Annotated in this window: 108 protein-coding genes, 2 tRNA genes, 1 rRNA gene and 3 pseudogenes (1 of these 114 only partly in view); 54 read left to right on the top strand and 60 right to left on the bottom strand. The window is 43.1% G+C overall.

The features are described from left to right. Window positions 1–9 precede the first annotated feature (9 nt). Window positions 10–127: ribosomal RNA gene (rrf, locus tag B1A85_RS13015) — 5S ribosomal RNA — on the top strand. Window positions 128–183: 56 nt separating this feature from the next. Here rrf and nadA read toward each other — a convergent pair. Beyond that, window positions 184–1,143, bottom strand: a complete 960-nt coding sequence (gene nadA / locus B1A85_RS13010; RefSeq protein ID WP_104547318.1) for a quinolinate synthase NadA — start codon at window positions 1,141–1,143, stop codon at window positions 184–186. A gap of 170 nt (window positions 1,144–1,313) precedes the next feature. Between nadA and B1A85_RS13005 the strand changes: the two genes are divergently transcribed. From B1A85_RS13005 to B1A85_RS26145, 6 genes and pseudogenes are all read left to right on the top strand, one after another. Next, window positions 1,314–2,240 (top strand): TIGR04168 family protein, encoded by a 927-nt coding sequence (locus B1A85_RS13005; RefSeq protein WP_104547317.1) that lies wholly within the window; start codon window positions 1,314–1,316, stop codon window positions 2,238–2,240. 47 nt (window positions 2,241–2,287) lie between these two features. Beyond that, window positions 2,288–2,372, top strand: a tRNA-Ser gene (locus tag B1A85_RS13000). A gap of 94 nt (window positions 2,373–2,466) precedes the next feature. Next, window positions 2,467–3,138: a queuosine precursor transporter gene (locus B1A85_RS12995; protein ID WP_210404417.1), complete on the top strand. Its 672-nt coding sequence runs from the start codon at window positions 2,467–2,469 to the stop codon at window positions 3,136–3,138. 19 nt (window positions 3,139–3,157) lie between these two features. Beyond that, window positions 3,158–4,345, top strand: a complete 1,188-nt coding sequence (locus B1A85_RS12990; protein WP_104547315.1) for an FAD-binding oxidoreductase — start codon at window positions 3,158–3,160, stop codon at window positions 4,343–4,345. Window positions 4,346–4,445: 100 nt separating this feature from the next. After that, window positions 4,446–5,513, top strand: coding sequence for an NAD(P)H-dependent oxidoreductase (locus tag B1A85_RS12985; RefSeq protein WP_104547314.1), 1,068 nt, complete (start codon window positions 4,446–4,448; stop codon window positions 5,511–5,513). A 201-nt stretch (window positions 5,514–5,714) separates the two neighbouring features. Next, a pseudogene (locus B1A85_RS26145) lies at window positions 5,715–6,081 on the top strand (hypothetical protein). A gap of 165 nt (window positions 6,082–6,246) precedes the next feature. Here the strand turns inward: B1A85_RS26145 and argJ are convergent. The 5 genes from argJ to B1A85_RS12955 form a co-directional block, all read right to left on the bottom strand. Next, window positions 6,247–7,584, bottom strand: coding sequence for a bifunctional ornithine acetyltransferase/N-acetylglutamate synthase (gene argJ, locus B1A85_RS12975; protein WP_104547313.1), 1,338 nt, complete (start codon window positions 7,582–7,584; stop codon window positions 6,247–6,249). A gap of 252 nt (window positions 7,585–7,836) precedes the next feature. Continuing rightward, window positions 7,837–9,321 carry an Asp-tRNA(Asn)/Glu-tRNA(Gln) amidotransferase subunit GatB gene (gene gatB, locus B1A85_RS12970; RefSeq protein ID WP_104547312.1) on the bottom strand — a complete coding sequence of 495 codons (1,485 nt, stop codon included), beginning with the start codon at window positions 9,319–9,321 and terminating at the stop codon, window positions 7,837–7,839. A 565-nt stretch (window positions 9,322–9,886) separates the two neighbouring features. Then, window positions 9,887–10,333 (bottom strand): endonuclease NucS domain-containing protein, encoded by a 447-nt coding sequence (locus B1A85_RS12965; RefSeq protein ID WP_104547311.1) that lies wholly within the window; start codon window positions 10,331–10,333, stop codon window positions 9,887–9,889. Between the two features lie 100 nt (window positions 10,334–10,433). Then, window positions 10,434–11,498, bottom strand: coding sequence for an A/G-specific adenine glycosylase (mutY, locus tag B1A85_RS12960; RefSeq protein WP_104547310.1), 1,065 nt, complete (start codon window positions 11,496–11,498; stop codon window positions 10,434–10,436). 92 nt (window positions 11,499–11,590) lie between these two features. Continuing rightward, window positions 11,591–11,863, bottom strand: a complete 273-nt coding sequence (locus B1A85_RS12955) for a hypothetical protein (RefSeq protein ID WP_104547309.1) — start codon at window positions 11,861–11,863, stop codon at window positions 11,591–11,593. Window positions 11,864–11,982: 119 nt separating this feature from the next. Between B1A85_RS12955 and B1A85_RS12950 the strand changes: the two genes are divergently transcribed. Then, entirely contained in the window at window positions 11,983–12,624 is a 642-nt protein-coding gene (locus tag B1A85_RS12950; RefSeq protein ID WP_339376927.1) for a TraX family protein, read from the top strand. A 104-nt stretch (window positions 12,625–12,728) separates the two neighbouring features. On the opposite strand, the gene B1A85_RS12945 is transcribed toward B1A85_RS12950, so the two are convergent. The 6 genes and pseudogenes from B1A85_RS12945 to B1A85_RS12920 all read right to left on the bottom strand — a co-directional run bounded on the left by B1A85_RS12945 (window position 12,729) and on the right by B1A85_RS12920 (window position 18,199). Further along, window positions 12,729–14,129, bottom strand: a complete 1,401-nt coding sequence (locus tag B1A85_RS12945) for an amidohydrolase (protein WP_104547308.1) — start codon at window positions 14,127–14,129, stop codon at window positions 12,729–12,731. A 121-nt stretch (window positions 14,130–14,250) separates the two neighbouring features. After that, window positions 14,251–15,291 (bottom strand): aromatic ring-hydroxylating dioxygenase subunit alpha, encoded by a 1,041-nt coding sequence (locus tag B1A85_RS12940; RefSeq protein WP_104547307.1) that lies wholly within the window; start codon window positions 15,289–15,291, stop codon window positions 14,251–14,253. Next, window positions 15,291–16,346, bottom strand: coding sequence for an aromatic ring-hydroxylating dioxygenase subunit alpha (locus B1A85_RS12935; RefSeq protein WP_104547306.1), 1,056 nt, complete (start codon window positions 16,344–16,346; stop codon window positions 15,291–15,293). Before B1A85_RS12935 ends, B1A85_RS12940 begins: the two co-directional genes overlap by 1 nt. 47 nt (window positions 16,347–16,393) lie before the next feature. After that, window positions 16,394–16,714, bottom strand: a pseudogene (locus B1A85_RS12930) (ABC transporter permease); the annotation flags it as partial. Next, window positions 16,632–17,072, bottom strand: a complete 441-nt coding sequence (locus tag B1A85_RS12925; RefSeq protein ID WP_104547305.1) for an ATP-binding cassette domain-containing protein — start codon at window positions 17,070–17,072, stop codon at window positions 16,632–16,634. The pseudogene B1A85_RS12930 and the gene B1A85_RS12925, both read right to left, overlap by 83 nt. A gap of 53 nt (window positions 17,073–17,125) precedes the next feature. Further along, the gene (locus tag B1A85_RS12920) at window positions 17,126–18,199 is read right to left on the bottom strand and encodes an ABC transporter substrate-binding protein (RefSeq protein ID WP_104547304.1); all 1,074 of its coding nucleotides are present in this window, start codon (window positions 18,197–18,199) and stop codon (window positions 17,126–17,128) included. 216 nt (window positions 18,200–18,415) lie between these two features. Here B1A85_RS12920 and B1A85_RS12915 point away from each other — a divergent pair, with 216 nt between their 5' ends. Beyond that, complete coding sequence (locus B1A85_RS12915; protein ID WP_104547303.1) at window positions 18,416–19,108, top strand: GntR family transcriptional regulator; 693 nt, start codon at window positions 18,416–18,418, stop codon at window positions 19,106–19,108. A 198-nt stretch (window positions 19,109–19,306) separates the two neighbouring features. Here the strand turns inward: B1A85_RS12915 and B1A85_RS12910 are convergent, their stop codons facing one another. Beyond that, window positions 19,307–20,491 (bottom strand): DUF3747 domain-containing protein, encoded by a 1,185-nt coding sequence (locus tag B1A85_RS12910; RefSeq protein WP_104547302.1) that lies wholly within the window; start codon window positions 20,489–20,491, stop codon window positions 19,307–19,309. A gap of 647 nt (window positions 20,492–21,138) precedes the next feature. Between B1A85_RS12910 and B1A85_RS12905 the strand changes: the two genes are divergently transcribed. The 4 genes and pseudogenes from B1A85_RS12905 to B1A85_RS12890 form a co-directional block, all read left to right on the top strand. Further along, window positions 21,139–23,025, top strand: coding sequence for an NAD(P)H-quinone oxidoreductase subunit F (locus B1A85_RS12905; protein WP_246841411.1), 1,887 nt, complete (start codon window positions 21,139–21,141; stop codon window positions 23,023–23,025). Window positions 23,026–23,182: 157 nt separating this feature from the next. Next, entirely contained in the window at window positions 23,183–24,709 is a 1,527-nt protein-coding gene (locus B1A85_RS12900; RefSeq protein WP_104547300.1) for an NADH-quinone oxidoreductase subunit M, read from the top strand. Window positions 24,710–24,783: 74 nt separating this feature from the next. Further along, entirely contained in the window at window positions 24,784–26,109 is a 1,326-nt protein-coding gene (locus B1A85_RS12895) for a CO2 hydration protein (RefSeq protein ID WP_104547299.1), read from the top strand. A 434-nt stretch (window positions 26,110–26,543) separates the two neighbouring features. Beyond that, a pseudogene (locus B1A85_RS12890) lies at window positions 26,544–26,789 on the top strand (Uma2 family endonuclease); the annotation flags it as partial. Here the strand turns inward: B1A85_RS12890 and B1A85_RS12885 are convergent. Together B1A85_RS12885 and B1A85_RS12880 are read right to left on the bottom strand one after the other, a co-directional pair. Continuing rightward, window positions 26,786–27,211, bottom strand: coding sequence for a DUF29 family protein (locus B1A85_RS12885; protein ID WP_104547298.1), 426 nt, complete (start codon window positions 27,209–27,211; stop codon window positions 26,786–26,788). The pseudogene B1A85_RS12890 and the gene B1A85_RS12885 sit on opposite strands and share 4 nt — an antisense overlap. A 76-nt stretch (window positions 27,212–27,287) precedes the next feature. Next, a complete protein-coding gene (locus B1A85_RS12880; protein ID WP_104547297.1) occupies window positions 27,288–27,689 on the bottom strand; it encodes a fasciclin domain-containing protein in 402 nt (133 codons plus the stop codon). A 629-nt stretch (window positions 27,690–28,318) separates the two neighbouring features. On the opposite strand from B1A85_RS12880, the gene B1A85_RS12875 reads away from it, so the two are divergent. The 5 genes from B1A85_RS12875 (at window position 28,319) to B1A85_RS12855 (ending at window position 34,029) form a co-directional block, all read left to right on the top strand. After that, complete coding sequence (locus B1A85_RS12875; protein WP_104547296.1) at window positions 28,319–29,683, top strand: CmpA/NrtA family ABC transporter substrate-binding protein; 1,365 nt, start codon at window positions 28,319–28,321, stop codon at window positions 29,681–29,683. A 76-nt stretch (window positions 29,684–29,759) separates the two neighbouring features. Continuing rightward, the gene (ntrB, locus tag B1A85_RS12870) at window positions 29,760–30,599 is read left to right on the top strand and encodes a nitrate ABC transporter permease (RefSeq protein ID WP_104547295.1); all 840 of its coding nucleotides are present in this window, start codon (window positions 29,760–29,762) and stop codon (window positions 30,597–30,599) included. Window positions 30,600–30,639: 40 nt separating this feature from the next. Beyond that, entirely contained in the window at window positions 30,640–32,646 is a 2,007-nt protein-coding gene (locus B1A85_RS12865; RefSeq protein ID WP_104547294.1) for a nitrate ABC transporter ATP-binding protein, read from the top strand. Window positions 32,647–32,705: 59 nt separating this feature from the next. After that, window positions 32,706–33,554, top strand: a complete 849-nt coding sequence (locus tag B1A85_RS12860; RefSeq protein ID WP_210404415.1) for a nitrate ABC transporter ATP-binding protein — start codon at window positions 32,706–32,708, stop codon at window positions 33,552–33,554. Window positions 33,555–33,663: 109 nt separating this feature from the next. Next, entirely contained in the window at window positions 33,664–34,029 is a 366-nt protein-coding gene (locus tag B1A85_RS12855) for a metalloregulator ArsR/SmtB family transcription factor (protein WP_104547345.1), read from the top strand. A gap of 104 nt (window positions 34,030–34,133) precedes the next feature. Here the strand turns inward: B1A85_RS12855 and B1A85_RS12850 are convergent, their stop codons facing one another. The 3 genes from B1A85_RS12850 to B1A85_RS12840 form a co-directional block, all read right to left on the bottom strand. Beyond that, window positions 34,134–34,805, bottom strand: a complete 672-nt coding sequence (locus B1A85_RS12850; protein WP_104547293.1) for a DUF2459 domain-containing protein — start codon at window positions 34,803–34,805, stop codon at window positions 34,134–34,136. 174 nt (window positions 34,806–34,979) lie between these two features. Continuing rightward, on the bottom strand, window positions 34,980–36,425 hold the full coding sequence (locus tag B1A85_RS12845; RefSeq protein ID WP_104547292.1) for a serine/threonine-protein kinase: 1,446 nt from the start codon (window positions 36,423–36,425) through the stop codon (window positions 34,980–34,982). A gap of 68 nt (window positions 36,426–36,493) precedes the next feature. After that, the gene (locus B1A85_RS12840) at window positions 36,494–38,446 is read right to left on the bottom strand and encodes a BamA/TamA family outer membrane protein (protein WP_104547344.1); all 1,953 of its coding nucleotides are present in this window, start codon (window positions 38,444–38,446) and stop codon (window positions 36,494–36,496) included. 121 nt (window positions 38,447–38,567) lie between these two features. Here B1A85_RS12840 and B1A85_RS12835 point away from each other — a divergent pair, with 121 nt between their 5' ends. From B1A85_RS12835 to B1A85_RS12825, 3 genes are all read left to right on the top strand, one after another. Continuing rightward, a complete protein-coding gene (locus tag B1A85_RS12835) occupies window positions 38,568–39,821 on the top strand; it encodes a lipid-A-disaccharide synthase-related protein (RefSeq protein ID WP_104547291.1) in 1,254 nt (417 codons plus the stop codon). A gap of 75 nt (window positions 39,822–39,896) precedes the next feature. Then, window positions 39,897–40,817 (top strand): ABC transporter ATP-binding protein, encoded by a 921-nt coding sequence (locus tag B1A85_RS12830; RefSeq protein WP_104547290.1) that lies wholly within the window; start codon window positions 39,897–39,899, stop codon window positions 40,815–40,817. Next, window positions 40,810–41,583, top strand: coding sequence for an ABC transporter permease (locus B1A85_RS12825; RefSeq protein WP_104547289.1), 774 nt, complete (start codon window positions 40,810–40,812; stop codon window positions 41,581–41,583). The genes B1A85_RS12830 and B1A85_RS12825 overlap by 8 nt, the downstream gene beginning before the upstream one ends. 13 nt (window positions 41,584–41,596) lie before the next feature. On the opposite strand, the gene B1A85_RS12820 is transcribed toward B1A85_RS12825, so the two are convergent. From B1A85_RS12820 to B1A85_RS12775, 9 genes are all read right to left on the bottom strand, one after another. After that, the gene (locus B1A85_RS12820) at window positions 41,597–42,142 is read right to left on the bottom strand and encodes an RNA 2'-phosphotransferase (protein WP_104547288.1); all 546 of its coding nucleotides are present in this window, start codon (window positions 42,140–42,142) and stop codon (window positions 41,597–41,599) included. A gap of 109 nt (window positions 42,143–42,251) precedes the next feature. After that, complete coding sequence (locus B1A85_RS12815) at window positions 42,252–42,647, bottom strand: hypothetical protein (protein ID WP_104547287.1); 396 nt, start codon at window positions 42,645–42,647, stop codon at window positions 42,252–42,254. Window positions 42,648–42,993: 346 nt separating this feature from the next. Further along, on the bottom strand, window positions 42,994–43,425 hold the full coding sequence (locus tag B1A85_RS12805; RefSeq protein WP_104547286.1) for an archease: 432 nt from the start codon (window positions 43,423–43,425) through the stop codon (window positions 42,994–42,996). Between the two features lies 1 nt (window position 43,426). Then, on the bottom strand, window positions 43,427–44,314 hold the full coding sequence (locus B1A85_RS12800) for a GTP-binding protein (protein ID WP_104547285.1): 888 nt from the start codon (window positions 44,312–44,314) through the stop codon (window positions 43,427–43,429). A gap of 23 nt (window positions 44,315–44,337) precedes the next feature. Continuing rightward, entirely contained in the window at window positions 44,338–45,075 is a 738-nt protein-coding gene (locus tag B1A85_RS12795; protein WP_210404414.1) for a sulfotransferase domain-containing protein, read from the bottom strand. A gap of 67 nt (window positions 45,076–45,142) precedes the next feature. After that, on the bottom strand, window positions 45,143–46,603 hold the full coding sequence (locus B1A85_RS12790; RefSeq protein WP_104547283.1) for an RtcB family protein: 1,461 nt from the start codon (window positions 46,601–46,603) through the stop codon (window positions 45,143–45,145). Window positions 46,604–46,830: 227 nt separating this feature from the next. After that, window positions 46,831–47,031: a hypothetical protein gene (locus B1A85_RS12785; RefSeq protein WP_104547282.1), complete on the bottom strand. Its 201-nt coding sequence runs from the start codon at window positions 47,029–47,031 to the stop codon at window positions 46,831–46,833. 108 nt (window positions 47,032–47,139) lie between these two features. Continuing rightward, complete coding sequence (locus tag B1A85_RS12780) at window positions 47,140–47,529, bottom strand: alr0857 family protein (RefSeq protein WP_104547281.1); 390 nt, start codon at window positions 47,527–47,529, stop codon at window positions 47,140–47,142. Then, window positions 47,507–48,061 (bottom strand): HNH endonuclease, encoded by a 555-nt coding sequence (locus B1A85_RS12775; RefSeq protein ID WP_104547280.1) that lies wholly within the window; start codon window positions 48,059–48,061, stop codon window positions 47,507–47,509. The genes B1A85_RS12780 and B1A85_RS12775 overlap by 23 nt, the downstream gene beginning before the upstream one ends. Window positions 48,062–48,560: 499 nt before the next feature. On the opposite strand from B1A85_RS12775, the gene B1A85_RS12765 reads away from it, so the two are divergent. The 3 genes from B1A85_RS12765 (at window position 48,561) to B1A85_RS12755 (ending at window position 51,908) form a co-directional block, all read left to right on the top strand. After that, entirely contained in the window at window positions 48,561–48,890 is a 330-nt protein-coding gene (locus B1A85_RS12765) for a hypothetical protein (protein WP_104547278.1), read from the top strand. Between the two features lie 530 nt (window positions 48,891–49,420). After that, the gene (locus B1A85_RS12760; protein WP_168192394.1) at window positions 49,421–51,340 is read left to right on the top strand and encodes a GAF domain-containing sensor histidine kinase; all 1,920 of its coding nucleotides are present in this window, start codon (window positions 49,421–49,423) and stop codon (window positions 51,338–51,340) included. A 7-nt stretch (window positions 51,341–51,347) separates the two neighbouring features. Further along, window positions 51,348–51,908 (top strand): SRPBCC family protein, encoded by a 561-nt coding sequence (locus B1A85_RS12755; RefSeq protein WP_210404413.1) that lies wholly within the window; start codon window positions 51,348–51,350, stop codon window positions 51,906–51,908. Between the two features lie 263 nt (window positions 51,909–52,171). Here the strand turns inward: B1A85_RS12755 and B1A85_RS12750 are convergent, their stop codons facing one another. Both B1A85_RS12750 and B1A85_RS12745 read right to left on the bottom strand, forming a co-directional pair. Beyond that, on the bottom strand, window positions 52,172–52,429 hold the full coding sequence (locus tag B1A85_RS12750; RefSeq protein ID WP_104547275.1) for a type II toxin-antitoxin system HicB family antitoxin: 258 nt from the start codon (window positions 52,427–52,429) through the stop codon (window positions 52,172–52,174). 4 nt (window positions 52,430–52,433) lie between these two features. Beyond that, on the bottom strand, window positions 52,434–52,622 hold the full coding sequence (locus B1A85_RS12745) for a type II toxin-antitoxin system HicA family toxin (protein ID WP_104547274.1): 189 nt from the start codon (window positions 52,620–52,622) through the stop codon (window positions 52,434–52,436). Between the two features lie 115 nt (window positions 52,623–52,737). Between B1A85_RS12745 and B1A85_RS12740 the strand changes: the two genes are divergently transcribed. Beyond that, on the top strand, window positions 52,738–53,022 hold the full coding sequence (locus B1A85_RS12740) for a hypothetical protein (RefSeq protein WP_246841408.1): 285 nt from the start codon (window positions 52,738–52,740) through the stop codon (window positions 53,020–53,022). A 930-nt stretch (window positions 53,023–53,952) separates the two neighbouring features. Here B1A85_RS12740 and B1A85_RS12730 read toward each other — a convergent pair. The 3 genes from B1A85_RS12730 to B1A85_RS23925 form a co-directional block, all read right to left on the bottom strand. After that, a complete protein-coding gene (locus B1A85_RS12730; protein WP_104547271.1) occupies window positions 53,953–54,837 on the bottom strand; it encodes a virulence-associated E family protein in 885 nt (294 codons plus the stop codon). Beyond that, complete coding sequence (locus tag B1A85_RS12725; protein ID WP_146087173.1) at window positions 54,830–56,008, bottom strand: hypothetical protein; 1,179 nt, start codon at window positions 56,006–56,008, stop codon at window positions 54,830–54,832. Before B1A85_RS12725 ends, B1A85_RS12730 begins: the two co-directional genes overlap by 8 nt. 221 nt (window positions 56,009–56,229) lie before the next feature. Continuing rightward, complete coding sequence (locus B1A85_RS23925; RefSeq protein ID WP_168192393.1) at window positions 56,230–56,397, bottom strand: hypothetical protein; 168 nt, start codon at window positions 56,395–56,397, stop codon at window positions 56,230–56,232. A 62-nt stretch (window positions 56,398–56,459) separates the two neighbouring features. Here B1A85_RS23925 and B1A85_RS12720 point away from each other — a divergent pair, with 62 nt between their 5' ends. The 3 genes from B1A85_RS12720 to B1A85_RS12710 are packed head-to-tail and all read left to right on the top strand — an operon-like array spanning window position 56,460 to window position 58,314. Further along, window positions 56,460–56,957 (top strand): helix-turn-helix transcriptional regulator, encoded by a 498-nt coding sequence (locus B1A85_RS12720; RefSeq protein ID WP_104547269.1) that lies wholly within the window; start codon window positions 56,460–56,462, stop codon window positions 56,955–56,957. Window positions 56,958–56,989: 32 nt separating this feature from the next. Further along, the gene (locus B1A85_RS12715) at window positions 56,990–57,196 is read left to right on the top strand and encodes a hypothetical protein (protein WP_104547268.1); all 207 of its coding nucleotides are present in this window, start codon (window positions 56,990–56,992) and stop codon (window positions 57,194–57,196) included. Continuing rightward, on the top strand, window positions 57,196–58,314 hold the full coding sequence (locus tag B1A85_RS12710; protein WP_104547267.1) for an integrase: 1,119 nt from the start codon (window positions 57,196–57,198) through the stop codon (window positions 58,312–58,314). The genes B1A85_RS12715 and B1A85_RS12710 overlap by 1 nt, the downstream gene beginning before the upstream one ends. A 153-nt stretch (window positions 58,315–58,467) precedes the next feature. Here B1A85_RS12710 and B1A85_RS12705 read toward each other — a convergent pair. Together B1A85_RS12705 and B1A85_RS12700 are read right to left on the bottom strand one after the other, a co-directional pair. Beyond that, window positions 58,468–58,540, bottom strand: a tRNA-Glu gene (locus tag B1A85_RS12705). Window positions 58,541–58,674: 134 nt separating this feature from the next. Beyond that, a complete protein-coding gene (locus B1A85_RS12700) occupies window positions 58,675–58,953 on the bottom strand; it encodes an Npun_R1517 family heterocyst differentiation transcriptional regulator (RefSeq protein ID WP_104547266.1) in 279 nt (92 codons plus the stop codon). A gap of 561 nt (window positions 58,954–59,514) precedes the next feature. On the opposite strand from B1A85_RS12700, the gene B1A85_RS12695 reads away from it, so the two are divergent. Both B1A85_RS12695 and B1A85_RS12690 read left to right on the top strand, forming a co-directional pair. After that, window positions 59,515–60,057 (top strand): 3-isopropylmalate dehydratase, encoded by a 543-nt coding sequence (locus B1A85_RS12695; RefSeq protein ID WP_104547265.1) that lies wholly within the window; start codon window positions 59,515–59,517, stop codon window positions 60,055–60,057. An 83-nt stretch (window positions 60,058–60,140) separates the two neighbouring features. Continuing rightward, entirely contained in the window at window positions 60,141–60,503 is a 363-nt protein-coding gene (locus B1A85_RS12690) for an NAD(P)H-quinone oxidoreductase subunit M (RefSeq protein WP_104547343.1), read from the top strand. Window positions 60,504–60,626: 123 nt separating this feature from the next. On the opposite strand, the gene B1A85_RS12685 is transcribed toward B1A85_RS12690, so the two are convergent. Next, window positions 60,627–60,899 carry a hypothetical protein gene (locus tag B1A85_RS12685; RefSeq protein ID WP_104547264.1) on the bottom strand — a complete coding sequence of 91 codons (273 nt, stop codon included), beginning with the start codon at window positions 60,897–60,899 and terminating at the stop codon, window positions 60,627–60,629. 836 nt (window positions 60,900–61,735) lie between these two features. Here B1A85_RS12685 and B1A85_RS12680 point away from each other — a divergent pair. Together B1A85_RS12680 and B1A85_RS12675 are read left to right on the top strand one after the other, a co-directional pair. Continuing rightward, window positions 61,736–64,003 carry a protein phosphatase 2C domain-containing protein gene (locus B1A85_RS12680; protein ID WP_104547263.1) on the top strand — a complete coding sequence of 756 codons (2,268 nt, stop codon included), beginning with the start codon at window positions 61,736–61,738 and terminating at the stop codon, window positions 64,001–64,003. 297 nt (window positions 64,004–64,300) lie between these two features. Beyond that, window positions 64,301–64,957, top strand: coding sequence for a hypothetical protein (locus B1A85_RS12675; RefSeq protein WP_104547262.1), 657 nt, complete (start codon window positions 64,301–64,303; stop codon window positions 64,955–64,957). 16 nt (window positions 64,958–64,973) lie between these two features. Here the strand turns inward: B1A85_RS12675 and B1A85_RS12670 are convergent, their stop codons facing one another. From B1A85_RS12670 to def, 3 genes are all read right to left on the bottom strand, one after another. Further along, a complete protein-coding gene (locus B1A85_RS12670) occupies window positions 64,974–66,341 on the bottom strand; it encodes a PrsW family glutamic-type intramembrane protease (protein ID WP_104547261.1) in 1,368 nt (455 codons plus the stop codon). Between the two features lie 167 nt (window positions 66,342–66,508). Continuing rightward, a complete protein-coding gene (locus tag B1A85_RS12665; protein WP_104547260.1) occupies window positions 66,509–66,715 on the bottom strand; it encodes a hypothetical protein in 207 nt (68 codons plus the stop codon). Window positions 66,716–66,727: 12 nt separating this feature from the next. Beyond that, complete coding sequence (gene def, locus B1A85_RS12660; protein WP_104547259.1) at window positions 66,728–67,291, bottom strand: peptide deformylase; 564 nt, start codon at window positions 67,289–67,291, stop codon at window positions 66,728–66,730. Between the two features lie 323 nt (window positions 67,292–67,614). Between def and B1A85_RS12655 the strand changes: the two genes are divergently transcribed. Further along, complete coding sequence (locus B1A85_RS12655; RefSeq protein WP_104547258.1) at window positions 67,615–68,448, top strand: DUF3598 family protein; 834 nt, start codon at window positions 67,615–67,617, stop codon at window positions 68,446–68,448. Here the strand turns inward: B1A85_RS12655 and B1A85_RS12650 are convergent. Both B1A85_RS12650 and aat read right to left on the bottom strand, forming a co-directional pair. After that, window positions 68,445–69,365: a phosphatase PAP2 family protein gene (locus B1A85_RS12650; RefSeq protein WP_104547257.1), complete on the bottom strand. Its 921-nt coding sequence runs from the start codon at window positions 69,363–69,365 to the stop codon at window positions 68,445–68,447. The two genes, B1A85_RS12655 and B1A85_RS12650, sit on opposite strands and share 4 nt — an antisense overlap. 64 nt (window positions 69,366–69,429) lie before the next feature. Next, window positions 69,430–70,005, bottom strand: a complete 576-nt coding sequence (gene aat, locus B1A85_RS12645; RefSeq protein WP_104547256.1) for a leucyl/phenylalanyl-tRNA--protein transferase — start codon at window positions 70,003–70,005, stop codon at window positions 69,430–69,432. Window positions 70,006–70,214: 209 nt separating this feature from the next. Between aat and B1A85_RS12640 the strand changes: the two genes are divergently transcribed. Next, window positions 70,215–70,544 (top strand): hypothetical protein, encoded by a 330-nt coding sequence (locus tag B1A85_RS12640; protein WP_104547255.1) that lies wholly within the window; start codon window positions 70,215–70,217, stop codon window positions 70,542–70,544. A gap of 92 nt (window positions 70,545–70,636) precedes the next feature. On the opposite strand, the gene rpsN is transcribed toward B1A85_RS12640, so the two are convergent. From rpsN to B1A85_RS12615, 5 genes are all read right to left on the bottom strand, one after another. Then, window positions 70,637–70,939 (bottom strand): 30S ribosomal protein S14, encoded by a 303-nt coding sequence (gene rpsN, locus B1A85_RS12635; RefSeq protein ID WP_104547254.1) that lies wholly within the window; start codon window positions 70,937–70,939, stop codon window positions 70,637–70,639. A 134-nt stretch (window positions 70,940–71,073) separates the two neighbouring features. After that, window positions 71,074–71,784, bottom strand: coding sequence for an endonuclease III (gene nth, locus B1A85_RS12630; RefSeq protein ID WP_104547342.1), 711 nt, complete (start codon window positions 71,782–71,784; stop codon window positions 71,074–71,076). After that, on the bottom strand, window positions 71,784–72,872 hold the full coding sequence (rseP, locus tag B1A85_RS12625) for an RIP metalloprotease RseP (protein WP_104547253.1): 1,089 nt from the start codon (window positions 72,870–72,872) through the stop codon (window positions 71,784–71,786). The genes nth and rseP overlap by 1 nt, the downstream gene beginning before the upstream one ends. A gap of 37 nt (window positions 72,873–72,909) precedes the next feature. Beyond that, window positions 72,910–74,199, bottom strand: a complete 1,290-nt coding sequence (serS, locus tag B1A85_RS12620) for a serine--tRNA ligase (protein ID WP_104547252.1) — start codon at window positions 74,197–74,199, stop codon at window positions 72,910–72,912. A 68-nt stretch (window positions 74,200–74,267) separates the two neighbouring features. Continuing rightward, on the bottom strand, window positions 74,268–74,849 hold the full coding sequence (locus tag B1A85_RS12615; RefSeq protein WP_104547251.1) for a DUF3611 family protein: 582 nt from the start codon (window positions 74,847–74,849) through the stop codon (window positions 74,268–74,270). A gap of 743 nt (window positions 74,850–75,592) precedes the next feature. On the opposite strand from B1A85_RS12615, the gene B1A85_RS12610 reads away from it, so the two are divergent. Together B1A85_RS12610 and B1A85_RS12605 are read left to right on the top strand one after the other, a co-directional pair. Then, complete coding sequence (locus B1A85_RS12610) at window positions 75,593–75,955, top strand: PadR family transcriptional regulator (protein ID WP_104547250.1); 363 nt, start codon at window positions 75,593–75,595, stop codon at window positions 75,953–75,955. A gap of 35 nt (window positions 75,956–75,990) precedes the next feature. Next, window positions 75,991–76,527 carry a cofactor assembly of complex C subunit B gene (locus tag B1A85_RS12605; protein ID WP_168192399.1) on the top strand — a complete coding sequence of 179 codons (537 nt, stop codon included), beginning with the start codon at window positions 75,991–75,993 and terminating at the stop codon, window positions 76,525–76,527. Window positions 76,528–76,695: 168 nt separating this feature from the next. Here the strand turns inward: B1A85_RS12605 and B1A85_RS12600 are convergent, their stop codons facing one another. Then, entirely contained in the window at window positions 76,696–77,007 is a 312-nt protein-coding gene (locus B1A85_RS12600; RefSeq protein ID WP_041918665.1) for a DUF3155 domain-containing protein, read from the bottom strand. 307 nt (window positions 77,008–77,314) lie between these two features. Between B1A85_RS12600 and B1A85_RS12595 the strand changes: the two genes are divergently transcribed. Further along, window positions 77,315–78,649, top strand: a complete 1,335-nt coding sequence (locus B1A85_RS12595) for a sensor histidine kinase KdpD (protein ID WP_104547248.1) — start codon at window positions 77,315–77,317, stop codon at window positions 78,647–78,649. 21 nt (window positions 78,650–78,670) lie between these two features. Here the strand turns inward: B1A85_RS12595 and B1A85_RS12590 are convergent, their stop codons facing one another. Beyond that, window positions 78,671–79,933: an S-layer homology domain-containing protein gene (locus B1A85_RS12590; protein ID WP_104547247.1), complete on the bottom strand. Its 1,263-nt coding sequence runs from the start codon at window positions 79,931–79,933 to the stop codon at window positions 78,671–78,673. A 233-nt stretch (window positions 79,934–80,166) separates the two neighbouring features. Continuing rightward, complete coding sequence (locus B1A85_RS12585) at window positions 80,167–81,075, bottom strand: alpha/beta fold hydrolase (RefSeq protein WP_104547246.1); 909 nt, start codon at window positions 81,073–81,075, stop codon at window positions 80,167–80,169. Window positions 81,076–81,180: 105 nt separating this feature from the next. Here B1A85_RS12585 and B1A85_RS12580 point away from each other — a divergent pair, with 105 nt between their 5' ends. From B1A85_RS12580 to B1A85_RS12560, 7 genes are all read left to right on the top strand, one after another. Next, window positions 81,181–81,372 (top strand): NAD(P)H dehydrogenase subunit NdhS, encoded by a 192-nt coding sequence (locus tag B1A85_RS12580; RefSeq protein ID WP_015189729.1) that lies wholly within the window; start codon window positions 81,181–81,183, stop codon window positions 81,370–81,372. Window positions 81,373–81,435: 63 nt separating this feature from the next. After that, on the top strand, window positions 81,436–82,086 hold the full coding sequence (locus B1A85_RS12575) for an HAS-barrel domain-containing protein (RefSeq protein ID WP_104547245.1): 651 nt from the start codon (window positions 81,436–81,438) through the stop codon (window positions 82,084–82,086). A 90-nt stretch (window positions 82,087–82,176) separates the two neighbouring features. After that, on the top strand, window positions 82,177–82,464 hold the full coding sequence (locus B1A85_RS24540; protein ID WP_210404412.1) for a hypothetical protein: 288 nt from the start codon (window positions 82,177–82,179) through the stop codon (window positions 82,462–82,464). Beyond that, window positions 82,413–82,538, top strand: coding sequence for a universal stress protein (locus B1A85_RS26140; RefSeq protein ID WP_371681658.1), 126 nt, complete (start codon window positions 82,413–82,415; stop codon window positions 82,536–82,538). The genes B1A85_RS24540 and B1A85_RS26140 overlap by 52 nt, the downstream gene beginning before the upstream one ends. Window positions 82,539–82,725: 187 nt before the next feature. Then, window positions 82,726–82,953, top strand: coding sequence for a hypothetical protein (locus B1A85_RS24535; protein ID WP_210404411.1), 228 nt, complete (start codon window positions 82,726–82,728; stop codon window positions 82,951–82,953). A gap of 305 nt (window positions 82,954–83,258) precedes the next feature. Further along, window positions 83,259–84,221, top strand: a complete 963-nt coding sequence (locus B1A85_RS12565; protein WP_104547244.1) for a UDP-glucuronic acid decarboxylase family protein — start codon at window positions 83,259–83,261, stop codon at window positions 84,219–84,221. Window positions 84,222–84,339: 118 nt separating this feature from the next. Further along, on the top strand, window positions 84,340–85,734 hold the full coding sequence (locus B1A85_RS12560) for a UDP-glucose/GDP-mannose dehydrogenase family protein (protein ID WP_104547243.1): 1,395 nt from the start codon (window positions 84,340–84,342) through the stop codon (window positions 85,732–85,734). 815 nt (window positions 85,735–86,549) lie between these two features. Here the strand turns inward: B1A85_RS12560 and B1A85_RS12550 are convergent. The 3 genes from B1A85_RS12550 to B1A85_RS12540 form a co-directional block, all read right to left on the bottom strand. Then, complete coding sequence (locus tag B1A85_RS12550; RefSeq protein ID WP_104547242.1) at window positions 86,550–87,347, bottom strand: DUF2993 domain-containing protein; 798 nt, start codon at window positions 87,345–87,347, stop codon at window positions 86,550–86,552. A 439-nt stretch (window positions 87,348–87,786) separates the two neighbouring features. Beyond that, window positions 87,787–89,127 carry a TldD/PmbA family protein gene (locus tag B1A85_RS12545; protein WP_104547241.1) on the bottom strand — a complete coding sequence of 447 codons (1,341 nt, stop codon included), beginning with the start codon at window positions 89,125–89,127 and terminating at the stop codon, window positions 87,787–87,789. A gap of 8 nt (window positions 89,128–89,135) precedes the next feature. Beyond that, a complete protein-coding gene (locus B1A85_RS12540; RefSeq protein WP_104547240.1) occupies window positions 89,136–90,608 on the bottom strand; it encodes a TldD/PmbA family protein in 1,473 nt (490 codons plus the stop codon). A gap of 224 nt (window positions 90,609–90,832) precedes the next feature. On the opposite strand from B1A85_RS12540, the gene B1A85_RS12535 reads away from it, so the two are divergent. Then, window positions 90,833–92,050 carry an RNA-guided endonuclease TnpB family protein gene (locus B1A85_RS12535; RefSeq protein ID WP_104547239.1) on the top strand — a complete coding sequence of 406 codons (1,218 nt, stop codon included), beginning with the start codon at window positions 90,833–90,835 and terminating at the stop codon, window positions 92,048–92,050. A 354-nt stretch (window positions 92,051–92,404) separates the two neighbouring features. Then, the gene (locus B1A85_RS12530) at window positions 92,405–92,839 is read left to right on the top strand and encodes a hypothetical protein (protein WP_146087172.1); all 435 of its coding nucleotides are present in this window, start codon (window positions 92,405–92,407) and stop codon (window positions 92,837–92,839) included. A gap of 115 nt (window positions 92,840–92,954) precedes the next feature. Here the strand turns inward: B1A85_RS12530 and B1A85_RS12525 are convergent, their stop codons facing one another. Further along, on the bottom strand, window positions 92,955–93,209 hold the full coding sequence (locus B1A85_RS12525; protein ID WP_104547237.1) for a hypothetical protein: 255 nt from the start codon (window positions 93,207–93,209) through the stop codon (window positions 92,955–92,957). A gap of 320 nt (window positions 93,210–93,529) precedes the next feature. On the opposite strand from B1A85_RS12525, the gene B1A85_RS12520 reads away from it, so the two are divergent. Continuing rightward, window positions 93,530–93,748, top strand: a complete 219-nt coding sequence (locus B1A85_RS12520) for a hypothetical protein (RefSeq protein ID WP_104547236.1) — start codon at window positions 93,530–93,532, stop codon at window positions 93,746–93,748. A gap of 9 nt (window positions 93,749–93,757) precedes the next feature. Here the strand turns inward: B1A85_RS12520 and B1A85_RS12515 are convergent, their stop codons facing one another. From B1A85_RS12515 to B1A85_RS12485, 7 genes are all read right to left on the bottom strand, one after another. Then, window positions 93,758–94,351: a hypothetical protein gene (locus B1A85_RS12515; protein ID WP_104547235.1), complete on the bottom strand. Its 594-nt coding sequence runs from the start codon at window positions 94,349–94,351 to the stop codon at window positions 93,758–93,760. Between the two features lie 21 nt (window positions 94,352–94,372). Beyond that, window positions 94,373–95,521, bottom strand: coding sequence for a bifunctional diaminohydroxyphosphoribosylaminopyrimidine deaminase/5-amino-6-(5-phosphoribosylamino)uracil reductase RibD (ribD, locus tag B1A85_RS12510; protein WP_104547234.1), 1,149 nt, complete (start codon window positions 95,519–95,521; stop codon window positions 94,373–94,375). Between the two features lie 169 nt (window positions 95,522–95,690). Then, window positions 95,691–96,257 carry a rod shape-determining protein MreD gene (mreD, locus tag B1A85_RS12505; RefSeq protein WP_104547233.1) on the bottom strand — a complete coding sequence of 189 codons (567 nt, stop codon included), beginning with the start codon at window positions 96,255–96,257 and terminating at the stop codon, window positions 95,691–95,693. Window positions 96,258–96,291: 34 nt separating this feature from the next. Continuing rightward, a complete protein-coding gene (gene mreC / locus B1A85_RS12500) occupies window positions 96,292–97,089 on the bottom strand; it encodes a rod shape-determining protein MreC (RefSeq protein WP_104547232.1) in 798 nt (265 codons plus the stop codon). Window positions 97,090–97,410: 321 nt separating this feature from the next. Beyond that, window positions 97,411–98,415, bottom strand: a complete 1,005-nt coding sequence (locus B1A85_RS12495; RefSeq protein ID WP_104547231.1) for a rod shape-determining protein — start codon at window positions 98,413–98,415, stop codon at window positions 97,411–97,413. A 265-nt stretch (window positions 98,416–98,680) separates the two neighbouring features. Next, on the bottom strand, window positions 98,681–100,570 hold the full coding sequence (locus B1A85_RS12490; protein ID WP_104547230.1) for an ABC transporter ATP-binding protein: 1,890 nt from the start codon (window positions 100,568–100,570) through the stop codon (window positions 98,681–98,683). Window positions 100,571–100,634: 64 nt separating this feature from the next. Next, window positions 100,635–101,882: a folylpolyglutamate synthase/dihydrofolate synthase family protein gene (locus B1A85_RS12485; protein WP_104547341.1), complete on the bottom strand. Its 1,248-nt coding sequence runs from the start codon at window positions 101,880–101,882 to the stop codon at window positions 100,635–100,637. Window positions 101,883–102,161: 279 nt separating this feature from the next. Here B1A85_RS12485 and B1A85_RS12480 point away from each other — a divergent pair, with 279 nt between their 5' ends. The 6 genes from B1A85_RS12480 to B1A85_RS12455 all read left to right on the top strand — a co-directional run bounded on the left by B1A85_RS12480 (window position 102,162) and on the right by B1A85_RS12455 (window position 106,426). Then, complete coding sequence (locus tag B1A85_RS12480; RefSeq protein WP_104547229.1) at window positions 102,162–103,076, top strand: alpha/beta fold hydrolase; 915 nt, start codon at window positions 102,162–102,164, stop codon at window positions 103,074–103,076. 20 nt (window positions 103,077–103,096) lie between these two features. Beyond that, on the top strand, window positions 103,097–103,459 hold the full coding sequence (locus B1A85_RS12475) for a DUF2237 family protein (protein WP_104547228.1): 363 nt from the start codon (window positions 103,097–103,099) through the stop codon (window positions 103,457–103,459). A gap of 115 nt (window positions 103,460–103,574) precedes the next feature. Next, entirely contained in the window at window positions 103,575–103,808 is a 234-nt protein-coding gene (locus B1A85_RS12470; RefSeq protein ID WP_104547227.1) for a hypothetical protein, read from the top strand. Window positions 103,809–104,013: 205 nt separating this feature from the next. Further along, on the top strand, window positions 104,014–104,166 hold the full coding sequence (locus B1A85_RS12465; RefSeq protein WP_168192383.1) for a hypothetical protein: 153 nt from the start codon (window positions 104,014–104,016) through the stop codon (window positions 104,164–104,166). A gap of 785 nt (window positions 104,167–104,951) precedes the next feature. After that, the gene (locus B1A85_RS12460; protein WP_104547225.1) at window positions 104,952–105,734 is read left to right on the top strand and encodes an S-adenosyl-l-methionine hydroxide adenosyltransferase family protein; all 783 of its coding nucleotides are present in this window, start codon (window positions 104,952–104,954) and stop codon (window positions 105,732–105,734) included. Window positions 105,735–105,772: 38 nt separating this feature from the next. Beyond that, window positions 105,773–106,426 (top strand): DUF2301 domain-containing membrane protein, encoded by a 654-nt coding sequence (locus tag B1A85_RS12455; RefSeq protein ID WP_104547224.1) that lies wholly within the window; start codon window positions 105,773–105,775, stop codon window positions 106,424–106,426. Window positions 106,427–106,466: 40 nt separating this feature from the next. Here the strand turns inward: B1A85_RS12455 and purN are convergent, their stop codons facing one another. Further along, window positions 106,467–107,126: a phosphoribosylglycinamide formyltransferase gene (gene purN / locus B1A85_RS12450; protein ID WP_104547223.1), complete on the bottom strand. Its 660-nt coding sequence runs from the start codon at window positions 107,124–107,126 to the stop codon at window positions 106,467–106,469. A 3-nt stretch (window positions 107,127–107,129) separates the two neighbouring features. Here purN and B1A85_RS12445 point away from each other — a divergent pair, with 3 nt between their 5' ends. Continuing rightward, on the top strand, window positions 107,130–107,902 hold the 5' portion of the coding sequence (locus B1A85_RS12445) for a carbohydrate ABC transporter permease (protein ID WP_104547222.1). 133 nt of this gene lie beyond the right edge of the window; the window shows 773 of its 906 coding nt (coding positions 1–773); it begins with the start codon at window positions 107,130–107,132; its stop codon lies beyond the right edge, outside the window.

The raw sequence follows: 107,902 nt of genomic DNA, 5'->3' as shown, positions 1-107,902 counted from the left end.
GACAAGCTTCCTGGTGCGGTTAGCGCAGTGGAACCACGCTGACTCCATCCCGAACTCAGAGGTGAAACGCTGCAGCGGCGACGATACTCCGGGGGTCGCCCCGCGGGACAATAGCTCCGTGCCAGGTTAAATATTAACTTAAGCCTCCTCTCTTACTAGGGGAGGCTTTGTACATGTAAAGCTTTATTTACTACTCATTTCCAGCATTTTTTGAATAGGTTTCAAAGCTGCTAAGCGTGTTGATTCTGCAAGGTTGATTTGTGGGCTACGATTTCTCATTGCCCAATACAGTTTTTCCAAAGTGTTTAAACGCATATAAGGACACTCGTTACAAGCACAGCTACTGATGGGAGGCGCAGGAATAAAGATTTTGCTAGGCTGTTGCTTTTGCATTTGGTGAATAATACCTGGTTCTGTAGCTACGATGAAAGCTTGTGCATGACTTTGCTGACAGTATTTAAGGAGAGCAGTTGTAGAACCAATATAATGAGCATGACGGAGGACAGCACTTTCACATTCGGGATGCGCAATGACTTCAGCCTCTGGATGCTCGGCTTTTAGTTGTATTATTTTGCGTTCTGAAAATGTTTCATGCACAATACAACTGCCTTGCCAAAGTAGCAAGTCTCTCCCAGTCTGCTGGATTACATATTGTCCGAGGTTACGATCTGGAGCAAAGATGATTGGTTGATTTTCTGGAATTTGACGTACAATTTCAACTGCATTAGAACTAGTACAAATAATGTCGCTCATTGCCTTAATTTCGGCAGTGCAGTTGATGTAAGAAATTACTAAATGCTCTGGATGCGCTGCTTTGAAAGCGGCAAAGGCTTTGGGCGGACAACTATCAGCTAAAGAACATCCCGCGGCTAAATCAGGTAGAAGTACAAGCTTATCGGGGTTGAGAATCTTAGCTGTTTCTGCCATAAAATGCACGCCGGCGAAAACAATGATATCAGCGTCTGTGCTGGCTGCTTGACGAGAAAGTCCTAATGAGTCACCAATATAGTCAGCAATATCCTGAATGTCTGGCTCTTGGTAATAATGTGCCAGAATAACAGCATTCATCTGTTTCTTTAATTCTTCAATTGCTGCAAATAAATCGATTGGTGGTTTCGTTGCGGCTGGTGCAGTTGTAAACACAGTTAAGAATTATCGAGATTAATTAAGTCGTAATCTTCTTAATTATAGTAGTTTTTACCAAAATGGACTTTGCTACAAATTTCGATTGGGAGCGCAAATTCCAAAGCTCTATTTCTGCCAAACACTAGAAAGCTTTTCTATCCTGGAAAAGGACAGGAAAGGAAAATAGCATGACCAGTCAGATAACATACGATCGCCTGATAAAAATTGCTGTAGTTGGAGATATTCACGATCAGTGGGAAGCTGAAGATGGCATTGCACTACAACACTTGGGTGTAGATTTAGTACTATTTGTGGGCGATTTTGGTAACGAATCAGTAGAAGTTGTACGGGCGATCGCTGCCTTAGAAATTCCCAAAGCCGCTGTTTTTGGCAATCACGATGCTTGGTATACTGCCACCGATTGGGGACGCAAGAAGTGTCCTTACAACCGCGAACAAGAAGACTGGGTACAGCAACAAATTGATTTACTAGGGGAAAGCCATGTTGGTTACCAAAAACGCGACTTTCCAGAGTTTAATCTCAGCGTTGTCGGTAGCCGTCCCTTTAGCTGGGGAGGTGCAACGTGGAAAAATGCAAATTTTTACCAAGAAAGGTTTGGTGTCACTAGTTTTGCTGAATCTACCGCTTTAATGGTAGCCGCAGCCGAAAGTGCGCAATACGATAATATTATCTTTCTTGGACATAATGGTCCATTGGGACTCGGCGATCGCGCTGAAGATCCTTGTGGTAAGGATTGGCAACCGCTAGGAGGTGATTTTGGCGATCCTGACTTTGCAGAAGCGATCGCGCAAACTCGCGCAGCCGGAAAAAATATTCCTTTGGTGACTTTTGGTCATATGCATCACAAACTGCGCCACACGCAACAGCAACTACGCAAGGCAATTAGTGTTGCACAAGGAACAGTCTATCTGAATGCAGCAAGTGTTCCTCGCATCGTACAAAGGGGAAGCGATCGCCAGCGGAATTTTTCGCTTGTATATTTGCACAACAGCACTGTAACTCAAGTTTCCCTAGTGTGGCTACATCAAAACTACAAAATAGCGTCTGAACAAATTCTTTATCAAAATAGTAGCTCTTTAATGCAGTCAGCATAACTGATAGAATGTATTATGGCTAATAGCTAACTGCTAGAAGTCAAATTGGAGAGGTGGCAGAGTGGTCGATTGCGTCCGACTTGAAATCGGATGAAGTGAAAGCTTCCGGGAGTTCGAATCTCCCCCTCTCCGTTGTTACAGCAATGTCTGCGTCTATTCAAGGATTTGGCAAATAAATAAAATTGCTCCTTATATGTTGAGTCAGTACTAAGTAGGATATTATTCGGTGTCCAAAGCGTATAAACATCTAGACATGATCGCCGCGTTGTTTGTTACGGTACTACTCATCTCAAATGTCACTTCGACAAAAATTGTCACTCTAGGACCGTTTACCTTTGATGGCGGGACGTTATTGTTTCCCCTAAGCTATATTTTTGGAGACGTTCTGACAGAGGTTTATGGCTATGCGCGATCGCGTAAAGTAATTTGGCTAGGATTTTTCTCAGCTTTGTTAATGTCTGTGACATTTATTGTTGTAGGAATTCTCCCGCCTGCACCAGATTGGCAATATCAAACAGCCTACAACCAAATTCTTGGACTTACACCCAGAATTGTGGCAGCAAGTTTAGTTGCATATTTTATTGGTGAATTTGCTAACTCGTTTGTGTTAGCAAAATTAAAGGTTGTTACTCACGGACGATGGTTGTGGATGCGGACAATTGGTTCCACTTTAGTTGGTCAAATTTTAGATACAGCAATATTTATTCTGGTTGCGTTTAGCGGCGTTGTCCCGAATAATTTATTGTGGACACTTATTGTGTCAAACTACTTATTCAAATGTGGAGTGGAAATTTTATTTACTCCTGTCACGTACTGGACTACAGGCTGGTTGAAGCAACAGGAGAAGGAAGATTACTACGATATCAACACAGATTTTAATCCATTCCACTCAGGTTAGTTAACAGAGAACACTCCTGATGAAAACTTATGACTGGATTGTAATTGGCGGTGGAATTACAGGTGCAGCATTAAGCTATGAGTTAGTTAAACAAGGCTTTGCTGTATTACTCCTTGAAAAAGAAGCAACGCCACACAATGCTACTTGTTACAGTTATGGTGGTTTAGCGTATTGGTCAGGGACAACCAATTTAACGAAGCAACTATGTGAAGAAGGAATTACCCGTCACCGCTTGCTATCGCAAGAGCTAAACGCCGATACCGAGTTTCGGGAATTAGATCTACTCTTGACGATTGATCGCGACGACAACCCAGAAACTGTAGCAGCATCTTATGCACAATTTGCGATTCCACCCAAATTACTAAGTGTTGATGAAGCATGCGAATTAGAACCATTATTGAATAAAGATGCGATCGCGGGGGCGTTAACGGTAAAACACGGACACATCCATGCAGAAAAACTTGCCGAAGCGTACATCCAAGCATTCTTACGTGCGGGTGGTACAATGTACGTGGCGCAGGTGTGGGAGTTACTGCGAGAAGGTCAACGCATTATTGGCGTGAAAACAAAAACTAACACTTACCATGCAGCAAATACAGTTGTCTGCGCGGGTGGCTTGAGTCGCGCATTGCTTAAATCAGCTGGAATTGCAGTGCGCATCTATTTTACCCATGCAGAAATCATCGCCACTCCACCTGTCGATGTCGAGTTGCGCACCCTCGTTATGCCAGCGGTATTGAAAAGATTTCAATTAGAAGCAGAGTCTACAAAAGATGATAGTGTATGGAATTCTGGAAACGAGCCATTGCCACCAATTTTAGATCCAGGAGCAATTCAATTTCGCGATCGCCGATTGTATTTGGGTCAAATGAGTCGGGTACTCACAGAACCTTTCGCACCTATCGACGCGGTTAGTAGCGAAACAGCACTTAGAAATAGTATTGGCAAGATATTACCAAAACTTAAAAACTTACCAGGAACATGGCATCATTGCTTAGTTGCTTTTAGTCGCGATCGCCTACCTTTGATTGGGGCTATTCCTAATTTTGAGGGTATCCATATTTTCTCAGGCTTTAGCAATCCCTTAGTCCTCATACCCCCCTTAGCACAACGATTTGCCCATTCAGTAGCAGGTCGACCTGATGACATTATTCCTCAGCTTACCCCAGCGCGAATGCACTTGAAAGGGACGAGGATTAACGAGTGAGACGAAAAAAGCAAGTAGCCAATAATTACTCCTATAGATGTTCTTCTACACTTCGGCAATTCGGTTAAATGGGTACTGAGCACTTGATATCGATATAACGATGAAACCGAACGATGAAAATGGGAAACTTCCAGTAGAAGAACGCCCGTTTCGAGTATTAATCATTTCTGGGTCAAATCGCCGTCAGTATAATTGTCCTGGAGTTGATTCTAAGTCACGCACATTGATGCTACGCATGGCAGAACGCCTTCCGCAAGATTGGGAAATTGACTACGAGGATCTTGGTAACGTTTACGCCCGCGAACATATTCAAAGCTGTAACGCTTGTGCGTCAACTTCAATGGCGCTGTGTGTATGGCCTTGCAATTGTTATGAGCCTAATAGTAAAGCTGAACCCGACTTGATGTGGAATCTCGATTTATATTCCCGTCTCGATCTTGCAGATGCGTGGGCGATTATTGGTCCAATTAACTGGTATGCACCAAGTAGTAATTTAAAGCTGATGTTCGATCGTTTGGTGTGTATGAGTGGCGGTAATCCTCGTGAAGACTTAATCGATCATAAAGACCCTGAAAAAGCAATGCAACTCGAACACTCTCCAGAGTGGGAAGAGTTGAGTATGAATCACTTAGAAGGGCGAACAGCAGGCTTTTTCTGTTACGGAGATAATGGCGCTGATGAACTCGATTCTACAGGTCGTCCCAAACACCTCAAACATAAACACTACTTCGATCCAGAAGAAGAACCTTTTGAGAATGAACGCAATGCTTATGCACCACTTGTTTGGCAATCTCGTTACAGTGGAATTGAAGTTCCAGATCGCCTCTGGCGCTATGTAGAAATCGGTCACGGTAAAAAATACAGCGATAACCAAGCTGAAGATATTGAGAAAGAACCGAATTTTTACGAGAAATTTGATGCTTGGACGGATGCTTTTGCAGACTTTGTCCGCCGAAAAGGGAAAGTTCCACCCAACAAGTATCGCGCCTACGGTTACAAACCACCCAGTCACTTGTGGGAAGATATTAAGTTAGGCTGGCGTAATGTACGCATGGGCTTAGGAATTCCTCCTAAAGATTCTTCACCAGCAGAACAACAAGCGCAAGGACTCAATCAAGACGCAACACTATCCTTCCACAAAAGTGAAGGCAAAAAACTGCGTGATTAGGATGAAATAAATCATAGGGGAATGGATTAAGCCATTCTCCTTCAGGTTAATACGAGTAGGCGATCGCTTATAGCATCTCAGTATTCCTTCAATTGCTACCAAGATAGTATAAATACAGCTTCCAAGCACTATTCGTGCCAATACTACCAAACCTCAAGAGCAGTCAATATAGTTTAGGAACTTGTAGATTTAAGAAAAAGTATTATAGAAGGGCGCTACACAGATGCTTTGGCTATTGTGGATGAATTAGAAGGGATGAATAGGCAAGCTATTCTACGTAACATCCAAGCATTATTATCTAAATTTGGATGAGTGGGACTCGATCCTAGAAGATGAATTTGAGTCTGCAGTTCGCGATGCAAGTGTAGAAGTATTGGGTGGAGGCTACAGTAAATTCCAGGTTAGTGAAATGGTTGATAGAGAGCAAGTGATTTTAGTAGCTCAGAAATTTTTACTATTAATATAGTTTTATACCGTAAAAAAAATACCTGCAACTATAAGTGAAGATTTAGTTCTGCTTCCAGGGGGAAAAGATCGGAAAGCTCGTGGAAAGAATTCAAAGTTTTGAGTTAAATCTATAATTCATAACTTGACGTGCTAAAGTCATATATTTTGAACCACTTGTTCCAATAATAAAAATCTGCTGCATAATATTGAAAACGCAAATTGGTAATTGGGAATGCGCTAATTGCAGTCGATTATTCACGCTTCGTTATACTTGATTTGTTGCTTATCAAGTTGTATACTCGGCATTAATCTTGACGTAGTCGTAACTTAAGTCGCAGCCCCAAGCTTTACCAAAACCCGAACCATTACCAATACTTACGGCAATAATCACAGGGTTATCAATTCTTTGTTGTGGCGCATTTGCGCGGTCAAATGGTAGTGATATTCCAGCTTCAGTGACAGAAAAATCATGACTCATTGTTGCAACAGCTTCTTTCGGTACGGAAGACGCCTCCGCTGTTTGTTTCAAATATGCACTTGCACCAGCACGATCAAACGGTAATGGTTCGCCATTTTGCATCAACTCAAAATCACCTAGTTTGATTTGCAAGTTTTCTTGCTCGAAGGGAACTCCTGCACGCCCTGCGGCGGCTGCAATTCTTCCCCAATTGGGATCGCGCCCAAAGATTGCAGACTTGACTAAAGATGAACCTGCAATTGTTCTGGCAACTTTTCTTGCAGACTCTTCATCTGTCGCGCCACTAACTTGCACTTCAATTAAACATGTTGCACCTTCACCATCACGCGCAACAGCTTTTGCAAGATGCTGACATACTTCGGTTAGCATTGCTTCTAGCTTCTCAGCTTCAGATCCCATGTCTGTAATTGCGGGAGTACGCGATTGACCGTTGGCGAGTGCAATCAGCGTATCATTGGTGCTGGTATCGCCATCCACCGTGATTTGGTTAAAGCTTTTATCGGCGGCGCGGCTGAGCATTTGCTGCCATAATGAGGGAGACACGACAGCATCACAGGTAACAAAAGCGAGCATCGTTGCCATATTGGGATGAATCATCCCTGAACCTTTGGCAATTCCACCAATGCGCACAGGGCGATCGCCTATTGTTGTTTCTAAAGCAACGGATTTTGTGACTAAATCTGTCGTGACGATTGCTTGCGCAGCATCATCAGAACCTGTTTCAGAAGCAGCGGCGACAAGTTTAGGAATTCCGGCTTTGAGCGCATCCATATGAATTCTGCGCCCGATGACGCCTGTGGAAGCAATCAGTACTGAATCAGAAGGAATATTCAGCGCTTGCCCTAGTAGCATCGCACTTTCTAAAGTATCGAGCCATCCTTGCGAACCTGTCGAGGCGTTAGCTTGTCCGGCATTACATAATATTGCTCTAGCGCTGGGTTTTGCTTGCAACCGTTGACGACAGTAGTCTACACACGCGGCGCGGACTTGGGATGTAGTAAAAACACCTGCGGCGATCGCTTCGACATCGGACACAATCAATGCTAAATCTGGAAGTCCTGAAGGTTTTAATCCTGCTGCTATTCCTGCTGCTTTATACCCTCTGGGAGCAGTCACGCCACCCTGAATTTCCTGCCATTGTGACATACTCTCTGCCTTTAATCCCGCTTATCGCTGTGGAACTACCTCTAATATTTCGTCATTTTACGCCAATCTGAATAAAAAAGGAGAGTCTTTTGTGTGACTCTCCCGATCATCAGGGTGCATCTACTCTGCAAAGTATACCAGGTTAGATAGCATTGATTTACTCGTGATTCTAGATTTTTTGTTAAGTATTGGTAACAGGTGATGGATAATCGGTTTTGTGCAACCAATTACTACTGACCAATTATCGATACCCTAATTATTAAGCTTTTTCGCCAATAATTGATTCGTCAACTTTGGATCGGCACGTCCGCCTGTTTCTTTGAGAACTTTTCCGACAAAAAAGCCAAGAAGTTTGGTTTTACCGTTACGATACTGTTCGAGTTCTTTGGGGTTGGCAGCGATCACTCGATCGATCGCTTGTTCTAAAGCACCCGCATCTGAGATTTGACCTAGGTTATCACGTTCGACGATCGCTTTTGGCGAACCACCTTTTGTTAATAACTCTGGTAAGATGTCTTTAGCGATTTTACCGCTGATTGTGTTGTCTTCAATCAACGTGACGAGTTCGGCAAGAGCTGCGGGTGTAAGTGCAATGTCGTTAATACCTAGTTTATTTTTATTCAGGTAGGCTGCAATATCACCCATAATCCAGTTTGCAGCTTGTTTCGCCGATGCACCGGATGCGATCGCGGCTTCAAAATATTCAGCTACGGCGCGATCGTCCGTGAGTACGCGTGCATCGTATGCTGAAAGCCCTAATTCGGATTCATAACGACGACGTTTTTGCGCGGGAAGTTCGGGAAGTTCGCTGCGCCACTTTTCGAGTTGTTCGTTTGTGACTTCAATTGGTGCTAAATCCGGTTCGGGGAAGTAGCGGTAATCGCTAGAACCTTCTTTGGTACGCATACTAATTGTGCGTTGCGCGCCTTCTTCCCACAAGCGCGTTTCTTGAATGATTCTTTCTCCCGCTTCTATTGCAGCAATTTGACGCTCAATTTCGTATTCAATCGCGCGTTGAATCGCGTTGAACGAGTTCATATTCTTAATTTCAACTTTCGTGCCAAACTCTTTTTGTCCCACCGGACGCACTGAGATGTTGACATCGCACCGCAGTGAACCTTCTTGCATATTCCCGTCACTCACACCCAGGTAACGGAGAATGCGGCGGAGTTCTTGCGCGTATTCAGCGGCTTCTTGTCCCGATCGCATATCAGGTTCTGAGACAATTTCCACTAATGGTACGCCCGCGCGGTTGTAATCTACGAGTGAATAAGTTGAACCAGAAAGGCGATCGCTTCCTGCATGAACTAACTTTCCCGCATCTTCTTCCATGTGCAAGCGCGTGATGCCAATGCGTTTGCGTATAGGATTACCATCACTATCAACAAGTTCAATTTCTAACCAACCGTGTTGTGCGATCGGCAAGTCGTATTGTGAAATTTGGTAGTTCTTTGGTAAATCGGGATAAAAATATTGTTTCCGGTCAAATTTGCTGTATTTGGCAATCTCGCAATTGAGCGCTAAACCTGCTTTAACGGCGTATTCTAGAACTTTTTCGTTCAAAACAGGTAACACCCCAGGCAAACCCATACAAATCGGGTCAATGTTAGTATTGGGGTCTGCACCAAACTCAGTCGAGCTACTCGAAAATATTTTAGTTTTTGTACTCAGCTGACAATGGGTTTCTAAACCAATAATCGCTTCATACTCGGTTTTTACCGCAGTAGCAGTAGTCATAATCAAACTAAGCAGCTATATTCTTATTAGGCTACTATTGTAGACCGCAATTAACTGAATGGCGTTTAAGTTCAGTGTTGATTAGCTACTGAGGAATCGTCATTGACATTTTGTGCAATTCATGCATACTTTTTGAGTGATTGTTGCTAGGGGAATTTGTGCAGCATTAAGATGCTGTTAACCCAGTATTTGTGGTATTCCATGAAGTTTGAAATTTCTACGTCCCTAGAATTTACAGTTAGAACATCAAACATGTATTGTCGGGCACAGAGAGAACGTTGGGTTGTTGCGGTTGTATGGTGCTTGGATGGAGATGGATTCCTCAAGAACTTAGGCTCGCATTGAGCGATCGCCAAACTGTACTTATCTTGTATTTATAGTTACTCCTTTCGGTAGATGTGCCAACATAGGTATCTACCACCCAATCGACTAACAACTCCGATAGCAGTTAAGCGTTCTTAACAAGCACAACTGATTTAGAATAAGTGATTCCGCCTGTTTCGGTAAATATTGTATTGTTTGATTGCGAGATTTTGACTTTTTTAATAGCTGATATATTCGTAACTTATTCTGTTGTAGCTTTCTTTGTATCTAAATCTGTTAGCTGTATGTAAATATGATGCTGTTGCGGATTGAGTGTAAAAGAGATATCAAGTTTTAATTTATAGTATTTGCGGTTTATCCAGTTGTGGCGATGAAAACTAGGAGCGATCGCAAGAAGTCGAATAGGAAGTTGATAATTGATATGCGGCTGAAGAGGTTTTTCCTCTAACACGCTGTGGTAATAGCGCGTGAGTTGTTGAACGATGTACCTGTCTTCAGCATTTTTAAGTTCTATAATTACTAATCTAGAATTTTCATCTCGTGCCAAGATATCGCAAACATCACCATACACTCTGTATTGTCGTTTTAACGGGGACAGCCCAAACAGGTTATTTAACTTACTCCAAGCGAAATCTTCTAAATTATTCTCACTTGCAAAATGCCAATTTCCATCGACTTTCTTCAGCATACAATCAAAAGAACAAAGCTTGTATAGTTTTATTATTATCTATAAGTACAAATACGGAACCGAACCACGAAGGACACAAAGAACGCAAAGGGTGCGATCGCTACTGATTCTGCATTGAAAACAGTTGAAAAGCTTTTTTATCTAATGTAGTCGCGAGTTTTGCGATGATATCGCTTCTCTTTACCCAATCAATAGGTGCTAAAAATCCAAGTTTCTGTAGAATCAATGCAACATCAGTAGTCTGTTGTGTCACTTGCACGATCGCAATTCTGCCAGAAATACGATGATGAGTGATGGTATGAGAAAATCTGTTGGTAGATTGAAAGATTTGCACTGGCAATGAGTGTAGAGTGCTTTCTAGTTCTGCTACTTCATCTGTACTTACTAAAGGGAAACCGATAGTATTTTTTAAAAATCCTTTTGTTCGCTTGACAAAGGCAAATGTATCATTTTTTTTATACCAAATAATTAATGCAAACAACTCAATATTAATTGAAGTGCGTCGCGGTTTTTTGAGCGGATACTGGGTAACGCAATTATGCGTAAATGCGAGACAAGATTGTTGAAAAGGACAGCGATCGCATAACGGGTTTGATTTCCGACAAATTGTCGCGCCTAATTCCATCATTGCTTGATTGAAATCGCCAGGACGTTCGGCAGGAATGATGTCATTAACATATGCTTGAATTGCAGATTGTCCTGATTGACTCCAAACGTCGGATAAAGCGAGTAAACGACTGACAACGCGGATGACGTTACCATCAACACACGCAACTTTTTCTTGATAACAGATACTAGCGATCGCTGCTGCGGTATAAGCACCACATCCAGGAATTTTCAACCATTCATCGTACGATTGCGGAAAACAACCGTCAAGCTGTTCGATAATCATTTTTGCGCCTTTTTGCAAGTTCCGCGCCCGTGCGTAGTAGCCTAATCCTGACCAGAGTTGACGTAATGTTTCTTCATCACACTTGGCAAGGTCGTACACTGTAGGTAGCTGTTCGATAAATTTGGAAAATTTAGGAACAACCGCAGCCAACACAGTTTGTTGACTCATCACTTCACTCACCCAGGTGTGATAAATATTAATTTCCTGACGCCAGGGTAAGTATCGCTGGTGATTGTCGTACCATTGCAGAAGTTTCTCTACGCAAAAATGCATAATGTAATTATCGTCTCCGGTTGAATAACCAGATTAGCCACTAGTCACCCTTCACTCTTTTTATCACCATTAATCAACCGAATTGAATAGGACTAGCGATCGCGATCCGCCCTCGGACTAAAAAATTCGCTACAAGATACTTGCATAACCTCTTCAAAGCCTAAATTTTGCAAATGTGCAATCCAGCCTGCGGGTGTACCATCGTGTTCTAGCGTTCCTAAAATTAAGGCAACATTAGCAATTTCTGGTACAACACACACACTATAAAAGTAAGATTCTTTGGCTGCAAACGAAAATTCTACCGCTAGCCAATCAGGAATTGCGTTCAAGTCAGGTTTGCCATTTGCTTTAAAGCACAGCGTCATATCTACGGTTTATTGAAGTTGTTTAGAATGAAGTTAGGAAGTGCCGTTAAGTGCTAGTAACTTTCGTGAGAGGCTGCGGTTACGTATAGTGTGTTTATCATCATGGTGGTACTAGAACGTTGAAATTGCAGCTTAACAACTATCAAATCAAATTGCTAGCTGCGATTTTCATGGTAATCGACCATGTGGGTATTGTCTTTTTTCCCCAAGTTTTCATGTTTCGCGTGATTGGGCGTCTGAGTTTTCCGCTGTTTGCGTGGCTATTAGCCCAAGGCGAAAGATATACTCGCAGTTTTCCGCGATACTTACAAAGACTTGTGCTTTTGGGTTTGTTGAGTCAGCCTTTATATGTCCTCACGCTTTCAGGGACACGTCCGAATATTCTGTTTACATTGTCGCTGGGGTTGATTACCTTGCGCTTGAGTCGCAAGTGGCGAGAGTATAAATATTTAATTTGGGTTTTGGGAATTATCGCAGCAGAATTACTCCGCGTCGAGTATGGTGCTTATGGTGTGGCGGCGATGTGCTTGCTGTCAATATTTACACCAACAATTCATTGGTGGTTAGCGTGGATGGGGTTGCATTTATTTGATGCGATCGCAGTGTCAAATGTTTTTCAACTTCCGGCGATTGTCACTCCAGTATTTATCCATTTTGCAAATCAACAAAAAGGAGCTTCCGCACGTTGGTTTTACAGCTTTTATCCATTGCATCTACTCGTGTTGTTTCTCATCTTTCGGTTAAGCCAGGTGCGGTTTTAAGTGAACGGTCATTTACCGATCGCTTGCGTTTGCTGCATAAGCGCGGTTAGTAAGTCAATGTTAATAAAATTCAAATGTACAGTATTACTGTTTGATTTTGAGAGCTAAAGAAGCATTTGTCGGTAATGTGTCTCAATTTGGTTCAGCAAAAGAGATTGATGCGACTGAGCATAGCGAGTGCGATCGCGTAATTCTTGGTGTAGTGCTGCTACATCTACCGTCTTCACACTACCTTCCTCGACAATCAGCTTGCCATTAACCCACACTCGCTCGACAACATCTGTTGGTCTACCTAACACTAGCAATTGCAATGGATCGTTACAAGGTAACAATGAAGGATGCGCCAAATTATACAATACTACATCAGCAATATTACCAGAAGAAATCATTCCAAGTTGCTCTAATCCCACACCACGAGCACCATTTTGAGCCGCCATTTGCAATACGGTATGCGGAGATAGCCAGTGCTGATAATCTGGGTCAGTGATAGTATGCAAAATAGTACTCAACTTCACGACTTCTAAGAGACTTTGCGCGTCATTACTTGCGGCTCCATCACAACCAAATGCAACATTAACTCCTGCTTGCAAGCATTTTAAAATAGGTGCAATTCCACTACCCAAACGCAAGTTACTGACGGGATTGTGTACCACTGTTGCCCCTGTTTGTGCAAGGATAGCGATATCATCTGCGGTGAGCCAGACGCTGTGTGCTAAAGTTGTGCGATCGCCTAAAACACCCAGACGTTGTAAATGTTGCACAGCCGTTTCGCCGTAGCGTTCCTGTGCTAGCTGCTGTTGTGCCCGTGTCTCTAGCAAGTGAGTGTGAAAACACAAGTTAAATCGATTGCCCAAGTCAGCGCAACCTACTAGCAGTTCGTCACTACAACGATGAAAGCCAGTTGGACCCAAGGCAATATAAATACCTGAATCGGGGTCGTGAAACTGTTTGATAATCGCTTCCATCAGTGACAAAATGTCAGTTGTGGAGCGAGGATAGGGATGATGAGGCAGCGTGCAACCTTTTGGCAACCCAGCCACAAACGGTAGGTCTTGAATTAATGGTGCAATAAAAGCACGAATACCAACTTGTTTATAACCTTTAACGAGCGCTGCGACGGTTTCTAATTCTTGTCCTGGCACGACATAGGCGTGGTCGATTAGACAAGTACCTCCAGATAACAGTGTATCTACTGCTGTACTGACTGCCCCTAGATAAAACTGCTCTAGGTTAGTAGGAGTCGAATCAAAGACATCTGCTAGCCATAATTCTAAAGGTAGTTGCGGAATCAACCCGCGTTGCCATACTTGCGATGAATGCGTATGAGCATTGACAAAGCCTGGTAGCAACAACTTATCGCGTCCATCAATCCAAGTATCATCAGACACAGGAATTGAAGCGCTGGCAAAATAGACTTGGTGAATGCGATCGCCCTTCAAATGCACAGAAGCCGAAGTTGTCGAACCTCCATCAGGAATCAAAACGTTATGAATTAAGACAGACATGATTTAATTATTGGTAATTGCGATATGTCTGGTGAGAGGTAATTGGTAATCGGTAATTGGGGATGAGATACTATTACCAATGACCAGTTACCAGCCTCGATCTACGAATCTGGATATTCGCTCAAATCGAACGAGATGACACCAGCATTTCTAAGCGTTGTTCTACTTCACCGTGTGCTTTGAGTAAAGCGGCTAGCTTGCGTCGCATGATAATACCTGGCTGATCTGAAGGCATATGCTGTTCGGCATTGATATCTAGGGGCGTATCATAATCTGTCGTTTCTAGCACGAGTTTATCTTCTTGCGTCACCTGTCGGTCGAACGCAACAATATCAGCAGCTTTGGCATCCGCTTCGGTATCATTACGAATACAAAATTGCACAACTTGCGAAATGCGATCGCTTACCGGAGTTGCAGCAGTAAAGATGAGATGCATCAATCCGTTGGGATAAGTAATTTTCAACGTGCGGCTAAAAGGCATATACCAAGTTGAAACTACATAACGCACGGTAACTTCATCCTCAATATTGAGGTTTTTGCGTTGTGTGGGTGGATTAACGACAGGAATCGTTGCTTGAACTTGCAAACCATATTCGAGAGAACTTATTTCCGAGGAAGCGGGTTCGGGCTGTTGTTGATTGCCGAAGGATTCTGCATGAACAAAGCTAAAGTGAGCATTGTCGAAGGAGTTCTCCATTAAACGCAATCCGCTGCACTGCCAAGGTTCATAAAATTGCGGAATGAGCCGCATCGCAGGATCTTCTGCTTCGGGAATATAAGGAATAGGCAGCAGTGGATCGTCATGCAGGCACACCCATACATAGCCATAACGTTCAGCGCACTTGTACGACGGCACTCGATAGCTAGCGGGAATGCTTTGCTCAGGTTTCAGTTGCGGAACCGCCACACAAGTTCCTTGGCGGTCAAAGAACCAACCGTGATAGGGACAGCGCACGCAACCATCGATAATATCTCCTTTGGAGAGTTGTGCGGAACGATGGCAGCATCGATCTGCTACAGCAGCAGGTTGCCCTTTTTCATCAAGCCAAAGCGCGATCGCTTGTCCTAATAACACAAACGATTGCGGCTGGCTGGATAGTTGAGCCATTGGCATGACAGGATACCAAAAGCGTTTGAGAACAGGTTGTTGCGTGACTAACATTAGCTTACTCCTTGAGCTTGCAAGGTGGGTTGCTGCTGCAAGCGGCGTTGTTCGACCTCGCCATGTTGCCGTAATAGTGCCGCTAAGCGGTGGCGAATGATTATCCCTGGTCTATCCGATGCCATGTGCTGTTCTTCTGCTAAAGAAAGCGGTGCGTCGTATTCGGTGGTTTCTAGAATGTCGCGGTCTTCTTGTGTTACCTGACGGTCAAAAGCAATAATATCTGCTGCTTTCGCCTCCGCTTCGGTATCATTTCGCAAGCAAAATTGCACCAGTTGTGAAGTGCGATCGTCAATTGGGGTGTAGGCGGTAAAAATTAAGTGATTTAGCCCATTGGGGTACTGAATTTTCAGAGTACGCGCAAACGGCATAAACCAGCGTCGTTCATTTGTGCGGATTGTTTTTTCAGTAGCAATGCCTAAATTTTTCTTTTGCAGTTCGGGGTTTAACACTTCTAGCCAATGCTTCATCACAAAACCCGTCTCAGTTTCGGTAATTTCATCGATTGGCGGTGGAACTGGATTGCCTTGATCGCCCCAGGAACTTGCATGAACAAAGTGTCCGTGCGCACTGTCGAAAGAGTTTTCAATCACCCGCAGTCCACTCACTTGCCAAGTTTCATAGAACTCGTGAATCATGCGAAAGCTGGAATCATCCGCTTCAGGAATATCAGGAATCGGGTGTAAAGGATCGCCCAAGCATACCCAAGCGTAGTCATAGCGTTCTACACATTGAAAAGCTGCTACTCGATAACTTGCAGGAATTGGTTGCTCTGGCTTGAATTGTGGCACGTTAACACACTTACCTTCTCCGTTAAAAGCCCAACCGTGATAAGGACAGCGGATGCAACCGTTGGCGATCGCGCCCTTTGATAACTGTGCCGAACGATGACAGCATTTGTCTGCAACAGCAACAGGCTGTTTTGATGAATTCAACCACAGCACAATCTTTTGACCAAGTAGTTGAAAGGGATAGGGATGTTCAGTAGAAAGTTGAGCGATCGGTACGACTGGATACCAAAAACGCCGTAGAACAGGTTGTTGAGTCACGAGCATGAGTTGTTCTCCAAGTTGAATATAAAAGAAGGCAGAGGGAAAAAGTCTTAGTTTTCGTGTATTACTGCACTCTCGTGCCAGTTTTTCAAAAAAGCATTTGAGAGCCAAGTTAGCAAGGTAAATATGGCAATTCCTGACAAGGTGATTAACAGCAATGCCGCAAACATGCGTGGAATTTGCAAGTTATATCCAGACATCAAAATCTGATAGGCTAATCCCGAACTAGTGCCTCCTGTGCCAGCCACAAACTCTGCAACCACTGCACCAATCAGTGCTAAGCCACCGCTAATACGTAACCCTGCCAAGAAGTAGGGTAATCCATGCGGCAGCCGCATATACAGCAACGTTTGCCACCGCGAGGCACGATAAAACAGAAGCGATCGCTTCTGACGCTGCGAGTAGAGTTTGCCGCTGCGGCATTTTCGCGAGTTTTAGCGGCAATCGCACGTTATCCAGTACAGTAGCCCAAGGCAACAATGCTGCTTCTTGAAACACGTAGGCTAACTTGTGCTGAGCGTGATGACGATTCCAGGTAATTGTACCTGTTGTCATATTGCCTAACCCAGCAATCAGGCGTAATACGGTACTTTTACCGCACCCCGAAGGTCCTACTAAACTCACAAGTGTTGCGGGTGCAATTTCTAAATTCAAATTCTGAAGTGCGATCGTGCCGTTGCTATAGGCTTTAGAAACGTTTTCCAGGGAAATGATCGGCGACGCGTGCATAGTGATTATTGCAGAGATAAATTTTGGTAAATTCAGATTAGTTGCATTGAGTTCTATACGTATGCATTCACGCCTTTATTGACAAAATCAAGCGTAAAGGCTTCTTGGTAGTTTAAGTTTGGCTGAAATACTCCTGCCTCAACCATGCTGGTATAAATTTCTGTCCAGCGTTTTTGTGTCATTGCACCAATGCCTAACGTTTCAGCATCACCACTTTTGACAATGCCGTATTCATTAATCTTGCTCAAACTATAAGCAAGCTGTTCATCGGTCATTTCAGGGTTGTCTTGTTTAATGAGTACATTTGCAGGAGCCGGATCTTCGAGATAGCTGTACCAACCTTTGATCGAAGCATCCACGAACCGCTGTACCAAGTCAGGATTGCGTTCTACTAACTCGCGTTTTGCTTCAATCGTAGAACTGTAGGGCGTGTAGCCGTGGTCTGCCATTAACAGTTCTACTGGCTTAAAACCGCCTTCTTGCTCAATTTTGTGTGGTTCTGAAGTAATGTATCCCTGTTGAACTAAGTTTTTATCTGCGACAAACGGACCTACGTTAAAGGTATAAACGCCAATTTGACTGTCGCTGTAGCCATATTTTTGCTTGAGGAAAGGCCAAAAAGTCGTATGAGCGCTCGTAGAAAGTAAAATCTTTTTCCCTTTGAGATCCTCAAAACTATCGTTACCAGCATTAGGATGTGCTAGCAATGCTTGCGGATCTTTTTGGAACATAGCCGCTACCGTGATTTTAGGAATCCCTGATTCAATTGCCTTGATAGCATCAATCGCGTAGCCCATCTTAAAGTCAACGGTTCCCGCCATTAGTAGTTGATTGCCATTGACTTGAGGACCACCCATTCTAATGGATACATCGAGTCCATGTTCTTGATAAAGTCCTGTGGCAACTGCTTGATAGAAGCCGCCGTGTTCAGCCTGCGCAAACCAACTTGTCCCCAGACTAACTTTGTCTAATTTACCCGATGTTGTAGAACTCGTAGTTTCTGCATTCGTTGTGTTAGTTGAGTTTCCAACGCAAGCTGAGAGAAGTCCAGTTCCTAATGCTAGCGATCCATACTTGAGAAACTTACGACGATTTAAAGCTTGGAAAGATGATTTAGTGTTGTACATGATTTTTTGGTAAAAGAGTTCTTAAATCGGGTATTTCCGGCAAGTACCAGCAATGATGCTCAATGACTAAAGCTACATGGCTAAATATTCGAGTATTCTAGATATACAGCTCGAAATACATTGTTGTATTCAGCTTTGTATACAAAAGACTAAAAGCTTATAAAAGAGTTTTCCGTATCACTGACTACCGTTAACGATTACCTTTGTCAGGAATTGATGATGAAAAGTTCAAGATCTACAACTCGTACCAGCAACAGCAGCGTCGATCGCATCTACGAGCAACTAAAGCAAATGGCGATGAATTATAAATTTCGTCCAGGAGAACCGCTCAACGAAGTAGAACTTGCAGCCTCGTTTGGGGTGAGTCGTACGCCACTGCGAGAAGTGCTGAACCGTTTAGTCGCAGAAGGGTTGTTAGATTTCGTACCGCGACGCGGCTTTTCTTGTCGAGCACTTGACACCAAAATGATTTTCGATTTGTATGAGGTGCGGTGTGGGCTAGAGATGATGAGTGCAAAACTAGCTACAGAGCGGGCTACCGATGCGGAAGTAGACAAGTTAGTGACGTTTTGGAAAAAAGCCGCACAAAACTTTAGCGAGTTGTCACCGCTGGAGTGCGCTCGATGCGACGAACGCTTTCACGAGCAGATCGCGATGTTGTCACAAAACACCGAACTATTACACTCCCTGCAAGCGATCAATGCTCGCGCTCATTACCTGCGCCTGATTTCGATGGAAAAAGCGCATTATCGTCACAACACTTGCGACGAACATCAACTCATCTTAACAGCTATACAAGAACGCAATGTGGAAGCGGCTATAAATTGTATGTCCGCTCATGTGAGCTTGCGACAAGAGCAACTTGTAGAGGTCATTAAGGAAGGAGTTGCGCGATTATATATGACCTGACTACCATATTACTTTAAAGTTGTTACAAAAAGGCAGCTTCAGGAAGCAGGGGAGAAATTATTTGTGGCTCTTTTTTAAAGAATTGGTATGATAAGCCATTTGTTGACCGGTGTTGACATCAAACAAGTAGGCGCGATCGCATAATATTCAGTAACAATGCGATCGCGGACTTGACTGCCTTCTAGTTAAGAAATGCTATTACGACTCTTGTTTGACGCAGTCGAGCATGCGCACAGTTGCTGCCGCAGCATAACTTCTGTGCGTCTCCGAATCTGGTGCAAAGGCAGTTCCCACTTCGTTAGGTGGAGAAGCGACGCGGCAATAGGAGGACATTTGGGAAATAGTCTCAGATGCCCAGTGTCCTGTTGTATCGGAAAAGGCTGTTGCTGGCTGTTGTAGCGTGAGTGTTGTCCCAAGCCCGCGAGTAGACTTAGCAAATTCTGCTGCCCGACGCAATACCGCCATCAATTCAGCACGCGTAACTGTCTGAGTGGGGCGGAAAGTTCCATCTGCATAGCCGCTAATAATTTGGTTATCTTTTGCCCAGCCAATTTTGGCAGCACTCCAACGCGTAGCCTCTACATCAGGATAGGGTGAAGTTGCGGTCGCAGTAGGTAAGTTAAGATTCGCATTTGGGACTGTATCTAAGGCTCCTAACACTAACGAAACCAGTTGCTCTCTCGTTAAGGCGACTTCTGGTCGAAAAGTATTGTCTTGCGCAAATCCAGCTACAAAACCTAATGCGACAGCTTGTTGGATTTCTTTGGCATAAACATTGTTAGCAATATCTGGAAAAGCAAAAGAAGGTGGAACGTCAGCGGGAGGTGCAAGGCTGCTACTAAGATAGACATGACCTACACTCTTGCCTCGAAATGTTCTTTTCGTAAACTGCCAACCAGGTTGTAGATGAATTTTTGTAAAGCCTGAGTGGATACCGCGAGTTCTGCCAATTTCAATAGGAGGAGTTTGGCGATCGCGATTAGAAACTCCAACCAGCACGAACTCGCCATCGCGCTCAATGATACTCAACCTGTAGTGTAAACCAAGATCTTGTTCTGCCATGCGAATCGAGTAACCATTGCTATCTGTACTGCGCCCGCAAATTCCTGTGAAATCAAATTGCAATAGCAGTGGCTCTACAACAACAGGATCGGTACCACTCTCACTCCAGCAGGCTCGTTCATCAGACTGTTGTTCTAGGATGAGTAGTTGACGACCACCGTTACCTACTGGTGCAGCGATCGCAATAAATTTATTTTGCTCAACTTCTTCTTGACTGAACGTCGCAGCAAGTGCAGGACTCAATACACTCATTGTTCCCATAGCAGCAAGTATCGCTACATGACGTTGAATTGCAAGAGTAACTATCTTTCCAAATCTCATAAAACCTCACACCAGGAGCACTGTTGACAGTACTATCGCTGCTACTGTTCAACGATGGTACTCTTAACTGCGCTTTTCGCAGCAGAAACATCGGAAACCATTAGCGATCGCCGCAGTTGTACCAGATCGGCGCTTTGTTAGCCTGTTGTTTGTAACAAGTTTTAACACTAATCCCAGGTGTTATAGAAATCGCAAAACTCTAACGGGAGAAACGCGGACTGTGAAAGTGATTCGCAATGCTCGCTTGCGTCTAGTCATCCCAGTAGCTTAAACTCACTCATTTATTCCTTAGTGCTGATGGTATGATTCAATTCAAGCGATCGCTTCCCAACACACTCAGCTTTTACTATAGATAATCGTCTATCCGTGACATTGAATATAACTTAGGGATTGTGATTAGCATAAGTAAAAATCAATGATTACTATTAGTAAACTCGGCGATAGGCGTTACTAATAAATAAAAATTATAGAAACCATCGTAGATTCCATTAGAGCAATAATTTATTTTTAACACTCAAAAAGTTAAACTTTTATTTAAATCAAATAACTAAATAACTAAAGCGTGAGTTGGTACTATTCCAGTTTCGTAAGTCTCATGCCTTAGTATGAAAATTTTTTAGTCGTGTCGAGATTTAGAGGCAATTCTGATGGAGTTTCTCATCCAGAGTGTCTGGCTTGTACCTTGCTATGCCTTAATTGGTGGGCTTTTAGCTGTACCTTGGTCGCCAGGAATCATACGGCGTACAGGACCAAGACCCGCAGGATACGTCAATTTTATAATGACTTTTCTGGCATTTTTACATAGCGTACTGAGCTTACCAGCAACTTGGCATCAACCACCGCAACAGATATTTATTCCTTGGTTAAATACTGCGGGTTTAGATCTCACGATCGCCATCGAAGTATCTTCGGTTAGTGTTGCTGCACTCGTTGTTATTACTGGTATAAATTTGCTCGCACAAGTTTACGGCTTTGGCTACATGGAAATGGACTGGGGTTGGGCAAGGTTTTATTCCCTACTCGGTTTATTTGAAGCTGGATTGTGTGCACTGGCGTTGTGCAACTCGCTGTTTTTCAGCTATGTAATTCTGGAAATCCTCACGTTGGGCACTTATTTATTAGTAGGGTTATGGTTTAGTCAACCTTTAGTAGTCACAGGTGCAAGAGATGCTTTCTTAACAAAGCGTGTTGGTGACTTATTTCTATTGATGGGAGTGTTGGCGTTATTACCGCTAGCAGGAACTTGGAACTTTACTGAACTTGCAGAGTGGGCGGCGACGGCAAACGTCGATCTAAAAGTGATAACACCCATTGGTTTAGCATTAATTGCAGGACCAATGGGTAAATGCGCGCAGTTTCCATTGCATCTGTGGTTAGATGAAGCAATGGAAGGTCCCATTCCTAGTACAATTTTGCGGAATTCTGTCGTTGTTGTGAGTGGTGCATGGGTATTAATTAAATTGCAACCCGTGTTGGCACTATCTCCAATTGTCATGTCTGTGTTGGTAGGAATTGGTGCAGTGACTGCGGTGGGTGGTTCTTTGATTGCGATCGCTCAAATTGATATCAAACGCTGTTTATCGTATTCGGTGAGTGCTTACATGGGTTTGGTGTTTATCGCTGTTGGTACGCAACAGGATGAAGCGGCGTTGTTATTAGTACTGACTCATGCTGTTGCTGCTGCGCTTTTGGTGATGAGTACCGGTGCGATTGTTTGGAATAGTATTACCCAAGACGTAACACTACTCGGTGGATTGTGGTCGCGTCGTCCGGTGTCTGGTATTGCATTTATCGTCGGTACGTTGGGATTAATTGGTTTTCCGCCGTTGGGTAGTTTTTGGGCATTACTCAAACTTGCATCAGCGCTATGGGAAACGCAACCTTGGTTAGTAGGAGTAATTATTGTTGTCAATGCTTTGACTGCGTTCAGTTTAACGCGAGAATTTAGTTTAGTGTTTGGCGGTAAGCCGAAGCAAATGAGCGAGCGATCGCCAGAAATTCATTGGCCGATGGCATTGCCGATGGTTATATTACTTGCTTTCACATTACACCTACCATTGGTGTTGCAAAGTTTAGCCCTATTACCTAGTTGGGAAATGCTCAACAAAGATGTGGCTTTACTATTAATTTGGTCAAGTATCTTTGGTTGCAGTATAAGTGGCGTTATTTACCTAGGTAATGCAATTGCTAAACCAGTACGTCTTCCATGGAAAGGATTGCAAGACCTCATTGCTTATGATTTTTACACGCCAAATCTGTATCGCCTAAGTATCGTTTTTAGTGTAGATATCATTTCCAAAGTTACCGATATTGTTGACCGCTTTGTTGTTGATGGTATCGTTAATTTGGTTGGTTTGATTTCAATTTTTGGTGGAGAAGGATTGAAGTATAGTACTTCTGGTCAAACACAATTTTATGCTTTCACCGTGTTACTGGGCGTAGGGTTATTCGGAGTTTTAATGAGTTGGCAGTTTTGGGGAGATCAGTTTTTAGATTTGATGTACTCATACATTTCTGTCATCCTCAATTCCTAATTTCTATATTGAAGAAAGACAGAAGAGTTAATAGTCGCTAGTGACTATTAACTAACAACTAACTGCTAGTAACAATATCGACAGCCAGATTATTCACTTGAAGATACTCGGACAACAGAAGAAACACATCATTAAAAATGTTAGGTAGATAGATTTTATGCTCAGTGTTTTGATTTGGTTGCCTATTTTAGGCGCAACACTTATAGCGCTCTTTCCTAAAAGTATTCCCTCAGAACGCATTCGCCTGGCAGCACTCCTCATTGCTGGTTTTACTTTTGCATGGAATATTTTTCTTCTAATCAAGTTTGACCTTCTGAATCCAGGAATGCAGTTTTTAGAAAACATTCCTTGGAATGAAACTTTAGGATTAAGCTATCAACTCGGAACTGATGGCTTATCTATTCTGATGCTGGTACTGAATAGTTTGCTAACTTGGATTGCAATCTACAGTAGTGCTAAGCAAACCGAACGTCCGCGACTTTTCTACTCACTTGTTTTGCTTGTGAGCGGTGGGGTAGCAGGTGCATTTGCTGCTCAAAACCTTTTACTGTTTTTCTTGTTCTACGAACTTGAATTAATTCCTTTCTATCTACTCATTTCAATCTGGGGTGGAGAAAAACGTGCCTATGCTGCAATTAAGTTTTTGATTTACACTGCCGTATCTGGCGCGCTAATTCTAGCCGCATTTTTAGGTATAGTATGGCTAACTGGTGCTTCTAGTTTTGCTTACGATACGCTAGCAACGCAAACTTTATCGATAACGTTACAACTTATACTGCTAGCAGGTATTGTTCTCGGTTTTGGAATCAAAATTCCTTTAGTTCCCTTCCATACGTGGCTACCCGATGCTTATGTCGAAGCTTCTGCACCGATCGCAATTCTGTTGGGTGGAGTTTTAGCAAAGTTAGGAACTTATGGTATTTTGCGCTTTGGTATGGGTTTATTTCCCGAAGCTTGGGCAACTGTTGCACCAACACTCGCCATTTGGGGTGCAGTGAGTGCGATTTATGGGGCATTAGCGGCGATCGCGCAAAAGGATATCAAACGCATGGTAGCCTTTAGTTCAATCGGTCATATGGGCTACGTACTTTTAGCATCTGCTGCTAGCACTGCTTTGGCGCTTGTTGGTGCAGTTTCGCAAATGGTCAGTCATGGTATCATCTTGGCGATCTTATTCCACCTAGTTGGAGTCGTAGAAACTAAAGTCGGTACTCGTGAATTAGATAAGCTGAATGGGTTAATGAGTCCAATTCGCGGTTTACCAGTGATTAGCGCCCTCCTTGTCTTAAGTGGTATGGCTAGCGCAGGTATTCCTGGAATGACGGGATTTATTGCCGAATTTATTGTCTTTCAGGGCAGCTTCTCGGTTTTTCCGGTTCAAACTCTTTTATGCGTTGTTGCAACAGGTTTAACCGCAGTTTACTTTGTGATTCTACTCAATCGCACTTGCTTTGGAAAACTCGACAACAATCTCGCATACTATCCCAAAGTAGTTTGGTCTGAAAAAATTCCCGCTTTCGTTTTAGCAGGTTTAATTCTCTTTTTGGGAGTACAACCAACTTGGTTAGTGCGTTGGAGCGAACCAACAACAACTGCAATGGTAGCAACGATTCCTGCAATAGAAAATGTAGGGGTTAAAAGTGGTGAGCGAGGAGTCAGTAAGTGGCTCGCAGCTAGTGAATAGTGACTAGCTGCATTTTAGATGGATGGATTGACCTCTAACTTTTCTTTATTACCAATTATCAATTACCAGTTACTATGACCGCAACGATTCAACCTCCAGTCGCTAAATTACCACCATCACAGCACGAATTCGCTGATGTTGTTCACCGTCTAGAAGCTGGTGGGGCAATGTTACCCGATACCCCAGAAAACTTGATGCAAATTATTGGCATCTATAAAGCTTACGCCGTACCAATGGATTTTTATTGGCGCGACTTGCTGTATATTGCTGAACGCGTCTTTCTCGATCCTTTTCCTTTTTTTAAATACTTCATCCCCAAAGAGTATCTGGAACTGCACAATCACTATGCAGGTGACGATGCTGATTTAAGAATTTGGCAAAAAGGCGAAGCGACAGCGCATCCTGAACTTTTAGAGTTTATAGAGAAGGGCGAAACCTTCAAAATGCCTAAACTGCTGCATCATTGGTTCCACGATCGCATCAATATGGAATTTGCTGAAGAATGTATGCGGGCAATGTTGTGGCATCGCGGAATGTATGCGCCGTACAATAAGTTTGACTCGTACTTAGACAGCGACGAGTACAAAGCAAATGCAGATCGAGCTATTAAAGCTTACTTTAAGGGCAATCCCTTAATGCTGGGGATGTATAAACTGTTTCCTGACATGTTTTTGGAACAATGTCGCCAGATGTCGTATTACAGCAATCTGGGTTTGTTCTGGGAAGTGATGGCACCAGTATTTTTTGAAATGAGCGATCGCTACGATGCTGGTGATTTTAAGAGTGTACCTGATGCAATGAATTTCTTGGTCAACGGCATCTTTGCAGTCGCAGGGCGTCCCATTTATCACCATGTCTACATTCGCGGTGAATGTTACGAAATTATTCCTAAATCAAAAGGCTTTATGTGGTTGTACGAAGCTGCATTACCTTATGTCGAAGCAGTTTTCTACCGCACTTCACCTTTCCGAGGAACAAAGTCATACAACGCGCAAGCACGACAAATCCCCGACGATCAAAAAGATTTTCACTACGGTATCCTATATGCGGATGTCTTCCCTGTTGGTACTGCGGGTATTCCTCCTACATTGTTAATGCAAGATATGTTGCATTTTCTACCGCAATATTTGGTTGATTACTATCGGCAACACTGTCGCGGTGAAGACGATATGCTCATTCAATTAGGTATTACTTTTCAACGCTCGATGTATTGCGTCACTTCTGCGGTTATTCAAGCATTGCGAACTGCATTGTTGTATCCTTTAGATGACCCAAATCCAAAACATTTACAAGCCAATCGCGAGTTTTTTGAAGCCCAATTAAATCGCTTCACGCGCCCAGAATACGGTATCCGCGACGCTGCGCGTTTACGGTATATTCAGCGGCAAGATTATCGGTAGTCTTTTCCACCCCCTTACTAAGGGGGCTTTTTATTTAGCTACTTAAAACTATCGCGTGTAGTTGTTAATGATGTAAGATTCAAGATTACAGAGAAAACACGCTTTAAAATATACATAAATAACTAAAAAATAACCTGTAAAAAGCGTTAAGCTAGGGAGAAGCCGTCGCCGCTCTTGCCAATCTTTATAAGCTTAGGAACAAAAAAGAGAACCTCCGAATTCTACAGCAATTTGCTCAAGATTATTTCTTATTTCAGGAAAAAATCAAGGCAATGAAAAAAAAACGATACGGTTATCCAATAAGTGTATTTTTTGTTTTCTGTATGTTCCAATACAATAGGAAGAACAAATCCAAATCCCACAACGAGTAATGTAGTAAACGTTCTAATTTCAGGTATTATTAGCTTGAATTAGAAATTGTCCGTTTACTATTTATAGTTGTAGAAGTTTTGTCTAGTGGTGGTGAAAACGAACGCCGTGACAAAGAAGTCAAGCTTAAACTCTACTCGTCTAGAGGCGTACAAGAATATTGGATAGTTGATTGGCAAAAACAACAAATTGAAGTTTATCGTCGCGAAAAAGCTGCTTTGCATTTGAAAGTAACACTGTTTGCAAATGATGAATTAACTTCTCCACTACTTGCCAATTTACAAATTCCTGTGAGACAAATATTTGCTTAATTACCTTCTTGGATTAGCGCGATCGCACGTTCAATAACTTCACTTCGATCTATCTTTTGCTCAATCTGTCGCGCTTCATATATCCCTTCTGCGGCTTCAATTGAGGCTTGATCAGCACTATCTACCACACCTGCGATCGCATCGTACAACTCTTTGTTGTTCAGGTACGTTCCTTTACCTGATGGACGTGTATTAAGATCTTTAATTTCTCTGATACTGTTGCGAATCGAGATATCCCAAGACTTGGTAGTGCGCTGCTCAACTTGTTGTTCGATCAGGTGCAGAAGTAAAACCTTAGCATAAGAACGAACGTTTCGAGCAATGCCTTTTTTTCCCATTTCTTCCAAGTCTTCAACCAAAGCAAAAGCACCTTCAAAATCTTTATGAATCAGAAGTTCTTTAAGTTCTAATAATTCTTCCATATTGCCTTGCTTCAGGTTGTGCTTTTGTTGGTGCAAAAATTACCCCAAAAGGGTGAGTATTACCCACCCTCACAATTTATCCCATCAGAATAACGGTATCAATGACGTGAATGACGCCATTATCAGCTTCAATATCAGGCGCGATTACCGTAGCATTTTTCACCTCAAACCCATCTGAACAATCAATCCTAATAGGTGAACCTTCAACAGAAGTCACCGAATCAACTTTTGCTAAATCAGCCTTCATCAGTTTTCCTGGAACAACATGAAACGTCAGAATCCGCGTGAGTTGGGGAATATTTTGTACCAATGTTTGTACCGTACCGGGTGGAAGTTTCGCAAAAGCGTCATCATTCGGTGCAAAAACCGTGAAAGGACCAGGGCTTTTAAGCGTTTCGACTAAACCAGCTGCTTGTACGGCTGTTACTAGGGTATTAAACGAACCTGCACTTACCGCAATATCAACAATGTCTGCCATGAATTTACCTCGCTCAGAACTATTTTATCTTTTGTCTTAGTAATTAATTTAGCTTACTTGTTATGACAGTATTCGTAATGTATCAACTTTGCCTAAGGAATTAATTTATATTTCTCATTAGAAAACATAAAAGCCTTTGTAGTTCAATGTTTTAGCTAATTACCAGCCTAAAACACAAGTATTTGGCGTACTTATGACCCTCACAGCACCTAATAGCGATCGCCAACCAATTTTGTAATAAAACTACATTATTACGTTGTTTGAGGAGTATTGATAAATAAAACTTAAGGGTAGTATTTGCGGAAAAAGGACAAGAAGAATCACCTATAAAAATCCCTATACCTAGCATTTAATTTTTCATTAATAATTTGTGGTTTTAGGTGAACCAATTATTAATTAAAGATGATAAAGTTACAATTAACGCACAGCTAACTGCGAGAAAGAACAGCTAGCAAATGTTTTGACATCAACCAAAATATTAGCTGCAAGTTTTTTAACAAGAGTTGCAGCGGTTTTCTAGTGGTCGCATCTCACTACTCAGTTAGAAGTAATAAATTTTTAGGACTTCCTAATAATTGGGATTTTCAATGAATAACTTATTGAAGTCATAAAGTTTTCTTGGAGAGAACATGAACGAATTTACAAAGCAATCTCGTCGTAAGTTTTTATTAACGGCTGGAGCATCTGCGTTGGGGTCAGTTTTTCTTAAAGGATGCTTAGGAAACCCACCCGGAACAGCGGGTAGCGGTAGCACAAATCAAGTCCAACCAGTTGCAGCTACCAATACTAATCCAGCACAAGCTCCAGAAACTCCCAGAATCAAGTTAGGCTATATTCCAATTGTGGAAGCGGCTCCCTTAATTGTGGCACAAGAAAAAGGTTTTTTTGCTAAGTATGGGATGACCGAAGTTGAAATATCAAAACAAGCAAACTGGGGTGCAGCACGAGATAACGTTGAGATTGGTTCAGCTGGTGGTGGTATTGATGGCGGACAATGGCAAATGCCGATGCCTTATCTCATTTCTGAAGGCAGAATTACTAAAGGCAATGTCCGAATTCCGATGTATGTTTTGTGTCAGCTAAATACACAAGGCAATGGAATTGCGATCGCCAATAAACATCGAGCCCAAGGTATTGGACTAAACCTTGCCGGTAAAGAATCATTATTTGCTCAATTAAAATCAGCAGGAACGCAATTTACAGCGGCATATACTTTTCCACAAGCCAATCAAGATTTGTGGATTCGCTATTGGCTAGCCGCAGGTGGTATCGATCCTGATAGTGAAGTGAAATTACTTACAGTTCCCGCCGCGCAAACTGTTGCCAACATGAAAACAGGGACAATGGATGCATTTAGCACCGGCGATCCTTGGCCTTACCGCATTGTCACAGATGGTATCGGTTACATGGCGGCGTTAACTGCAGAGATGTGGAAAAACCACCCCGAAGAATATCTAGCAATTCGGGCGGAATGGGTAGATCAACATCCCAGAGCAACAAAAGCTTTATTAAAAGGAATTATGGAAGCCCAACAGTGGTGCGACAACTTTGATAACCGCCAAGAACTAACGCAAATTCTTTCGAGCAGAAACTACTTTAACGTACCAGAGGAGGTGCTTTTAGATCCGTTTATGGGCAAGATCGATATGGGCGATCGCGTTATCGATGACCGATCAATGGCAACACTTTACTGGAAAGACGAAAAGGGAAGTGTTTCCTATCCTTACAAGAGTCACGACCTTTGGTTCTTAACCGAAAGCGTTCGTTGGGGCTTTTTACCGCCCGATACATTAACAAATGCCAATGCTTTGATCGATAAAGTCAACCGCGAAGATTTGTGGAAACAAGCAGCACAAGAACTTGGTGTTCCCGCCGCAGATATTCCTACTAGCACTTCACGCGGTGTCGAAGAATTTTTTGATGGTATCAGATTCGACCCAGCCAATCCCACCGCTTATCTCCAGAGTTTAAAAATCAAGCGAGTCAATATTTAAGCGGTAATGGGTAATAGCTTCAAGGTTTCAGCAACCAATTACCAATTCCCAATCACCAATTAGGAGAACCAAGTTAATGACAACGTTACGCACCCGTCCTGCTAGAGGCTTACAAAGTCCGTGGTTTTCAAGGATCAATAAACGATTTCCCGACCTTGTACCGCCAATCGTAGCGATCGCCATTTTTCTAGTTATTTGGCAACTCTTCTCTTTGACACCTGGTGCAACCTTACCTGGACCAATTCAAGTTGTTCAAGACACCTGGATACTAATTTTTTGGCCTTTCTTTAACTTAGGCGGCACAAATGTAGGTTTATTCTGGCAAATTTTAGCTAGTTTACAGCGCGTCGCCATTAGTTATATTTTAGCGGCAATTATTGGTATTGGTTTAGGTATTTTGATCGGTACAAGCAGAGTCATGTCCAAAGCTTTAGACCCGATCTTTCAACTACTACGAACCGTACCACCTCTGGCTTGGGTTCCCATTTCCCTTGCTGCATTACGCCAAAACGAACCCGCAGCATTATTTGTAATCTTCATCACTGCAATATGGCCCATTTTAATCAACACTGCCGTAGGCGTTAAACAGATTCCCCAAGACTACAACAACGTTGCCAAAGTATTGCAACTAACCCGCAAAGAGTATTTCTTCAACATTCTCATTCCCGCTGCCTTACCCTACATTTTCACTGGATTGAGAATTGCGATCGGTTTAGCATGGTTAGCTATTATCGCCGCAGAAATCGTTATGTCCGGTATCGTTGGCATCGGCTTCTTCATCTGGGAAGCATACCAAAACAACAACGTCAGCGAAGTCATTTTAGCCCTCATCTACATCGGTATCGTTGGCTTACTCCTCGACAAACTCATGGCATGGATCGAAACCCTCATCGTACCTCAGGGACAAAAAACTTAATCCCAATTACCAATCACCAATTACCAATTACCAAACCACTATGTCTGTATTCGTTGCTGTTGATAACATTGATAAAGTCTTTGATTTAGCCGGTGGTGGGCAATACGTAGCTCTCAAAGGCATCGATCTCCAAATCAAAAAAGGCGAATTTGTTTCCTTAATTGGTCACTCTGGTTGCGGTAAATCAACATTATTAAATATGGTGGCAGGTTTAGATTTACCCACAGAAGGCGTCGTCACCCTTGAAGGACAGCGAATTACCAAACCAGGACCCGATCGCATGGTCGTCTTTCAAAATTATTCGCTGCTACCTTGGCGTACCGTCCGCGAAAATATTGCCTTGGCTGTGAATGCCACGATGAAAGATTTACCCGCAGGCGAACGCCGCGCGATCGTCGAACAACATATTGATATGGTCGGGTTGCGTCCTCACGCCGATAAACCCCCAGAGATGCTATCCGGCGGACAAAAACAACGCGTTGCGATCGCCCGCGCTTTAGCCATTCGTCCGAAATTACTTCTACTCGACGAACCTTTTGGGGCGTTAGATGCTTTAACACGGGGTAACTTGCAAGAACAACTGATGCGGATTTGTGAGGAAAACCACGTTACTGCAATTATGGTGACGCACGATGTCGATGAAGCTGTATTGCTATCGGATCGCATTGTCATGTTAACCAATGGACCCGAATCAAAAATCGGTCAAATTCTCGAAGTAGATATTCCGCGTCCGCGCAAGCGCATGGAAGTTGTCGAACACCCTAGTTACTACAGCTTGCGCAGTGAGATGATTTACTTCCTCAATCAGCAGAAGCGCATCAAAAAAATTCGGGCACGGAAAACGGCAGCAATTTCGCGTCACGGCTTAGAAAAAGTCAATTTAGAGATCGGCTTTGTTCCTCTCACAGCTTGCGCTCCCTTAGCAGTTGCTAAAGAAAAAGGCTTTTTTACAAAGCATGGTTTGGATGAAGTGACTCTCGTACGCGAAACAAGTTGGCGGGGAATTGTCGATGGCATGACTGGCGGATATTTAGATGCTGCGCAAATGCCTTCAGGGATGCCTATGTGGTTAACTTTGGGAGGATACGATAACCGTCCGTTACCTGTTGTAACGTCGCTAACAATGACGCGTAACGGTAACGCGATCACGCTCGACAAACGCTTTTACGAACAAGGCATTTATACACTATCTGACTTCAAAGCCTATCTGCATTCTACTGCCAATAAACAGCATCGCATGGGTATGGTACATCCAAGTTCGATGCACAATTTACTCCTGCGTTACTGGCTAGCCGCAGGTGGTATCGATCCCGATCGCGATGTTTCGCTTAAAACGATTCCTCCCGCACAAATGATTGTAGACTTACAAGCCGGAACAATCGACGGTTACTGCGTTGGAGAACCTTGGAATATCCGCGCTGCGGAAGAAGGTGTTGGTTTTACCATAGCGACAGACTTGGAAATTTGGTTAGGACATCCTGGTAAAGTTCTCGGCGTGCGTGAAGATTGGGCAGCAGCGTATCCTAACACGCATATTGCGTTAGTGAAAGCACTCTTAGAAGCATGTCGTTACTGCGCAGAGCCGGCAAATTCTGAAGAAGTGCGCGAAATCGTTGCACGGCGCGAGTACGTCAGCACAGATCTTGCTTATATCCAAATCGAAGATCCGAATACCGCAACGTGTAGTTTGGATCGTCCGATGCGAGAGTACGCACATCACCAGTTTTATGCAGATTCGGCAATCAATCGTCCGAGTCGTACCGAACAACTGTGGATTATGACACAACTCGCGCGGTGGGGTGATACTCCGTTTCCGAGAAACTGGGTAGAAATTGTCGAACGCATTTGCAAGGTTGGTGTCTTTAGTACTGCTGCCAGGGAACTGGGATTAGATATTAGTTATACTCGTCAGCCGATTAAGTTATTTGACGGAACGGTGTTTAATGCGGACGATCCGATTGGTTATCTTAACAGCTTAGCGATCAAGCGCGATTTCTCGATCGCTGAAGTTGTGCTTGATGCGCGACGTCCGCTTGTGGCGGCGTAAGGGGTAAGGGAAAGACATTACTACGTTCATTCAACTGAAATTTAGAATTTGGAATTGCAATGTTTAATCGCACTTTTGCTTATACCGAGACAGCAAGACAAACCGTGTCAGTTGCAACGCAACGCGAACCTTTTTTGGTGATGGAAAATGTCTCGAAGGTTTATCCGACATCAAAAGGTCCCTACACAGTTTTAGAGGGAGTTAATCTCACGGTTGCTGAAGGTGAATTTATTTGTGTTATCGGTCACTCTGGTTGTGGTAAGTCAACACTCCTCAACATGGTTGCAGGGTTTAATCACCCGACTTCGGGAGAAGTGCGGCTAGGTTCTAAACCGATTACAAAACCAGGTCCCGATCGCATGGTTGTCTTCCAAAACTATGCTTTGCTTCCTTGGCGGACTGCGTTTGAAAATATCTACTTAGCGGTTAATGCCGTTTACCCGAATAAACCGCAAGCGGAAAAAAGAGCCATTGTCCGCGAACATTTAGCAATGGTAGGACTCGCGGAAGCTGCGGATAAAAAACCACCGCAACTTTCAGGAGGAATGAAACAGCGGGTAAGCATCGCACGAGCTTTAGCAATTCGTCCGCAAGTATTAATTTTAGATGAACCTTTTGGGGCATTGGATGCGATTACTAAAGAAGAATTACAAGAAGAACTGTTGAAGATCTGGAACGACCATCGCTGTACAGTGTTGATGATTACGCACGATATTGATGAAGCTTTGTTCTTAGCCGATCGCTTGGTGATGATGACGAATGGTCCTCACGCAAAAATTGGAGAAATCATGGAAATTCCGTTTCCCCGCCCCCGCGATCGCGCCCGCATTATGGAAGATCCGCAATACTACAAACTGCGTAACTACGCACTTGATTTCCTCTATCATCGTTTTGCCCATGATGAATAGAGTGTAACTTAGGATCTTCGCTCAAATATGCTTTGTGCGTTTTTTTACCGCCATTATATTACTTATGCGCGATATAGTGGCATTTCTTCAATCTTATGCTGTTTTAAGGATATTCATGCAATCTCCTCAAGCTCTTGCCCCTGTTGCAGAATATTTCAAAGTCTTATCTGAAGTGAGTCGATTAACTGTCTTGAGTAGTTTGACTTCAGGCGCAAAAAATGTCACTGAAATTATTGCTATAACTGGACTCGGACAAGCGAATGTCTCGAAGCATTTGAAAGTCTTGCTACAAGCGGGTATTGTCACTCGTACTCCCCAAGGGGGTAATGTTTATTACCAAATTGCCGATCCGATCGCGTTTGAGTTGTGTGAATTAGTGTGCGATCGCCTTTCGATTCGCCTCAATGAGCAAGCCAAACAAATTGCTGCATTGCAAAGTTTACGCGAGCGATCGCCTTATATTAGTCGCATGTAAGTATAAGTTTTTTGAAAAGTTCTCCAAGAGATTAGTAAATAGTAACTATCCCCTAATAACAGCGTAACGATACCAATATTCTGGTGATTTAGCCGAAGATGATATTAGGTAGGAGTTCGACTTACGTGAAACATGACGGCTTGCGGAATTCCTGCCCATAGGGGGGTGTTGATGTTTGCTTGTCTTAATCCCTCAGCAGTCCAATTATTACTATTTCTTAAAATTGAATAGTGACCTCTTGCCTCGTAATAGCTAGCTTCTGATTCCTCACTGCGCACGAACAATATTGTTTGTCCTTGAGGAGTTAATTCGAAAGAGTTTTGAATAAATTGTACAGTGTTTAAATAGTTTGAAGTATTTACTCCTACGCAGTGAATATCGTGATGTTGAGGTATTTCTGGATAGCCTTGGACTCGCATGACAGAGCCACGAGAGAAGAATAAGGCTTGTATTCCCAAAGGAACGATTTCCTGAATTTCGCTAGGATTTCTTGGATAAAAATCGCGATCGCCCCAACCAAAACCTAAGTATTGATAATTTCCTAGAGGATCTGTACCAATTTCTTTAAGATTTAAAAATTGTTGCCAATTATGTAGCTCATTTTTTACAGGCACAATAATATTAGTATGAATACCAACTTGATTTACGCAGATTGTTACCTCATTCGCTTGTGCAGAAATTCCCAATCTTTTAGGAAGTAATGAGACAATCAGGAGTAAAGACAAAAGACCAGCAGAAAGAGTTAAAGAGTAAAATAAAAGTTTTTTAAAAAACATTTAAAGATTTGATGATAACGGTTTGAGAAACAATACCTAGTTGTTAAACAACTGAAAATTTAGTTATTGAGTTGAAAGTACTCAACAACATCAATTTATCGCACTTAAGACTCTGGCGATCGGTGCGCGATCGCCTTGACCATCAACACTTAACGCGACCGCACCTCATCTTTCTTATTCTGACAGAGGTTCTGGCGATTGAATTGGTGCATTTAAGTTATCACCCGTTTGCGGTTCTTCAGTTGCTGGCGGTGTTGGAGGAGCAGGCTGTGTTGGAACTACGATTGATGGTGCTTCTTCTGTCGGTGAAGGTTGTTCAGATGGTTGTTCAGGTGTAGGTTGTGGCGTGTCTACCACCGAAGGCGATTCGGGTGCTGGATCTGGGGTAGGAGATTCCGTGGGAGATGGTGAGGGTGTTTCTGTTGGTGTTGCTGATTCTTCTGATTCAACAGGGGTACGCGGACGCCAACGAAAAGGTGCTGGTTCTTCTGGCGGTGTTGTCGTTTCGGGTTGTGGCGATGGCGTAACTTGGGTGTTGTTTTCACCCGTTTGTTGAAGATTACTAGGTGGGACGATCGCCGGCGCCGTTGGTTGAGAACTATCATCTTCAGACATCACGCTAGCAACTGCAACTGCTGCCACTCCTGCGATCGCTGCGGCTCCAAGACCAAGTACAATTCCAGATAATCCTCGCTTACGCTGAGGGACAACAACCTGTCGTGGCGGTTCTATCGATTGTGGCTGGGGAATTACCGCAACCGTACTAGCAGTATGAGTCGATGCTGGTTGTGTTTGCATCTCCGCTGCATTGAAGGACTCGGAAGGTAATAAAGCCAGCCATTCTGCAACAGTCGCAGGGCGAAACTTCGCTTCTACCGCCATTCCACGCATGACAGCTTGGTTAATCGCAATACTCAGTTGCGGTTGGAGATCGCGGGGTGTTTGCATCGGGACGCGATCGCGTAAACTTGCTGCAACAGGAACTTTCGCAGTTAATAACGAATACAATGTCGCGGCTAAACCGTACACGTCAGATGCTGGTGTCCGCGGTGCGTGAGGTAAATACTGTTCGATTGGTGCGTAGCCTTCGGAAACAATATTTGTATGCGTTTGTGTATGACCTGGGGTAAATTCGCGGGCGATGCCAAAGTCAATTAAGACAACTTCTTGCGTACCTTGGCGTAAGATAATATTTTGTGGTTTAACGTCGCGATGTAATAAATTATTTTTATGTACTACTTGTAAAGCTGCTGCAATTTGGCGAATGTAGTGAATTGCCGTTGCTTCTGGAAGCGGATTGTTAGGAAAAACAACTTGATCCAGCGTTTGACCAGGAACGTAGTCCATCACCATGTAAGGTAATGCGTCCTCTACAAAAAAATCGCTCACGCGGACAATATTAGGATGGACGCAAGTTGCTAATCTGCGGGCTTCATCCTGAAATTGCCGATAGAAACTGACAAAATCAGGATGCTGGCGCAGTTCTTCGTTGATTGTTTTAATAACGACAACTTGACCTAAGTAGTGGTGAGTCGCTTTAAACGTAATTCCGAAGCCACCGCGCCCAATTTCCTGGTCTAAGGTATACTTCCCGCGTTGCAATTTTTTTCCAACTAACATGACCACTCCTCTTACAAGAACGATAAAGTATGAAGTATAAATCTCGACTTCTACTTTATCGCTCCTTCTTAAAAGCGATGACCGAATCCGAATTGTAAGCGACTTTCTCCTCGATCGTTGAATCCAAAATCAGCACGAATTAAACCAATCGGCGAATTTACCCGCACGCCAGCACCATAGCCAAAGCCTGTTCCTGGTTTATCGCGGACTACCGCTGGTTCTCCAAGGACAGTGTCTCCCGAACCTAAATCGGAAGCAAAATCAGCAAAAACAACTCCTCCCAAAAAATCGAGGATCGGAAAGCGGTATTCTGCCGAAGCTAACACAAACGATCGCCCACTGCCAACTTCCCCACTACCGTACCCGCGTACTGAGTTCAAACCACCCAAATTGAAGGCTTCGTACGGTGGTAAATCGCCAATCGTTGTCCCACCTTGAACGTTAAAGGCGAAAACTTCGGGATCGTCTTTGCCACCCACGAGATCGACTGGAATATACTGACTATAATTTGCGCGTAGGCGACTCATTGAGATTGCACCTTGACCGATGGGAATTGACTGTTCTGCGCTGAGGCTGAGTACCGAACCGTCGGTAGGATTAACAAAGTTATTGCGAAAATCGCGCGTTGCTGTAAATGAGATTGTCGTCAAATCGTCGATTCCCGTACCGCTTAAAGTTAGCGGATTTCCTAACTCATCTTCAGGAGAAATATTACCGGCGCGATCGCGGATACTGGTACGCTTGTAGTTTAACCCCATTGACGCTTGCCAATCATCAATCGGACGTTGTAAGGTAACGCTTCCACCAAATTGCGCTTCGCGCGGGCGATCGTCGTTGGGTAACGAAACATCACCATCAAAGGTTGAGGATATCCCGCGACGCCGAAATGCATTAACTTGATACCCGAAGCGATCGGGGTTACTCGCGCGATAGGGACTTGTGAAACTTCCATCGAATTGAATATCGCGGCGACTAATTTGGATATCAGCCCCGATCGAATCATTTACGCCGCCAAAATTAAAATCTTTGTAGCTGACTGTGGCAAATAGTCCGCTATCATCACTGTAACCACCACCAAAATTAGCAGCACGTGCAGGCGCTTCTGTCAAATCATAAATGACATCAACTTTTGTTGCATCGCCTTCTAACGCGACGCGGACGTTTTGAAATAATCCCAACTGATACAGTTTTTGTAAGTCTTGTTTAACTGTTTCTTCGCGAAAAACTTGCCCAGGTTTGACATTCAATTCGCGGCGAAGGAAATCAAGTTGCGTTCGTCCTTGAATTGGTTTACCTCGATCGTCAATAAATCGCCCATCTTCATCAGAAAAGCGGAATTTGACATCATTAATTAATCCTTCCGCGACTTCTAGCGCGAGTACGCCTTGTGGGTTAGGACGAATCGCGATGACCCGCGCTAAAGTATAGCCATTTTGAGCATACCACTCGTTGATTTGCTCGACGCTTTGACTGAGCGCTGTCGGGCTTATGGGATTGCCAATTTGTGGTTTTATGCGTTCTATTGCAATGTTTTGTGGTAGTACTTTGGCATTTGCCAGTTGTAGCGATCGCACAATGACAGGTTCCACCTGAAACACGACATTTAATCCTGTTGTCGTTGGGTTACTACTTACTGTGGCATTGCTAAATAAATTTGTCGCTAAAATTGCTGCGACATCTTGTTGTAACTGACTTTCACTCGTTTCTCCTCCGACACGAGTTTTAATCGCATTGCGTACAATTTGCTGTAATTCTTCGCTTGCACCGACGATTTGCACATCTGTTGCAGTTACAAATAACTCGTTACGCGCTGCGGGTAACTGCTGCGAAGTCGTTGCTACGCGTGCTGGATTTGATGTCGGTTCTTTTGTGGGAATAATAAACGCGTTTTGATATTCTTGATAATACTGCACATCGCTACTAGGAACTAACACTTGAGGGCTAGCCGTCGCTAAGGATGTATAAATTAACTCAATGGCAGTCAACCCAGCCAAGGTACAAATTGCAGTACAAAAACGCATAATCATTAGTTTAATTCATCTATCTATAGGGGTTAGTAGCTAATGGTTCGTATTCCATTACCTATTACCAAACTTATATTTATGAACTAACAGACACATACTGGTGTTATTTTGTTTCTGAATGAATAATTTATCAGCATTTTCCCCAAGTTCTCCGATAAAGTTACTTTGCCTTAGTAATGGTCACGGCGAAGATGTTATCGCTGTGCGAATTCTCCAAGAATTACAGCAGTTAAGTGCAATTGACATCGCCGCTTTACCCATCGTTGGCGAAGGACGCGCTTACACTCAATTTAGTATTCCCATTATTGGGAAAGTGCAAACAATGCCTTCTGGTGGATTTATCTATATGGATGGTCGACAAGTTTTACGAGATTTACAAGGAGGTTTGCTAAAACTTACTTTGTCTCAAATGAAGGTCGTTCGTAGCTGGGCAAAACAAGGTGGAACGATTTTAGCTGTCGGTGATATTGTACCGTTACTTTTTGCGTGGAGCAGTGGGGCGAATTACGCTTTTATCGGTACAGCAAAATCAGAATATTACCGACAAGATGAGTTTGGATGGCATCCTAGGCGATCGCTACTCTCGCGTTTAGAAAATTTGTCAGCTTCAGTTTATCATCCTTTCGACCGCTATTTAATGAGGCACCCACGTTGCAAAGCGGTTTTTCCGCGAGACACGTTAACAACTAAAACTCTACAAAAATTGGCAATTCCCGCGTTCGATTTGGGAAACCCCATGATGGATCGATTAGAGGCGCAGAATGTATTAAAGTTAGAACGCGATCCGCAGCGGTTAACAATTCTCTTACTTCCTGGTTCGCGCCCTCCTGAAGCTTACGAAAATTGGCGAAAAATTCTCGTTGCTGTTACCGAATTAATCGCCGCGTTTCCGACACGATCGCTTGTTTTTTTGGGTGCGATCGCCCCGACATTAACTCTAGAACCATTGATTCAAAGTCTTATTAACTCAGGTTTTCCTCAGGAAGGCTTGACATTTAAATACAAAAATGCATCTGTGATTCTAACTCAAAATGCTTACAACGATTGCTTACACCAAGCCGATTTAGCAATAGCAATGGCGGGAACAGCCACCGAACAATTTATTGGTTTAGGAAAATGTGCGATCGCCTTTCCAGGAAATGGACCACAATACACTTATGCCTTTGCTGAAGCCCAAAGCCGCCATCTTGGTTCCTCATTGATTTTACTCGAACATCCAAAACAAGTTGCGGATACAGTGCGATCGCTACTTCAAGATCCTCAAAAACTCGAACAAATCGCCAAAAATGGCTACCAACGTATGGGAAAACCAGGCGCAGCCCGTCGCATCGCCGAATGCTTAGTTCAACAATTTGGCTGGCTACCCGAATAAACAATCAAAAGATACCTTCTACAATATATTACAGAAGGTAAAGCCTCAGACATTCCCTCACACCTTACCCCTCTCTTGATCGCCCTCGAAGTTCACAACTTACACAAAACATACAAGCAACGCAAAAAGCTAATTGAAGCTGTACGCGGTGTCTCTTTAAACATCAATTCTGGTGAAATTCTCGCATTTTTAGGTCCCAACGGCGCCGGAAAAACGACTTGCATCAAAATGATTGCGGGTTTAATCAAACCTGACGTAGGTTCAGTCAAAATTGCCGGTTCTGATCCGCATCGCAATCCGAAGTCGCTACGCTTAGTTGGTGCAGTTTTAGAAGGAAATCGCAATCTCTATTGGCGACTAACTCCCGAAGAGAACTTAGAGTATTTTGGCACATTACGCGGGCTAAATCGCCGTGTAGCGCATAAAAACGGACTGCAATTATTAGAAAGGTTCGACTTGATATCAAAACGCCGCGCCCCAGTACAAACACTCTCACGCGGGATGCAGCAAAAGTTGGCGATCGCTGTCGCCTTAGTTCACAATCCACGCTTATTGTTACTCGATGAACCAACGTTAGGTTTAGATGTAGAAGCGAGTCAAAATGTCAAAGTTTTAGTACGCGAAATTGCGCGTGAAGGTTGTGCGATTTTACTCACAACACACCAACTTGATGTTGCAGAAGAAATATCAGATCGCGTCGCAATTATTCAACAAGGCAAAATTTTAGCTGAGGAACGAACGCGCGAAATTATTCGGCGTTTTTCTGGTTCTACTTACGTTATTGAGATAGCAGGTGAATTAGATTCTGTACAAACGAGTAAACTTGAATCTCTAGGTGTCATCATCCAAGCCGATAGAATTATTTATGAGGGAACCTCAGCAGGTTTATACCAAGTTTTAGCTGTTCTCAACCCTCTACCTTTAATCCAAGTCAAACAACAAGCTGACTTGACGCAAGTTTTCCTCAAAATTGTCCGAGATAACCGCAATGCTTGAATTATTTTTAGCTGAACTCAAACGCAGTTGGATTGAGTTTACGCGCTATCCTGTTGATGCTGTTGCCGGAGTTGTTATTATTACATCTGTATTTTACGGTTTATTTCTCAGCGCGCGTTACATTGCAGGTCCCAATTTACAATTTGGCGATCGCCTGGATGCGATCGTTGTTGGGTACGTGCTGTGGACTTTGGTAATCTTTGTTGTTACAAGTATTGTCAGTATCCTGCAAATTGAAGCACAAACAGGGACTTTAGAGCAAGTCATGCTGACACCCTATGGTGTACCGCGAGTTTTTTTAGCACGTGCGATCGCCAGTTTAACTATCAATATTGTCATAATTACAGGAATTTTACTACTCATTCTCTTACTAACAGGACGACAGTTATATTTTCCCCCAACTTTAATTTTGCCGCTGCTGACAGTTTTATTCGGTGCTTACGGTTTAGCATTCCTCATGGCTTCATTAGCTTTACTATTTAAACGCATTCAGCAATTACTTGGATTGACACAATTTGCTTTATTATTTTTATTAGCGGTTCCAAGCGAAACTTGGAGTGGAACATTATGGATTGTGCGGCTTGTGTTACCAATGACAATGGGTGCAGGAATTCTCCGCGATTTAATGGCACGCAATTTAAGTTTAAATTTTGTTGAAATTTCACTAGCCTTTTTTAACGGCTTAGCATATTTAGTCTTAGGTCTAATAGTATTTCGTCGTGCAGAAATTGAAGCAAAGCGCCGAGGAATTTTAGGAGGGTATTAAACATTTTAAGTCTTTAGATGCGGTGTAGATAATCAGTTGGTACGCTATCTACTAACCAAACACCATTCTCAGAACAGTAAAAAGTATAACCTGCTTGCTGCATTGCAGTTGCATCTATTGCAAATACAACTGGATGTCCGTGTCTAGCACCAACTCTTCGCGCTGTTTCAATATCTGGCGATAAATGTACGTGATGTCGCGACATTCTATTTAATCCATGTTGCTGAATTAAATCTACAGCTTTGTGCCCAGTTCCGTGATATAACACCTTTGGAGGAATGGCTGGTTCTAGTTGTAAATCAATTTCTACACTATGCCCCTGATTGGCTCGAATTAAATTACCAGTAACATCAAAAGAAAAGCGTTTTTTGTCGTTTTTAGCAACAACTTCGTCTAATTCACAACGGCTAATCGGGAAGGCATTTTTATTGCACGCTGTTAATAATTCATCTACTTTCACCCAACCACCAGGAGCTAATTTTAAACCAAGACGTTCTGGTTGATGACGCAGATGCTTACTGAGATATTTACTAATTTTGACTTGACGATTATTATTCATTAGAAGTAGAGTAACTAAACTATGTAGTATGAATAACTCCGACCTCATCAATAAAAATTTTTACACAAGGAGCTTTTAGCATTTCTTAAAAAAATGATTAACTCAATCTTTATTTACTATAAGTTTGTAGTTGATTGGTTAAATTAGAAATAAGCGATTCAGCATTACTAATTATTGTTTCAATCTCCTTTTGGCATTCTTCATTAGACATTGATGCCCGCTTTCTTGCTCGGTCTAGTACGTCAATATTCATCTGGAAAGTTATTTCAGATAAATAGTCGTTAACATCGTCTGTGTGAGGAAAATCACAATCCATCATAACTCCATTATAAATATTATTTCCGTAGTCGAAACCAGAAGTACCTTTGGCTGAATTACCTATAGTAGAGCATGTTTCATCATCTGTAACTAAAATATATTGAGGATAAGAATTTCCCTCTTGTCGAACACCATTATACTGATGAATTAGTTGAATATAAGATAAATCCCAAGATGCTCCCCACAAAGCTTGAAATATATCTCTGTCTTTTTGTGGAGTTATAAATTTATTTAGTTATGTATTTCCCAATATGCCGTTGCTACTCATGCTCAATTGTCGTTAAGAACTCTTCTGCTGTAACTATAACCACACTCCGACATGGAGTAATACAAGCAAATCTTTGTCGCCAGTAATTATGTAATGGGCTTCTCCGTTCAAGCTATAGTAATACTTCGCCATCTACTAAAGAATACAGAACCTGCCCAGGTTTGCTATTTTCAAACTGAAGCCTACTGATAATTACATTTGTATCAAAAACACAGCCTACTTCATTGATCGCTTACTACAAAAGAATTATAATTACTACCTCTTATTAAATGTCCAAAATTACTATAGCTTGCCAACCATTAGCAGTTTTTTCTAATTGGAAACGATGTAAAGTTACAGCTTTCACATCTACGCGCTGATGATGCTTCTTCGGATCAAGCTTTTCTCCTTGGGTAACTGCTTGAAGGTGGTATATTTCTGATTTTTCTTCTAACTTCACTTGTTGCGGACGCAACAGTAGTAATTCGCTATCTTTATAGTAAATAAATTCTTGAAGAAAGTTGAATAGTAACATATCTAGCGAGTCATTCTCCAAGTGGAATGTGCGAGTTTCTTGAAGTGCGATCGCATCAATATTATCAATCATTGTATTAATCGTTGCATCACCTGCTGCGATGAATAATTCTTCTAAGCTTTCTCCCCAAGCTCGAAAAGCAATGTCTGCGATCGCAAGATCTTCCAAATATTCATAAGGCATATTACTGCTCGCACTTTTTTAAATGATCGATAATTTCTTGTTGATATTTTTTGACCTGTTTACCAATAAAAACTAACTCGGTAGCATCTCGATCAAACGGTTCTAACTCCCATCTTCCAGCCACAAAATTAAATAAATAAACTCGATCGGTAAACCTTATAAATCCTTTTGCCCGATACACATCTTTTTCTAGCAATTTATCAGCAAAACCCTCAAAACATTCTCTTTTTAAGATAGCCTGTGTTGTATAACTAAACGACTCAAATTCAGGTTGATGAACGTGATGTGGCTCTGGCTGGAGTCGCTCCCTTGCAATTCCAAATAGTAAATCTAGATCAACTTGACAGCGTTGAGTTCGTACAATCTCAGCAACTTCATTAAACGATTGTAACTTTGCTTCAATTGCTTGCAATTGCTCTTCTGTTACTAAATCAACTTTATTGAGTAAAATTATATCTGCGGCTTCAATCTGCATTCGTGTCGTGTGACCAATACTTGGATATTTCACCATTGCATCAGCATCAACAACAGTAATTACACCATCTAACCGAACTTTAGTTAAACTTTCTTGAATATCAAATACTAACGCGTCAGGTTCTGCTACACCTGTTGTTTCTACCACAATAATATCTGGGTTTACTGTGTCAATGATTTCATCAACTGCTGCTTCAAATTCTCCGAGTAGCGAACAACAAACACAGCCACCACCCAAATCCGCCATTGCGACATTTTTCCCTTGAATAATCTTGGTATCAATCGCAATTTCGCCAAATTCGTTCATCAAAATAGCAATTTTTTGAGGAATTGAACTGAGAATATGACGCAGCAATGTTGTCTTACCGCTACCAAGAGAACCTGTAATAACTGTGAGTGGCGTGCGTGTCTGCATAACTTCCTGGTATTGCAACAAAACTATATTGACTGTAAAAACATAATGTAATCGTACATGTTATTTCTGCACCAATCTTTGACTTTAGTTTCAATCTTAGCTATTTCGTTTGGAGCTAAATGCTTTTGCCATATACCTGTTTTAGCGGAAGTAATATGGTTTATGTGTAACAAACTACCTTCATCATGATAATCGACCAGTGCTCTATGGTCGTCAGGATTCAGAGGGGTTTGCATTAATTGCTCTCGAAATTTTTTGATTCGGTTTTGTTGTTTTTCTAGTGTAAAAAGTGATGCTATGTTTTGATATTTATCTGCGTCAATGTCAATGCCAAGGTGCATAGCAATACGCTGAACTTCTTCTGCTATGTTTTGACAAATATTTTCATAGCGAGAAACAAGAACTCTTGGTAAACTTGTCCACTGTTTGTAATTATTTAGACAAGTTTGAATAAAGTCTTGCCCGTGCCAATTCCAAATAGCATCAAAAGATTTCTGTTGCTGCTGCATCATTGATACATAAACATCTCGAATATCTCTGAATGTATAGATACCTATTGCATTGTTTTGGTTAAACTCCTCGCCTATTGCATCTGTAAATTGGTGGACTTTGACAACTTTTAATTGTTGACAACTTTGATACGAATTACGTACCTCTGAAAAGCGTTGTGCATCTATCCATCCTACTTGCTGACCTATACGAGTCTCTTTAACAAGCTGACTGACGATTTGAAACTGCAGGGTTGAAGCAGAACGATACATTCCACAACAGAAAACCCACATATATTCTCCTTACAAATTATTGATGGGCGATCGCCAAAAGCATAAATTATCCTTTGATATTCCCAATAGGTGTAAAACGCACAACTCTTTTGCTAATTCCTGCTAATTCTGCAGCTTCAATTACTTCATCAACATCTTTATAAGCACCTCCAGCTTCTTCGGCTAAACCAGCCCACGAGGTACTGCGAACGTAAATACCCCGCGTTTGCATCTCTTTTTGCAGTTTTTCCCCACGAAATGTTTTTCGCGCCTTAGTTCGACTCATGGTGCGTCCACTTCCATGTGCCGTGCTAAAGAAACTTTGGGCGCCACTGGGTACGCCAACAAGTAAGTAAGATCCTGTTTCCATACTGCCACCGATAATCACTGGTTGACCGATCGGTTGGTACTTTGCAGGAAGACCGCTCATTCCTGGTGCAAATGCACGAGTTGCCCCTTTACGATGAACTAAAAGCGATCGCTCTATGCCATCGACAATATGATGTTCTAATTTAGCTGTATTATGCGCAACGTCATACACCATATGCATTCCCAACTCTTCGGCAGAACGCCCAAAAATTTCTGAGAAAACCTCGCGAATGCGGTGTAAAATCACTTGACGATTCGCAAACGACATATTTAAACCACACTTCATTGCCGAAAAGTACGCTTGTCCTTCTGGTGAATTAAATGGCGCACATGCTAACTCGCGGTCTAATATCTTAATGCCATACTTGCTTTCCATCACCTTGAGGAACACTTGCAAATAGTCTGTAGCAACTTGATGTCCAAAGCCACGACTTCCGCAGTGGAACATCACAACAACTTGATTTGGTTGTGTAATGCCCATTTTGGCTGCTAATTCGGTATCGAAAATATTCTCTTTCTTAGCAACTTGAATTTCTAAATAATGGTTTCCCGAACCTAAAGTTCCAATTTGATTAAAACCACGATCAATTGCTTTTTCACTAATTTTGGCAGCATCGGCACCAGCAATGCAGCCGTTTTCTTCTGTGAGTTCTAAATCTTCATCCCAACCATAGCCATGAGCAATGCACCAGTGCGCACCTTGTTCAACAACTTTGCGAAATTCATCTCGCGATATTTTGACGAAGCCAGTGCTTCCCACTCCAGCCGGAACTCGCTCATAAAGGCGATCGACAACTTTTTTAATATATGGTTTTACCTCATCGTATGTCAGATTTGTAACTACTAAGCGCATTCCACAGTTAATATCAAACCCAATGCCTCCCGGAGAAATAACACCGCCATTTTCTACATCCATTGCTGCAACTCCACCAATCGGGAAACCGTAGCCAAAGTGTCCATCTGGCATACACAAGGCATATTGAGTTATTCCTGGAAGTGTTGCTACATTAGTGACTTGGTCATAAACCGCGTCGTCCATTTCTTGAATTAATTTTTCCGTTCCATAAATACGTGCTGGAACGCGCATTCCTTCTTTATATGAAATTGGAATTTCCCAAATCGTATCTGAAATTTGTTTTAATGATTGAATATCAGCCATTTTTTAGCAAACAACTTGAAAAGTAATTTCAATGAAATTTATGTCTGAATATTACAGAACGTGAAAATTTATTGGCGATTTTAACTAAAGGTAGAGCAACAGTTTTATAATTACAGAACTCTTCTTTCAGAAGGTACATTCACGAAAAGAAAAGATATAGAGGTTTTACAACTATTTTAGGACTGCTAAAGTTATTACTAGCTTGCTCGCGAATGCAATATTAAATCTTATTGTGGTTCTTCGGTGGGGCGTTGTGTTGCAGGAGGATAATCAACAAATTCTTGCGTTCTTGTTGTATTGGTAGTAGCTCCTTCAGGTAGAAGTTCTTCTGGATCGACGGTTTTATCCGCTGCAATATCCATGACACCTTCAGCATTTGTATTAGGTTTGTCAGAAGTACCTTTACGATCGGCATGACCGCTAGACATATCTACCTCGCATGAGATAACTGAACACACATTCAGCTTAGGATCGAAAAATAGAGTGTATACCCTATCTAAGGGCTTAAATCCGATGGGCGCAATGCTCAAATACTTTTACTCGCCAACTACTGTTGCACCTACTTGGGCTGCTTGCCATAGCTTAAACAGTAAAAACTCAACAACATAATACAGATTAGTTACAAAGATACCTTCTTCCGTTTCGCTGTTGACTGCAAGCCAAGTTCCGTACAGGGAAACTTCGATATACTCTGCGTCACAAGCACACACTGTCATGATATCCTCGCCTAAGCGTTGTGCCTCGACTGCAAGTGAATTTAATCCTGGTAAATCAGCGGGTAATAAAAATGAAGCCGTGCTAGGTTCGACACTGACGTGCTGACCTACGCTCAGTGCCAAAATAACTCGGAATGCGACCCATTCCTCTAATGGTTGCGTTAAATGCTCTAAATCGAAGCCATTATTAAGATATGTTAGTTTCAGCATTGTGCTTTGAAGTTCCTCCTATTTCAGGTGGAAATGGCTCGGATCGCCAAAACTGCTCGGCAAAAGCCACTGTGGGATGCATCGGGGCTTTTGGTTTGGTGTGTAAGGGCATACTTGCTTCAATCGGAGTGCGATCGCTTTTGCGTTGGTTACACCGTTCGCAAGCTGTGACGACGTTATCCCAGGTGTGTAAACCACCTCTCGACACGGGAATGACATGATCGAGCGTCAAATGTTTATGGCTACCGCAGTATTGACAAGTATAGTTATCGCGCCGCAAGACTTCGCGTCGATTGACTGGTGGAACTTTCCAAATCCGTTCGACACTTGTGACGGTTAACCGAATATATGCTGGAACGACAAGCACCATACTCGGCGATCGCACCAACCAGCTTTCTTGAGTCAAATCGAGTGCTTCCGCTTTACCTGCAATCAACAATTGAATAGCGCGTCGTACATTGATTTTACTGATCGGCAGGTAATTTTTCGAAAATACAACCACCGATTGCTCTAATACTTGACTTGCGATCATGACAACTCGTCTCCTAATCTATATAAAAAACCCCCTCTTCTATACGCCAGAAGCGGGGGCTGGATAAAGACTTTGAATTCTATCTTGGTTTAGGTATAGCACGCCATCTATACCTCCCGCTTGGCTTCTTTGGTTTTAGTGCAGCCGGCAGCACATTATCAAGCAAATCTGCTAAATTTTCATATCTCTTTTCGCTAACTAGGTTATTTTCGCTTGTGTCGCGACTTGTGTGTTGTACAGCATTGCTAGCTTTCTCAATCTCTACTTCTATAGCTCCTAATTCCCAAAGGGTTGTTCTTTGAGGAAAAATTGCTGAAATCGAAGTAAAGTTTACAGTCACAGAATTTTCTCTTGCGTTAGGAGTAGTTTGCTTAATACCGATTAGCGCCTTGCCTCAAAACGACAAGTTGAACGCTAACGGTTAATCGAGTTACTTGAACATTACTTTAAACATACTACACTTGTATTACTAACCTGTCTAGATACTTCAGGAGAAAAAATGCATACACTGACACGTACCACAACGACGGAAATGGAAGTTACCAGCATCCGCTTGGAAAGAGAACTCAAAGAGCGATTAAAAGAACTTGCTGGAAATCAAGGTTATCAAGCATTAATCCGCGATATTCTGTGGAAATACGTACAGCATAAATCGGGCGATCGCATTCACCTGTCAACTGACATTCGTGCCAGTATTCCCGCTACAGCCCAGAAAGAAGAATACTGTGCCATTACAGGACAATTAATTCGACCACAAGAATCGATGCTGTTGGGGTTAACTACCTACGGAGATTTAGTTCCCTTGAGTATAAACAGCCTATCAAAGTAGCACCTTAGTGAAAATTTTTCAAGCTTTTCAGTAGCTTGTGGAGAGTAGCGGGTAACCTATTCTCGCTACCCTCAGATTTTTACGCAAAAACTGAAGTCTTCTGAGCGAAAAAACGGTAGCGTACAAGCTGTTTTTGCAACTTCTTCTTCATCAAAAAAAACTGCTTATAATCAGCGAATCTACTGATTCTATATAGCTACAAGCAGGATAATGTGGAGCAAGAAATCACCAATATTCGTGCTTATGAAGGCTTTTATATTTTTTCAAAATTCTATTATACAACTCTCGCTGAATTAGGGCATCTTAAGTGAAAAGGTATTAACCAGAAAGTGAGCAGTTATGTCCACTAGTCCTTGGGCAATATACAACAAAATACGGTCGAGCTTAGCAATTGGATGCTTCTTCAAGCATCGTTCTTTCCAACTATGCGACTACTACAACCAAGCATATCAAAGATGAAGCCGCTTTTATCGTCGACATCCCCTTGCCCAGGTGAAACTAATTGCTCGCCAAAATATTCGGTTAGATTGATGCAGCACCAGCAAGAATCCGCCCATCTGGGGTATCAAATCAATCAAATTATCTTAAATGCTTGTGATGACCAAACACGCCTACGCGAAATAGCACAGATCCTTGGAGAAGCTTTCCAGGTAGACTGGTGCACGATTATTGTTATGACATCACCGCAGCACACCTCTGCTCAAGCGGTGGGTCATTGGTGTGCGAATAGGGACATCACACTTCCCCTACAACCTTTATTGCTTTCGCTACAACAACTCACACTTGCATACGCAGAGTCTCAGAAGTTTGCATTTGATAATGTGCAGGCGACTCCCGCTCAGGAGTTAACTGTACAGTTGCCACTAGAGGTAGGAGCTATTTTGGGGGTTCCGCTATGGTACGACGGGAAAATCAGCGGAGTTGTCAGTTTTCTACGCGCACAGCCTCATTGTTGGAGTGAGGAAGAAATAGAAAGCGCCTTGGCTGTGGCGACATCTGTGGCGATCGCCATTGCTCAAATTACCCAAAATCGGTTGATCGCTTCTTTGCAGCAGCAAGTCGAGACTTCAGCGCAATATCAAACATTGATCAACCAGATAACAATGGCTAGCCGTAGTTCTTTAGACTTAAATCAAATTTTTCAGCTAGCACTCTCTCGCACAGCACAAGCACTCAAAATCGAGCGCGGCTTCATCATTACCCTAAAATACACCGATCTTCGCTTCAAAGTACGCCAGCAGCAGAATAAAGTACCTAAAGCAACAGCTACAGTTGCTTGCGAATGGCAGTGTTCTAACTCAGAAGTTAATAATTATATTCGTACCCGCCAATTTTCAATCTCTGAAAGTTGGTTATGTCAGCAAGCACTCCTCAACTTCCCTCAACCTATTGTTATTAACAACCAGGAAGATTTATCTCAACTTAACTTAGCGCAAGAAACTCATCCGATTTTTGATTTTCAAGCTTGGCCTGCTTTAGCCATGCTTCCGCTAGAAAATCAAGGCATGGTGTTGGGATTTATTGTACTACAACATTCTTGCCCTCATCCTTGGCAAGCTGATGAGCTAGCTTTACTCGAACTCGTCGGGACTCAAGTCAGTACGGCGATTATTCAAAGTCAGACTTTGCGGCAAGTGCAATCTTTAGTAGACGAACGCACAGCACAACTACAGCGCAGCCTAGAAGTCCAAGCTAAACTCTACGAAAAAACACGCCAGCAAATCGATCAGCTACGACAACTCAATCAGTTGAAAGACGAATTCGTAAGTACGATGAATCACGAACTGCGGACACCACTGACAAGCATGAGCCTCGCAATTCGGATGCTACGTCAACCGGGAATATCTGCAGAGCGACAAGCTAAGTATTTAGATATTCTAGAGCAGCAGTGTTCGCAAGAGATCAATCTGATCAACGATCTCCTGAAGCTCCAAGAACTCGAGTCGCATAAAGCACTTTTAAACGTAGAATCTGTTAATCTCACCGCGCAACTGCAGAATATAGCTCGTTCGTTTGAAGACAAATGGACGGAAAAAGGACTGACTTTTGTTGTCGATATGCCAAAAACGCCTTTAGTCTTACAAACGGATGCAGAAAGTTTGAATCGCATTCTTCAAGAACTATTGACGAATGCTGGTAAATATTCCGAACCTAACTCTAGGATTGATATTCAAGTCCGACACTACAACGATCAAATTGTTTTGCAAATTAAAAATCGCGGTTCTGGGATTTCAGCCGAAGACGTCGCGCATATCTTTGATAAATTTCGTCGCGGTAAGGGTGTAACTCAACAGGCGATTCAAGGCACTGGATTGGGTTTAGCTTTGGTAAAGTGTTTAGTACAACACATCAACGGTGCGATCGCTGTTTCTAGTACGACAAGTGATGGCAGTAGTGAAGTTTGTTTTAAACTTACGCTACCCTTAACTTTTGACCAAGCTCAAACTTAGTACAACTGTGACTCAAGACTACAACCCTAATTTAGAAGTAGAATTGTCTAATACCTCTGCAACGACTGCGCTGTTACAGGCAGTAGAAGTCCAAACTGAGCGCTTAGCTGAGCGATATCGCCGTATTTCTGCACGCATCCAAATTCCTCATGAAATCGAGCAAGTATGGCAAGTCCTCACCGACTATGAGACGTTAGCTGACTTTATCCCGAACCTGGCTCGCAGTCAGCGCCTTGAACATCCCACAGGTGGTATCCGCTTGGAACAAGTCGGCACTCAGCGTTTACTGAATTTCAATTTCTCTGCACGCGTCATCCTTGACTTAGAAGAGAAGTTTCCGCAAAAAATTGATTTTCAGATGGTTGAGGGTGACTTTAAGGATTTTTCTGGTAGCTGGTGCTTAGAGCCGTACTGTTTAGCCGAGCGCGTTGGAACAAATTTAGAATATATCGTTTGTGTTTTACCAAAGCGTACTATGCCTGTCTCGATTATAGAGCGCCGCCTTAGTAAAGATATGCAAATAAACTTAGTTGCTATTCGTCAGCGCGTAGCAGAAGTCTTTAGCTAACAACGTGAAAGGCAGGAGGTAAACTCTTTGAGCAAAGCTTTTTCTGACCCTCTTGCCTCTTAACTTTACCTCTACAAATCTCTTACGTATATGTAAGATAAATCAAGTACTGAATCACTTCTTAGTTGCTACAGTACCTTAACAGGTTGGTTTTATAATACCCCCAGGGGAATTCGAACCTCCTAGCAAGTCAGTAAAATCCCCGTGGTAACAGCATTAGAGAATTCTGAAGAAATTTGTGCCTAAAATCTGACTAAAAAGTACTAAGAGATTACCCTTGTTGACGTACCAGCAGCTTGCTCAACCGATGGTGCTTGAACATCTACGTATTGGCATAAGCTAGTAGGCTCAGGAATGACCTCACCATGCAGCAGCATTCCCTCCAAATGAAATGCGATCGCCTCTTGTATCTGCTCTAAAGTCTCCTCTACGGTTTGACCTGTCGCTACACATCCAGGTAAATCAGGAACGTAAGCCCCGTAGTTACTCTCTGCTTTTTCAATCACGATTGCGTATTTCATAACTTCAACCTTTTAATCCAGCTTGTCTCAAAATACTGTTGAGCAATCCAGGGGATAAATCATCAGATGGCTTTCCAGGTATCGTGACCGTCCCAGGCTTATTTGAATGGTGGTACTGTCGGTGACTACCTCTGGTACGTACTAGTACCCAACCATCAGCTTCTATCAGCTTGATGACCTCACGTACCTTCAACTACATATTCTCCTATCTTGAATATTGCCACAATATCACATTGTATAGATATTGTACAGAATCATTACTTGCCTTATTATGATAATGTACATAACCTATCAAGTAATTCATGTCTATGTCTGGTCGTGGTGGATCGCGTGAAGGGTCAGGTAGACCCTCACCCTGGAATCATAAAAAGACTGTTGCTATCCGAGTACCTGAATGTTTTGCCCAAGAGTTACTAAACTACGCAAGACGTTTGGATCGGGGTGATACTACTAACAATATAGATAACGTACACAATCAGAAAGTCCTAGATATGCTGAAGGAGACACTTAATTACCCAACCAATAATTTTGGGAAAGGTAAAACCATTATCAAGGAAGTAGTATCAATTATGGAAAATGTACAAAATCAATAGGCATCCTGTAATTTCTAATCAGTTTTAATCAAAAGTTGTCTGTGTGGAGCGAAGCACAACAACGCTGGGATACTCTTTCAAAACTATATAGTTTGCTAGCAGACTACTACGCGGTGCAAGTGTTGGTTAGAGCAAGTAGTCAAGCGCGAAAGCATAGCTTTGCATCCAGTTCCATAGCGTAAAAGAGCGCCTAAAATCAACTCGTTAGCATTTAGTGTGGGCATCCATTTATGGGCGGCAGCTGCAAGTGGTAAAAAGACCAAAAGTTGATTAGTAAACACTTAATTTGATGTTCTAGTGAGGTACGGGTATTAATACCCGTACCTTAAAATTTCTTGCGCCAACTGTATCTGTTATTTAGTGATGCAGGCTATTAATACACGCGAAACACTAACAACTAAAAGCCTTGCTGCTTAAGCCTTAAGCAGCGGTTGTGTGTTGAGTCACCCAAAACAAATTCTTGGGTAATTTCCACTTCTTGACGAGAACGCAAAAAAAAAAGTTTTTAGGCAAAAAAGGTTGGGACGGTTGGGACAAATCCGCGTAATGACCTATTTGCAGTACTCCTAGCTGTCCTAACCTCTTTAGAGGGGTAGGGACAAAATTATATATATAAAACTCTATAACCCATACTGTATATAGCTTATAGGCTGTCCCTACCTTTTTGTATACTTATGTTAAGGTTGGGACAAATGTGGTTTAGGGATGCAGCTTGGAGGTTGGGACAGCTAGAAAGCTTTCCCTAATTAACATTCAGCGTTTTACTCAATTTTTGTCCCAACCCTGTCCCAACCTTTTTAAGGGGGTTGGGACAGCTAGAAAGCTTTCTGGGAGAGCATTTCAAGGATTTGTCCCAACCGTCCCAACCTTTTTTGCCTAAAAACTTTTTTTTTATTAGGTTCTTATCCGCTACCGAGAAAATAAACTATTTTACTGTAATGGTTTGTGCCAAGGGTAAACCCGTTCGTTGTCAACCCGTGCCCGACTACCTTTTACCCAGCCCAACTTCCGCATAATGGCAGTCACTTCCATCAGGTCATTCTTTGTCTGTTTGTCTCGCTCAGGTTTAATTTTGGATAGAATGTCCGTTGCTATGACCATTCCTCCAGTCTTTTCAGCAGCTTCCAAGTATGCCTCAACAGTAGGTTGCCAAGGATGGGTATCTCTGTACTGCTCATTGTTTTGGTTAGCAATCTGTTCCTCTTGTTTGGTCAACCACCAACGTTCACCAGATTTGTAAGCAGCCATTGCAGCAGCCCAAAGCCGATCGCGTTCGGTTTTGAGTCTATGTAAATCAATGCGCTTAGGTTCTATAATCCAGAAACGGCGATCGCCTGTTTCATCGGTCAGAAACTCCTCTTTGTTTGTCGTACCTACAATTACGCTGGCTCTGGGAAAAAGAAGAATGTCTCTACGGTATGCAGGGCGAAACCGATCAATTCTCTGAGTTAAGAAATGCTTGATATCAGCAGCTTGTTTCTTGGAGAAGGCTTTTTCAATTTCTCCCCACTCCATCAGCACGCAGCGATGTAATTTCGCTAGCTCGTCTTTGTTAGTTACGTCTTTACCAAGGGAGTCGTCAAACCAGGACAGTTCGGGTAACAGTTCCCGAAAGAAAGAGCTTTTAAACGTTCCCTGCTCTCCTTTAAGAATTAAGCAAGTGTCAACTTGACAACCAGGCTGTATAACTCTAGCAACAATACTAATTAAGCAGCGCTTTAATAACAGCCCGTCAAATGCTTTTTCGGTTCCTAGATATCTTGCTGCTGCTTCATTAAGCAGAGCATCGTTTGCACCGTACAGTGCGTTAAACACGCTCTAGATATTCAGCAGCAGGACTGTAGCGGTTCTTTTCAGCCAAAGTCAAGATAATTTTACTGGCTGCATTGTCAGAGAGGTCAATATTGTATTTCAGGGCAAGGTCAATCTGAATTTGATCAATTGTTTTAGGTTCTCCTGCTATCTCAATTGCCTGAGCTAGAGTATTAAGCCTAATGTTATGACCAATTGCCGCTTCTACCTGCTCATACTTGACCGCTAGTTTAGCCTTTCTCTGTTGACTAGGACGGTTAGTGTCTAAGGTTGGCTTCATGAGTTTCTCTAACTCCTGGCGCTTATCACCAATTGCCCCCAAAATATCCTCACGGGTAGCACCGTCATCATTTATCCAGTCCGCAATATCTAACCCGCCTTTATCGGGTACTCGTTGCCATAGTGGGGAATTGGGGAGAACATAAAGCCATTTAGCAGCGGGGAAGTCAAGCGCTATGTCCTCACAATGCTTTAGTCCTGCTTTATCTCGGTCAGGACACAGAACCACGTTCGCGCCTGCCAAGTCGTCAAGATAGTTAGGATAACCGTAGTGCCTCCACTTAAGCGCGCCGCCAATAGAACACGTTGCTGCTATGCCCATTTTTAGCAGCAGGTCTACTTTGCCCTCACCCTCAACAATTAGGATGGGTTTACCCGTGGCGATCGCATCCTGATTAATCGGGTCTTGAATCTGATACAAATGAATTTCAGATTTTACTTGCTCATTTAATCCTTTAACCCACGTTGTACCGTTCCAATGTGATTGGTAGAAAGACTTGTTACCGTCACCCCTATCAGTGCGAGTAACTTTAACCAATGGTTGACCGTCAATGTTTTTGTAGATAAAGCTTTTTTTACTTTTAGGTCTAATTGGCTTCTGGGATGTCTCTTGCGGGAAGTATAGACCCCAAATATCTTTAGCTCCCCGATACACGTATTCTGAAACGCCAGCATCCTGATCTATGTAAGTGTGGCAAAATACTACTTCCGCATTCCAGTGGCAATCTTGGTCTTTAGTCCGTCCACAAATTGGACACGGGTTGTGCCGACCTGAATATGTATATTTTCCATTACCATTGGAATTGAGCTTAGATGCTGACTCATTTAAGCGAGCTTGTATATTTTGAAACTGTTTGTTGTTAGAATCTGGGTATAAGTTTTTGTCACGGCTCACTTTCTCCAAGGAGCCGTTTGTTTTTTTGTTCATAAAACCTCTTGCTTTTATTAGAAGTCAGTGTGTTAGTGCTTTGGATGCATACTTTAGGTTTTGTACATTATCACAACTATGTGAATTATGATTCTGTACAGTATCTATAAAGACTAGTAATTGATTCTGTACAGTATCTATAAAAACTAGTAATTGATTCTGTACAGTATCTTTTTTTGTGGTTCACTTTATTGTTCCGAGCTAAGGGATATACCGCGTTTCTCTAGATAGTCAGAAATTGCTTTACGTACTATCGTGCCAATACTGGTTTGTTCAATTTCAGCAACCCGCTTCAAAGCTTGATGTTGTTCGGGCTTGAGTTTGATTGGTGATAAAGTGCTAGGGTATTTTGGCATGTGATATAAATAATATCTTTAGTGATATTATAGTTATCAAAATCGATAGTATTATTAATAGCATGAAACTTGGCAAAGCGCTAAGGCTTGTTTTGGCCAGATGGAATATGAGTCACTATGCTCTCTCTAAAGCTTCTGGTGTTGGTCAATCAACTATTGGCAAGCTAATCAGAAATGAACTACAGTCATCAACTTGGGATGTTGTTGAGAGACTAGCAGAAGGCTTTGAAAAGGTTGACCCAATGGCTAAGGTTGCATTTCTCGGAGTGTTAACACTTCCTGATTCTGCTTATCATGGTGCATTGGATCATCCCGATGCTATGTTTACTGAACCCTACGATTCAATCAGTATTGAAGCGGTCAATATTCTCAAAGAACGAGGTTTTCTCAATCTTGAGGCTATTGAAAGGTCGGGCTTCAAAGTAGAGGGGAATGAATATTTTGAAAATATTTTAGGAGAATCACTCGCAAGTGAAATGTATCAAAGACGCAGGCAAGAGAGAGCAGAAGATGCCCAGAGGCGAGAGAGAAAGCGACCTATTAATCCAAATGATTATTAATGCTTGCTTTGAAAATCCTTTGAGGTATGACAATGGCACGAACACGTAACCCCAAAGATTGGATCGCCACCAGCGCAATGGCTGATACTCTGGGCTGCTCAGTAGATCATTTGTACCGATTGCGTGATATTGGAGAGTTAAAGAAAGGTACTCACTGGTACTGTCTCAATGAGAAAGCAGCGCGTCCTACTTACCGTTGGCACAGAAAGCGAGTAGAACAAGTTATGGGAATCAGTTAATGGCTGTTACTCTTGAAGGGCGGATCGCTCAAACCAATGGCAGGCTCAAAGCCGCAAACGTCGGTATCAGTATTGAACTAGATGGTAGTAGCTTATATCTGCGGGGAACGCTACCACCTAAACCAGGAACTAAGAATTCTCAACCTTACCAACAACGGGTATCTTTAAAGCGCTTGGGTATCCGTGCCAACCCAGCAGGAATTGCTGAGGCAGAGAAAGAAGCTCGGAAGATTAGTGCGCTGGTAGCACGTAAAGAATTTGACTGGCAGCCTTACTTATATGAGAAGTCACCTGAATCAATTTCAGTTTCAGAATATATAGAGCAATATAAAGTGCAGTTTTTTAATGAAGGTAAAAGTGAAACTTCATGGAAAACTGATTACTGGAAGATATTTAAGCGATTACCTCAAGATGTAACACTAAGTGTTGAGGTTTTAGAACAGGTAATTCTCTCAACCCCACCCAATACCAAAACCAGAAAGCGGGCTTGTATGGCGATCGCTGCCCTAGCTAAGTTTGCTCAAATAGACTACGACCCCTCAAACTTAGTTGGTGTCTATTCACCTAATCGGGTATCTCCCAGAGATTTACCTGACGATCTAACAATTGCTCAGTGGTGGTACAAAATTACTAATCCTGGTTGGCGGTGGGTCTATGGGATGATTGCAACCTATGGCTTAAGACCACATGAAGTTTTCAGACTTGACTTAGAGCGGCTGGCAAACGGCTCTAATATTGTGTCAGTTTTAGAAAATACTAAGACAGGAGCGCGGTTAGTTTGGGCTTGTTACCCAGAATGGTTTGATGAGTTTCAACTCCAAGATGTCAGACTACCCAACATTAGATTAGACCGACCCAATACCGCGATCGGGGAAAGCTGTAGTCACTACTTTGGAGACTTCAAGTTACCCTTCAAACTTTATGACATGAGACACCGTTGGGCAGTAAGGACATTGGAATTTGGGCTAGATATCAGCTTGGCAGCCCAACAAATGGGTCATAGCGTTCAGGTTCATTCAAATACCTACCATCACTGGATTACTGAAGATGTACATCAGAGAGCTTTCAATGTCCTTATGCTCAGACCAGAGCGTCCCAGACCGCCAAAACTTGATTAGAAATTTCCGACTAAAATCTGACTAAAAAACAGCAGGGATTAAGCGGTTATCAACGGCTATTAACGGTATTGTCCAAAAGTGACAATTCCCCAAAAGCAGTCAAGGAAGGCAATTTGAGCCTTCCTTTAATTACTTCAAAACGTGTTGATTTTATACCCCCAGGGGAATTCGAATCCCCGTCGCCTCCGTGAAAGGGAGGTGTCCTAGGCCTCTAGACGATGGGGGCGTCTGATTTGCACTTTTATTAGGATAGCTACCTCTTTTCAGTTTTGTCAATACCTTAACCAAATATTTTTGCTGACCGCGTTTATGTGGCGAACGCCGGTAGTGCTACTTGTCGGCAGTGTAGCGTTGTTCGCTCTAGACCAAATCAGAGGAATTCCGCAACCGCATCAGTTGACGGCGCATTTGGGGAGAAGCTTCTAGCTCGGAAATCTCCTGCGCTTCTACGTGCGCGTGTAGGGGTTCCATATACTCGTCAGCCCCGTTAGTAAATGCATCGATCAGCAACTCTAGTAAGTCTTCGCGATTGCGTAAAGCACATTTCTCTTCTATGAGGCGAAACTTGAGTTGAATGTTACACTCATAAACGCTGACTTCGACTTTGTTTTGTTGGGGTGTGATGGCGTCAGATTTCATATTTTTAAAAATTTTGATTTTTGTAGTAATTAAGTAGATAACTGTTAATTGAGCTTAAGCTAATTTTTAAACGTTTGTGTTTCAATCTGAACGGGAGATCTTAACGTATATATCTTTAACTTTTCTTTACATTGTGGATAAATCCGCGAAGGTAGGAGCAATGTGGTCAATCACTATTATTCAGCCTTTCAGATGAAATACAATAAAGTTTCTGTAAGGAGTTTGTGAGACTTTTCTAAGCTTTTGATTAATGACGGTTGGCGATGTTTATAAGTTTCAGTTGAGATATAAGTAATGTTTGGCTTACTTGTATTGATTGACACATGAACGTTCGAAAAGAGTAAAATTTAGGAAAATTTTTACAACCAGAAAAAGAACGCTGTACTTGCAAGTTAACTTTAGAAGAAAAACTGAAATTGAAAATGTATAATGTTAAAAATTTACTTACAAAGACGTCACGGAATGGCACGGAGACACTTATACTGAATTTTTACTTTGTTGCGATTAGTCAATTTAAAAACAAGCGTAAGACTACCTAGCATTGATTGGAGGAGACTACTCATGAGTAAAGTGATTCAAGGTAAAATTTTTGTTGTAGATGATAACATTGATACCGACCAGATTATTCCTGCCGAGTATTTGACGCTCGTTCCCTCAAAGCCTGATGAGTACGAGAAGTTAGGCAGCTATGCTTTAATTGGATTACCTGATAGGTACGGGAAATTTATTGCTCCAGGACAGATGAAGACTACCTATCCAATCATTGTGGCGGGAGAAAACTTCGGCTGTGGTTCTTCGCGCGAACACGCACCGATCGCATTAGGTGCATCAGGAGTAGAAGCTGTTGTCGCTCAATCGTATGCACGGATCTTCTTCCGGAACTGCGCAGCAACAGGCGAACTTTACCCTTGGGAATCAGTAGAACGTCTGTGCGATGAATTTCAAACGGGACAAGAAGTCACGATTGATTTTGACCAAAACCAAATTGTGAATCATGCGTTGAATAAGGTTTATGCACTCAAGCCTTTGGGTGAGGTCAGACCTGTAATTGATGCTGGCGGTATTTTTGCCTATGCGCGTCAAACAGGAATGATTTCGCGTTGAGCGATCGCGTTGAACTTGAAAAACTGATGCAGATTAAGTCTAGAATGAGTTCAGTGTGATTCCTTATGTTAAATCATCCACCTATGGAAGATCAGCTTCTTAAGTCCACAACTCGCCATATACGCATCTTTTCTGCTGAAGTTGACAAAGATGGTGAGTTAGTTCCTAGCAACCAAGTTCTCACGCTGGATGTAGACCCGGATAATGAATTCAACTGGAACGAAGATGCTCTTCAGCAGGTGTATCGTAAGTTTGATGAATTAGTCGAGTCTTATAGCGGTGCAGATTTAACTGATTATAATCTCCGCCGGATTGGCTCAGATTTAGAACATTTTATCCGCCATCTCTTACAAAGCGGTCAAATTAGCTACAATCTGCGCGGGCGCGTCGTTAACTACAGTATGGGTATCCCTCAAGTTGCCGCCACTGAAGAAAGTAAAAATTAGTTATCAATAACTGGATTTTTATAAAAAAATAAAATTAATATCCAGGGATAGCATTAAACCCCTGGACAGTTCTAATATTGCTGTATTGGTACATCTAGCTTTTGTATTAACACAGACCAAATGCTACCACCACTTACGCTCGCCGTCTTCATCAACGCGTGCTTGTCTGATAACATCTGAGATTTCTTCAGCATCTTTCACGTGATGTAGCGCTTTTTCCTCTCCGTCTGGCTCCTCTACAACAAAATAGGCAGGAACCTCGATATGATCGCCAGTAATATCAGGAGAGTCTACTGCGAGTTGCTGCGCTTTTTCTTCGATGGATTGAGGTTCATCGGAAATAACATCGCCAGGATTCACTGCCCGATGAGTATTTTTTTCTTGTTCGCTTGCCATAAATTTAAATGGTAATTTTACTGACTAATTTCTACAGATTAAAGAACACTAAGGGCGATCGCATCTTTCCAATGGCGTAATTTGATATTTTTATCAGCGTCGCGTTTCAGCTAACTTGAGGTTGTTATTTGTTAACTAATTATTCAGCACTGAGACTATTCATTACAATGACAGACTTTTGAGTTATTGCATTTATTTTGATTGAGTTGCCGAGCGTCAATGTCTGAAAAAAACACTACGTACAACTGTTGCTAAAGTATTTTTTTGGCAACGAGCCTGCTGTTCGTAAAAGCTACAATTGCCAAGTTCTGCTATGAAGCAGTATAGGTAACCCGCAGATTATTTTAAAATTGCGCTACAATCAATATTAAATATTACAAATTCGAATTTAATAACAGGCAGTTTGGTCAGTTATCGAAATAAATATTTACTTTTAAAAATAGACAACTATTCGATTAATAGATATATTGTTGAAAAACTAATATGTTTGGCTCTTAACCGATTAGCCGAAGGAAGGGAACCATGACAGGTAAAAATAGATCTCTTTCTAAGAGTAAGACGTTTAAACTTCACTCGATGTAAAGTCATCATTAAACATACTTACAATCAATTGCGAGTAGCAGAGTAGCAGCATTACGATAAGGGAACATTATTATAAAACTAGATAGTTTGGCTCAGAATAGCAAAAATTAACTTCATGGAATGCGTCTTAACAGCAGAGGAAACAACGAAACTTTTGCACAAAGTGCTCAATATGGCAACTTAGAAGCTAATCAGTTTGTACGATCTATGGCTGTACAAAATTCAATTCCTAATGGCTGATCGGTGCGAAAACTATGCAGAATGAAGCAGCAATGCTCCAGTGTCCAAACGAGTACTGCAAAGCTGTCAATGACGAACGCGACAAGTATTGCCAGCAATGCGGTACGTTTCTGCCAAAACGTTACCTATGGGCAGTAGGATCGGGCATCAAAGATTACCAAATTGGGGAAGTTATCGCGCAACGGTATTTACTCAAAAGCGAATACATCGTTCTTGACACAAAGCCAGGTTTGCCACTCGAAGCACAAGCGTGTGAAATTACAGCGAAAACAAAACCTTATTTAAGATTAATTCCTTACCGCCTCCAAGTTCCGCAAGTCTACGGATTTTTGCCAGGACGCGCTGATTGTGATGTTTTATTATTAGAAGCACCAATTTATGCAGAAGGAACGCCGTTGGCAGGACAGTTACTGCCAACACTCGCTGAAGCATGGCAAAGTGCAACATCACTGCGGCAGTTGAATTGGCTATGGCAAATCGCTCAACTATGGCAACCACTTAGTAGCGAAGGAGTTGCGTCGAGCTTACTCGACCTACAGCTAGTGCGAGTGGAAGGTTCCTTAGTGCGGCTATTACAACTGCGATCGCAACCACCACAACCGACAATTGCTGACTTAGGAAGGGTATGGCTAGAGTTAGTCAATCGAGCACAGCCAAGCATCGCGGAATTTCTCGTGCAGTTGTGCGATTCGATGCTTGCAGGCGATCTCAGTGCAGATTCATTGACAACAGCACTAGATCGAGGTCTGACCGAATTGGGGCGATCGCAAGTACGCAAAATAGTCATCAGTACCTTGACCGATACAGGACCCACGCGACAACGCAATGAAGATGCGTGCTATCCTCCGAGTGGAACTACCACAATGACATCAGCACCTGCAATAGCAATTGTCTGTGATGGAATTGGCGGTCATGAAGGAGGTAATGTTGCTTCGCAGCTTGCCATCGATACGCTACAACAAGTCAAGCAACTGCCGCTAAACGACATCTATTTAGACGCAACAACCCTCACGAGCGAGTTAGAACGCTTTGTCCGGATTGCCAACGATCGCATCAATCAACGCAACGATAACGAACAGCGCTTTGGTCGCCAACGCATGGGTACTACCCTAGTTATGGCAGTCGAACGCGCGCACGAAATGTATATTACGCACGTAGGCGATAGTCGTGCTTATTGGATTACCCGCACAGGCTGCCATCAATTGACATTAGACGATGATGTTGCTTCGCGCGAGGTTCGTTTAGGCTATTCGCTGTATCGTAATGCGTTAGAACAAGTCTCGTCAGGATCGCTTGTACAAGCACTAGGAACGAGTTCCTCAACAGCATTGCATCCAACCGTGCAGCGGTTTATTCTTGATGAAGATTGCATCTTTCTTCTTTGTTCGGATGGTTTAAGCGACTACGATCGCGTTGAAGAGTATTGGGATACGGTGCTTTTACCAGCAGTGAATGGCAGTCTTAAAGAAGCTGATGCCGTTACTCGATTAGTCGAAATTGGCAACTCTCAAAACGGACACGATAACGTTACGGTTGCACTCGTACGCTGTACAGTTAAATATTCTGAGCCAACCACACCACTAAATATCGCTTTACTCCAAGAATCTCAATTCGACGATCGCCAGCATGCAGCGATCGCATCACACCGCGATTTAAATCAACAAGAATGCCCCGATCCTTCAAGTCGTAAAACAGTTTTGCTACCAGCGCAACGCTCAAACTCGCGTCGTTTGCTACCAATTTTACTAGGAACGATTTTGTTATTAAGCGTCGGTGGCGGATTGCTTGCTTATTTTTTACCACAATTTCATCGCCGACAGCCGCTGAATAATCCGACAACCTTGCCATCACCACTCGCATCACCTAGCCCAACACCAGCGACACTAACCGTTGGGACTTTAGTTCAGATCAATCGCCAAATTAATCTTGAGCAAAATCCAAATGCAATCGCAACAAATGTTACGTCACAATCTCAACTCGCGCAAGTTCCAACAAATGGCATCTTGAAAGTTACCGGCAAAAAAGAAAATCTTCAGCAGGGTGACTTACTAAGACTAAAATTTCTTTGTGCGATCAATCCTCCAGATAACTTCAATGCAACGGCACAAATACAACTAGGACAAGAAGGCTGGATTGAGCAAGCCAACTTGCTACCAAATATCGAAAAAACGCTAGGACAAACAAAAAGCAACTCTTGTCCAATTTCAACCGAATCACTACCAACTTCAACATCTCCGCTCAACAGTCCTCTCCCGTCTCCTCATACAGGTAGCGAAAATTAGGAAAAACGGTTACTCAGCTTTTAGCATTTTGTTTTTTTATGAAAGAATTCTCATTTTGATACGCTGTTTTGATCTGCCGAATGGTCGCGAAAATCCATCATCAGGAAGTACCTTTCATAGCTAAAATGTAGTTAAAGTTTGAGAGTTTCCCAGGCATTCTTTTGGGTTTACAATCAAAGCGCGAAAATTTTTGAAGACAAGTGCTAGCACAACTTTTCTAGTTACGGAAATAGCAGCAAAGCAGGTGTAGCTACTCATACCAGCGTTTTTCTGTCAGCGTATTTCAGGAGTTTGACCATGGCACAAGAATTCAATCGGGCGCAAGACGGTAGTACATCACCTCCTTCACCAGCGCAATTGGACTTATTAGCAGCACTTTTATCATCAGAAGATGCTACCTACCCATGGAATCCTGCCGATCCAGAAGCAGATATTTATTTTGAGCAACAAGATGCACTTGTATCCGAAGTGGCGTCAGTAGAATCGCCAGCGCAATCGCAACACTTCTATTCAAAGCTTACCGAATTGTGGTCTGCGGTAACGCCAAGTAAGAAGAACTCGTCTTCTGACGTTGATTGTCTTCCTGACTGGCAACATGACTTTGCCAACTATATACCTCATGCTTGGCTTGAAGCGATCGCCGATCGGGCAAAACAAGTTTTCCCGGCACCAAATTCACTGACAGAAAAATTAGTACAATGCGTTCGTGGGTTACTCCCAAATTTCGTAGAAGCAGACTTGCTAACTCTAGCACGTCCTTTCGCGCAACCAGTCTGTAGTGCTAAGCAAGAATCGCAAGCGGCGATCAGTCGCCTTCATCGCCATCACTGGGATGATTTATCGGACATCGAACAAGCCAAAGCAAGTTTGGCAGTCGCGCGATACGCTTTAGCCCAAATCACTGTAACAGATACTCCTCACTACAACGGGCATCAACATAACGAAATGATTTAAATCTTCGCTGCACATTCTACGGTCGTTTGCCAAACCGAGTCGCAAAGTTCTGCGATCGCGTCGGCGAGAGGACGCGTGCTTTTAAGATAGCAGCAGCTAAAAACGCGTAAGATACGACGCCAACAACGGCTAAAAGCAAACCGCTCAAAAGTCCCGTAGCATTCCACAAAGCATGAAGCACCGCAGCACTAAAATATCCTATTGCTAAAATTTGCCATCGCTGACGCGACTTCAACACGCTCAAACCGATAAAATAACCAAAATACCCACTATATGCCATGTGTCCGGCTACAGAGCCTAAGATGCGAGGAATCAATAGTTGAAAACCGAGCAGTTGACCGACCCCAATTCCACCTTGAATAGCCGCACCGCGAGTAATTTCTGGTACATACTGCCTCAGTGTTTCTACCAAGGTGAAACTCATGGCTGAAGCCGTTCCGAGCAAAATTCCATCTAAAGGTTCTGCAATACCGATGCGTTCTCGCCAAGGCGAGTTTAGACGCTGCCCGATCAAATACGCACAAAATACAGGTAACGCCTTGAGCAATTCCTCCATCAACCCAGCGCCAAAAAACATCCGCATGAGTAATTCAGGGAAGCTGAGAGAGTCAGCTGTCAGTGGAATTTGACCAGGAAGTAATCCGCGAAACACGAAAATAAATAACGGTAAAATTGGACTGAGCAACATCAGGAAAGAAGCGATCGCAACTCCCAAAATTGCCCACCAAGGTTTGGGCTTGCCACACAGTTGATATACAAAGTAATACGCCGCACCAGCAAGATAAATTGCGACAAGTATTTGATTAAAGTATGCCGTCTCAGGGCGACCTACAGTGGCAAACATCAAAACCACAAAGATCACTGTTAGGACTCCTGGAATCAGATACGCCTTGCTTGTCAAGTCTTTTGCTGTTGCTGCGATGGGAAATAACTGAGTAAAGCTCACGGCGCGCTCTGAAAATTTGGAAGTCCCAATTAGGTGAGATGTTGCATTTGGTGCAGATTGTTGAGTAACTGCGTGATGTGTTGTATACTCAAAGACAAACTCCGCGCCGTTGCATCCAAGTGTAATGCGATCGCCTGCGCGTAGCTCTTGACATTGCGCTATCCGTTGCCCATTGACATACGTGCCATTTGCGCTATTTAAGTCACAGACAAGCCAACGCTGACCAATTCCACTCGTTAACATCGGTCGAAAAACTGCATGGCGACGCGAAACTGTGCCATAAATACTAGAATCTAGGACGATTTGGCAACTAGAATCGCGTCCCACAATTACCTCTTGAGTTCGAGAAAGGGGGTAGCGGCGAACAATATTAGTTTCCCCTGCACTCGTAGAAGGTAATTGCTGCAAAAATCCCTCAGCGTTATTTTGTCCGGTCATGGGTTAAAATACTGTGTTGGCAACAGCATACAGCAGTTAGTCCTCGCTGCGATAGAGGTTGCCATGACTTCGTTGCACAAGTAGCGAGTCTATGCCTACTGGTAAAATACCTAGGGCAGCAACAGGTAGAAGTATCAATTTGCTACCCGATCGCCCTAAATTTCTACTCACTTATTCGCCGCTTTGGCATCGCGTACCGCTGCATAAAAGAGAAAGCCAGTTAGGGGAATGCTAATTGCCAGAATAACGCTAGTAGCGGTTACTCCCAAATCTGGTTGTCCAGAAGAAAGTTCAAACACCGAACCGACTGCGGCGATCGCTGCTACGCACGAGCCACCGAGGAACAGCCCGCTTTTGGGCGTCATTGTTGTCATTTTGTAATTTTCCTAAGCGATTGGTTTTACAGCTTTTGCCGAGAAGCCATGCTTTGATAGCTCAGCATTCAGTGCGATTTGATTTTCTACTCGATCTACAAATAGTATCCCATTGAGGTGATCGATTTCGTGTTGAATGCAACGCGCAAGTAATTCGTTTGCTTTTAATGTCTGCGGACGTCCGTTTTCATCTTTATAGCTAATTTCGACAACTTGCGGACGCACAACGTCTAAATATACACCAGGAATACTCAGACATCCTTCTTGCATGACACACAATTCTCGGCTGACTTGTTTAATTGCTGGATTAACTAAAATCAGCGGTGGATTAGCTGGATTGTCTGGTTCGCAATCGATGACAATCACTTGTTTTTGAACTGCAACTTGTGGCGCGGCTAAACCAATGCCATCAGCACTGTACATCGTTTGCAGCATTTCTTTAGCAAGGAGGCGTAGTTCTCGATCGACTTTCGCAACCCGCTTAGCTGGCTGGCGCAAAGCGCGGTCGCCTAAGTAGCGAATATCAAGCGGAGGGTTTTTTAACTTTTGTTTTTCAACAACAACTTCCGAAGGCATGGAATTATGACTCGCTTTATCCCGTTAACTTTCTCCTTTTCATTTTATCAAGCCTCGATTCTCTCAATTCGCGCTTGTTCTACAATTGAATGTCTTTTGAAGAATAAGATTTTTTTATCAAGTTCTTTGCCTTAGAAAATTGAGTGATAGCAAATTAATTTTAGAGCTTACGATAGCAAGCCACTACTAGAGCGCAGAATTTAGCTACATCTAGAAACAGGTATACGTCATGTGTTAATGACACCTTTCTCGAAATTCTGAGATTATGCAGTGAGATGGCCGCCAAAGATAACATGGAGGAGAAGACATTACCAAATTTAAGTATGCGATCGCAGTGGGAATGTTTATTACAAAATGTTGGCGAATGGCAAGGGTCATTTACGCGTTTCTCACCGAAAGGGGAGTTACTCGAAGATACTCCTACCGTTGTTTCCTTAGAGGGGATCGACAATAATCAAACAATGCGCCAAATTATTCGGCGTACTTTACCCAATCAAACTGTAGACGAGAAAGTTTTACAATACAGCACGTTAGGAAAGCAGATTTTGTTTTTTGAAAATGGTGCTTTCTCCCAAGGCTCGATTCAACTTGCTCCTTATTCTGAGTTTGGTGCGGAACACGGATTAATTGCAGGCGATCGCCGTCTACGTTTAGTACAGTTGTTTGATAAAACTGGCAAGCTTGACCGAATTACGCTGATTCGCGAGAAACTTCCTCGTAGCACAACACCAGAACGCCCTGCGTTGCAAGTTGCAGATTTAGTTGGAGAATGGCAAGGAGAAGCTGTAACGCGCTATCTCGATGGACGAGCCGTCGATACTTATCCAACAAAGCTACGGGTAGAAAAAACTAACGATACGCAACTTGTGCAACACCTCAGCATTATGCAGCAAGGTTCCCACCATACTATTAGCTCAACAGGAAGAATCATAGGTTCAGTTTTATCGTTTGAAACAGGTTCGCAATGGAATCAAGTGTTATTACTTCCTGACGGTGCTTCTGCTGCTTCACCACAACACGTCCGAGTTGGACAAGCCTTTTTTTTAGAACTCGGTTGGCTAATTCAATCTAATATGCGTCAAAGAATTATCCGTCGCTATAACGAAAAAGGTGAATGGACCAGCTTAACGTTAGTGACAGAGACGAAAGTCGGTTAGCGAAAACGTCTGCTTGTTAAAGGTGTAGCCGATAGCCGCATCCGAGTAAAGACAATTGGTGCAAATAGTAAAGTCCACAATGCAGCCAAAAAGAATGCTAAAGCTTCCAGCGCAAGTCGATCGTCGTCAAGCAATAGCGGGATAAGCAAAAGTGGAATTAAGATACCGAGTCCAATCAATAGCTTGAGTGCTAGCCTTGTATGTGCAAGCGGTGCAGGCGAGTATCGCAGGTAACGATATTCGATTAAACCTCCAACAATAAAACCCGCAACCGTTCCCATCACGTGCCAAACTCTTGCTGAATCTCCCGCAAAAGGAATTGCAACAAGAACAACAGCGAAGATTAAACCTCCCCAAAATTGAAAAAACCGAAACGATCGCGCTGCGAAAAAGTCCTCAAGTGCTGGTAGTATCCGCAAGTAAGCAACGATCAGCACCACAGCAATCAATGCGCCACCAATAATATCTCCTAGATAATGCACGCCAAAGTACAAGCGAGCCAGCATCACACCAGCAACCGCGATCGCTGCGCTCAATTTTGGCATCCAATTTAAGGTAGCCAACATTCCCCACATAGAGGTAGCAAGTGCAGTGTGTCCGCTAGGAAATGATGATGTAAATTCATCTTTCCAGACAATAATGCGCGGATCTTCTGGGCGCGGTAGCCCGATTAAAGTGCCAATCGTTAAGTCAATTGTCATTGAAAAGACAACGATACCAACTAAACTGTAGGCAAGTCGGCGACCAGAAAGCCAAAATGTCAACGCTGTTAGTAATACTACACCTTGAGTATCGCCGAGGTAGCTAAATAGCTCAAATACCCAGTACCAGTTAGGGCTGAAAACCTCTTGTATTCTAACAATAAGGTCAGTTCCCCATAACAAGTCTCCAACCGAACCAAATGTTGCAATTAACACTTTTTTGTCAGTAGCAAATCGCTAATGTATAGCAATTATCCAACGTTTGCTACAAAAGTGGTAACTAAAATAAAGAACACTGTCGCTGGAGTGCTTGCGCCAACAGAGATCGATACTCGCGTTGATTAACTCGATACGCGCCAAATCGTTCGAGATGAGGATTCATCATCTGCGCATCAAAAAAAACAAAAGCGCGCTCGCGTAATCTTTCTACTAACTTTACGAGTGCCACTTTTGAGCCATCGGAGATGCGGTAAAACATTGATTCTCCAATAAAAGCTCCTCCAATAACAATTCCTAAAACTCCTCCTGCTAATTCATCGCCTTGCCATGTTTCAAAGCTATAAGCCCAACCTGATTGGTAAAGTTGCCAATAAATTTCCTGCAATTCTGGAGAAATCCAAGTTGGTTCTCGATTCGCACACCCAGCCACTACACCTGCGAAATCACGATTCACTGCAACAGCAAAGCGTCCAGAGTTGAGCACGCGTCTTAGCGACTTGGGATAACAAAAGCGTTCATCTAAAGGGATAAGCGTGCGATCGCGACTCGTGTACCACCCCAAGACATTCGCGTCATCAGCCATCAGAAAATAGCCTTGCGCGTAACCTTGAACGATTGCAGAAATATCATATTTCATGAAGCCTTAGCAGCAAGCTAGCTTTTACTAACATAAATGGATATACTTAAACATCGCACATTCTAGGTGAAATAGTGCATCTGTACTCTTATCCAGTTAGCTATCAGTAACTTGGCGTTACATTAAAAGCCGAAGCATTTGATATTACTTTAGAATCTAAATAATGCTTGATTAAGTCGCGAGCTATTACTGAGAAGCCGAGCGTTATCATGTCAGAGCCAATTCCACCGATTACTTTGCCTCCAGCAGAAAACCCGCAAATCGAAGGCGAGTGGTTGCAACACGTTTTGCAGCGGTGGCTTGATGAAGAATTTCTGCCAGAACCAGTGAATCAGCAGATTGCGCAACGCGCAGCCCAAATTTTCATGCGGCAAAGAATGGAAGGCGAAAACGACTTGGGATCGCTGGTACTTGCAATCGTGACTGAGATGCAAGCTTTTGATTTTTCGCAAAGCTTTTATGGCGAATTTGCGATCGCCAACGCAGTTAGCGATTTACTTTTAGATAGTTTGGGTATCGATCGCTGTTGCGGTCAATGAAGAAGAGGTCGGGAACTGGGGGTCAGAGATCAGGGGTTAAGAGTAGTTTTTGACCTTTAACCTGTCTCTCACTTCGTCATTCCCCTGTGCTATTACCAGCTAGATTTGACAACTCCAGGAAGTAGTCCTTGGTGTGCCCATTCGCGCAGTACGTGGCGAGATAAACCGAAATCCCGATAGACTCCTCTCGGACGTCCTGTAACCCAGCAGCGGTTGTGCAGGCGTGTCGGAGCACTATTGCGTGGTAGCTTTTGAATTTGGCGATGAATTTCTAACTTCTCGCGTTGCGAAGTTGCTTGTTCAAATTGCTCAAGCAATGCTTCCCGCTTTTGCGCATACTTTGCTACAAGTTTTTGGCGCTTTTTCTCGCGCTCTATCATACTTTTTTTAGCCATGTATAGTTTCCTGAATTAAAGACAGCATTCTCTATTTTAACTTTTTGTAGTGGATTGACAACAATTTAAGGTAGCAATTTTGAACATAATCTATTAAGAATTGCTCTTGAATGCGATCGGTTTTTTAGCCATAGCTAACTAGCAGGTGTTTGGGCTGGCAAGGCTGAAGGTAATTCTTGCTGTGGCGGATTGCTGAGATGAGCAGATGGACATAAATCAGCTAGTACGCAAGCATCGCACAAGGGATTTCTGGCTTTGCAAATAGCTCGACCGTGATAGATTAATCGAATCGACCAGTTTTCCCAGTCTTCTTGAGGTAATAAGCGCATCAAGTCGCGCTCAATATGCAGTGGATCGGTATGTTTTGTTAATCCCAAACGATAAGATAGCCGCTTGACATGAGTATCTACTGTTACTCCAACATGAATATCATACGCATGAGCGAGAACTACATTGGCAGTTTTGCGGGCGACTCCTGGTAACGTTAACAATTTCTCCATCCGTGCTGGCACGTTACCGCCATACTCTTGCACCAATATTCGACAAGCCGCTTGAATATTCTTGGCTTTATTGCGATAAAAGCCTGTGGGACGAATTATTGTTTCTATCTCAGCAGGATCGGCATTTGCGATCGCCGCTGCGTCGGGAAATCGCCGAAACAACTCTGGTGTCACCTGATTTACGCGTTCATCAGTACACTGCGCAGAAAGAATCGTTGCTACCAAAAGTTGTACTGGCGTTGCATAATTCAGCGTGCAAGGGGCTTCTGGATACAATCGCTTCAAGCGAATCAAAATTTCCAGCGCCCGTTGCCTTTTACTTGCCAATTTACGAACAATACTCACTAGAACAAATTCTGTACCCACTCAAGGTTGGCAGTATCGCGCACAATTAAAAAGATGCCTAAACCTAACAATAACATGAGTCCAGTTTGCATAACCCCGTCCTGAATGTGAGTAGGTAGCGGCTTACCACGCAAACCTTCAATGAGTAAAAACGCGAGTTGTCCGCCATCTAAGGCGGGTAGTGGCAAAATGTTAATTAAAGCCAGGTTAACGCTGATCAACGCTGCAAATTGAAATAAGTTTCCTGCATCGGATTGGGCAATACTTGCTCCAATTTCCACAATTTTTACAGGACCTGCGACTTGATCTGCTGTTTGACTAAAGTTACTGAGTAACTGCACAAAACCTTGCCCTGTCAACAAGACAATCCGCTGAAATTCAGTCGCACCTGCCGTAAACGCTTCTATGATATTACTTGCACGCTGACGTTCTACTTTGCCATTAGGCGCTAACTGCACGCCAATGCGTCCTTTGCCATCTTCACCAGCTTCGGGGGTAACAGTCAACACAATAGTTTCGTCGTTGCGTTGAATTGTGAGTGGCAATGGTTGATTTGGGTGTTCTTGTATCACCTGGCGTAGATAAGGCAATGCTTCTTGTGAAGCGGGTAACGCTTTCCCATCAACACTGATAATAATGTCCCCTGGTTTGATACCAGCTTGGGCAGCTACACTTGTTTGTTCGGTGACAACTGCAGGAACTAAAACACCAGGTTCAAAGTTGAGTTGTGGCGCGCCAACCGTCCCAATCTGAACTACGAGTAATAAATAGGCAAAAATCAAGTTGGCAATAACGCCTGCACTAATCACTATTGCCCGATCGAGCACAGGACGGTTGCGCAATAAATTGGGATCGTTGGGCGGAATTTTGCTATCGGGATCGTCATCAGGAAATCCGACATACCCACCTAAAGGAAATGCCCTGACAGCATACTCAGTTTCCTTTCCCTGGTACTTTAACAAAACCGGACCAAAGCCCAGCGAGAAACGGTTAACGTGGATACCTTGGGATCTTGCTGCAATAAAGTGTCCCAGCTCGTGTACCACGATCAATAGCGCTAAAACTGCGATCGCTGCCAAAACTGACATAGATATACTCTATTTATTATTTACACATTTCTTTATTTTAAGACGTCGTTCTTGTTAACACCTCTTGCTTGAGATAAGGTTGCAGTGCTTCGGGGATGCGTACCGTTTTATCAGGCTGCTGGTAGTTCTCTAAAATTGCTGCCATTGTACGTCCTACCGCTAACCCTGAACCGTTGAGTGTATGGACAAATTGCGTGCCTTTTTTGCCACTTTCTTTAAAGCGAATTCCGCCACGTCGTGCTTGAAAATCTCGACAATTAGAACAACTAGAGATTTCGCGATATTTGTTTGCTGAAGGTAGCCAAACTTCTAAATCATACGTCTTTGCTGCCGAGAAGCCCAAGTCTCCAGTACACAGTTCTAATACGCGATACGGTAGCTTCAACTCTTGTAAAATTGCTTCAGCATCTGCAACTAACTTTTGATGCTCTTGTTCTGAAGTCGCAGGATGAACAAATTTGTAAAGTTCGACTTTATTAAATTGATGCAGGCGAATTAAACCGCGCGTATCTCTTCCATAACTTCCTGCTTCTCGTCTAAAGCAAGGAGTATACGCACAGTGGTTTATTGGTAAATCTTCAGCTGCAAGAATTTCTTCGCGATACAGGTTAGTAATGGGGACTTCTGCTGTTGGACTTAACCATAAATCATCTGCCGCACACTTGAAACTTTCTTCGGCAAACTTCGGCAATTGACCTGAGGCAGTTAGCGATTGAGTATTAATGAGAATTGGCGGTAAAACTTCTGTATAACCTGCTGCAATTTGGCGATCGAGCATAAACTGAATTAATGCTCTTTCTAGAGCTGCGCCGGCGCCAATTAACGTTACAAAACGACTTTGGGCAACTTTCACCGATCGCTCAAAATTTAAAATTCCCAAATATTCGCCAATTTCCCAATGCGGTAAGATATGGTTTTGGGGAATATACTCATCGCCCCAACGTCTGACTTCAACGTTATCTTCTTCGCTGCTACCCAGTGGAGTCGATTCACTCGGTAAATTGGGTATTGTCAACAATAAAGCTTCTAATTGCGACTTAATCTCTCTTTCTTGCGGTTCGAGTTCGCTAATTTGGTTTTTGAGGTCGTTTCCTTCTTGACGCAAACTCTGAATCTCTGCGCCTTGCGGATCGCTACCTGCTTTAATTTTTTGTCCGACAAGTTTCCCAATCTCGTTACTGCGCGCTTGTAAGTGCGATCGCTTCGCTTCGAGTTCTCTTTGTTGTCGATCGAGTGTTAATAGCGGTTGCAGATCGTAGTTTCCTCGACTTTGCAACCTTTCTTGTACGAATGATGGATTTTCTCGAATCTGCTTAATATCCAGCACAAACTTATTCCTGTTTTTTGCCAATACAACAGAATACAATGCTTATGCCTATTCTGCCGCGATTTAAGCTAGTTTTTATTGATGCGAGCTAAGAGAAATAACGAAGCAACAAGCCCCGCAAAATGAGCCGCTACAGTGTTCGTATTTGCTTGAACTACCAATATATCCAACGGTCGAATGAGTTGTTGCGGATTGTAAATTGCTGCGCCTAACCCTGTTTGCGGTAATGCAAAGGATCTCAGAAGTAGCGTACCGGCGATCGCCTGCGCCCCCAAAATCGTTAATAGCATTCCGACTAAATTCACAATTAAGCCTAGGCGTAGAATTTGAATTGTATCTGCCTTGCGCGGACGATTCGTTGTATTTGCTGAAAGCAAGCGATTACTAATGCGCGTGTAACGAAACGCTATGTAAATCCCTAAACCTAACGTAACTAAGCCACTGACAGCTAAAACGATGCCAAAGCCTGTTCCTGGACTTTGTTGCACATTTGGTCCTGTATCTCGACTCAAACTGGCAGACAGCAATATGACAGCAGAGACAACCGCTAAGACTAACTGAGTCCAAAAACTAAGCCAGCCAGCTATGCGAAATGCAATCGCAATTCGTTGCAATCCCGAAGGCAGCGAAGAATCTGACTTGTTAACCATTGTTCTAGTCTCAAGTAGCGGTATCTATAACTAGATTCTTATCACATTTACCTGCACTCCTGACAGCACGTTAAGTATGAACTTGCACAAGCATGGCGAAAAGTCAATCATATTTGTTTAGGTGAGTTGTGAACTTATTGGGTAACTTTGTCATCAATTCCCCAATTTCTCTAGTTACTTAAGTAATAAATAAAACAGCTTTTTACTTAATCCACTCTTTTTCTCTGACTAATTTTTTTCTTTATAATTGTTTCATCTTGCTTGCGCTCGACTTTACAGGATTTAAAACTAAAATTATTTATAATTTATTTCTGATTCTTCTAGGAGTTTTCCTTTATCAAGGAGATAAATGATTTAGTAAATCTGGTGTATGAGTATATTAAAGTTATGTTTTTATGACCGCAGATAACTACGAAACGTTCTTTGTTTTTTGCCAAATATTTTCCTACGTACACAGAAAATAAATATCGTTTCTGAAAGTTATGCAGAGTTAGTTATGTCAGTTTAGCTATTCACAGATACACATTTAATAGCATTAAAGTCATGCTGGTTTTCTATTCATAAAATTTCGCAGACAAAAGCAAATTAAAAGTATAGAATTACTAAACGGTGTGCGTCTCTAAAATAGCTAGTATACAACTGGCATTTCAGTCGATTGGCAATGAGGATCTAAAGAGTTTTTATGATAGCTACCTGTCGGGATACTTAAATTTAGCCCTAGACGCATTAAGCGGTTAAAAAAAATGAAAATTCATGAAATCTATGAGTTTTTTCAAAACCCCCCTCCAACTTATTTATGCCAGGAATTAGCTGTATGTTATGTCTTGTCAGTATTATTAGAATCGGAGTCTTATGGAACAGAGTTAATTCAACGTTTAGAGACCGAATATCCCTTATACCGCCTTTCTGATACTGTTTTGTACAGCGCCCTCAAGTTTCTTGAAGATGAAAAGGCTATTACTGGCTACTGGCGCAAGGTGGAAGGTCGCGGACGTCCTCGCAGGATGTATCAAATTAATCCTGATTGGTTACCGCAAGCTCAAGAATTGGCGCGTTTATGGCATGGGTATGTGAGTAGTGGTATGCGTGTAACAAATCATCAATAATTAAAAGAAAACGTTGCATGCTGTAACGACAAATGATGAGTGTTACGTCTCTTACTTCTACGTTGGTGCTGACTTTGCTATTAGCAGTCGGGCTGTTTTTCTTTATTCGAGCATCGGTTAAAGACCGCACGCAAGAAGTCACTCTTGTTGGGGAACAAGAAGACACGACTTTGCTAGAGCAATTACAGCAGTATTTTACCCGCCGCTCATATCGCCTATCTAGCGTTGATTCTGAGCGCTATCAAGTTACGTACGAGGGATTTGTTAAACCGAGCATTTTCTTAGCAATTTTTTTAACGTTGCTCGCAGCGATCGGCATTTTGTGTTTAGCACTTGTCTGGTCTCTACTTTTCCCTAACTTGAGTTCAATCTTCCTTGGTTTAGTGCTACTATCTCCTATGGCTGGCGTGTTTTATTGGAAAAAAGCTGCTCGTCCAGAGCAAGTCTTGCTCAAGCTCTCCAATCAAACAAACAAGCTACCGCATGAGTTACAAAGCCGAATTACAGTTGTGGCTCATCGAGATGAGCTAATTGAGTTACAGCGATCGCTCAAGTTAAAGCCTTGCGAATAAAGTGCATTGCTGCAACGAAATACCCCACCTAGATTTTCGGTCTTGAGTGGGGTAAAAATCAAAAACGCTTTGCTCTCGTATGTGGCAAATACTTGTTAGCTGTTCGTAAGAAAAGACTTTCTCAAAAATTGCTAACGAGCTTGCCATCCATTGAGTCAATCGCTGTATTCATTTACGAACAGCTAAGCTGTCTTGTTCTGGAGATTCTAACGTTCTCAAACTGGGAAACAAGAAATGGTTTTCTTCCACATATTGTGCCCCGAATAGACCTTTCTCTGCCCAAAAATAACGGTCTGTCGTATGTTCGTTCCGTTTCACTAATAGCAACGCTGGTGGCAAAATCCCCTCCGCTTGAATAAATTTTCGTGCGGCTGTCACAGGTTTATCTTCGCCACTTTCGATGCTAAACTGGGCAACGTGTTCGAGGATTCGGCGTCCTTCTTGGCGACGACGACTTTTACGCTTCCGTCTCCTTGCCAACCTCTTTCCCTCCTCTTTCAAGCTGCATATTGTAGTCATGGTTACAAAAGCCGTCGTCAGTATATGAAATTGAGACGAAAAAATCAACTTTTGTTAAGGTTTTGATACAAAGTTGTTGATTGTAGTTCAGATAGAAGGAGTTAAAAATTTATAACTCTAGATTGAGTCAGGTAGTAAATTGGTAATTTTTAAATAGTTACTAGCCTGCCATAATGAAAGAGTAGTAGGTGAATGAAGACCATTGCCAATGACCAATGACCAGTTAGCAAGGTAGGCAAGCAATTCACGTTATAGAGTAATTTTATTGATGTCTGCTAGTTCTGAGTTAGTTGCGCTATGTCGATCGCAGGTTGCTTTACTGACCCAAAGTTTAGGAGCATCCTTAAGCGTTGTGTACCTAACTGAAGAACTGCAAGAAGAAGGAGAATCACAAACAAAGTTAATTCCGATAGTGATTTATCCCGAAACAGCAGCTTGGCAAGCAGCAACAGTTTTAACGCTCATTCCAGAACTCAGTAATAGTCTATTGCCGTTGCTGTCTGATACGCACTCTGCACTGCCAGATGCCGTACCGCAGTTATTTGAGCCAGAGTCGACAGACAATTCATCGGTGCAAGACGATAGTTTGTTGCCTAGCACGCAAATCGTTTTGCCTTTGATGCATGACAACAGCTTCATGGGATTGCTGGTGACCAGTCGAGAGCATAAACCCTGGAATGAACGCGAACGTCATGAAATTGAACGCATTGCGCAAACACTGGCGCTGGCAAGAGTCCTCGATAAACGACGCGAGTGGTACGAACAGCAGCTAACTCAACAGCAATCTTTGATGCAGACGCAACGCGATTTGCTCGATAATTTATTGCATCAATTGCGCAACCCGTTAACAGCGCTACGGACATTTGGCAAACTTTTAATGAAGCGCTTCGTTCCTGGTGATGCGAATCGTCAAGTTGCAGAAAACATTGTTAGAGAAAGCGATCGCATCCAAGAATTACTCAAACAGTTTGACCAAGTTATTGAGCTAACCCCACCAGAGCCTGATTCTGAAAAATCTTTGTCAGTCACGCCTTTGGTTCTAGAAAGGACAGTCGAACCAGTTGCAAAACCTTTAGTGCTGCTACCAAATGTTGGCGAAAATATAGAACCGTGTTCGGTTGCTGATATTCTCGAACCGCTGTTAGCTAGTGCCAGTGCGATCGCGCAAGAACGCAACTTAAACGTTCAGTCAGATATTCCTGCTGATTTACCCTTAGTTTATGCTAATCGCGTAGCTTTAAGAGAAGTCTTTAGTAATTTACTGGATAACGCTTTAAAGTACACGCCCGCCGGAGGACAAATTTATATTCAAGTAGAACCGAAAGAAGATCTGCAAAGTATTGCAATTAGCGATAGCGGTCCAGGAATTCCACCGCAAGATCTCGAGCATATGTTTGAGCGACATTATCGGGGCGTGCAAGCAGCATCACAAATTCCTGGCACAGGGTTGGGACTGGCGATCGCAAAAGATTTAGTCGAACAAATGCAAGGAAAAATTGAAGTTTTTAGTCCTGCCAAGCATTTTACTCGCCCAAATGCTGACACTCCTGGAACGACGTTTGTCGTCTGGCTACCTGTGGTAAAAAAAGCGATTAGCAATTAGCTAACCGCTAACAAGATGTAGTTATTGCTGTGTTGTCGCGTTAGGAGTCAGCACTAAATCCGATGCGAGTGTGAGTTGTAAATCGGTATCAGGGTCAATAGCAACTAGGTCAACGCTGTCTCGACCCAAGAATAAGCCAAGTAAAGCACCAACACCAGCTCCACCAAGGACTTCTTCTGTTGCGATCGCGCGGTCTCCAGTAACCGCAGAAATGGCAGCAGCAGCAGCAGCACCTAATGCCGCATTACGCACAATGCGACCTGCATTCGCGCCGCGACGCACGCGTTCGGTACGAGTAATCACTTCTGAGGTTGCATTAAATTGATAACGCTGACCGCTAGCCAAAACTAACTCGCGGGCAACAAATTGCGAACCACCTTCAGCTGGTCGCAGTTCGCCAACAACTTGGCTACCCGAAGGAATCAATACGGTACCATCGCGCGTGATGATGTTTTGTGCGACTGTGAGCGTTAGAGGCGCGGTTTCTTCGCGCGTGACTAAAATTCTTTCGGCTTGGTCGTAGCGTACTGGAAGACTCGTGCCACTGGGAATTGTAACGGTTGTGGGCGCTGTTGGTTGCTGTGCTTGCCCGACAATGTAAGGCGAGTTAACCGCGGCGACTTGCCCTGCACTTGCTAAAGCTTGATAAATGAATGCTGCTACATCTGCACGTGTTGCCGTTCGCGTTGGATTAAGAAATTGAACATTCGGATAATTTACAACAATCCGTCGTTCAGTGGCAGCAGCGATCGGCGCGCGAGCGTAACCAGAAATAGCGTTTGCATCAGCATAAAATTGACCCAAAACGCTATTGACGTCGGTGGTTGCAGTATAGTTAAGACCGTTAGCTAGCGAAACTAAAACTTGTTCGCGAGGAATGTTTTGATTCGGTTCAAAACGATTCCCTGGATAGCCTGCTAGAAAACCTGTTGTGTAAGCCTGCTGAATCGCTGCTGCACCCCAAAAGTTCGATGGTACATCGGTAAATTGTACTGCGGGTCTTTGCCCTGCGCGTGGGAAAGCCCTACTTACCATTGCTGCAAATTGAGCGCGCGTCACTGGCTCTTCTGGTCGAAAACTGTTATCAGGAAACCCAGCAATAATGTTTCTGCTTGCGAGTTCTGTAATAAAGGGCGTTGCCCAATAGTTGGCTGGAACATCAGCAAAAGCAGACACTTGCGCAAACGATGGCGCAGGTACGGTCATAGGAGCAACGGCACCAACGGTTATCCCCAAAGCCATTAGTCCAGCGGTTCCCGATCGCCAGTGCTTGAAAGTAGACATTGTCAAGGACTCTCCGAAAAAGATTTGGTAGCTATCTAAAATGAGTAGACATTAGCAGGAATTAAAGGTTCCTATAAGCAACTAATGCTAGAAATAGACTGATTTAAGCGCAAAAAAGCGCAAATACTGCTTTTTTTAAAGCAATATTCTCAACTGCCTGCTAAAAAAGCATGACGTACGGTTGACAAATTAGTTGCTTTAGTATCCAAAAATAGTTTGTAACTTAAAATACATTAGATGGCGAGCGTCTGAAGATAGAGTTGCAACAAACCGATAACAATTTCAGGTGTTTCCAAATGCGGTAAGACACCCGTAGATGCGATCGCTTGAAATTTACGAATTGCTTGCGGGTTTAATTGCGCCAGTCGTCTCCCTAGTTCAAGCGACGTAAATTGTGCAGCTTCTCCCCAAATCATCCCTGTGGGTACAGTAAGCTGTGGGATGTACCGTGCTAAGTCAAAATAAAGCTCTCCTTGTAAAAAGGCAAGCGCTGCATATTTGGCATTAGGTTGTTGTGCCGATGTTAAGTAAGCAGCTACCATTTCTTCTGTCACGCGGTCGGGTTTGGCAAAGAGAAATCGCTGTAAAAAGTTGCGGACAGCAAGTTCATTTTGCGCGCCAACAGAGTAAATCAAATCGTTTAACAGTGGTGTTCCGATCAGTTGTAGTGGTAACCGACGTCCTGCGCCCTGTCCAAAGTCGTCAAACCCAGAAGGGCAAATAAGAACCAGCGATTGAAATAAATTCGGCTGTTGAACCGCAAGGCGAATCACTAATGCTGCGGTTAACGAAGAAGCAACAGCGATCGCGCGATGAGGACAAGTTTTCTGAATAAATTCGGCGATCGTTGTCAGATAGTCATCGATTTGATAATTCCGCACAGGATGCGTTGATTGTCCCCAACCGATTAAATCGGGCGCTAAAACTCGATAGTCACTTGCAAAAGCAGGGTACACTTTAGACCACTCATACGCAGAAGCCCCACCACCAAAGCTGTGTAGAAAGACTAAAGTTGGTACCGTTTCCTTTTGCCAAAATGTGCTAGATGCCCACATCGGATCGACAGGGGTATAGTAGACCATCAACCCTAATGATGTTTGTACAACTCCTTGACCAAAACCCGGAGGTTGAAACTGTAGCATAAAGATTTTGGATTGAAATTGAGTCAAAAATGAATATAGACGATCTTCTGGGAACAGCCGTTTTTAGTAAGCTATTAGAAGCAAAACATAACGAGAGATAAAGCGATGATCTTACCTGGAACAGCTGTACGCGTCACAAATCCCAACGATACTTACTACCGTTTTCAGGGTCTAGTCCAGCGCGTAAGTGATGGTAAAGCTGCGGTGCTGTTTGAGGGAGGGAACTGGGATAAACTGGTTACTTTCAACCTCTCAGAACTCGAACCTGTAGAAACTGGACGTAAAAAAGCCAAATAACCTGCTATGGGCAAGGCAGTGCCTTTCCCTCTGACCCCTAATCTCTGACCTCTGACCTTCCCTATGCGCCTTCCTCTACCACAATTTGCCACAGGCGATCGCGCTCCGAATCACATTGCTGAGGTCATCGAAACCTCAACAACCGAATTTTTGGCGCAGTGTTTAGAACCCGAAGACTTGAGCTTTCCTGTCATGCCACCGTTTGGTAGTTGGGTAAAATCTGTTGATGAAGAATCAGGCAATCAAGTCTATGGGGTAGTGTATTATGCGACAACAATGCCAATTGACTCGATTCATCGCGCAAGAGCATTAGGTTTATCGTTACAAGACTTACGCGAACAACAACCGCAAATCTTTGCGATGCTTAAGACTGAGTTTAGAGCAGCGATCGTCGGATTTGAGCGACCAATGGCAACAGGGTCACAACGTTTTTATCAATATTTACCACCCCGTCCGCCACAAATTCACCAAGCTGTTTACCATTGCGAACCAGAAACAATTGTTGCTTTCTCAGAACAGTTAGATTTTTTAAGAACGTTGCTACAAGTTAATGGTGCGCCCGTAGAAGCACTAACTGCTGCGGCGATCCGCGAAGTTTATCAGTTGCGCAACGCTGACCGCGAATGGTTAGTTAAGGCAGGAAGAACTTTAAGTGTATTACTCAAAGACGACTACGATCGCTTGAAAGTTGTACTTAGCCAAATTCATCCCTAATGAGAGATTAGAAGAATAAATTGCTGTCTTAGTGGGCGAAGGTACACTTCGTTTGAATAGCCCTGACTTTAGTCGGAGAGCATCGCAATCTTGACCGCTTTTGAGCAATTCAACATACAATTTCAGGAAGCGGGATCGCAATTGGACGTAGGAAAATTATCTAGTTTCCGTTGCGTTGTCTTCTTTGCTCTTGATGCACTGTTAGATAAAGCGATAGCTATGAGTCGCGATTTAGGACTCACTGCCGAATCTGTAGTATGTATTGACGATGCGGTCGCGCTTGGGATTACGCGGGCTAGCCGCGAACAAAACGCTAATTTAATCCTATGGGCTGGGGAAAACGTACCGGCTTTCGCGCTCGCTTGTTTAGTAATGTGATTGATAGTGTATTGTGGACATCTCATTGTCCGGTTGCAGTGACGCGCCTGCTCGAATCTTCCACCAAAATCTGACGCATTCTCGTTCCTGTACAAAACTTCACCCTAGAAGCCTTACGACCGCTGCGTTTTGCTTTACTACTTGCAACAGCGATTGAAGCGCAGGTGACTTTATTAATGCGTGGAACAAATCAAATATCGAGCTACTTTTGTCTAAACTTGCGTTTTTGCAAGCCCCCGTTATTGAAGTTCCCACGAAAATGTGGCACAAGCAATTACCACCGATGCTAAAAAGTATGATTTGGTTGTCTTGCGCTCGATTCAACGTCGCACGAGTGCTGGTGGTTTAGCCGTCAGTGACTTGACATCGCAATTAGTCGCGCAACTTGTAGAGTCGATTGTTCTTCTTGGAGAACCACAAACCAGCAACGCTGCTGCGATCGAAGAACAGCTTCGCCCACAAAGTTGGAAAAATCGTAGAGTACGATAAAATCTCTAAGAATTTATTAAAGATTTAGTGAATTGTACTCAATTATGCTGAGTTACTATTTTCAATTCTGATAGCTTGCTATTTAATTGAGTTAAATTGGTGCTCAGTTTGCTCTCACCAAAGTTAATTGAATCTAGAGAAATATTATTATCTGCGAGTGAAACACAGGAACTATGCCAAAAAAGCAAGTAGAGGTCATCAGACTATTTTGGTGTTGCCTCTTTACCACTGGCTTAAGGCAAGTTACCTTAGACAAAAGCGCGATCGCTGGTTAAATATACCTAAATCTAAATTATTAGCAGACTATGAGAATTTTGGTTACAGGTGGTGCTGGTTTTGTTGGTTCCCATCTTATCGATCGGTTGATGGTAGAAGGACACGAAGTCATTTGTCTTGATAACTTCTACACAGGTCACAAACGTAATATCCTTCAATGGCTGGATCATCCTTATTTTGAATTGATTCGCCATGACATTACTGAACCAATTCGGTTAGAAGTAGACCAGATCTATCACCTTGCTTGTCCTGCATCTCCAGTTCACTATCAGTACAACCCAGTCAAAACGGTCAAAACCAGCGTCATGGGTACGCTCAATATGTTGGGTTTAGCTAAACGGGTGAAAGCTCGCTTCTTGTTAGCTTCTACCTCAGAAATCTACGGCGATCCCGAAGTTCATCCACAAACTGAGGATTACCGTGGAAACGTTAATCCCATAGGAATTCGCTCGTGCTACGACGAAGGTAAACGGATTGCTGAAACACTTTCGTTTGATTACCATCGCCAAAATGACGTTGATATTCGCGTGGCTCGCATCTTCAATACCTACGGACCGCGAATGTTGGAAAACGATGGTCGAGTTGTCAGTAACTTTGTCGCGCAAGCGCTTCGAGGCAATCCCTTAACAGTATATGGCGACGGTTCACAAACTCGTAGTTTTTGCTACGTTTCCGATCTGGTGGAGGGATTAATACGGTTAATGAATAACGAACACATTGGTCCTGTTAACTTAGGAAATCCAGATGAATACACAATTCTAGAGCTAGCAACTGCAGTGCAGCAGTTAGTCAATCCAGATGCAGAAATTAAGTTCGAGCCTTTACCTTCCGATGACCCTCGCCGTCGCCGTCCTGACATTACCCGCGCCAAAACTTGGTTGAACTGGGAACCTACAGTACCACTGCAAGAAGGTCTAAAGCTTACTATCGAAGATTTTCGGTCTCGGATTCAAAGCGAGCAACCACTCGAAGCTAGCAAAATAGCAAAGTAGAGCACTGAGGTCAGAGATTAGGGATCGAGGAACGGGGAATACTGAGCATAAAAATCCTGTAGTTTCCTACTTAACTTTAACCACCTGTACAACAACATAACTGAGGAACGACAAAAATATGCGTGTTTGCGTAATTGGTACTGGATACGTCGGCTTAGTGACTGGCGCTTGCCTAGCTCATATTGGGCATGATGTCATTTGTGTCGATAATAACGAAGAAAAAGTTAAGTTGATGAAAGCCGGACAGTCACCAATATTTGAGCCAGGACTGTCAGAGATTATGCAGTCGGCGATCGCTGCCAAAAAAATTGAGTTCACAACCGATTTAGGTGCGGGCGTGAATCACGGAGAAATTCTCTTTATTGCCGTAGGAACGCCTCCCTTACCAACAGGCGAAAGCGACACCCGCTACGTAGAAGCTGTGGCTCGTGGAATCGGCGCGCATCTCAACGGAGGCTACAAAGTCATCGTTAACAAATCGACAGTACCAATTGGTTCGGGTGACTGGGTGCGGATGCTCGTACTCGATGGCATTGCCGAACGCCAAACTGAAAAAGTTCCTGTTGCTGCGGGTAATGTAAAAGAAGAATTACCCTTTACACAAATCGCTGAGTTTGACGTTGTTAGCAACCCAGAATTTTTGCGCGAAGGCTCGGCAGTGTACGATACCTTTAACCCCGATCGCATTGTGCTTGGTAGCAATAATCCCAAAGCGATCGCCATGATGCAAGAACTCTACACGCCAATTGTCGAGCGTCAATTTGCTGAAGACAAATCGCTACCACCCGTTCCTATCGTGGTGACGGATCTCAGTTCAGCAGAGATGATCAAGTACGCAGCGAATGCTTTCTTGGCAACGAAGATTAGTTTTATTAACGAAGTTGCGAATATTTGCGATCGCGTTGGTGCAGACGTCACGCAAGTTGCTAAAGGGATTGGGCTTGACTCGCGAATTGGGAACAAATTCTTACAAGCTGGTATTGGCTGGGGCGGCTCTTGCTTCCCCAAAGATGTCTCAGCTTTAATTCATACTGCTGATGACTATGGCTACGAAGCACACCTCCTCAAAGCAGCTGTTAGTGTCAATCAACGCCAGCGCCTAATTGCAGTGGAAAAACTCCAACAAGTTCTCAAAATCCTCAAGGGTAAAACTGTTGGTTTGCTCGGCTTAACCTTTAAACCGGATACCGATGATATGCGCGATGCACCAGCACTCAACTTAATCGAGCATCTCAATCGTCTAGGAACAAAAGTCAAAGCCTACGACCCCATTGTATCCCAAAGCGGAATGCGTCATGGTCTTTCGGGTGTGATGGTGGAAACCGATCCTGAGCGCCTTGCAGATGGTTGTGATGCTTTAGTTTTAGTGACTGACTGGAAACAGTTCCAAAATCTCGATTACGAGAAAATGGCAAGCTTGATGAATAATCCTGTTATGATCGATGGTCGTAACTTCCTTGACCGCGAGAAGCTACAGCAAGCTGGATTCTACTACGTTGGTGTAGGACGGTAGAAGAGAGGTGAGGAGCCTAGTGCGGTGCGGAGATATCTTCCGTGATAGCAACTGGTGTTGAGGGGGAAGTGAATGAGTGGCTAGTAACTAGCGCTCAAGTGATAAATAGAAAAGCCTCTATGTGGTATTTCTCCTCTGCTCCTCTGCCCTTCTGCTCTTATGTACCCTGACCTCTCTGTCTTAGTGTATATTGACTGCAACTGCTTTCAAAAACGCTATGACTAGAGGGATAGGCTTTATGCATAATGGGTCGTATTCCGCGTGTTGTGCATCTTGAAATCCTAAAACGTTGCGAGCGTATTCCACTTAGTGCTGGAAATCACTACAAGTACCAATCATCCATGTTTATTGTATGGACTACCAGGCGCGACCCAAATTCCATCATACGTGTTGAAGATCCTCGGTAGAAACCTAAACCCCCTCAACACTCATTCCTAATTTATCAGATGAGTGGTTGATTGATATACTCGTTGCGACATGGGGTTGAAACATAGGCGTATATTCACCAAGCAGGGCAATTTTTTTGAGCATGGTTTGCACCTTATTGCTGAAGCCTTTTACAGTTTAAATAAAACAACTTTGCTTGATCGATCGCCCCAACAACTCATTTTTAACTATAAATCCCCTACGAACTAGCGTGACGCAAAAACTTTATACCCACAGCGTCTCTCGCCTGAGATGATATGCTCGGTTTGCTCTACAACAGTATCTTCTCCTAAAACGCTTTGATATATTTTCAGTTCTTTAGCACATAATCTTGTGCAAGAGGCAAGAAAGCTAAGCTTGCTAGTTTAATGTTTCTTGTTGCTACAGAATTATGCATTACTAGGAATGCGCTCAATTTGGGCGTAGCCGCTAAAGATGAGTTTTTGACCTTGAGTTTCTAAGCGGTTGATTCGCATCATGACGCCATCTAAATCAAAGCGATCTAGGTCAACCATATTATTCAAGATTTCGGCTAGAGCATTGGTTAAAGTTTGCGAAATATCTTGTTGCGCTTCGGGAATGTCTTGAGCTTCAAACTGAGGGTTTTGAAAAGTGACGCGGCGGCGGCGTTCTACTGCTAAAGTCGCTTTTAGTCCAATCGGTACTAGTTTGCCGTTACTGATGTCTGCTTTAGCGAAAATTTTAACTTCGTTTTCCGGTAATAGTTGGACTTGAACATCGCTAAAAGAAATTGACTCACCACCGGAAATATCAGCTAAGTTTGGTAAAGAAAGATTTTGGAGACGTTTTTTGACAAGTTCAGCGTTGAAAGCGTTGTTGATACCGTCTTCTGTTAACGTAACTTGAGCAACAGCTTGCGTGGGTTGCTTGAGCGTGAGCTTACCGCCGAGAACCGAGCTAAAGTCAATTGCCACGGCATCAGTTTCAAATGACATTTCTTCGACATAAAAGTCTTTACGAATGACTAAACCTCGACCGCTCATTTTAAAGCTGTCAATACTACCTTGTAACAATTTACTAGAAGGATAACAGCGGACAGCGACTTCTACCGATTCGCTACGGGTAAATAAATGACGAATCGTTTGGCTGGCAACGGTGTTGAGCATCCGTTCTCCCCAGTCAGTGCCAGTAGGATTAGTTAAACCACTCAGTCCGCCAAATAACATTGCGTTTTAAGCTTGATGGAACGTCTTCCTCCTTTTGTAACAAAATGTGAAGAAGACAGCAAGCGAAAGTATGATGAGTGGTATCGATCAAAGATATAAGTAATTGCGATCGCACTTGATGGCAGCCATGAGTTACTTACGCTTCGATAGCTTCAAGACCTTAATTGACGCAATATTAGCAATACTTGCCATTTTGTAAGGATAAGGCGATCGCCACTTTCTAAAGGAGGAATTGCCATTTAACTCATAGGCTGTTGCCTCACTATCATCCTACGTTTCTGAATAAAATCAAACGAATTCCTTTTTGGGGAGTGAGTATTATGCGGAGCTCTCCTCTACTTTTAGAGCCACTGCGTTACCGAAGTGACATCAAACTGATGTCCAAATGACATGAATTTAGGGAACAAACTCTTAGATATATTGAAATTTAAGTATGACTTCATTCGCCAGTAATCGAAAGATTATCAACCCAAATTCTCGGACAAACGCCTGCTGGGGTAAGTTCAGGCTCTTTCTCTACAAAAATAATCGATTGTAACAGCTCGAGAAAATCTCCTGCGACTGTTGCTGATTCAATACTGGTTCTTTTACCGTTGGTCACGAGCCAACCATCAAACGGAAGCGAGAATGAACCTTGTAACGCCTTAACTCCTGCATGAAGTGCTTGTACATTATCAATAAAAATGACATTTTCTGCACTGTCCAAGCTGTACTCCCGTGATGCGGCTTCTCCAGGAAATACGTGATAAAAATGCGGACTCACGCTAACTTTAGCACCAATATTCGCGTGACCTGTAGGTTGAGTATTAAACCGTTTTGCTGTACCCGCACTGTGGATAAAATTACTTAAAACTCCATTAGTAATTAAGGGAATGCGTCGCGTTGGCGTTCCTTCGCCATCAAAAGTTTCTGCGGCAATATTCTCGGGATGCAACGCATCATCGCAGACTGAAAGTAGAGGCGAAGCAATTTGTTTACCTAAAGATTCTGGTGTAGAAAGACTTTGCTTATCTAAGATATTTTGAGCATTAAAAAGATTGGAGAAAGCACCCAATAAACTTAAAAAAGCTTCTGGCGAGAAAACGACACGATATTTACCTGATTTAACTTTTTCGTAATCAAGATGGCTAATTGTTTTCTCTGCTACTTCTTCTACACAACCTTGTAAGTCGAGTTGTTCTAAACTGCGATTAATCCGAAACGCACCGGCACTACGAGGCTTTTTGCCTTCTTGTTCAGTCTTGCTGTAAAGATAAATCGATGTATAAGAACGCGCTTCATTACGCATCGCGCCGTCACTATTAAGGTAGAAACGGCTGAGATCTCTTTGAGATAAACCGTTATACGGTACGCCTTTGATGGCAGGGTGCGCTTGTAAAAGCTGTTTTTCAGCTTTAATTAGAGTATCGATGAGTTGTGAAACTGGCGCTTGTGGCGCTGTTGCTTCGGTATTCGCTTTCAGTTCAGCAGTAGCTTCAGGACTGAAGTCGGGGACATTTTCTTTTACCCCAAAGAAACTTGCTTCATAAGCTGTCTTTAATGCTAAATCAATACCATTAGGATCGACATCGGTAGTGCTAGTCACTCCAACGGTATTATCTTTATTCCAAACGCGTACAATCACACTGGAACGATTTGAGGCTTTGACTTGTTTTGGTTCGCCGCTATCAACTTGAACGCTGGTTTCGTCAACCGATGAACCGTAAATATCAAATTTTTCTATTCCAAGGCGTTTTGCACTTGCTTGCGTGTATCCTGCAAGTTCATCAATACTAGGCATAACTTAATCTATCTTCCACCAACGGTAATCGAATCAACTTTGATGTGAGGTTGTCCCACGGTAACGTAAACACTACCGCTAACCGAACCACAGAACCCAGCGGCGAGTCCTAAGTCTTGCGAACACATCGAAATCTTGTTCATAATTTCTTGCGCATCGCCAATTAGCGTTGCGCCTTTGAGAGGCTTGGTAATTTTACCGTTTTCAATCAAGTAAGCTTCATCGACCGCGAAGTTGAATTGTCCTGTAGGACCAACGCTACCACCACCCATTTTCTTGCAGTAGATCCCTTTGTCAATTGAGGCGAATAAGTCTTCGTTGGTGTAGTTTCCAGGGGCAATATAAGTGTTGCGCATCCTTGATGCTGCCGCAAATGTATAGTTTTGGCGGCGTCCACTACCTGTACGGGGGTGTCCGGTACGCATCGAACCCGTGCGATCGCTAATAAAATTCTTCAAGATGCCATTTTCAATCAACAGTGTTCTTTGCGCTGGCATTCCTTCATCGTCCATGTCGATCGTCCCAAAAGCATCTGGAGAAAGTCCTTCATCCCAAGCTGTCAAGCTTTCATGCGCAATTTTTTCACCTTTCTTATCTGCAAATGGAGTTGTTTTGCGCTCGATTTGTGTTGTTTCTAGCAGGTGTCCGCAAGCTTCGTGGAAAATTACGCCTCCAAACTCATTTGCCATAATGATTGGGTAATTCCCAGATTCGACATAATCTGCGTAGAGCATTTTTCCAGCCGATTCTGCGACTTCTTCAGCATCTGTTTGATAGTTCCAACTTCTTAAGAAGTCAGGTTCGCTGGTGCTACCAACGCGCTTGCTAATCGATGAGCGATTTGCTCCATCAGCACATAAAAGGTTATAACCAACTGATTGTGTCAGGCGAATGTCTCTAGCGAAAGTACCGTCACTTGCTGCAACTAAAACTTCTTGCCAATCGCGAAAATATACCGCGCGTCTTGATTGGACGTGAGTTGCTTTTTGTTTTAACTGCGCATTGGCATCGAGGAGAATTTCACCCATTTCGCGCATTGAACTGCATCCTGCAAGCCAAGACTCTTTGCCTTTTTTGGTGGCATAATCGCGCAAAAGTTCCAGGTTAATTTCTGGAACATAACTATTGGGTGCTGGAAGTTGTAAACCTAAGATTGACAACCCTTTTTCGAGGGCAGCTTTGAGTCCTGTAAATGATAAATCGTTGGTGCTAACGTAGCAATCGGCTTTACCGCGAAAAACTCGGACGCCTGCACCTGTTGATAGTCGTGGAGAAATACTGGTAATTGCGTCGTCTTCGGCTAGACAGTTGATATAGTTAACTCGCTCTAAGAAAAATTCTACAAAATCAGCTCCTGCTGCACGCCCTAAGCCTAAAAGAGTTGATAACAGTGCTTCCCAGGTTTCATCGAAGCGATCGCGCGTTGAGCTATATTGCAGATTTGGTAGTTCTCTGGTTAGCAGTAAAGTACTAGGATGCATAGAGAGCGTCATCGGTGCAGCGTCCTTCAATGGGTCGATTGACTATTTTTTTAGTTTAGCAAATTCTTTTTCCCTTCTGAATTTGGTTGAACACTGAGGCATTTTGATATCTATAACTTACTGATGAAGTTTTTTACCAAAAATATTGGGTTTAAAGCCTCGTCCTTCTAGGACGACTTTTTATTATATGCTATTATATTTTTACGCAAAATCGTCAGCGTAAAATGATAGTTTTAGAATTCAAACTCAAAGGATACAAACATCAGCTTCAAGCAATTGATAATGCAGTACGCACTGTTCAATTTATCAGAAACAAATGTATCCGTTTATGGATGGATTCTAAAGGTGTCGGCAAGAAAGATATCTACGCTTATACAACTACTCTAAGGAAAGAGTTTAAGTACGTAGAGGCTCTTAATTCCACTGCTTGTCAGCAAGCTGGTGAGAGAGCCTGGTCGAGTATTGCTAAGTTCTACGATAACTGCAAAAAGAAAGTTAAAGGCAAAAAAGGTTATCCCAAATTCAAAAAGAATGTTCGTTCTGTTGAATATAAACAATCAGGTTGGAAGTTATCAGAGAATCGGAAGAGGATAACTTTCACTGATAAGAATGGGATAGGGACTTTAACACTAAAGGGCGGTTGGGATTTAAACTTTTACCCTATCGACCAAATAAAACGAGTGAAAATTGTTCGTCGGGCTGATGGTTATTATGCTCAATTCTCTATCAATGTTGATGTTAGAAAATACGTTAAACAACTAGAACCTACTCAAGAGTGTGTAGGTATTGATGTTGGCTTGAAATATTTCTATGCTGACTCAAAAGGTAATACAGTAGATATTCCTCAGTATTATCGTCAAGCTGAAAAACAACTAAATAGAGCTAACCGTAAGAAATCTAAGAAGTTTAGGAGGGGTCAAAAACAATCCAATAACTACCTCAAGGCTAGAGATAGATATGCTCGGAAACATTTAAGAGTAAGTAGGCAACGTAAAGGCTTTGTCCAGACAGAGGCATTGCGCGTAATCCAATCTAACGATTTGGTCGCCTATGAAGACTTAAAGGTTAAAAACATGGTAAGGTCTAAACTAGCCAAGACTATTAACGATGCTAGCTGGTCGGCTTTCCGTAGTTGGCTAGAGTATTTCGGGTGGAAATATGGCAAGGTAACTGTAGCAGTACCACCACAAAATACAAGTCAAAACTGCTCAAACTGCGGAAAAAAAGTTAACAAATCTCTCTCAACTAGAACCCATAAATGTTCGCATTGCGGGTATGAAGTAGATAGAGATATCAACGCAGCTATCAACATACTGCAATTAGGATTGCGTACCGTAGGGCATACGGGAACTTATGCTTGGGGAGTTTTGCCCTCTTGGGCAGTTGGCGAAAGCCTGCTGTCTAATGGCGAAGTGTTGAACCAAGAATCCTCTCGGCTTTAGCCAGGGGAGTGTCAACTCCTGATTCTGCGACATTGGAGAAGAGTGCGAGTATTGGCAATGAGCTTATTCTGGTAGGAATCTGCATCAATTTTTGCTTTTTAAGCTATTTGCAAAAAGTTTACGCTTAGAAGCTTGTGTATAAGCTTCTCTAGCAATTTGAAAGCTCTCTCAGTCGCAACGTGCTGCGTCATATCCCATAACACGCTGATGATGGTAATGACCAACGATTGGGCGATCGCCACTTTTCATATATTGTTGAAATATTTACAATAGTTACCGTAATTTCTACAGCACGATCGGGTGCTAAGTAGACTACCTTGAGGTTGTAGGCTTACCTGATGTAACGTGCTTACTATGGCTGTAATAATGACTAGCTTTGACAAAACAGCAGATCCAACGAATAGTTACCAAATCTGGTTTGCTAGAGGTGCAGCTTTAGCTAACTCAGGTCACTATCTAGAAGCACTGGCTAACCTAAACAAAGCTGTAACGATCCGAGAAGACGATCCGGCTAGTTGGGTATTGCGTGCTGTGGTACTGATACATTTAGAGCGCTACATTGAAGCATTAAGCAGTTGCGAAAAAGCTTTAGCACTAGACTCTGAGCATCAAGAAGCATGGCTGATTCGCGGTGCAGCATTGCATTACCTAGGTCACTATCAACAGTCATACACAAGTTACAACAAAGCGCTAGGCATTAATCGTCAATCGTGGTGGCAAAGAATTACGCAGACATGGTATAAGCTACGCGGCATTCAAGATTCTGACAAAATGAACAAAGCAGCTTAAATGTATGACAGCAAGTTTGATGTACCTAAGCCAAGATAGCTGACCTGACAACAGCTACCCTGGCGGTAAAAACGATTAGCGCTTTCTTGTCCAACTAACGTTGGTTTCACACAAGCTAATCTTGAGAAGATTCTGCACTCGGTAAACCGACTTCAGCAGCAGAGCGGCTCAGCATTGATTGTTGTAACTGTTCTTCTTGCTGGCGCTGTTCAATCATTAATTCTCTAGCTTCTTCTGCGATGTGGCTACCAGGTGGAGTATTAACTTCAGCCTCAGAACGGCTCAACATTGATTGTTTCAAATGTTCCTCCTGCTGACGTTGTTGTGCCATTGCTTCGCGAGCCTCTTGTTCGATATTTTCAGTACACATACTGAAACTTCCTCGATTGACTTCACCTTAAGTTTAAGAAATTTGGGAAAGCTTAGAGCAGTCTGTTGGCTTTTGTTAAGTAGGTAGGCATAACGAGATGACAGATTTCGCGTGCAGGTCACCAGAGTATGGCATTATCGGAATTTGTTGAGTTTTAACGAAAACTGCAGAACAAAAGCATGCGATTTGTCAAGTTATCGATCGCTTTGTTAAGTAATTTGTAACTCTTGTGTTGTGTTGTGTGGTCTTGTGCAAAATGGTACTTTCGTTGGGTATTCTCGTAAAAGATAAAGGAAATCTTAATTTTCAGCAGAGGTCTTATGACTCCCACAGTCCTGCGTCAGCTTTGGTCTGTAGTTGAAACAACACAGTCAAACACTCTGTTAAAACTCGATGATGCACACCTAGTGCAATGGTTACTCAAGCAAACCAGGTTGAAAACATCATTAAATCAAAGCGAACTCGAGATTCTTAGCGATTACATTCGCTCGCGGCTCAACTTAATTCGCGATTTAGCAGAAAATCGGCAAGCTTTTTGAATTATCTGGCTAATGTTCTGATGATGTTGATTCGAGCGGCGGAAACGCAGCAGGTAGTGGCTGTGGCTGACTCGAAGACGTAAAGGTACGAGAAACCAAGGCGTAACCGAGATAAGCTGGTAGGATCGTCGCTACCAAAACAGCGATCGCCGCAAACCAATTCCATGGTTGCCAAGAAGGACCATAATGGCTGCGATATGGTTCGTGCTTGAGGTATTCTGATTTAACAATTTCACGTAAGGCAATTGGTCGCTTGAATCGAATTCGGCGATCGTCAAGTTTTTCTAACATAATCCAACCTGATTCTGCTTCTTCTTGACATAACTTTTGTAGAACCTGTGAATCGCGAAATATGTTGCGGTTAGCGCGGACAATTTTAAATTCCCAACCGACAAGACGCGGATCTTTAAGCGATTGCTTCGCAGCACCGTTTTGTTGTGGCTCGATGAGTGTATTTTCTTTCGTTTCGTATTGCGTCAAGACTTCCTCCTCTTCCTCTTGATGGGCTAGTAAACGTTGTTGCCAGTCCATCCAGCCACCAAGCACCACAGCCTGAAAACCCAGACTACCGACGAACAAACTATAAACTACAATTTCGAGCATATTGAATGTTTATTATGGCAATTAACGAGAATTCTGCACCAAAAAACTGTTTTTTTGTGGTAAATATCCTTCAACTAAACAGTCTGAACCAATAGTTTGCCAGCGCACTCGTTCGAGAGCAAGTGCTTGATTCATATTTGTTAAACCTAAGTCGCCGATTGGTGATGGTGCGCCGCTACCGCCAATGATTTTGGGCGCGATGAAGGCAAGAATTTTTTGCACTGCTCCTTCTGCGATCGCTCGTGCAGCGAGTGTTCCGCCGCATTCCCACAATACTGATGAGAAGCCTCGCGCGTACAAGTGTGTCATTGCCTGAGTCGGTGTCAGCGATGGCAATTCTACCACCTCGACGTTTTTTTGGCGTAGGAACTGTTGGAATTCAGGATTGGCACTTGTTTCGGTCAACACAAGAGTTGGAAATTCTGTGGTTTGCCATAAATAGGCTTCGGTAGGTAAGTCGAGCGTGCGACTCATCACCACTCGTAAAGGATTGTGTGCCTCTGCTTGACGAGTAGTTAACCTAGGGTTGTCTTTACGTACTGTATTGCCGCCAACAATTACTGCATCACACGCTGCGCGTAGCTGATGAACTAAACTGCGGGCACTTTGGTTACTAATCCAAGCACTATGACCGCTGCTCGTCGCTATTTTGCCATCCAAGGTCATGGCATACTTTAAGATACCAAACGGTTGCTGATAAAGAATGCGATGTACAAAGCCTTCATTGAGTTGACGACAATCGTCTTCTTCTACTCCGACAACAACTTTAATTTCCGCGCTGCGTAACCGTGCAATTCCACCACCGGCAACAAGTGGATTCGGATCGACCATGCCCACAACGACTTTGGCGACTCCAGCAGCAATTAAAGCCTCAGTACAAGGGGGAGTACGTCCGTAGTGATTGCAAGGCTCTAAATTAACGTATACTGTAGCGCCACGCGCGCGATCGCCTGCGGCACGTAAGGCAAAAACTTCTGCATGCGGTTGACCTGCACCAGGATGAAACCCTTCTCCCACAATTTCTCCAGCTTGGACAATGACAGATCCTACTAATGGATTCGGTGCGGTGCGACCCAAAGCACGGCGCGCCAATTGCAAACACCGCTGCATCATTGCTCGGTCAAAAGCGGTGACTTCAGTTTCCTCTGGTTGTAAATCCGCCTGTATCATTTTTGATTTTTGATTGTGGAGCTTGGAGTTAACAACGAGCAGGGGTCAGGGATTGGGGTTAAACTAGGGCAAGGCATTGCCCGTAATTGAAGCAATAATTCTAAACCTCTATAGTGTCCCAACTACTTTGACGATTGCTACAACAACAGTAGGTAGAGAGATGGTTGAGTCAGTTTTTCATTTTTTCCCACCAGCGATTTAGGGGGTAGTATACCACTGGTGCCCATAAGCTACTCACAATTGCTGAAGCTAAAGCAACACGCTGGTAATAAGTCCAAATTTCGGCAAAATTGCTCGTGGTAGCAGTATATTTACCGGCAACTGCTGCACTCCAGAAGCTAAATTGTGCTGCTGTAATCACTTCGGCTAAAACTGCCATGCCAAAAACAATCAAAGCAACCGAAATAAAGTCTTCTTGAAGATAACGCTGTTTGCGTAAGCGAGCAGTGACAATTCCTACCACAGCCAAACTCAGCGCATGTGAGGGTAGAGGTGAGGTCATGCCATCTTGAAGTAAACCAAGAATAATTCCCGCGATCGCACTTTGCACGACTGTTCGCTTCACACTCCAAGCAACAACCCAAATCAATAACCAGTTGGGAGCAGTTCCTGCTAGTTCCATTCCTGGTAAGCGCATAGGTAACAGTAACAAGCATAAAAAAACTGAGCCAACCGTAACAAGCCAATTTACGATTTGGCGTCTATGCAAATGCCCTAGTGCAGCAATACGATTCAAGATTTTTATTCTCCTTGTGGCTCTTGAGGAGAGGTCAGGGAAGGTAAGACAATGACTCTAAATTCTCAGATTCTAGGTCTTTTTGCGTTGAAACAATAACCCATTCGAGGTGAGACATGGGTGCAGATAGAGTAATTATTGCTTCTGGGGCTGGACTTTTTTGGAGGTTAATCGACTCAACGCGTCCTACAGGTATACCTGCGGGGAAAATTTGGCTATAGGGCGATGTCACTACCATATCTCCTGGACGTACATCGGGTACCTTATCAAAAAACTGCATTACTGCATGGTTCGCCGACTGTCCGCGTAAAAATCCCATAAAACGGCTGCGGCTAATCGTTACACCTAATTGACTGCTAGGATCGCTAATTAACAGTACGCGACTCGTATGCGGCGCAACACTTATGACTCGACCAACGAGTCCACCAGGGGCAGTGACAACATGACCAACTTCGATTCCGGCTTGGCTACCACGTCCTAGAGTGATTTGTTGCCACCATTGATCTGCACTGCGACCAATCACGGGGGCGGCGATCGCCGCTTGTGACGAACTGAGATTTTTGTAAGTGTTATTGACATATCCTAGTAATTTCTCAAGCTGTTGGTTTTGAGTTTCCAGTTCAGCGACGCGCGTTTCGAGTTCTTGAATTCTGGCATCGCGCAGGTGTAGCACTTGACTTGGGTTCGACTGAAAGGGACGCGTTAGCATCTGGTAAACTTCAAGCACAATTGCTCCCTGAGTATGGCGGATTGTCCAGGCAGTTCCGAAAGACAGACTTACGAGCACTAGTGTAAGAGCATAGCGCTCCCACCAGCGACGAATGATATACATAGTTTTGCCGTCAGCTTTTAGCTTCTAATTCGGTTGTAGGAGGAAACGTTTTCTGTTATATCCTCGAAGGGTGATTACTGTGTAGATATTAGGAAGAGGTCGGGGGTTAGGGTCAGATCAAGGGGCAAATTTTGCATTTGTGTTGCAATCATCCTTGCTGTCGCAATGTAGGAGCGGTCAGGGTTATTGGCAAATCCTGTCCCTTAACCTTATGATATTTCTTCTCATAGGTATTGCACAAATCAACAAAGTGCGATCAAGAAGATTATCAAATTTAGTATTAGGGAAATTCCCTGAGCTCTGACCTCTGACCCCTTTAATTTAAATCGTACGCGATCGCGCGCTAAATACAGGTTCCATTTGTTTAAATTTCTCTAAAACTCGACCGGTTCCCAATACAACGCAGCTAAGGGGATCTGCGGCAATATGAGTAGGAATTCCTGTTTCGTGACTAATTAACGTATCTATCCCTTTGAGTAACGCTCCGCCTCCTGCAAGGACAATGCCACGATCGACAATATCAGCAGCAAGTTCGGGCGGGGTGCGTTCGAGCGTTCGTTTTACTGCTTCAATAATCGTAGACAGCGGTTCGATCATGCTTTCGCGAATTTCTGGTTCTTTGATCGTCACAGTCCGAGGTAAACCGGATAGCAAGTGCAACCCGCGCACTTCCATGACGTTTTCTTCATCATTACGTGTAGGATATGCCGAACCAATGCGAATTTTAATTTCCTCAGCGGTACGTTCGCCAATGACCAAGTTGTAAATTTTCTTCATGTACTGCACGATCGCCTCATTGAGTTCATCGCCTGCAACGCGTACTGATTCACTCACAACCGTGCCAAAAAGACTCAGCACTGCGACTTCTGTTGTCCCGCCACCAATATCGATAATCATATTTCCAACGGCTTCGGTGACAGGAATTCCCGCCCCAATCGCAGCGGCTACGGGTTCTTCAATCAAAAACACATCTCTTGCACCAGCTTGCGTTGCAGCATCCATCAGCGCGCGTCGTTCGACACCTGTCACACCTGTAGGAATACCAATTACCATGCGCGGGGAGACAATGCGACCTTCGTGTACGCGTTGGATAAAATGCTTGAGCATGAGTTCAGCAGTATCAAAATCAGCAATCACTCCGTCACGTAAAGGACGCGTGACAGTAACGTTTCCAGGCGTGCGACCCATCATGCGTTTAGCTTCTTCACCTACGGCTGGTGGCATTTTGCCATTTTTGTCGATTGCAATCACCGAAGGTTCTTGTAAAACAATACCTTTACCAGACACATATACCAGGGTATTGGCAGTACCAAGGTCAATACCCATATCTTTTGATAACGAGAACCGATTAAAGAAACCTAAAAAAGCCACGCCTTTCACTCCCCAACGAGCAATAAATTCTTGTCCAGCCGAAATGAAGATGTCTAGTCGTGCAGGATTGTATTACGTCTAGTGTTTTGAGTCTAGTCGAAATGAATTCTTTTTTATTTTTAATTGTAAGTAGTCTGTGAAACTAAATATCATCTGAAAACTGATAACTGGTAATTGGCGATTGGGAACGGGGATAATCACGATAGTCAGTAATAAACCATTACCCATTACCGATTACCCGATTTAACGTAGGGCGCAAAGCAATTCGATTGTGCCTTCCTGTTGGGATTGAAGCAATCAGCGATCGCGTATATTCTTCTTTTGGATCGCGGTAAATTTCTTCGGCGGCGCCTTGCTCGACGATTTGTCCGCGATTCATGACTAAGATGCGATCGCTCATAAACTTGACAACGCTTAAGTCATGCGAAATAAAAATATACGTCAGGTTAAACTCGGCTTGCAGTTCTTTCAACAAATTCAAAACTTGCGCTTGTACTGAGACATCGAGCGATGACACCGATTCATCGCAAATAATAAACTTAGGATTGAGTGCAAGTGCTCTGGCAATGCAAATGCGTTGACGTTGACCGCCAGAAAATTGATGCGGATAGCGGTTCATTTGTTTCGGGTCGATGCCTACACGTTCTAATAAATAAGCGGCGCGATCGCGGCGTTGACGAGGCGATTGACCTGCAGCATGAATGACGAGTGGTTCCATCACTGCATCACCAATTTTCATGCGCGGATCGAGCGAACTGAAGGGATTTTGAAAAATAATTTGCATCTCGCGCCGGAGTTGTTGTAAAGGACGACCTTTGAGGTTTGTCACGTCGCGTCCTTCAAAGAAAACTTGTCCGCCAATGGGTTCAACGAGTCGTAATAAAGTACGACCCAGCGTTGTTTTACCACAACCTGACTCGCCTACCAGTCCTAAAGTTTCACCAGGGTAAACTTCAAAGGAAACGCCATTAACAGCAAGAAAGTAGCGTTTAGTTTGACCAAATGCGTTACGGATCGGAAAGCCTACTTGTAAGTTGCGAACTTGGAGAAGTGGCGATTGTTGTTGTAAGTTTCTCAGGCGTTGCATGAGGGCTTCATCACTCACTTGGGGTGGATAAGTAGGTTCTTTAGCTTGAATTTCGACTTCACCCGCGCGCGTTAACCCGACACTCATAAAGTCTGAAACTGTTAAAAGATACTGCGATCGCCTTTCTAAACTCGGACGACACGCGAGTAAACCTTTAGTATATGGGTGTTGTGGATGCGTAAAAATTTGTTCAACCGAACCATATTCAACAATTTTGCCTCGGTACATCACCGCCACTGAGTCGGCAATTTCGGCGATAATTCCCAAGTCGTGCGTAATAAACATCATCGACATCTGACGGCGATCGCGCAATTCGCGCAGCAAGTCTAAAATTGTCGCTTGTACAGTCACATCTAGTGCGGTTGTTGGTTCGTCGGCGATTAATAATGCGGGGTCACACGAAATCGCCATGGCAATCATCACGCGCTGTAGTTGACCGCCAGAGAGTTCGTGGGGATAGCGATCGAGAATTGCTTGCTTTTGCTGCTGCACAAAAAACTCGCGCTGACGCGGATCGCTTTGATGACTCTGTCTTGTCTCGGCGTACTGCTGACGTAACTCCTCATCACTTGGCAGTAATTTCACTTCCTGCAACCGCGCGATCGCCTGTCTTCTTGCTTCTTTTTGGGAAATATTTTGGTGCTGCCGAATCGCTTCTTTTAACTGAAATCCAATCGTATAAACTGGGTTAAGCGAACTCATCGGCTCTTGGAAAATCATCGCAATTTGTCCGCCTCGGTATTTTTGCATTTGTTCGGGCGGCAGGTCGAGTAAATTAACGGGTTCGCTATCACGCTCGCGATCGCAGAACCAAACTTCACCATTGGTAATTACTCCTGGCGACGGAATCAACCCCATAACTGCTAAAGAAGTGACAGATTTACCCGATCCTGACTCGCCAACAATTCCTAGCGTTTGACCGCGTTGTACCTGAAACGAAATTCCGTCGACAGCCTTAACTTGTTTTTCATCACCCAAAAATTCAATATGCAGATTTCGAACGTCTAAGACATCATGACTCATAAAATTTACTATGGAAGATTAACTAAAAATTAACTGGATTTTAACAGGGGTGAGTGGTTAGTGATTAGTGGAAGTGTGAACTGAGAAAATAACCGACGAGATACAGCGAACCACATAGCACAATGAGATTATCGGATATGGCGATCGCGTTTTTTAGTGCAGTTTCTACATTTAAATAAGTAGAACACTCAGATAATTGAGGACAGATTTTTTGTGCAAGTAGTGCCAATTGTTCAGGATCAGCCGAACTATGGTCGGGGACAGGAACTAAAAATAAACGGTCATGCGATCGCAACAAAGCCTTAAAAATATCGTCATGATCCTTCGTCGAAAGCATCCCCATCACCCACGTCACTGAAGCAACGTCGAGAGTATCCACGTATTGCCGTAACACTTGCGCCGCCGCCGGATTATGCGCCCCATCAATCAGCAACTCACGACCTTGCCAAGTGCACCACTGCACTCGTCCCAACCACTGTGTTTTTGCCATTCCTTCTACAATTGCTTCTAGCGATATCTTCCACCCTTTTTTTCGCAAGATTTGTATAGCAGCGATCGCCAATGCTGAATTGACCAACTGAAACTCTCCCAACAACGGTAAAGGATACTTAATACCCTCATACTCCGCCCATCTCTGCTCTGTCGTTTGTACCTCTAAAGCCTTTTCTACCCATACAGCCGCGCACTCTAACTCCTGAATCCGCTGTTGTACCACTGCTTTCGCCTCTGGTGGTAAAGGTCCCACAACCGCCGCACATCCAGGCTTCAAAATTCCCGCCTTTTCCCGCGCAATATCTGCTAAGGTGGGTCCTAATTGTTGCCAATGTTCGCGACTAATCGAAGTAATAATACTCACAAGCGGCGTCGGACAAACATTCGTTGCATCCAAGCGCCCTCCCAATCCCACCTCGATTACAGCGATGTCTACCTGCTGTTCGACAAAATATAACCAAGCCGCCGCCGTAAAAACTTCAAACTGCGTAGGCGACTCTTGCTGTAGTGCGATCGCGTTTTGCACTTTTAGCAACAATTTTGCTAACTCTTCGCGCGTAATTGGCTTTTCATTAATACAAATTCGTTCAGTCCAATCAACAAGATGGGGAGACGTATAACGCCCTACGCGATAACCCGCCTGAGTCAATACCGAAGACAAATAAGCACACACCGAACCTTTCCCATTCGTTCCAGCAACATGAATGATTGGTACTCGCTGCTGCGGATTACCAAGATTTGCCAATAATTGCTCGATGCGTTCTAATCCCAGGTGAACGCCAAAACGCTGAAAAGGTTGCAAAAGAGAATCAATATCCACTGTCATTAACTACTAGCTTTTAACTTCAATTTAAACAGGACTTAAGTGATACTGTTTCACTTTGAAGTTGCTACAAATAAGCAGCTTCGGGCGCAGAGGTGCTTCAGGAAAAATTAATTGTAGTTCTCAGTTGGTGAAACGGTATAACAGCTACCCCGAACAATCACTGCTGCATAAACTAAGTAGCCACTTTTTTGGAGGGGGTTTGGGGAGGTTCTGAAGATATATAATCTGTATTGTGAAGTCCGCGCCTGTTAATGATTGGCGTTAGCAAAAATTATGTCAGCACTTACTCAAACCCCAGCGACTCGTTCCACTGCTGCGGGGCAAGATATCGGTGGTACTGTGCAAAAATATCACTGGACATGGCAAGGGCAAACCTTCGCAGTTGCCTATGAAACGAGAGGTGAAGGCGCTTTAGTGCTACTCTTGCCAGCTTTTAGCACTGTTTCTACACGGGCAGAAATGCGCGGTTTGGCAGAAAAACTGGCGGCTCAGTATCAAGTCATCGCGCTTGATTGGTTGGGATTTGGACAGTCGGATCGCCCACCGCTAGATTACCAACCTGCAATTTATCACCAGTTACTACAAGATTTTGTCCGCGATACTTTTTCTACTCCTATTGCAGTTATTGCTGCAGGTCACGCCGCAGGTTATGTTATGCAATTAGCGCAACAACCTGGAGTGTTCTCGCGCATAGTTTTAGTGGCACCTACTTGGCGCGGTCCATTAACGGTGATGGGCGCAAGTAAGTCAGTAGCAAGAATGGTGCGTGGATTAGTGCGATCGCCGCTTGTCGGTCAAGCGCTTTATCAAGCCAATACAACTCCAGCGTTTCTGCGTTTGATGTATGGTAGACATGTCTATGTCGATAAAGCCCGCTTAACCCCAGAATTTATTGCTCAAAAGCGAGAAATTACGCAGCAGCCAGGCGCGAGATTTGCACCAGCAGCATTTGTGACGGGTGCGCTCGATCCTGTAACAAATCGTGCAGATTTCTTACGATTATTTCAAGTGTCGCTGCCTATTATGGTCATCATCGGTCAGCAAGCACCACCTGCATCAACGGCTGAAATGGAAGCGATCGCTTCCATTCCTGAAATTCAAACACGCAAACTGCCTGGAACTCTCGGCTTACATGAAGAGTATGCCGCTGAAGTGGCAGAAGTCGTACTACCATTTTTGAGTTCTTAAGTGCAAGGGAGATAACTTAAGTGAGTCGGAACGTACTTGGCGAAGAATTAGAAACTTGTTGTACCTCTCCGATGACCGGATTTTACCGGAATGGAGTGTGTGAGACAGGTCCACAAGACGTTGGTACGCACGTTGTTTGCGCGCAAGTGACTGAGGAGTTTTTATCGTTTACTCGCGCGCGAGGGAATGATTTGAGTACGCCAAGACCAATGTCTAATTTTCCAGGACTAAAAGACGGCGATCGCTGGTGTTTGTGTGCTTCCCGCTGGAAAGAAGCCCTTGAGGCTGGTGTCGCCCCCCCTGTCATTTTAGCTGCAACACACGAGGCGGCGCTTGATTTTGTCACGCTACAAGATCTTAAACAGCACGCACTCGATGCTTGAGCCACAGAAAGTAGAACATTTTTAGTCTTCGAGTCATACTCTTTTAGGCAGATGATTCCTTGTTGAGTTGTCAGTACAACGTTAGGTAGCAATGTTTAGGAGGGTGTATTGATTTATGGCAGATAATGGAAATAACAGAGCTTTAAGTAACCTAGAGTACGACCTACTGACGGCTTTACAAAACAAAGCAGAAGCTGTTAAAGCTTACGAAACTTACATTCAAGACGCGCAGCAAATGCAATCGCAGCCCTGTGTCGAGTTATTTCAAAAGCTACGTCAAGCGGATCTAGATCACGCACAGGAGATTCGCCAACACCTGCAGGAAGTCATGCAAAAAGGCAAGATGTAATCTAAACTCGCGTTCTGAGTTCATACAGAATCTTGCCGAGAATTTTCATTGCATTTGGGGCATTCCAGTGAATGCCCTTTTTACTGGAAGTTACTCCTTAGGGCAGGTTTTTGAAAAGAAATATAAAATTATTCTGTAGCAGTTGTTACTGATTTTAGGCTTTGTTAGAATATCATGGCATAAATTATCGAGTAAGCGAATCACTATGAACAGAAAACAACAAGCCGCCAAACAAGCTGCAGAAGCCCACCGTATGAATATTCAAAGAAGCTTGCAGCATCGTTTAGAAGTTGCAAAAGCCCAAGGTAACGAACAGCTCATCCGTCAACTTGAAGCTGAAATCAATTACTTTAACTAAAGCAAAGAACTTTTACTTAGTAGCTCAAAACTAAGCAATAGCGTATATAGCATAATACACATAATACAAGGGATGTCACAGGCAACATCCCTTTTTGGTCTTACAAAGAACATTGTTGTGCGTAGCGCGATCGCACAAAAATTCACAAACTTAAAGAACGAACGCAATCATTCTTGAGCTGAAAGTTTTCATATTAAATTATTCTTGCTAATAGCTAAATATAGACTTCATCAGCGATTAGACATTTTTGTATTTATAAGCTAGAACAAAAAAATCTCTATCTTTACTCTTTTATTAAATAACAAGAAGCAGCTAAAAAAATTGATAATACTTGCAAATTTAACAGAACAACTGAAATATCTATTGCAAACATATAGTCATTGGATAAGCTAGAGTTTATTTTTAGCTTTTATTTCATTAGGAAATTCAGTTTTTTATGATTTTGCCGCAAAAGTATGCATCGTATTAATCACTCATACTTTGTATGCGATTAGAGTTTATTTAGGATGATTGCCACAATTTAATATTTGGGATTTAGTTAGCTAACTTTATCAGGAGCAACGAGTGTTGTCGAAGATTCGTTAGGAAGATGCCTAATAGTTATTAGGACAAACCTTTGCAATTATTACTAGTTTATATTGAGTTACCAGACCAATAAAATTAGATTCTTAAGAAAGTGTATTCTTACAAAGTCCTAGCCAAAAAAGTCAAAGCAGATTTCTCAAGATAAAATTTGATGATAATGAAAAGAATATTAATAATCTAGCTTTAATGAATACAAAAAAATGTGCAAAGCACCAATCGCTATACTAACGGATTTTGGGCTAAGTGACGTGTACGTAGGCGTCATGAAGGGAGTTATAGCTCAAATTAATCCTCAGATTAATATTATCGATCTAACGCATCAAATCCCTCCGCAGAATATCGCTGCAGCGCGGTTTTGCTTAATGAATGCTTATCCTTACTTTCCTGATGGCACAATTTATCTTGCAGTCGTCGATCCAGGTGTGGGTAGTACAAGACGCGCGATCGCCGTAGAATTTGCGTCAGGGTTTTTAGTTGGACCTGACAATGGAATATTCAGCGGTGTATTAAGTCAATCTCCCGCAATTAGGGCTGTCGAGTTAACACATCCCCGCTACTGGCGGGTTGAACAAAGTAGTGCAACGTTTCATGGTAGAGATATTTTTGCACCTGTCGCCGCGCATCTTGCTAGTGGAGTTGCGCTTCAGGATTTGGGAAACGAAATTGATGTGCCATCTTTAGCAGAGCTAAACTTGCCGAGTCCTACACTCACAGACACTAGAATAGAGGGTTGTATTCAATATATCGATGGTTTTGGTAATTTAGTAACAAATATTCCTGGCAATTACGTTACTGGTAAACGATGGATTGTTGTCGCGCGAGGAGGAGAAATACCAGGATGCGAGACATACAGCGATCGCCCAATCGGAAGCACCATCGCCCTTGTGGGTAGCCACGGTTGGGTAGAAATTGCGGTTAATTGTGGTGATGCGCGATCGCAGTTACAGTTAGAGTATTTAGATCCTGTTCAAGTATTATTTTGAGTTAGGGTGGAATTGAACGATATCACGGTTGATTGTGTATGTTGGAACAAACCAGCTCTGAAGCAATCGTTTACCAAGGTCAATTTGGTGAATTCACCATTACTAATAGCGATCGCACTGGAGTTATTGTTTATCGCGCAGGTTTAATGATAGCTGCGTTGAGTTTTGCGCTTGGTAGTGCTTTAGTATTGCTCAATCCCAGTGCAGGAAATTTGCAAATACTAACTCCTTTATTTGCTTGTTTTTGCGTTGCACTAGGCGTTAGCTTGTTGACAATTCATATTTATTTAACCGTACTTCATCGAGTACTACAAGTTTTTTGGACAATTGGTACATTGTCAGCAATCGTTTTTGCAGTTAATAGTACTGCACCTTTAGCAGTCACGATTTACGATCGCCCAACAACCTTATTCGGTGTTGGTTTTGTCTTTGCTGCTTTGACAGGAATTTACTTTAAAGAAGCGTTTTGCTTTGATCGTTTAGAAACAAAAATTCTCACCCCGTTAGTCCCCATTTTGTTATTAGGGCATTTATTACAAGTTTTGCCAATGCAATGGGAAAAAGCAATGCTAGCAGTTTGGGCAGTATTGTTTATGGTATTTGCTTTGCGTAAAGTCGTACAGCCGATTCCTCCAGATATCGGAGATAAATCAGTCTTTGCTTATTTAAAACAACAGCGTGCAAAGGCTTGAAAATTGCGATTGATGATTGCGTAAGTTTTTAAGTAGCGCCCTAAAATTGAGATGCAGCGAGGGCGATCGCCTGTGGTAAGATGCGGTGTTCTTGAACTTGAATGCGTGCGTGCAGCGTTTCTGGGGTATCGTCAGGTAAAACTGGCACGGCAGCTTGAAGTAAAATCGTACCACTATCGACTTCCAGACTGACAAAGTGCGCGGTGCATCCTGAAATTTTGACTTTTGCGGCTAATGCTTGCTCAACGGCGCGAACACCTTTAAAGCTAGGCAGTAAACTGGGGTGAATGTTCACAATTCGATTGGGAAAAGCATTAATCAAAATTGGGGTGACAATGCGCATCCAACCTGCCATAATTACCCATTCAACATTATATTCGCATAAAGTCTTGACGATTTGGGCGTCTAAGTCTTCTCTGGAGGCAAAATCGCGGTGATTTAATAATTTTGCAGGAATCCCTCGATTTTGAGCGCGTACAGCAGCTTTAGCATCTGGGTTATTGTAAATCAGAACTTGTATTTGAGCATTCAGGTTTCCTTGCGCGATCGCATCTGCAACGGCGGCAAAATTACTACCATTTCCAGAGGCGAGAATTCCTAGTCTTAAGGGAACTTCGATTGTTATGTCGCGTAGTGATACCGAGGGAGAAACTAGACTCAGAGTAGAATCAAGGCTAAATAGATCTAAATTACTGGACATCGAATGTGGGGTAATAAGAAAGATACTCCTCGATATAGTAAATCGTGGTTGGATAATGATGCGATCGCCGCGTGGGTTTTTCTTGCTCCAGCAGCGATTATTTTAGGAATATTTCTGCTATACCCAATCGCCTATTTGTTTTATCTTAGCTTTACTGCGGGTAGTTTTACCTCAGCAGGAATTCGCTGGGTTGGATTGAGAAACTACTTGCGCTTAATTCTCAATCCCGATTTTTGGCAAGTTCTAGGAAATACAGCATATTTTACCGTTGCCACAGTAATTCCTAGTTTAATCATACCTTTAGGACTAGCCGTACTTTTAAACCGTGCTGTTATCTGGCGCGATTTCTTCCGTAGCGCCTATTTTCTGCCCTCAATTACCTCTTTAGTGGCAGCAGGCTTAGGCTTTCGCTGGTTATTTCAAACCGACGGTCCTGTAAATGCATTTTTAAGTTTTTTTGGCATCGAACCGATTCCGTGGCTAGGAAGCACCACTTGGGCAATGCCCGTTTTGATTTTACTCAGCATTTGGAAGCAATTAGGTTTCAATATGGTCGTCTTCCTTGCTGGGTTGCAAGCCATTCCACCAAGTCGCTATGAAGCCGCCGAAATTGATGGGGCTAATGCTTGGCAACAGTTTTGGCATATTACCTTACCAGGATTGCGACCAACTCTGATATTCGCAACAATTACAACCGCAATATTTACGCTACGCAGTTTCGAGCAAGTTTATGTCGTAACAGGAGGAGGTCCTTTAAATTCGACTAATTTATTAGT

This window comes from Chroococcidiopsis sp. TS-821, assembly GCF_002939305.1.
In the GTDB taxonomy this organism is placed as follows: domain Bacteria; phylum Cyanobacteriota; class Cyanobacteriia; order Cyanobacteriales; family Chroococcidiopsidaceae; genus Chroogloeocystis.
The sequence above is the reverse complement of the archived record's forward strand: the minus strand, read 5'-3'. Positions and strand labels throughout refer to the sequence as shown.

Coding starts and splice junctions, on each gene's coding strand:
- B1A85_RS13005 (WP_104547317.1), top strand. CDS start 1,314: ATGACCAGTCAGATAACATACGATCGCCTGATAAAAATTGCTGTAGTT.
- B1A85_RS12990 (WP_104547315.1), top strand. CDS start 3,158: ATGAAAACTTATGACTGGATTGTAATTGGCGGTGGAATTACAGGTGCA.
- B1A85_RS12985 (WP_104547314.1), top strand. CDS start 4,446: ATGAAACCGAACGATGAAAATGGGAAACTTCCAGTAGAAGAACGCCCG.
- argJ (WP_104547313.1), bottom strand. CDS start 7,584: ATGTCACAATGGCAGGAAATTCAGGGTGGCGTGACTGCTCCCAGAGGG.
- gatB (WP_104547312.1), bottom strand. CDS start 9,321: ATGACTACTGCTACTGCGGTAAAAACCGAGTATGAAGCGATTATTGGT.
- B1A85_RS12965 (WP_104547311.1), bottom strand. CDS start 10,333: ATGCTGAAGAAAGTCGATGGAAATTGGCATTTTGCAAGTGAGAATAAT.
- mutY (WP_104547310.1), bottom strand. CDS start 11,498: ATGCATTTTTGCGTAGAGAAACTTCTGCAATGGTACGACAATCACCAG.
- B1A85_RS12955 (WP_104547309.1), bottom strand. CDS start 11,863: ATGACGCTGTGCTTTAAAGCAAATGGCAAACCTGACTTGAACGCAATT.
- B1A85_RS12945 (WP_104547308.1), bottom strand. CDS start 14,129: ATGTCTGTCTTAATTCATAACGTTTTGATTCCTGATGGAGGTTCGACA.
- B1A85_RS12940 (WP_104547307.1), bottom strand. CDS start 15,291: ATGTTAGTCACGCAACAACCTGTTCTCAAACGCTTTTGGTATCCTGTC.
- B1A85_RS12935 (WP_104547306.1), bottom strand. CDS start 16,346: ATGCTCGTGACTCAACAACCTGTTCTACGGCGTTTTTGGTATCCAGTC.
- B1A85_RS12925 (WP_104547305.1), bottom strand. CDS start 17,072: ATGCACGCGTCGCCGATCATTTCCCTGGAAAACGTTTCTAAAGCCTAT.
- B1A85_RS12920 (WP_104547304.1), bottom strand. CDS start 18,199: ATGTACAACACTAAATCATCTTTCCAAGCTTTAAATCGTCGTAAGTTT.
- B1A85_RS12915 (WP_104547303.1), top strand. CDS start 18,416: ATGATGAAAAGTTCAAGATCTACAACTCGTACCAGCAACAGCAGCGTC.
- B1A85_RS12910 (WP_104547302.1), bottom strand. CDS start 20,491: ATGAGATTTGGAAAGATAGTTACTCTTGCAATTCAACGTCATGTAGCG.
- B1A85_RS12905 (WP_246841411.1), top strand. CDS start 21,139: ATGGAGTTTCTCATCCAGAGTGTCTGGCTTGTACCTTGCTATGCCTTA.
- B1A85_RS12900 (WP_104547300.1), top strand. CDS start 23,183: ATGCTCAGTGTTTTGATTTGGTTGCCTATTTTAGGCGCAACACTTATA.
- B1A85_RS12895 (WP_104547299.1), top strand. CDS start 24,784: ATGACCGCAACGATTCAACCTCCAGTCGCTAAATTACCACCATCACAG.
- B1A85_RS12885 (WP_104547298.1), bottom strand. CDS start 27,211: ATGGAAGAATTATTAGAACTTAAAGAACTTCTGATTCATAAAGATTTT.
- B1A85_RS12880 (WP_104547297.1), bottom strand. CDS start 27,689: ATGGCAGACATTGTTGATATTGCGGTAAGTGCAGGTTCGTTTAATACC.
- B1A85_RS12875 (WP_104547296.1), top strand. CDS start 28,319: ATGAACGAATTTACAAAGCAATCTCGTCGTAAGTTTTTATTAACGGCT.
- ntrB (WP_104547295.1), top strand. CDS start 29,760: ATGACAACGTTACGCACCCGTCCTGCTAGAGGCTTACAAAGTCCGTGG.
- B1A85_RS12865 (WP_104547294.1), top strand. CDS start 30,640: ATGTCTGTATTCGTTGCTGTTGATAACATTGATAAAGTCTTTGATTTA.
- B1A85_RS12860 (WP_210404415.1), top strand. CDS start 32,706: ATGTTTAATCGCACTTTTGCTTATACCGAGACAGCAAGACAAACCGTG.
- B1A85_RS12850 (WP_104547293.1), bottom strand. CDS start 34,805: ATGTTTTTTAAAAAACTTTTATTTTACTCTTTAACTCTTTCTGCTGGT.
- B1A85_RS12845 (WP_104547292.1), bottom strand. CDS start 36,425: ATGTTAGTTGGAAAAAAATTGCAACGCGGGAAGTATACCTTAGACCAG.
- B1A85_RS12840 (WP_104547344.1), bottom strand. CDS start 38,446: ATGCGTTTTTGTACTGCAATTTGTACCTTGGCTGGGTTGACTGCCATT.
- B1A85_RS12835 (WP_104547291.1), top strand. CDS start 38,568: ATGAATAATTTATCAGCATTTTCCCCAAGTTCTCCGATAAAGTTACTT.
- B1A85_RS12825 (WP_104547289.1), top strand. CDS start 40,810: ATGCTTGAATTATTTTTAGCTGAACTCAAACGCAGTTGGATTGAGTTT.
- B1A85_RS12820 (WP_104547288.1), bottom strand. CDS start 42,142: ATGAATAATAATCGTCAAGTCAAAATTAGTAAATATCTCAGTAAGCAT.
- B1A85_RS12805 (WP_104547286.1), bottom strand. CDS start 43,425: ATGCCTTATGAATATTTGGAAGATCTTGCGATCGCAGACATTGCTTTT.
- B1A85_RS12800 (WP_104547285.1), bottom strand. CDS start 44,314: ATGCAGACACGCACGCCACTCACAGTTATTACAGGTTCTCTTGGTAGC.
- B1A85_RS12795 (WP_210404414.1), bottom strand. CDS start 45,075: ATGTATCGTTCTGCTTCAACCCTGCAGTTTCAAATCGTCAGTCAGCTT.
- B1A85_RS12790 (WP_104547283.1), bottom strand. CDS start 46,603: ATGGCTGATATTCAATCATTAAAACAAATTTCAGATACGATTTGGGAA.
- B1A85_RS12785 (WP_104547282.1), bottom strand. CDS start 47,031: ATGTCTAGCGGTCATGCCGATCGTAAAGGTACTTCTGACAAACCTAAT.
- B1A85_RS12780 (WP_104547281.1), bottom strand. CDS start 47,529: ATGCTGAAACTAACATATCTTAATAATGGCTTCGATTTAGAGCATTTA.
- B1A85_RS12775 (WP_104547280.1), bottom strand. CDS start 48,061: ATGATCGCAAGTCAAGTATTAGAGCAATCGGTGGTTGTATTTTCGAAA.
- B1A85_RS12765 (WP_104547278.1), top strand. CDS start 48,561: ATGCATACACTGACACGTACCACAACGACGGAAATGGAAGTTACCAGC.
- B1A85_RS12760 (WP_168192394.1), top strand. CDS start 49,421: ATGCAGCACCAGCAAGAATCCGCCCATCTGGGGTATCAAATCAATCAA.
- B1A85_RS12750 (WP_104547275.1), bottom strand. CDS start 52,429: ATGAAATACGCAATCGTGATTGAAAAAGCAGAGAGTAACTACGGGGCT.
- B1A85_RS12740 (WP_246841408.1), top strand. CDS start 52,738: ATGTCTGGTCGTGGTGGATCGCGTGAAGGGTCAGGTAGACCCTCACCC.
- B1A85_RS23925 (WP_168192393.1), bottom strand. CDS start 56,397: ATGCCAAAATACCCTAGCACTTTATCACCAATCAAACTCAAGCCCGAA.
- B1A85_RS12720 (WP_104547269.1), top strand. CDS start 56,460: ATGAAACTTGGCAAAGCGCTAAGGCTTGTTTTGGCCAGATGGAATATG.
- B1A85_RS12715 (WP_104547268.1), top strand. CDS start 56,990: ATGGCACGAACACGTAACCCCAAAGATTGGATCGCCACCAGCGCAATG.
- B1A85_RS12710 (WP_104547267.1), top strand. CDS start 57,196: ATGGCTGTTACTCTTGAAGGGCGGATCGCTCAAACCAATGGCAGGCTC.
- B1A85_RS12700 (WP_104547266.1), bottom strand. CDS start 58,953: ATGAAATCTGACGCCATCACACCCCAACAAAACAAAGTCGAAGTCAGC.
- B1A85_RS12695 (WP_104547265.1), top strand. CDS start 59,515: ATGAGTAAAGTGATTCAAGGTAAAATTTTTGTTGTAGATGATAACATT.
- B1A85_RS12690 (WP_104547343.1), top strand. CDS start 60,141: ATGGAAGATCAGCTTCTTAAGTCCACAACTCGCCATATACGCATCTTT.
- B1A85_RS12685 (WP_104547264.1), bottom strand. CDS start 60,899: ATGGCAAGCGAACAAGAAAAAAATACTCATCGGGCAGTGAATCCTGGC.
- B1A85_RS12680 (WP_104547263.1), top strand. CDS start 61,736: ATGCAGAATGAAGCAGCAATGCTCCAGTGTCCAAACGAGTACTGCAAA.
- B1A85_RS12675 (WP_104547262.1), top strand. CDS start 64,301: ATGGCACAAGAATTCAATCGGGCGCAAGACGGTAGTACATCACCTCCT.
- B1A85_RS12670 (WP_104547261.1), bottom strand. CDS start 66,341: ATGACCGGACAAAATAACGCTGAGGGATTTTTGCAGCAATTACCTTCT.
- B1A85_RS12665 (WP_104547260.1), bottom strand. CDS start 66,715: ATGACAACAATGACGCCCAAAAGCGGGCTGTTCCTCGGTGGCTCGTGC.
- def (WP_104547259.1), bottom strand. CDS start 67,291: ATGCCTTCGGAAGTTGTTGTTGAAAAACAAAAGTTAAAAAACCCTCCG.
- B1A85_RS12655 (WP_104547258.1), top strand. CDS start 67,615: ATGCGATCGCAGTGGGAATGTTTATTACAAAATGTTGGCGAATGGCAA.
- aat (WP_104547256.1), bottom strand. CDS start 70,005: ATGAAATATGATATTTCTGCAATCGTTCAAGGTTACGCGCAAGGCTAT.
- B1A85_RS12640 (WP_104547255.1), top strand. CDS start 70,215: ATGTCAGAGCCAATTCCACCGATTACTTTGCCTCCAGCAGAAAACCCG.
- rpsN (WP_104547254.1), bottom strand. CDS start 70,939: ATGGCTAAAAAAAGTATGATAGAGCGCGAGAAAAAGCGCCAAAAACTT.
- rseP (WP_104547253.1), bottom strand. CDS start 72,872: ATGTCAGTTTTGGCAGCGATCGCAGTTTTAGCGCTATTGATCGTGGTA.
- B1A85_RS12615 (WP_104547251.1), bottom strand. CDS start 74,849: ATGGTTAACAAGTCAGATTCTTCGCTGCCTTCGGGATTGCAACGAATT.
- B1A85_RS12610 (WP_104547250.1), top strand. CDS start 75,593: ATGAAAATTCATGAAATCTATGAGTTTTTTCAAAACCCCCCTCCAACT.
- B1A85_RS12605 (WP_168192399.1), top strand. CDS start 75,991: ATGAGTGTTACGTCTCTTACTTCTACGTTGGTGCTGACTTTGCTATTA.
- B1A85_RS12595 (WP_104547248.1), top strand. CDS start 77,315: ATGTCTGCTAGTTCTGAGTTAGTTGCGCTATGTCGATCGCAGGTTGCT.
- B1A85_RS12590 (WP_104547247.1), bottom strand. CDS start 79,933: ATGTCTACTTTCAAGCACTGGCGATCGGGAACCGCTGGACTAATGGCT.
- B1A85_RS12585 (WP_104547246.1), bottom strand. CDS start 81,075: ATGCTACAGTTTCAACCTCCGGGTTTTGGTCAAGGAGTTGTACAAACA.
- B1A85_RS12580 (WP_015189729.1), top strand. CDS start 81,181: ATGATCTTACCTGGAACAGCTGTACGCGTCACAAATCCCAACGATACT.
- B1A85_RS12575 (WP_104547245.1), top strand. CDS start 81,436: ATGCGCCTTCCTCTACCACAATTTGCCACAGGCGATCGCGCTCCGAAT.
- B1A85_RS26140 (WP_371681658.1), top strand. CDS start 82,413: ATGGGCTGGGGAAAACGTACCGGCTTTCGCGCTCGCTTGTTTAGTAAT.
- B1A85_RS12565 (WP_104547244.1), top strand. CDS start 83,259: ATGAGAATTTTGGTTACAGGTGGTGCTGGTTTTGTTGGTTCCCATCTT.
- B1A85_RS12560 (WP_104547243.1), top strand. CDS start 84,340: ATGCGTGTTTGCGTAATTGGTACTGGATACGTCGGCTTAGTGACTGGC.
- B1A85_RS12550 (WP_104547242.1), bottom strand. CDS start 87,347: ATGTTATTTGGCGGACTGAGTGGTTTAACTAATCCTACTGGCACTGAC.
- B1A85_RS12545 (WP_104547241.1), bottom strand. CDS start 89,127: ATGCCTAGTATTGATGAACTTGCAGGATACACGCAAGCAAGTGCAAAA.
- B1A85_RS12540 (WP_104547240.1), bottom strand. CDS start 90,608: ATGCATCCTAGTACTTTACTGCTAACCAGAGAACTACCAAATCTGCAA.
- B1A85_RS12535 (WP_104547239.1), top strand. CDS start 90,833: ATGATAGTTTTAGAATTCAAACTCAAAGGATACAAACATCAGCTTCAA.
- B1A85_RS12530 (WP_146087172.1), top strand. CDS start 92,405: ATGGCTGTAATAATGACTAGCTTTGACAAAACAGCAGATCCAACGAAT.
- B1A85_RS12525 (WP_104547237.1), bottom strand. CDS start 93,209: ATGTGTACTGAAAATATCGAACAAGAGGCTCGCGAAGCAATGGCACAA.
- B1A85_RS12520 (WP_104547236.1), top strand. CDS start 93,530: ATGACTCCCACAGTCCTGCGTCAGCTTTGGTCTGTAGTTGAAACAACA.
- B1A85_RS12515 (WP_104547235.1), bottom strand. CDS start 94,351: ATGCTCGAAATTGTAGTTTATAGTTTGTTCGTCGGTAGTCTGGGTTTT.
- ribD (WP_104547234.1), bottom strand. CDS start 95,521: ATGATACAGGCGGATTTACAACCAGAGGAAACTGAAGTCACCGCTTTT.
- mreC (WP_104547232.1), bottom strand. CDS start 97,089: ATGTATATCATTCGTCGCTGGTGGGAGCGCTATGCTCTTACACTAGTG.
- B1A85_RS12495 (WP_104547231.1), bottom strand. CDS start 98,415: ATGGGTATTGACCTTGGTACTGCCAATACCCTGGTATATGTGTCTGGT.
- B1A85_RS12490 (WP_104547230.1), bottom strand. CDS start 100,570: ATGAGTCATGATGTCTTAGACGTTCGAAATCTGCATATTGAATTTTTG.
- B1A85_RS12480 (WP_104547229.1), top strand. CDS start 102,162: ATGTCAGCACTTACTCAAACCCCAGCGACTCGTTCCACTGCTGCGGGG.
- B1A85_RS12470 (WP_104547227.1), top strand. CDS start 103,575: ATGGCAGATAATGGAAATAACAGAGCTTTAAGTAACCTAGAGTACGAC.
- B1A85_RS12465 (WP_168192383.1), top strand. CDS start 104,014: ATGAACAGAAAACAACAAGCCGCCAAACAAGCTGCAGAAGCCCACCGT.
- B1A85_RS12460 (WP_104547225.1), top strand. CDS start 104,952: ATGTGCAAAGCACCAATCGCTATACTAACGGATTTTGGGCTAAGTGAC.
- B1A85_RS12455 (WP_104547224.1), top strand. CDS start 105,773: ATGTTGGAACAAACCAGCTCTGAAGCAATCGTTTACCAAGGTCAATTT.
- purN (WP_104547223.1), bottom strand. CDS start 107,126: ATGTCCAGTAATTTAGATCTATTTAGCCTTGATTCTACTCTGAGTCTA.